Below are 110,826 nucleotides of genomic sequence, written 5' to 3' on the forward strand. Positions count from 1 at the left end.
TTTGTAACCCGCAGTGCCGGAAAGGTACTGCTGGACGATGGCGAGCTTAAATTGCTCACTGTACTTCGACATGAAAAAACCCCAAAAGTTGGTGTCCAACTTTTGGGGTTCAGTTCAATGCGGGAGCTTCTTTATTACTACTGGCGGAGAGGGTGGGATTCGCCCACATGCTGCGGGCCGCCCTCGCGCAAGTATGCGCGAGGCTTCGAATCCCACGCGGGAGCCATGCAGATGGCTCCCTCCTTCCGCGTTACATAATAAAAAAGCTCCCATGCGGGAGCTTCTTTATTACTACTGGCGGAGAGGGTGGGATTCGAACCCACGGTACGATTTAACGTACGCCTGATTTCGAGTCAGGTACATTCGACCACTCTGCCACCTCTCCAAAATCGGTGTTGCGGTCGCTGCAAGAGACCCGCATTATAGCGAGCCTCCTGCAAAAACGGAAGAGCAAATTTTAGACGGCCGCAGGCACCAAGCGCTCCAGCCCACCCATATACGGCCGCAGCACTTCCGGAATCGCCACGCTGCCATCCGCCTGCTGGTAATTCTCCAGCACCGCCACCAGCGTGCGTCCCACTGCCAGGCCTGAACCGTTCAGCGTATGCACCAGTTCCGGCTTGCCGGCCGCGTTGCGGAAGCGCGCCTGCATGCGGCGCGACTGGAAGGCTTCGCAGTTCGACAGGGACGAGATCTCGCGGTAGGTATTCTGGGCCGGCAGCCACACTTCGAGGTCGTAGGTCTTGGCGGCCGAGAAGCCCATGTCGCCGGTGCACAGCAACATCACGCGGTACGGCAGGCCGAGCGAGGTCAGGATGAACTCGGCCTGGCCGACCATCTCTTCCAGCGCCGCATACGACTGTTCCGGATGCACCACCTGCACCAGCTCGACCTTGTCGAACTGGTGCTGGCGGATCATGCCGCGGGTGTCGCGGCCGTAGCTGCCGGCTTCCGAGCGGAAGCACGGGGTGTGCGCCGTCATCTTCAGTGGCAGCTCGTCCAGCGCCACGATCTCGTCGCGCACCACGTTGGTCAGCGAGACTTCCGAAGTCGGGATCAGGTAGAAGGTCTCGCCTTCGCCCTCGACGCCGCCCTTCTTCACCGAGAACAGGTCGGCTTCGAATTTCGGCAGCTGGCCGGTGCCGCGCAGCGAATCGGCATTGACCATATAGGGGGTGTAGCATTCGGTGTAGCCGTGCTGGCCGGTGTGGGTGTCGAGCATGTACTGCGCCAGCGCGCGGTGCAGGCGCGCCATGCCGCCCTTCATCATCGAGAAGCGCGAGCCGGTGAGCTTGGTCGCGGTCTCGAAGTCCAGGCCGAGCTGCTCGCCGATGTCGACGTGGTCTTTCACCTCGAAGTCGAAGCTGCGCGGGGTGCCGATCTTGCGTACTTCGACATTGCCGGTTTCATCAAGGCCCTGCGGGGCGCTCTCGTGCGGCAGGTTGGGCACCGCTTCGATGAAGCGCGCCATCTTGGCCTGCACCTCGGCGAGGGCCGCTTCGTTGGCCTTGAGCTCGTCGCCCAGGCCGGCCACCTCCGCCATCACGGGCGTGGTGTCTTCGCCCTTGCCCTTCATCATGCCGATCTGCTTGGACAGCGAATTGCGCTTGCCCTGCAGTTCTTCGGTGCGCGTCTGGATCGCTTTGCGTTCGGCTTCGAGGGCGTTGAAGGCAGCCACGTCGAGCTGGAACTTGCGGGTCGCCAGGCGCGCGGCGACATTGTCGATGTCTTTGCGGAGAAGTTGGATGTCAATCATGTCGGGTTGGGCTTGCGTATGTCGAAAACACAATTGTACCAAGCCGACAGCCATTGTTTGCGACGAGTTGCCAATATTCGGCCTGGGTGTCGATCACCCTGCTGCCGGGCTGCCCGCCAGCCCTTCCCTGCTTCAGTTCAGGCCGGCTTTTTCGGCCACGGACAGGCGTGGCGCCTTGACCACGACGACGTGCATGGTGGTGTCCACCAGGATCGCTGTCGGCGCTTTCACGACCTCGACCGGACGTGCGGCGGCGGTGGCGTAGCTGGCAGCCAGGCCCAGTGCGGCGGCGGCGAGGAAGATGGCTTCGAAGTTTTTACGGATGTTCATGGTGTGCTCCCTGGGGGTTGATCGATGCGATAAGTGGTTCGGTATGCTTGAACTTTATCGATCGCCCCAGTCAGGCGCCACCGGCTTGCGACGAAGCGCGGAAAACATGGCCCAGGATGCGCAAAGCGCGGACCGGCCGCACGAAGCCGGCAAGTTCGCCGACGTTGTCTCGCATACGGCTCAGGCAGCGGCGACGCGCGGCCCATGCCGGGCGCGCGCAGCCGCTTCATGCCAGGCGCTTAGAAGGCGAGGTCGGCCGCCTTCGAGTCGGCCTCCGGGGTCGGCACGTCGATCTTCGCGCCCTGCGCCAGCTTGATCACGCCTGCCATGAAGCCGCCCGAATCGGTGACGACCTTGCCCAGCGCGCGTCGCGCTCCCTGGTATCGGTGAGCTTTTCAATGGCATCCCGGCGGACGTGCCGGCGTGGCGGGCGGCGAGCATCACGAAGCGGGTGTCGGTGCGCACCGGTCCGGGCGGCTCGGACATCAGGTCCATGCCGGTGACCGTGGCGCCATCGACGGCCAGGCCGGCGTATCGGATGGCGTCGTCGAGCTTGCCGGCTCGGGCGCTGGCCCCCAGTTTATTTCTGGCGCACGGGAAGAAGCAGTTTTGCGGTGTACAGCACGATGATCGTGCCGATCAGATCGCCGCTGGCCATGACGAAGAAGCCGCGCACCAGGCCTTCTTCCTGGCCCTGCAGGGCGAACCAGATGTGGTGCATCAGCGGGCTGGCGATCGAAAACGCCAGCGCGCAGCCGAGCAGGCGCCATGGACCAAGGCCGGCCAGCGAAGGCCCGACCCGCCCGGCCACCAGCAGGCGGTAGGTGAGATACGGCGCCAGCGCGGCCAGGATGCCGCCGGCAAACGAGCGGATCGGATCGTTGGGGAAGAAGTACAGGATGCAGATCAGCCAGGAGGCAATCAGGATGCCGATCGCCCCGGCTTCGGCGAACAAGAGGATGCACAGCAGGCGCACGCCGGCCGGCAAATAGATCCAGCTGATACCATGGGCGAATTCGAATTGCGCGAACAGCAATTCGTTGAGGCCGATCGTGCCAAGGAAGAGGAGCGCCGTGCCGGCGATCATGGCAAGTTTCAAGGGTATGCCGGGCATTTGGCGCAGGGTAAAATAAGCTAAGCTAATATATCAAAGCATTATATCAGTTACTCTTATTAATCGAGCAATAAGTTATTCCTATCAATATAACGCTGTCATGAGCAATTCGCCCCGTCCAGCCGACATCTACCTGCGCTTCCTGAATCTGATGGACGCGCTGCGCGCCCTGCCCGCGCTGCCGCCGCTCGACCCGCTCGAGGAACGCATCCTGGCCGTGGTCGGCCGCGCGCGCCAGCTCGAGGAGCGCCTGAGCGTGCGCGACCTGATGGGCCAGGATGGCTTGGGAGCGCCTGCGACGATCCACGCGCGCATCACCTCGATGCGCAAGAAAGGCTGGCTGGTGCTCGGCGATACCGAAGACAGCCGCCGCAAGCAGGTCGACCTGACTCCGGCGGCGCTGGCCTATTTCGATGAATTATCAAGCCTGATGATCAAGGCCGCCAAGGGCAGTTAGCTGCCGGCCTCGTCGTCGAGGCTGCGCAGGAAGGCCAGCTTCTCCGCGATCTTCGCTTCCACCCCGCGCGGCACCGGCTGGTACCAGCCCGGTTCGCGCATCCCGTCCGGCAAATAGGTCTCCCCCGCCGCATAGGCATGCGGCTCGTCGTGCGCATAGCGGTATTCGTGACCGTAGCCGAGTTCTTTCATCAGCTTGGTCGGCGCATTGCGCAGGTGAACCGGCACCTCGCGCGACTTGTCCTTCTTCACATAAGCCATCGCCGCATTGAAGGCGTTGTAGCCGGCATTGCTCTTGGCCGCGATCGCCAGGTAGACCACCGCCTGCCCCAGCGCCAGCTCGCCTTCGGGGGAGCCCAGGCGCTCGTAGGTGGTGGCCGCGTCGTTCGCCACCTGCAGCGCGCGCGGGTCGGCCAGGCCGATGTCTTCCCAGGCCATGCGCACGATGCGGCGCGACAGGTATTTGGCGTCCGCTCCCCCGTCCAGCATACGGCACAGCCAGTACAGCGCCGCATCCGGATGCGAGCCGCGCACCGACTTGTGCAGGGCCGAGATCTGGTCGTAGAAATTGTCGCCGCCCTTGTCGAAACGGCGCGCGTTGAGCGTCAGCGCGTTCTGGACGAATTCGGCGGTGATCGTGGTAATGCCACTCGTCTCGGCCGAGGTCTTGGTCTGTTCCAGCAAATTCAGGAAGCGGCGCGCATCGCCGTCGGCATAGCCGACCAGCGTGTCGATCGCGACGTCGTCGAAGGTCAGGTGCTGCAGCACGCGCTCCCGGGCGCGCTTGAGCAAGAGGCGCATCTCGTCGTCGGATAGCGCCTTGAGCACGTATACCTGGGAGCGCGACAGCAGTGCCGAATTGACCTCGAACGAAGGATTCTCGGTGGTGGCGCCGATCAGCGTGACCAGGCCAGACTCGACAAAGGGCAGCAAGGCGTCCTGCTGCGACTTGTTGAAGCGGTGGATCTCGTCGATGAACAGGATGGTGTGCTTGCCCTGCTGGAGGTAATGCTCGGCCTGTTCGACCGAGGCGCGGATATCCTTCACGCCCGAGAGCACCGCCGACAGCGCGATGAATTCGCATTCGAAGGCATAGGCGGTCAGGCGCGCCAGCGTTGTCTTGCCCACGCCCGGCGGGCCCCACAGGATCATCGAGTGCGGCTTGCCCGACTTGAACACCAGGTTCAAAGGCTTGCCGGGGCCGAGCAAATGGCTCTGGCCGATGACTTCGTCGATGGTGCGCGGGCGCAGGGCTTCGGCCAGCGGGGGCGAAGGCTCGTTCTTGAACAGGTCATCCATGACGCGCTCCGGAGATGGTCAAGGGGGCAAGGAGGAGCAGATGGGTGTGCATGCGCCTAGTGTAAACGATAGGCGTTTGCAAGGCGGTACGGGGTGCAGGAAGGCGTTCGCGGTTTGCAGCGCAACTTGGATTCCCGCCTTCGCGGGAGTGACGGTTTGATGGCTGACAATCGTTACGACTGCTTCGACTACTTCGACCACCTACTGAAAAACCGTCGTCCCCGCGCAGGGGGGACCCAATTTCGTACCGCAGCCGTCAGCTTTACTGCTTGACGACGTCCGCCCCCTTAGGCGTCTCGAACCTGAACTGCTGCGCCCCCAGCGCCGGATTGCGCTGGAAATTCGAGAACTTCAGCACCGACACCTGCCCGAACTGGTCCTTCAGCTCCATCGCCACCGGCACGCCGCCCTTGAGGCCAATGCCGATCTGTTCGAAGGTAGTGTCCTTCGTTTTCGGCACGGCGTTGAGCCATTCTGCGCCATCGCGCTCACCCGCTTCCGACAGCGTGAAGTTCTTTTCCAGGTCGTTACTGCCGAACAGGATCGCGGCCGGGGACGAGCCCAGCGCGTTGCCCAGTTTGCGCACCGTGACCTGGTTCAGGTCCTTGTCGTAGATGTAGAGCTGGTCGCCGTCGGCCTGCAGCAGCTGGTCGTAGGGCTTCTGGTAGGTCCAGATGAATTTGCCGGGGCGAGCGAAGACGAAGGTGCCGCTGGAGACCGGGGCGGCCTTGCCGGATTTGGATTTGGTGAGTTGCTGCTGGGTGAATTCGCCCTTGGCGGATTTGGTGCTGGAGACGAAGGATTTGAATTGGTCGAGGGCGCTGGCCTGGGCCATGCCGGACAAGGTCAAGGTGGCGATGAGTGCGGCGATGCGATGCGTCGTGAATTTCATGTGAATTCCTCTTGTTGTGGTCCGCCACCGTACGTTGAACGCGCGGGCGGGAGGACCCGCCCACCCTACGAAAGCGGCGAGCGAAATTATTCGGAAGCGGTCGCCGGCACGAGGATGTCGCGGTTGCCGTTGCTCTGCATTGGCGACACCATCCCGGCCTGCTCCATCTGCTCGATGAGGCGGGCGGCGCGGTTGTAGCCGATGCGCAGGTGGCGCTGGACCAGCGAGATCGAGGCCTTGCGGTTCTTGAGCACCACGGCCACGGCCTGGTCGTAAAGCGCGTCGGACTCGCCGCCGCCCTCGCCCGCAGGCACGCCCTCGGCATTGCCCTCTTCCAGCGTACCGCCTTCGAGAATGCCTTCAATATAATTTGGCGCGCCCAGCGACTGAAGATGTTTTACAACTCGATGCACTTCATCGTCCGACACAAAGGCGCCGTGCACGCGGATCGGCAGGCCGGTCCCCGGCGGCATGTAGAGCATGTCGCCCATGCCCAGCAGCGCTTCGGCGCCCATCTGGTCGAGAATGGTGCGCGAGTCGATCTTCGAGGACACCTGGAAGGCGATGCGGGTCGGGATGTTGGCCTTGATCAGGCCAGTGATCACGTCCACCGACGGACGCTGGGTCGCCAGGATCAGGTGGATGCCGGCCGCGCGCGCCTTCTGGGCAATACGGGCGATCAGCTCTTCCACTTTTTTACCGACGACCATCATCAGGTCGGCCAATTCGTCGATGATGATGACGATGGTCGGCAGCTTCTCGAGCGGCTCCGGGTTGTCCGGCATGATCGAGAACGGATTCGGGATGTGCTCTTCGCGCTTGGCCGCGTCCGCAATCTTGGTGTTGTAGCCGGCCAGGTTGCGCACGCCGAGCTTGGACATCAGCTTGTAGCGGCGTTCCATCTCGTTGACCGCCCAGTTCAGCGCATGGCCGGCCTGGCGCATGTCGGTCACCACGGGCGCCAGCAGGTGCGGGATGCCTTCGTAGACCGACATCTCCAGCATCTTCGGGTCGATCAGGATCAGGCGCACGTCGGCCGGATCGGACTTGTACAGCAGCGACAGGATGGTGGCGTTGATACCCACCGATTTACCCGAGCCGGTGGTACCGGCCACCAGGAGGTGCGGCATCTTGGCCAGGTCGGCGCAAACTGGTTTGCCGGCGATGTCCTTGCCCAGGGCGACGGTCAGGCTCGAGGCGCTGTCGCCATAGACCTTGGAGCCGACGATTTCCGACAGGCGCACGATCTGGCGCTTCGGGTTCGGCAACTCGAGGGCCATGTAGTTCTTGCCCGGGATGGTCTCGACCACGCGGATCGAGGTGAGCGACAGCGAACGCGCCAGGTCGCGCGCCAGGTTGACGATCTGGCTGCCCTTCACGCCGGTGGCCGGCTCGATCTCGTAGCGCGTCACGACCGGGCCCGGATAGGCGGCGACCACCTTGGCTTCGACGCCGAAGTCCGACAGCTTCTTCTCGATCAGGCGGCTGGTGAATTCGAGCGTTTCGACCGACACGGTTTCCTGCGCGGGCGGGGCTTCGTCCAGCAGCGCCAGCGGCGGCAGCGCCGAATCCGAGGCCAGTTCGTGGAACAGCGGGGTCTGGCGTTCCTTCTCGGCGCGCTCGGATTTCGGTACGTTCACCATCTGCGGCTCGATCTTGATGGTCGAGGGTCCATGCGCAGGCATGGACGGCGCTCCCAGCGCAGCGGCCGACGGCATCGACGGCGGCAGGATCACCGGCTCGGCGCGCTGCGCGGCATGCGGCGCAATCCGTGGCTCGTCATCGAAGTCGTCGCGCATTTCGAGCTGCGGCTCGGCCTTCACGATCGGGGGCGGAGCCGGATGCTTCTCGGTGTATTTCTGGCGCTCGTGCACCACCACTTCGTCGCGCTTGACGGCGGCGGCTTCGCCCTGCTTGCGGTCTTCGTGGTCTTCGATGCGCAGGCGGAACCAGTCGCCGGTGGACTCGACCCAGGCGCCGATGCGCTCGGCCACGGCCAGCCAGGACACCTGGAAGAACAGCGAGAAGCCCAGGCCGAACAGCAGCAGGAGCAGCAGCGTGGCGCCGGTAAAGCCAAAGGCGACGTGGCTGGCGTGGCCGATCAGCTGGCCCAGCACGCCGCCGGCGGCACGCGGCAGCTCGACGTTCCAGGACCACATGCGCAGGTATTCCAGGCCCAGGCTGCCGGCGAACATGATGGCAAAACCGGTCCAGCGCACGTACATCTCGCCGGCGTGCGGCTCCTCGTCCGGCGGGGCCAGGCGGTCGGTCAGGCGGCGCCAGCCCTGCCAGACGCCGCGCAGGAAGATCACGCACCACCACCAGGCCGAGAAACCGAAGATGAACAGCAGCAGGTCGGACAGCCAGGCGCCAGCGCGGCCGCCCAGGTTGGCGATCTTCGGCACCGCGTTGGCGTGCGACCAGCCCGGGTCGCCCTTGTTATAACTGACCAGGATCAACAGGAAATACAGGAAGGCGACGGCCATGGCGATCCAGCGCGCTTCTGACAGAAGGCGCGAGAGCCGGCCCGGCAGGGGCTGGCGGGCGGTGGCCGGGGTGCGGGTGTATCCTGAAGGGCTGGCTTGGCTATTCTTGCTCATGCGAGGTAGTGCTGAAGTGTTCTGCTGAAGTGTCCGCTATCGGCGATCCGAGCATTCTAAGCCATATACGCCCGGCTCGACCACGATTCATGCTCCGCTGCATCATCGCTTATAATCCCGGGCTGTGCAAAGCCTTGATTCCTGCGGCAGCCGCCCCCAGTTTCCGTCTGTTCATATCTTAAAAAGCCCTCCTCGATGACTACTACCAAACACGCCAAAGTCCTGATTCTCGGTTCCGGTCCTGCCGGCTACAGCGCGGCCGTCTATGCCGCGCGCGCCAACCTGAAGCCAATGCTGGTGACCGGCGTCGAGCAAGGCGGCCAGCTCATGACCACGACCGACGTCGAGAACTGGCCGGGCGACCCGCTGGGCGTGCAGGGTCCGGAGCTGATGCAGCGCCTGCTGCAGCACGCGGAGCGCTTCAACACCGAGATCGTGTTCGACCACATCCACACGACGTACTTGAACGAAAAGCCGATCCGCCTGGTGGGCGATTCGCACGAATTCACCTGCGACGCCCTGATCATCGCCACCGGCGCCTCGGCCCAGTACCTCGGCCTGCCGTCGGAACAGGCCTTCATGGGCAAGGGCGTGTCGGCCTGCGCCACCTGCGACGGCTTCTTCTACCGCAACCAGGAAGTCGCGGTCATCGGCGGCGGCAACACTGCGGTCGAGGAAGCGCTCTACCTGTCGGGCATCGCCAACAAGGTCACCTTGATCCACCGCCGCGACAAGTTCCGCGCCGAGCCGATCCTGGTCGACCGCCTGCTGAACAAGGTCGAAGAAGGCAAGATCGTGTTGGAATATAACCACACGCTCGAGGAAGTTTTGGGCGACCAGAGCGGCGTGACCGGCCTGCGGATCAAATCGACCGAGACCGGCGCTACCCGCGACCTGACCGTGCACGGCCTGTTCGTGGCGATTGGCCACAAGCCGAATACCGGCATCTTCGAAGGCCAGCTCGAGATGCACAACGGCTATATCAAGACCCGTTCGGGTCTGGAAGGCATGGCCACCGCCACCAGCGCGCCGGGCGTCTTCGCCGCCGGCGACGTGCAGGACCACGTCTACCGCCAGGCAATCACCAGCTCGGGCACCGGCTGCATGGCCGCGCTCGACGCCCAGCGCTATCTGGAGGCGCTGGAGGGTTAAGCACTAGGGAAGGAGCACGATGGTGGGCATGAAAGACTTTTCTGAATTGAAAGGCTTGCGCGACAAGCTCAAGGAAGACGAGCGCGTGCGCGCTATCGAGCAGGCCGCGCGCGAGAAACGCGAACGCATCGCGCGCGAACGCGCCGTGGAATTCCGCGGCGCGATGGAAGGCGTGAAGAAAATCCCGGAATCCGACCGCTACGTCTACCGCCCGGTCTACGTGGCCTCGGAGCGCGCCTTCCAGGACCGCAAGCCGCTGACCGAGGACGAAGAAACCGCCGACGTGCTGCGCGCCTCGCTGTCCGACGAATTCGACGTCGACGGCCTGCTCGACGAAGACCCATCGCTGAGCTATGCCCAGGAAGGCGTGGGCCCGGACGTGGTGCGCAAACTGCGCAAGCGCCACTGGCCGGTACAGGATGAGCTCGACCTGCACGGCATGAACCGCGACCAGGCGCGCGACGCCGTCATCGATTTCCTGCACCGTGCCACCCGGCGCGGCGTGCGCTGCGTGCGGATCGTGCACGGCATCGGCTATGGCTCGCCCAAGGGCGAACCGGTGTTGCGCGGGATCGTGCACAGCTGGCTGGTGCAGATGGGCGAGGTCATCGCCTTCTGCGTGGCCGGCAAGCGCGACGGCGGGCATGGCGCCCTGATCGTCCTGCTGCGCCCGGCACTCGACACCTGAGTGCACCCGCCACGCATCGCTTCTTGCGGCCCAAAAAACATAGTCAATGTAGATTTTGCACGTTTGGCGCTCGCTGGGCTGACGTGAAGAGTGCACGTGAAGGGAACTACCGCGATTCCAATGGAGCACGGCCGCCTGCTCGACCTGCTCTCGTGTGCCGACGCGCCAATCCATATGCCCCGGCTCCATCCAGCCCCACGGCGCCCTGCTCTTCTTCACCCCCCGGCGGCACCCTGGACCAGTATCGGCAGATCACCGGCTGCCTACCCCCCGGCTTTCCGCACCGTCGCCACCAGCACCGGCAAATGCCAGGCCCCACCCGGCGCCACCTGCCGGCACTGGCCGCTGGTACTCGACGCCGTGTGCACGAAGCGCTTCCCGTCCCACACCCATTCGTCCGACGAGCGGCAGTCGCCCAGGCCCCGCCCTTTGTGCGAGGCGCTGATCACGCCGTCCAGGTAGCCGGTCCCCTGCGTGGTCACCAGCACCGGCGTATACGGCGGCGCGGCGTTCGCCACCCAGTAACCAGAGCCGACGTTGTACGCGCCCATCCAGCAGCGCGCCGACACCAGCAGCTTGTCGTGTGACAGGCGCACCGCCGTCAGCAGGTTGCCGCCCTTGGCTACATCGGCCAGGTCTTCGCATTCGGCGCCGCCCGGGGCGGACTGCAACTCGCCCAGCAGCAGGCGCACCTGCTCGCGCGGCAGCTTGCGCGGCGTGGCCGGCGGCACCGGGGCCGCGTCGACAATGGGCGCGCCCAAGGGCGGCGGCACCAGCGCTTCCGGCCTGGTCCCCTTGCGCACCAGCGCGCCCGGGGTGCCGAGCCGGCCCTGGAATTCGTCCATCTTCAGCAGCACCGCGGCCGCGCCCTTGCCGGAGACGGTCCAGTGCATGCCCCCGCCCTCCCAGTCGAGCGTGGCCTTGCCCGCCAGCGCCGCCACCAGGGCATCGGTCTGCTTGCGGCTGAAGTCCGCGATCATGGTGTCGCGGTCGACCGCGACCGTGCCGACCACGCGCCCGTTGATGCGCATGGTGAGCAGATTCGATTTCGACAGCCGTGCCGCGGTTTCGTCTTCGCCAAAGGTGCCGACCTGGAAGCGCGCCGTCACCTGCACACCCGGCCCGGCCTTGCGCACCAGCAGCACCGAGGCCGCGGCCGGCTCGCCCTCTTCCACGTGGTAGCCGGCGGCGTAGCAGGTACGGGTGTTGTCGCAGGCCAGTTCCCAGTCGAGGTGCTCGTACCTGGCCTGCAGCGATGCCGCGGCAGACGCCGTCCCGGCAAGGAAGCTGGCAAGGAGCATAGCGGGGGCGGCAGAATGGATGAAGCGGCGAATGATGGCCATGTTTGCTCCAGCGACGACAACGTATAGCAATTAACGCGGACGAATGCCCTTACGTTAATGTAGAGCCGCATGGTAGTCTAATAAAAGTTCCCGCTACCTCTTTGCGCATGACCCTAATCAAGTTTATTGAAATCATGGCGATCCTGGTGGGCGCTTTTTCCGGCTTCATCGAAGCCAGGCGCAAGCGCATGGACCTGGTGGGAGTATTCACAGTGGCCTTCATCACCGCCTTCGGCGGCGGCACCCTGCGCGACATCCTGTTGGATAAGCGCCCGCTGTTCTGGGTCACGCACCAGGAATACGCGATCCTGATCTTCGTGCTGGCGCTGGTGGCCTCGCCCCTGATCCGCACCCTGCGCCAGATGGTGTCCGAACGCCTGATCGTGATCGCCGACGCGGTCGGACTGGGGCTGTTCTCGATTGCCGGGGTGTCGGCGGCGCTGGACGCCAACATGCCGATCTTCATCGCCTCGATGATGGGCGTGATCACCGGGATCTTCGGCGGGGTCTTGCGCGACATCGTCTGCAACGAGGTGCCGATGGTTTTCCGCGACGGCAAACCCTATGCGATCTGCGCTTTTCTGGGCAACTGGCTGTTCCTCCTGATGGGCAAATACGGCGTCGGCCACGATTTTGCGCTGTGGTCGAGCGCCCTGTTCATCAGCGGGCTGCGGCTGATTACCTGGAAATTCGATTTGCGGATGGGGCGCTAGCCAGGACAGGGAGTCCACCCGCAAGCACCCCGATCGTGGTAAGCAGCGCCAGGCACGGCCGGCCTTACACGGCGTCGGGGCCGGTTTCGCCGGTGCGGATACGGATCACCTGCTCGACGTTCTGCACGAAGATCTTGCCGTCGCCGATCTTGCCGGTGCGGGCGGCCTTGATGATGGCATCGACCACGCCTTCGGCCATGGCGTCGTCCACCACCACTTCGATCTTCACCTTCGGCAGGAAGTCGACTACGTATTCGGCGCCGCGGTAGAGCTCGGTATGACCCTTCTGGCGGCCGAAACCCTTTACTTCGGTCACCGTGAGGCCGGTGACGTTGACCTCGGCCAGCGCCTCGCGCACCTCGTCCAGCTTGAACGGCTTGATCACACAGGTAATCTGTTTCATTTTATTGTCCTTATAGTCGACGATTTAATTCGGGATGTTATTCAGGTCATCCATCCAGACAGTGGCTTCCGAATCGGACGGGGCGCGCCAGTCGCCGCGCGGCGACAGCGAGCCGCCATTGCCGACCTTCGGACCGTTCGGCACGCAGGAGCGCTTGAACTGGCTGGTCTTGAAGAAGCGCCACAGGAAGATGCCCAGGTTCTTCTTGATCTCGGCGAGCGCGTACTGGTTGCGCGACGATGCCGCGCTCGGCCACCTGCCCTGCTCCCTGTCATGCCAGGCCGACCAGGAAAGGAAGGCGACCTTGCTCGGCTTGAAGCCGAAGCGCAGGATGTAATACAGGTTGAAGTCCTGCAGCTCGTAGGGGCCGATGACGTCCTGGGTAGACTGCGCCGGCTTGGCATCAACGGCGCCGCCCGGCACCAGCTCCGGGCTGATCTCGGTGTCCAAAATCTTGAGCAGGACCTCGGCGCCGTTCTCCACCACCGCACCGGTCTCGGCCACCCAGCGCACCAGGTAGGAGATCAGGGTCTTGGGCACGCTGGCGTTGACGTTATAGTGCGACATATGGTCGCCCACCCCATAGGTGCACCAGCCCAACGCCAGCTCGGACAAATCGCCGGTGCCGATCACGATCGCATCGTGGAAGTTCGCCAGCCGGAACAAATGGTTGGTGCGCTCGCCCGCCTGCACGTTCTCGAACGTGATGTCGTAGTCCGCCTTGCCCTCGCTATAGGGGTGGCCGAGGTCCTTGAGCATCTGGATGCAGCTCGGGCGGATGTCGATCAGCTGGGCGCTGCAGCCGACGGTCGCCATCAGGTCCTTGGCCTGCTCGAGGGTGCGCTCGCTGGTGGCGAAACCCGGCATGGTATAGGCCAGGATGTTCGTGCGCGGCAGCCCGAGGCGGTCCATGGCGCGGGCGCAGACCAGCAGCGCATGGGTCGAATCCAGGCCGCCCGATACGCCGATGACTACCTTCTTGATGCCGCTACTCGACAGGCGCTGGACCAGGGCCTGGACCTGGATGTTGTACACCTCGGTACAGCGCTCGTCGCGGCGCGCCTGGTCCACGGGCACGTAGGGAAAGCGCTCGACGGTACGCGAGAGCGGCATGTCCTGCTCGAGCGGCAGCTCGAGCGTGAACTGCACGAGCCGGAACTTGGATACCTCTTCGGCGTGGCGGCGTACCGACTGCGCAAAGGTCGTGGCATGCATGCGCTCGTTCGACAGGCGGTCCAGGTCGACGTCGGCGAAGATCACGTGCGAGTCGTCGGAGAAACGCTCGGACTCGGCCAGCAAATCGCCCTTCTCGTAGATGAGCGACTGGCCATCCCAGGCCATGTCGGTGGTCGATTCGCCGCGCCCGGCCGAGGTGTACAAATAAGCCGCCAGGCAGCGCGCCGACTGCTGGCTCACCAGCTGGTGGCGGTAGCCGCTCTTGCCCACGACGACGTTCGATGCCGACAAATTGACCAGCACCGTGGCGCCGGCCATGGCGGCAAACGAGGACGGCGGGATCGGCACCCAGACGTCTTCGCAAATCTCGACATGGAAGCGAAACAGCGGCAGGTTCTCGACCTCGAACAGCAGCGCCGGACCGAAAGGCACGGTCGCGCCGAACAGGTCGATCTGGTCGACGGCGGCGCAATCGGCCGCACTGAACTGCCGGGATTCGTAAAACTCGCCATAATTAGGCAGGAAACTCTTGGGCACCACACCCAGCACGCGGCCGCCGGCCACGACGACGGCGCAATTGAAGAGCTGGTGGTTGATCTTCAAGGGCAGGCCGACGACCAGTGCCAGCGGCAGCGCCTTCGAGGCCTCGATGACCTTCGCCAGGCCGTCGAGGCAGGCATCCAACAACGCGCGCTGGTGGAACAAATCGTCGCAGCTGTAGGCGGACAATCCGAGTTCGGGAAAGGCCACCAGCACGGCGCCCTTGTCGGCAGCCTGCCGAGCCAGCGCGAGGGTCTGCTCGACGTTGAAGGCCGGGTCGGCGATGCGGCAGCGCGGGATGGCCACGGCGACGCGGGCAAAGTGGTGCGTATAGAGGTTGAAGAATCGCTTGGTCATGGTGGGGTCTTTCGCGTGCCGGCCGGCGCTGGACTGCTTGATGCTATCTGCCTGCCGGGTCGCAATGTATCCATTCGTTTTGCTACGGAAGTCATTTTGAATTATCGCACGCATATCGTTTCTTCTCTGCCCGAGCTGGGGCAAGCCCGATGGGATGCGCTGGTGGCCGCACAGGACAATGCCAACCCCTTCCTGTCGTATGCCTTCCTGCATGCGCTGCATGCCTCCGGCAGCGCGGCGCCTGACACCGGCTGGCAGCCGCAGTACATCGCGCTGTTCGATGGCGAGGAACTGGCCGCCGCCCTGCCCCTGTACGTCAAGGACCACTCCTATGGCGAATACGTGTTCGACTGGGCCTGGGCCGATGCCTATCACCGGCACGGGCTGGATTACTACCCGAAGCTGCTCTGTGCGATCCCGTTCACGCCGGTGGCCGGGCCGCGCCTGCTGGCGGTCGACGACGACGCCCGCGCCGCGCTGATCGAGGTGCTGGTGGCGACCCAGCACGCGACGGAAGTATCGTCCACCCACATCCTGTTCCCGCCCGAGGCGCATGCGCGCCAGCTGCAGGATGCCGGCTTCCTGCTGCGCAGCGGCGTGCAGTTCCATTGGCTGAACGCCGGCTACGCCAACTTCGAAGAATTCCTGGCCACGCTGGAGCACAAGAAGCGCAAGAATATCCGCGCCGAACGGCGCAAGGTACGCGAAGCCGGCGTCACGACGCGCCGGGTGCGCGGGCGCGATGCCACGGACGCCGACTGGGTGCTGTTCAACCGCTGCTACCGCCATACCTACCAGGCGCACCATTCGACGCCTTATCTGAACCTGGATTTCTTCCGCCGCATCGGCGCGGCCATGCCGGACAATATTTTGCTCGTCATCGCCACGCGCGATGGACGCGATATCGCGGCTTCACTGGTGATCCACAACGAAACTACCCTGTTCGGGCGCTATTGGGGCGAACTGGAACACGTGCCTTGCCTGCATTTCGAAGCGGCCTATTACCAGCCGCTCGAGTTCTGCATCGAGCAAGGCATCGCGGCGTTCGAAGGGGGCGCCCAGGGCGAGCACAAGATGGCGCGCGGCTTCCTGCCGACCCGCACCTGGTCGGCGCACTGGCTGGCGCATCCTTCGTTCGCGGATGCAATCGAACGCTTCCTGGAGAGGGAAAGCGGAGGGATCGACGATTACATGGATGAACTCAATGAGCGCAATCCGTTCCGGGCCGTGCGGGCAGAGGCGCCATGAGCCGCGCTGGCCAGTTCGGAGTCGTGGTTTTTTTCGAAACGCTCAGGCACGCGTCTGCGCAAGCGCTGCTGGCGCGCTATCCCGGCCAGGCTCCGGTCATGGGTGGAGCCGCTACTCGCGTAATACGGACTTGTTCGGGCGAGTAGAGTCAACCCATGTCGAGCGCGATTACGTGCTGCCGCCCTCCGTGTTCAGCGACCTCAAACTGGTCAGCATCACCAAGGACGTCGATGAATCCGTCAGCGTGGCGGAGTCGCCGCGGGGCGCCATCACCTACCTGGCGTTTGCGGTGCTGGCATTCGCCGGCGCCTGCTGGTTCTGGGTCATCCGGCCTGGCGTCACAGGCGCGCAGCGCGCTGGTGAGGTGAGCGTCAGGCCGCCAGCCGATCGAGCGCTGCCTTCAGCCGGTTGGCCGGCAGCATGTAACGGCTGTAGGGAACGCCGCGTATGGGATCGAGCTCGCGGTCGAGGGTGAATCCGAGCGCGCCGTAGAGGTGGAGGGCCGATGCCATGATGGGACTGGTATGCAGGCCGACGGCGGGCGCCGCGTCACGGATGGCGCAGCGCAGGCAGGCCGCCACCAGGGCGCCGCCGATACCCCGGCCGCGCTGCGCGGGATCGACCACGAGCATGCGGACCAGCGACCAGTCGTCCGGGAAGATCGCACTCCTGGGCCGGCCCGGGCCGACATGCACCACCGCCCCCGCTACCTGTCCATCCAGTTCGGCTACTAGAAGCTCGGCCTGGGCGGCCAGGTCCGCCATCCGGCTGATGCCTTCGCGGAAGGCGGGCCAGTCGTCATAATTGCTCTCGTATTCGGAGAAGGCGGCAAGCGCGACGCGATTCACGCCGGCGCGATCGGACGCTTGGTAGGGGCGAATGACGTGGCTCATCGCTGGAGTATACGGTGTTTTGCCGCGAACGAACGAAGGGCCGGGTTCGCGTGACGCCGACCCGTCCCTCTCTGATCCGACACCGATGCTGCGCCGGCGACATGCCGCGAATGCGGCTTGGTTCCAGCGGCCTGCGTTCAAGCGCAACTCGACGTGGAATGGTGCGACGACTACATGGATGAGCCGGGCGAGCGCAATCCGATTCAAGCGGTTCAAATTGCTGTGAATTCTTGAATCCAAACGGCAGCATTGAGCGTATCACTATGAAGACGCACGCCACCTCATTCGTAGGACCGAGCAATAATTTTTATATGCAATAAACCTAGCGGAAACCAAAAAATATTACAGGATTGTTCAAAAACTTTTTAATTTTATATGTCAGCTAATCGTGCACAAGGTGAACAACCGTAGAATCACTTTACGTTGATTTTGCCAAAACCGGCAATTCCGACAATTCGTATCACTGTTCTCAGTTGCAAGTTGTATCGGCTTAATTGGTTTCTGATTTTAAATATAATTCAGAGGAGAATTAAATGATCACGCACTTGAAACACCGATCGAACGTATGGAATGCCGTCATTGCTGCGAGCTGTCCGTTTCTGGCTGCGCTTGCCGCCTTACCCGCGCAAGCATCCAGCCATCGGGAAGCGCCATTCGTCACTACCCAGCCCAAGATTGACGGAACCGATGTGTATGCTTTTAACAGTTATGAAAACGGACGCTCCGGCTATGTCACGCTGATCGCCAATTACCAGCCGCTGCAGGATCCCTACGGCGCGCCAGAATTTTTCAAAATGGATCCCAACGCGATTTATGAGATTCATGTCGATAACAATGGCGACGCGCGGGAAGACCTGACTTTCCAATTCAAATTCCAGAACGTCCTTCGCTCCATCGCATTGCCGATTGGAAACCAGAATGTGCCGATTGCTTTCCCCGCAGCAGGAGAGGTCACAGGCCCGAATTCGGCATCGCTGAACGTGAATGAGCGCTTTACTCTTGCGCTGATCCGTGGCGACCGCCGCAGCGGCCAGGCCGCGGCCGTCTCGCGCGTCGGCACCGGCGCCACGACCTTCGACAAGCCGGTCGACAATATCGGTACCAAGACGATCCCGAATTACGCGGCCTACGCGGCCCAGCACATCTATCCGGTCACGATACCGGGCTGTTCCACTCCGGGCCGCATGTTCGTCGGGCAACGCAGGGAAGGTTTCGCGGTCAACGTCGGCACGATCTTCGACCTGCTGAACGTGCCATTATCGGTCATCACCGACCCGTCCAAGATCAACGCAGCCCCCAACCCGTTGGCGGACAAGAACATCACGTCACTGGCGCTCGAGATCCATAAGAGTTGCCTGTTGTCGACCCGGACCTCCGATCCGGTCATCGGCGTCTGGACGACGGCAAGCGTCCGCCAGAGCCAGCTCGTCAACGCAAATCCGCCGCCGGGCTACCAGACCACGATCAGCTACGGAGGAGCCTATGTCCAGGTATCCCGCCTTGGCATGCCGCTCGTGAACGAAGTGGTCATCGGCCTGCGCGACAAGGATCGCTTCAACAGTTCGCTGCCGCAGAACGACGCCCAGTTCGCGACCTATGTGACGAATCCGACACTCCCAAGGGTGGTCGAGATCGCATTGGGCCTGGCTCCGGGTAGCGCCGCGCCGACCAACTTGCCGCGACAGGACCTCGTAACGGCCTTTCTGACAGGCATTCCCAACGTCAACCGGCCGATGAGCGTGACGCCGTCGGAAATGATGCGCCTGAACACCTCGATTCCCGCCGTGCCATTCGCGCAACAGAACCGGCTCGGCATCGTTGGCAATGTGCTCGCCAAAGGTTCGGACAACGCCGGCTATCCGAATGGCCGCCGTCCCAAGGACGACGTTGTAGACATCTCGCTGGTCGTCGCGATGGGCGGTTTGTGCATGGCGAATGGGAACAATAATGCCTTTGGCTTCGGGACGGACTGCAACCCTGGCAAGGTCCCGCTCGGCGCCACCGCGTTCAAGCTGCATGATGCCGTCGACCAGGCGGTACAGCCCTTCCTGAGCGGCTTCCCGTACCTGAATACGCCGCTGCCGGGCGCCCAGTAATCCTCGACCGACTGGAGAAAAGAAATGCGCAAACTATTGTGTACGCTGGCCACCGTGCTGGCCGCCGCCATGGCCCCGGCCGCGACGGCTGCCGTCATCGACTTCGATGTACCTGGACTGATCGAGATCGACAACTCCACTAACCTGGCGACCTACAGCGAAGACGGCTTCTCGCTTGTCGGCAACGCGGCCGGCTTCCTTCCAATCGACGGCAGCGGAACCGGCGCGTCGGGCGGCCTGGTGCTCTTCGGCGGGAGTTCAGTCAGTCTTTCCAGCGCGGACGGAAGCCTGTTCAACTTCTTCGGTTTGGATGCCGGCCGGTTTGATCCGGGTACGTCCGCGATGCTCAGTCTCACGGGTATCGTCGGCGGCGACGAACAGTTCAACAGGACGTTTACCCTGGGCGAACTGGCAAGCCTGCCGCTGATGGCGTGGACCGGATTGAGCGAGTTGCGCCTGTCTGCCGGTGCGGACCTGGTAATCGATAACGTACAGGTCTCGCCCGTGCCAGAACCCGACACGGTCGCCATGCTCCTCCTGGGCTTGGGAGCACTGCTCGCTGTGCGGTCCAGGCGGGCGGTGCGGTCTTAGGCAAACGGCAGGATGCGTCGCTGCCGGCCTTTCCGGGAGCGGTGCATTCATGCCCGGGCTTGATCCAAGCCACTGGGATAGGCTCTTCGTGCATAGCCTCCGCAAAACGACAGAAGGGCCGGGTTCGCTTGCCGCGAGCCTGGCCCTTCCTTCAGCCGCTCAATGTCTCGGCAGGTACACTTCTGCAGGAATTCAGTGCAGCTTAGTTCCAGCCGCCTGCGTTCGAGCGGAACTCGACGTGGAATGGCCTTGCCAGTTCAGCCTGCTTGCGCAGGACGTTCAGCGCGCGGCAATTGGCGGCGGCCTGCAGCACGCGGGCCGCGGTGTTCAGGAAATTTTTCATAAGTGACTCCTTTTTTGCATTGCCAAAATCGGCAAGGCCTACGATGAGCATGCGATCGCGATTGCGACGCGATGTCACCGTTATATAGGCGAGTCAGCCTGATTTCCAATTCCCGTTCGCAATACCAGACATCAGCCTCGTGAATGTTATTCGAGTTGCTTCCCCAGCCAGGAAGATACCCCACCCAGCGAGCGGAATTCGGTAACGGAACGGCAAGCCATACCCGGGTGGCGCGCCTGCAACATGCGTGACAGGGCAGCGCCCGGCCCGAGTTCGAGCGCGACCGTCACGCCGGCCTCGACACAGGCGTCCATGCATTCCTTCCAGCGGATCGGTTCCGCAAGCTGGCGCGCGAGGTGATCGATTGCCCGGCCGGCGTCCTGTAGCGGCTCGGCCGAAATGCCGGACAGAATCGGGAAGGCCGGCACGGACCAGCGCTGGGCTTGCAGCAGCGCCGCGAAGGCTGCCACCGCGCCTTGCATCAAGGGCGTGTGGGAAGCGACTTCGACCGGCAGTACGGTTGCCCTGCCCCCTAGCGCGACGGCGGCCTCGAGGAGCGCCTCGCGCGCCCCGGCCGGGCCGCCCGCCACCAGCGTGTCTTCGCCGGTTACGATGGCGGCATGAAATCCGAAGCGCTGCATCAGCGCGTCGACGCTGCCGTCCGGCATGGCCGACAGCGCGACCATGCCCTGGGGCGGTCCGCTGGCCATGCAGGCATCCATCAGCTGCGCGCGCCCGCGCGCCAGCTTGACGGCGTCAACGGGATCGAGCGCGCCGGCCACACCCCAGGCCGCCAGCTCGCCGATGCTGTAGCCGGCAACCAGCGCCGGCTGGGGCAAGTCCTTGCCCAGCGCTGCCCACATGGCGAGGGTGGCGGCCACGATGGATGGCTGGGCGACATTGTTGGCGAAACGTTCCGGGCCGTCGAGGGCGGCGCGTAGCGGCGCCGCCAGCGCCGGATCGTCGAACCATCCGTCGAGCAGGCGGCTTGCCGCCGGATCGGTGCGCGCCATGTCGAACATGGCGGGATGCTGGGCGCCCTGGCCCGGGCACAGGATGGCGAGCCGGCCGCTCATGCGGGAGCAGGCCCTGGGCACACGGCGTGCAGCAGGCAGGCGGCGCCCAGCAGGTCGGCCGCACCGCCCGGCGACAGGCGTGCGGCGACAAAGGCGCGATGGCAGCTCAGGGCGCGCGCTTCCCAGTCCGGCGCGGCGGTGCCGCCGCGCGCAACGAAGGCGCGCGCCCGGCGCCGTACCACCGAGGCGCCTTCAAGCCCGCCGCGGTGGTAGACATTGGTGTCGCTGATGTGGGCCATCAGGGCGAACAGTGCATCGACACGCGCAAAGCGCATGCCGCGCCCGGCACCAAGGGTGCGCCTCAGCGCCGGCATGCCGACCTGGAACACCGATGGGAATCCGCGTGCGCCCTCCTCGCGCGCGCCGCTGGCGGCGTAGCGCTGCAGCGCATCGGCGCCATGCGATGGCGTGCCCAGGCCGGTGCCGGTGTCGCCGCTATGGGCGCCGAGCGCCTGCCCCCAGCTTGCCAGGAGCGTGGACTGAATCGCCGCCGGTTCCAGCGCAATGCCGCTCGCCCGGCAGCGGCCGATGGCTGCGCACAGCATCCCGAGGCAGAAGATCGCACCGCGGTGGGTATTGATGCCCCGGGTTGCGCGCAGCATGCGCTGCTCGGCCTCGATGCCCAGGCGTTTCAGCACGTGGAAAGGCGCGTCCCGCATGCCCGCTTGGGTGATGTACCGGTAGTAGTGGCGCAGGGCGAACATGCTCCACATGAAGGTGGCAGCGGTCATGTCGTCGTGGCTGCCGTTGTCGACCAGCGAGACCAGGCCAGGTTTCGGGTACAGCGCCAGTTCAGCATACAGGCTGCGCACTGCCAGGCGCGCGACCTGCCGGCAGAAGCTTCGTTCATGGACGATGGTGGTTACCGGCGGCAGGCCCGGCGCCGGGATCGACAAGAGCCCGGATACCAAGGGGCCGGGGGTCGGGGTCCCGAACGCGGGCGCGCACATTACCGGGCTCGATGCATTGCTCAATTCAGCCATGCCTGCTCCTCCAGCGTCGCCAGCAGCTCGTCCGGTGACACCAGCGCCACCCGCTCCAGCCCTTTCGCGAGCACCCGCGTGCCCGGTGCACTGGCGAATGCGGCGCGCAGCTCTTTCCAGGCCACGGCGCGCCCGTCGGGAAAGACGATTTCGCCGTCCAGCGGCAAGCTGGCCGCGTAGCGGGCCAGCAGGGTCAGCCCTCGCGCCAGTTGCGCGCGGTTCAGGGGACGCAGCAGCAGGTCGATATCCGATGTGGGCGTGACATAGGGCTGGCCGGTGAGCGCTTCCAGCGCCACCGAACCGTAGACGCCCAGGCCCAGGCTGGAATCGGCCGCCTCGCGCTCGAGCGCGGCCAGGCCTTCGCGCCATGCAGGCGGCACGGCATCGAGGGCGCCGACCAGGGCCAGGGCGCGGGTGCGGCGGCCAACGTCGGCCAGCGCCACCCGGCAGCCGACACGCAGCTTGCCGCCGCCATCAAGACGCGGCGGCATGGCGAAGCCGATCGCGATTTCGCCCGGCGCGAGCTGGTCCTCCGCACGCCGCACTACGGCCGGCCAGCCGGCATCGCGCCAGGCGTCGAGCGCGCCGACCGATGCGGCCGGGGCGCCGGCGAGCGCCTGTTCCCAGCCGCGGCTGGTCAGCCAGACCAGGTCATGCCGGGCGAACATCGCCGCCCGTCCTGACCGCATGGGCGACCGGCTGCGCCAGCATGCGCCCGCCGCGCGCGTGGCCCAGCGCCATGCGTTCGTCCTCGACGCCACACTCGCGCAGCGCGCGCGCCAGTTCAGCGGCGAGGTCCTGCTCCCAGATGCCGTGCAGGCCACCCATGCGCAGGTAGTTCTCGGGGCCGGGCGCGAACACCGGATTGTCTTTCGCAAGTTCGGTCAGGCGTTCTTCCGGCACCTTGGTGATGCGCGCCATCGCCGGCAGGCCCATCACGCGGATGGTCGCCTCCGGCAGCGCGAAGCAGGCGCTGGCGATCAGGCCGCTGGTGATGAAGCCGCCGGACAGGGCCTGGTCGTATACGAGGCCGACGATCGTATGCCCCTTGCGGCGCGCCAGGTCGACGCATTTGCCGAGATGGGCCATGTAGCTGTTGATGCCCAACATTTCGTCGCGGTGGCGCAGGCGCTGGCCCTGGGTGTCGACCAGGATCAGGATCGGGCGTCCCGGACTGGTTTGCACGGTCTCGAGGATGGCCTGGGCCTGGGCCAGGGCGATCTCGATGCCGATGGGGACGTGGCCGGTGGTGCCGATCACGTCGACCGGGTGGCCGTCGACCTGTGCGCTACCAAGCAGGAAGTTGTCGCGCTCATTGATGTCGAACCCGCCCGGGAACAACTGCCTTGCCAAAGTCTGCCAGTCCATCATTGTTCTCCCGTGCGCGCTGCCTGCGGTGGCAGCCGGTATTCGGCCCGGTGCTGGGCCGCCAATGCCAGGAAGGCGTCGGCGTCCAGCATCGGCACGCTGGCCGGATCGGGCACGCCGAGCCGCTTCCACACATCCATCGGCTCGACCAGGCCATCGGTATCGGACAGGCGCCGGGCCAGCATGGCTTGCTCAAGCAGCAGCTCGTCGAGCGTCAGCTGCGCGCCACCGGCGCGCACCTCGGCGATGGCCTGCAGCGCCGCGGCGCGGAAGGCCGCGGTATCGTCAGGCACCAGCACCTGGCAGTCGCCAAGCAGGTAGCGGTGCTTTCCGCCCGTGGTGCGCCAGACCAGCGCGCGGTCGCGGGAGTCGAATTCTTCGACGCCATTGGCCGTTTCGATGACCTCGGGACCGGACATGGCCAGCCGCCCCTCTTCCGACATGATGACGGTGTTGGCGCATCGCGCCGAAATGCCCATGCCGCCGAAGCAGCCGTTCGACCCGCCGATGACGGCAATGACCGGAATGCCGGCTTCGCGCGCATCGAGCATGGCGCGCATCACTTCGGATACCGCAATCAGGCCGGCATTGGCTTCGTGCAAACGCACCCCGCCCGACTCCAGCAGCAGCAGCACCGCATGCGCGTTTTCAGCAACGGCGCGGCGCAGCATGCCGACCAGCTTGGCGCCGTGGACTTCGCCGACCGCGCCGCCCATGAATCCGCCCTCCTGGGCCGCGCCAAACACCACCTGTCCGCCCAATAAACCTCGCCCGACCACCACGCCGTCATCGAACGATACCGGTGCGTCGAGCTGGGCCAGGTGCGGGCTGATCACGCGCGCAGCGGGCGGCAGGAATTCCTCGAAGCTGCCGGCATCAAACATGGCGGGAATGCGCTGGCGCGCCGTCAGTTCCAGGTAGCTGCTCATGGCGTTCCCCCGGTAAGCGATTCCACAGCCTGGTCGAGCCGCAGGCTGACCACGGCCGGCGTCGCGCCCATGTCGTTGATGCAGATACGCGCGTCGGCCAGGCTCCAGCGCTCGTGGAAATCGGCCATGACTGCCTGCCAGGTGGCGCCGAAGCCCACGGCGGCGGTGCGCACTTCGATCTCGCAGGCGCCGCTCAATTGCGCCGGCTCGATCAGCACTTCGAGGTTGCCCGAGCCGACCACGCCGACCAGCTGCGGCATGCCGGCGAGGGAGCGTGCGCCCTGCTCGAATCGGAATTGAAGCGTTTCCATGGTTTGTCCTTGGCTATCAGCCTTACCAGTTCCTGAAGCGCTTGGGCGGCTCGTAGAGGCCGCCCGATGCGCGCACCAGGCCTTTCATGTTCTTGGCCGCCAGCAGGTCGCGGGTTGCCAGGCGCTTGTCAATGCCGAGGTCTTCAGCGCGCTGGATGATGCCACGGTCGCGCAGATTCTCCACCATGCGCTTGTCGCGTCCCATGCCCACCGGGGTATAGCCGGCCACGCCGCGGATGGCCTGCTCGCGTTCCTCATCGCTGCGGCACAGCAGCAGGTTGGCGATGCCCTCTTCGGTGAGGATGTGGGTAACGTCGTCGCCATAGATCATCACCGGCGGGATCGCCATGCCGGTCTGCTCGGCCAGTTGCCAGGCGTCGAGCCGCTCCACAAAAGCCGGGGCCATGTGCTCGCGGAAGGTCTCGACCATCTGCACCACCAGCTTCTGGCCGCGCGGGATCGTGTTGCGCCCGGCGCGCGCCTGCTGGCCCGCCTTGAGCCAGGCCGCGCTCGGGTGCCGCCGGCCGCGCGCATCCGCCCCCATGTTCGGTGCCCCGCCGAATCCCGAGATACGGCCCAGGGTCGCGGTCGAGGAATTGCCCTGCAAGTCGATCTGCAGGGTCGAGCCGATGAACATGTCGCAGGCGTAGTGCCCGGCCGCCTGCGAAAACGCGCGGTTGCTCCGCATCGAGCCGTCCGGGCCGACGAAGAAGACATCGGGGCGGGCGCGGATGTAATTTTCCATGCCCAGCTCGGAGCCGAAGGAATGCACCGATTCGACGAAGCCCGCTTCGATCGCCGGAATCAGGGCCGGGTGCGGGTTCAGGGCCCAGTGGCGGGCGATCTTGCCTTTCAGGCCGAGGTCCATCGCATAGGTGGGCAACAGGAGCTCGATCGCGGCGGTATCGAAGCCGATGCCGTGGTTCAGGCGCTCGACCTGGTATTCGGCATAGATGCCCTTGATCGCCATCATCGCCATCAGTACCTGGATCTCGGAGATCTGGGCCGGGTCGCGCGTGAACAGCGGCTCGATGTAATAGGGCGTGGGCGACCGCACCACGTACTCGACCCAGCCGGACGGGATGTCGACCCGGGGCAGCTTGTCGACGATCTGGTTCACCTGCGCGATCACGATGCCGCTCTTGAAAGCGGTGGCCTCGACGATGGCCGGGGTGTCCTCGGTATTCGGGCCGGTGTAGAGATTGCCCTCGCGGTCGGCCATCTCGGCTGCGACCAGCGCCACGCGCGGGGTCAGGTCGACGAAATAGCGGGCGAACAGTTCCAGGTAGGTGTGGATGGCGCCGATGTTGAGCTTGCCGGAACTGGCCAGCTTGGCCAGCCGCGCGGCCTGCGGCCCGGAGAAGGAGAAGTCCAGGCGCGAGCCGATGCCCTTCTCGAACACGTCGAGGTGCTCGGGCAGCGACAGCACCGACAGCAGCATGTGCAGGTTGTTGATGCGGCCCGGGTCGAGCCGCGTCAGCGCCTTGCCGAGGAAGTCGGCCTGCTTCTGGTTGTTCCCTTCCAGGCAGACGCGGTCGCCCGGCTCGAGCACCTGGTGCAGCAGCTCGACGATGTGCGAGGACGCAACGATCTTGCCGTCCAACGCATCTCCCAGCGCCGCCCGGGCCCTTCCCAGGCGGTCACTGCGGTTGCTTTGCTGGCTGGTCCAGCGGCCTTCAGCATGGTTCATTGGGTTTCCCGAAAAGTGATGGCGCCGGACTGCCGGTCTGCCCAACCGTTAGAACACCACGAACAGCATCCAGACCACGACCGGCGCGACCAGGGTCACGATACCGCCATAAATCATCAGCTGGCGCAGGAATACGTCGCGGTCCACATGCTGGGCACTGGCCAGCACCAGCGCGCCGTTGGTCGAGAACGGGCTGACATCGACGATGGTGGAGGCCACCGCCATGGCGGCGATGAAGCCGATCGGGTCGACCCCGGTGCCCGAAGCCAGGAAAGGCACGGCCAGCGGGATGAGCGACCCGAGCACGGCGGTCGACGAAGCGAAGGCCGACACGACGGCACCCACGAACAGCAGCAGCAGCGCGACGGTCAGCGGCGACGTCAGGCTGGCGACGCTGTCGCCGACCCAGGTGATGGTGCCCATCTTCTGCATCACGCCGACATAGGTGCTGACGCCGACGATCAGCATGATCTCGGGCCAGGAGACCTGGCCGATGGCGCGTTTCTGCACCTGCGGCGACAGGATCGAGATCAACAGGCCGATCGAGATGGCCACAAAACCGATGTCGAGCTTGAACAGGAGAGTGAGGACTGCCAGCGCGACCAGGCCCACCACGGTGACGACCTGGTGCAGGGTCGGACCTTCGGCGCCATCGGCACCTGCCGCCTTGGCGCCGCTGCCGGCAGCACGGCCGGCACCCATGGCGCCCATGGTGGCCGCCGCTGCGCCGCCTGCTGCACTTCCCATGGCGCCGCCTGCCCCGCCCATGGTGCTCCCCATCGCACCGACAGCCTGGCTGGAGCCCTGCTGGGTGAGTTTCTCTTCGCTGCCGGCTTCGGATTCGGCGTCGCCATAGATCTGCGGACCCTGGGCGGCTACCGCGACATTCGTGTTGAAGGGCCCGCCCGGCAAGCCGATGCCGGACTTGGGCACCTGCAGCTTCATCAGCTTCATGCCGCCGAACGCGAAGAACAGCAGCACCGAGACGGCCAGGTTCACGCCCAGGCTGGTAAAGGCCGTGGTCAGCGGGGAAATCGGCAGGCCGGCTTCCAGCACCACCTTGTTGGTGATGCCGCCGTAGATGCTGATCGGCGAGAAGCCGCCGCCCTGGGCGCCGTGGATCACCATCAGGCCCATCATCAAGGGATTGATGTTGTACTTGGCGGCGAAGCCGAGCGCGATCGGGGCGATGATCGCCACCGCCGCCGGGCTGACCGCGCCCACCGACGTAAGCAGCGCGGTGATGGCGAACATCACCCAGGGAATCGCGGCGATGCGCCCGCCTACCCCCCGCACCGCAAGCCGCACGAGCCAGTCGATGGTGCCGTTGTTCTGGGCCTGGGCAAACAGGAAGGTGATGCCGACCAGGGTCAGGAACAGCTCGGCCGGGAAGCCGGCCATGATGGCCTTGGTTTGCATGCCGGCGACCACCGTGCCGACCAGGAAAGCCCCGACAAAGGCGATAACGCCCATATTGATGGGCAGGGCGGTGGCCAGCACGAACATCAGGGCCAGCACGCAGATTGCAATCATGTGAGAGGACACGGCAGTGCTCCTTCAACGCGCGGATCCGGCTCCAACCGTCACCGCTGGTGATACGTCTCCAAATCATCCCCGGTTCCGCCCGCCACCCGAAGAGGCTGGCGAAGGTCGGGCATGCACTTTTGTTATGCTATTTTGTGACGTAAAGGTAGCGCTGAATGCTGCCGGGATCAATTAGGCTTAAGGGCCAACGTTTACTTTCAGCGGAACTATCCGGGCTAAACGTAATACATGTAGGGTGCACTGGCCTGGATCTGCTGGCTTGGTGCCGGCTCGCCTGCGCAGACATTGACCGTTTGCCTCAAGGCCGGTTCGACGGTCTTACGGTTAACGCAACAAACGGATAGCGGATGATGCAGGCTTGAAACACGACGCCCCGCGGTTTTAGTCCGCGTCGTGCTTGAGCATCCGGCACACCGCCGCCAGCGCCAGCAAATTGGGATCGCGCTCGCGCACCCGCAGGAAGCTCAGGCCAATGGTCTGGCGCATGCGGTAGTCGTGTTTTAACGGGATAAGCTGGACCTTGTCGCCGAAGGCATGGCGCACCCGCCCCGGCAGCAGGGTGTAGCCGATGCCCGCCCCGACCAGGTTCATCAGCGAGAAGATGTCGCCCACCCGGGTCACGATGGTGGGCGCGTAGCCGGCGATGCGGAAGGCTTCCTGGAATCCGCTGAAGGTGACGAAGCCGTCGCGCAGGCAGACAAATTTCTCGCCGGCGCAGTCGCGCAGGTCGACTTCATCCAGCCCGGCATAAGGCGAGCCCGCGGGCGCCGCAAAGAATACGTCGTCTTCAAACAGCGCGATCGATTCGACGTCGGGATCGGACTCGGGCAGCGCCATCAGGGCAGCATCGACCGCATTCTGCCTGAGCTTGTGCAGCAGCTCGTCGTTCGACCCGAGCACCAGCTCGGTCTCGAGTTCTGGTTTACGCAGCTTGATGCCGATGAAGACCTTGGGGATGACCCCGGTGGTAAGCGAATACAGCGAGCCGATTCTCAGGTGGTCGGCCGAATAGCCGGCCGCCGAGCGGGTGGCGGCGATCCCGTCCGCCATCAGCCGGATCACGTCTCGGCTGACCTCGGCCAGCACCTGCGCGGCGTCGTTCGGGATCAGGTTGCGGCCCTGCAGGCTGAACAGCTGGCAGCTCATCGCGTCTTCCAGCGAATGCAGGGCCCGGTGCACGCTCACCGCACTGATGTCGAGCAGGCGCGCGGCGGCGTTCAGGTTGCCGCCTTCCATGTAGGCCAGCAGGACCTCCAACTTGCGGAAGGTGATGTCGTCGCTGATCCGGCTGCGCATGAATGCCTCTGTAGTGGATGGGTAAGCAGTAGATGCGCCGGACTAGCCGCGCACGCCCGTGCCCTGCACGAACAGGTCCGGATGGCTCTCCGCGCACTCGCGCAGCAAGTCCCACACTACTTTCACGCGGCGCAGCCGGTACAGGTCGGTCGGCGCCGCCAGCCAGAACGAGCGCTCGGCCTGGAAGCCGGGCAGCACCCGCACCAGACGGCCGTTGTCGGGCACCGCATACGGCGGCGCCATCATCAGGCCCATGCCGAGCGAGGCGGCCTCGAGTTGCGCGGTCATGCCCGAGCAGCACATGCGGCGGCGCGGCGTGAAGCCCAGCTCGTTCAGGTAGGAGAGTTCGCGGCTGGCCAGCCGGTCCTGCACGTAGTCGACGAAGTCGTGGCCGGCGAGGTCAAGCTGGGTGCGGATCGGCGGGTGCTTCGCCAGGTAGATCGGCGAGGCATACAGGTAGAAGTGGAAAGAGGCCAGCCGGGTCACCATATAGCGGCCGGTGGTGGGCGCGTCCATCATGACGCCGAGGTCGGCCTCGCGGTTGGCCAGGTTGGCAAAGCTGGGCAGCGCCAGCAGGTCGATCGACAGGTCGGGATTCTGCTCGAGCAGCCTGGCCAGCAGCGGCGCCACCACCCGCACCCCGAATACTTCCGGCACTCCGAGACGCACCACGCCGTGGGCCGCGACTTCGGCTCCCCCGATCTGCTCGGCCGCGGCCAGGGCGGCGCCTTCCATCGCCTCGGCATGCGGCAGCAGCGCCTGCCCCACCTCGGTCAGCTCATATCCTTCGCGCGAGCGGTCGAACAAGGTCGTCTCGAGCTGGGACTCGAGCCGGTCGATGCGGCGCGCCACCGTGGTGTGCTCCACTTCCAGCCGGCGCGAGGCTCCGGACAAGGTGCCGGCGCGCGCCAGCTCCAGGAAGAAACGCAGGTCGGTCCACTCGGGCAGCGTATTCATTGAGTCACTTGTTCATTATCAAGATCTTATATTGTGCACCAGTGCACATTCCCCCTGCAATCATTTGTCGCATCGATCCTGCCACCGCGCATAAAACGTGCGTGGTCCGCCGCTGCCCCTGCCGCTCGCCCCAAGGATGCCCGGCGCATGCGTGCACAGCGGTGGTGCAGACCCCTGTGCAATTTTGCACACAGGGGTGGGCGATTGGTGACTATCTAACCAAACTCAACCGAGGCACACTGCTCGGCATGCGACAACCTGAACGCATGCCGCTATCAAAAATTAGGAGACATCGATGCGTCTGACCAAGAACAAAATGAAGCTGCTGAACCCTGCCATTCAATCCGCGATCGCGGTACTCGTCCTTTCGGGCGGTGCCAACGTCCACGCCCAGGAAACCGGCGGCGCGGCGCCGGTCGCCAATGCCAACGAAGGCGGCGTGAACCGGGTGGTCGTGACTGCCCGCCGCCGCGAAGAAACCCTGCAGGACGTGCCGGTCTCCGTCACCGCCTTCAGTGCCGACCAGCTCTCGAAAGTGGCGACGCCGGACATCACGGCCCTGGCAACATCCCTGCCGAACACCACCCTGAAGGCCTCGCGCGCGACCAATTCGACCCTGACCGCCTTCATCCGCGGCGTCGGCCAGGCCGACCCGCTGGCCGGCTTCGAAGCCGGCGTCGGCATCTATATCGACGACATCTACCTGGCGCGTCCTCAGGCCGCCGTGGCCGACATCTATGACGTCGAGCGCATCGAAGTGCTGCGCGGCCCGCAAGGCACGCTGTACGGCCGCAACACCATCGGCGGCGCCGTCAAGTACGTGACCCGCAAGCTGGCCCCGCAAACCGACGCCCGCCTGCGCGGCACCATCGGCCAATACGGCCAGAAGGAAATCGTCGCCACCGTCAGCACCCCGGTGTCCGACACCGCCCGCATCGGCGGCACCTTCGCGCGTTTCAAGCGCGACGGCTTCGGCAAGAACCTGACCACCGGCGGCGAGAGCTACGACAAGGACGTGACCGCAGCGCGCCTGTCGGCCGAATTCACCCCGACCCCGGACCTGTTCATCCGCATCGCGGGCGACGCCACCCAGGACGATTCGAGCCCGAAGAACGGCCACCGCCTGATCGTCGGCCGCACCAGCCGCGCGCCGATCCTGGGCAATGTCTTTGACACCCGCGCCAACCTGATGAAGGCGCTCGGCCAGGACCAGGAAGTCAAGGCGCACGGCGTCTCGGCCACCGTCGAATACACCATCAACAACGCGTGGTCGATCAAATCGATCACCGCCTCGCGCAAGGACAAGTCGTACGCCCCGATCGACTTCGATTCGCTGGGCGTGACCGACTTCCACGTGCCGGCCCTGTACACCAACAAGCAGTTCAGCCAGGAATTCAACCTGACCTATACGGGCGACCGGGTGCAGGGCGTGGCCGGCATCTACTACATCGATGCGAATGCCTTCAACAAGTTCGACACCATCCTGGCCGGCGCCGTCCCGACCTCGACCTTCACCAGCGGCGACGTCGACACCAAGGCCTGGGCCATCTATGCCGACGGCAGCTATCAGCTGGCCGACGGCCTGAGCCTGTCGCTGGGCGGACGCTATACTATCGACCAGCGCGACGCCGAAGTGCTGCGCCAGATCTACCTGGGCGCGAACGGCACGCCAGGGCTGGGCAACACCAGCGCGGTCCTGTTCCGCACCGATACCGACCTGCGTGGCGGCGTCCTGAGCCGCAAGGACAAGAAGTTCACCCCGCGCATCGCCCTGAACTACAAGATCAACCCGGACCACAACGTCTACGCCTCGTATTCGGAAGGCTTCAAGGGCGGCGGCTTCGACCCGCGCCTGAACGTGGTCGGCACCCGCATCCCGCTGGCCGTGGCGCGCGCCGGCTATTCGCCGGAAACCATCGAAACCTATGAGCTGGGCCTGAAGTCAGCCTTCAACGGCGGGCGCATCACGACCAACGCCGCGGTGTTCTACAGCGATTACCAGGACGTGCAGATCCCGGGTTCGGTGGCGATCGACACCAACGGCGACGGCCGCGACGACAGCTTCGCCGGCGTGACCACCAATGCCGGCAAGGCCAAGATCAAGGGCCTGGAGCTGGAAGCGGTGGCGAACATCACCTCGAACTTCATGGTCGCCGGCATGTACAGCTACATCGATGCCGAGTACAAGGAATACTTCGCGGCCGGCGTGAACGTGGCCGGCGCGCGCAAGTTCCAGAACACGCCGAAGAACTCGGCCAACCTGCGCGCCAACTACGACATCCCGATGCCGATCATGGGCCGGGACGGCAAGCTCTCGCTGATCGGCAGCGCCTCGCACAAGGGCGCCACCGCCCAGTTCGAGACCGCGTCGCTGATCGACCAGGAATCGTACAAGCTGTATGACGCCTCCATCGTCTGGACCCGCCTGGATGGCAAGGTCCGTGTCGGCCTGCACGGCAAGAACCTGGGCGACAAACACTACAAGACCGGCGGCTACCTGTTCCCGACCCTTGGCAACGAGGGCACCCTGACCGCGTTCTACGGCAACCCGCGCCAGGTATCGGCCACGCTCGACTACCGCTTCTAAGCTTTCCGTTTCATCAGGCAGCACCGCCTGGCTGGCGCCTTTTCCACGGAAAAGCGCGCCGGCCGGGGCGGTTGCGGCCTGTTTTTACCTGAACCACCGCATTCCGACCGACTTACAGGATAAGCCAGCGTGTCCACCTTCACACCAATCAGCTACACCAGCAGCGACGGGCTGGCGCTGTATGCGCGCGATTATCCGGCCACGGGCGGGCCTGCGCGGCTGCCGGCCATCTGCATCCACGGCCTGACCCGCAATTCGGCCGACTTCGACGAGCTGGCCCCCGAGCTGGCCCGCATGGGCCGCCGCACCATCGCGGTCGACGTGCGCGGCCGCGGCAATTCGGCGCGCGACCCCAATCCGGACAACTACAACCCGTTGGTCTATGCCGGCGATATCGTCAAGCTGATGAACGACCTCGGGATCGCCCGCGCCGTCTTCGTCGGCACCTCGATGGGCGGCCTGATCACCATGACCCTGGCGGCGCGCCACCTCGACCTGATCGCGGCCGCCATCATCAACGACATCGGTCCCGTCATGTCGCTGCGCGGCCTGGAGCGCATCGCCGGCTATGCGGGCCGCTGCGGCACGCTCGCTTCGTGGGACGATGCCGCGGCCTACCTGCGCGACATCAATGCCTGCGCCTTCCCCGCCAACAGCGACGAGGAATGGGGCAAATGGGCGCGCCGCGCGTTTGAACAGAAGGATGACGGACAGCTGGCCCTGCGTTACGATCCGAATATCGCCACGGCGATCCAGACGGGCAAGCTGCGCCCGACCTCGCTGGCGGCGCGCATGGCGTTCCGCCGCCTGGCACGGCGCCGCCCTACCCTCCTGGTGCGCGGCGCGCTGTCCGACCTGGTCGAACCCGAACAGGCCAGCTGGATGCGCAAGGCGGCCCCCGAATTGCAGTATGCCGAAGTACCCGACGTCGGCCACGCGCCCATGCTCACCGAGCCTGCAGCGCTGGACGCCATCCGCCAATTCCTGGCCAAGGTACCCTGAGAAACACAGAAGGAGACTCCATGAAACACCTGATCAAACCCCTTTCCGCCGCCATGCTGGCTGCCTTCGCGGCCACCGCCGCCCCCGGCGCGCTCGCCCAGGGCAAGGACTTGAAGATCGCCCTCATCGCCGGAAAGACCGGCCCCCTCGAAGCCTATGCCAAGGAAACCGAGACGGGTTTCATGATGGGCCTGGAATACCTCACGGGTGGCACCATGACCATCAATGGGCGCAAGATCAAGGTCCTCGTCAAGGACGACCAGAGCAAACCTGACCTCGGCCGCACTTTGCTGGCCGAAGCCTATGGCGACGACAAGGTCGACATCGCGGTCGGAACCTCCTCGTCCGGCTCGGCGATCGCCATGCTGCCGGTGGCAAAGGAATACAAGAAGGTACTGATCGTGGAGCCGGCCGTGGCCGACGCGATCACCGGCGACAAATGGAACAAATACGTCTTCCGCACCGCGCGCAGCTCGATGCAGGATGCGCTGGCCGCGGCCAGCACCCTGAAAAGTGGCAGCGTGGGCTTCCTGGCGCAAGACTATGCGTTCGGGCGCGATGCCATCAAGGCCGGCAAGGAGGCCCTGGCCACCACCGGCAGCAAGGCCAGGGTGATCCACGAGGAATACGCGCCGGCCACCACCACCGATTTCACCGCCTCGGCGCAGCGCCTGTTCGACGCCCTGAAAGACAAGCCGCAGCCGCGCATCCTGCAAATCGTCTGGGCCGGTCCGAATCCGCTGAACAAGATCGCCGACATGAAGCCGGAACGCTACGGCATCACGCTCGCCCCCGGCGGCAACATCCTGCCGGTGATGAAGACCTGGAAGCAGTATGCGGGCACCCAGGGCACCATCTATTACTACTACGCCTTCCCGAAGAACAAGATGAACGACTGGCTGGTGGCCGAACATACCAAGCGCTACAAAATGCCGCCCGATATGTTCACGGCGGGCGGCATGGCGGCGGCCGGCGCCGTCCACGCCGCCCTGCTCAAGGCCCCGAACGCGAAGAACGGCGACGACATGGTCGCGGCGATGGAAGGCTTGAGCTTCGACACCCCGAAGGGCAAGATGAGCTTCCGCAAGGAAGACCACCAGGCGATCCAGCCGATGTACCACTTCCGCATCAAGAAGGACCAGAAGAACGAGTGGGACCTGCTGGAACTGGTGCGCGAGATCCCGGCCTCCGAATTGCCGCTGCCGGTACGGAACAAGCGCTGACATGACTGGTACCAGCACGCAGCAGGCCTCCTTGTCGACCCGCGACCTGACCATCCGTTTCGGCGGCCACGTCGCGGTAAACGCGGTCACGGCCGACTTCTATCCCGGCACGCTCACGGTCATCGTCGGCCCGAACGGCGCCGGCAAGACCACCTATTTCAACCTGGTGTCGGGCCAGCTGCCCGCCACCTCCGGCCAGGTACTGGTGAATGGCCAGGACATCACGCGCGCGGGCGCGGCCAGGCGCACCCGGCTGGGCGTGGGCCGCGCCTTCCAGCTCACCAACCTGTTCCCGAACCTGACGGTGATCGAGAACGTGCGCCTGGCGGTGCAAAGCCGCGCCGGCATGGGCCTGAACTTCTTTTCGATCTGGTCCAGCCATAAGGAGCTGATCGCGCGCGCCGAGCATTACCTCGAGCGCGTGGCCTTGATCGGCCGCCGCGATGCCTTCGTCGGCACGCTCTCGCACGGCGACCAGCGCAAGCTGGAAGTGGCGATCCTGCTGGCGCTCGAACCCTCCATCATGATGTTCGACGAGCCGACCGCCGGCATGAGCGTGGACGAGGTGCCGGTGGTGCTCGACCTGATCCAGTCGGTCAAGGCGGAGCGCAACAAGACCGTGCTGCTGGTCGAGCACAAGATGGACGTGGTGCGCGCGCTCGCCGACCGCATCATCGTGCTGCACAACGGCAGCCTTGTCGCGGACGGCAATCCGCTTGAGGTCATGCAATCGAAGATCGTACAGGAAGCCTATCTTGGAACACCCGAAACCGAACATGCTTGAACCTGACAGCGCAGCGAACCCGCTGCTGACGATGGCGGGCGTGCACACCCACATCGGCCAATACCACATCCTGCAGGGCGTGGACCTCGCGGTCCCGCGCGGCGGCCTGTCGGTCCTGCTGGGCCGTAACGGCGCCGGCAAGACCACCACCCTGCGCACCATCATGGGCCTGTGGAAGGCCAGCGCCGGCTCGATCATCTTCGATGGCCGCGACATCACCAAGATGGCCACGCCCGACATCGCCCGCCTGGGTATCGCCTATGTCCCGGAAAGCATGGCGGTATTCTCCGACCTGACGGTGCGCGAAAATCTATACCTCGCCGCGCGCAGCGGGCCGCTGGACCAGGCCCGTGTCGACTGGATCTGCGGCTTCTTCCCGGCCCTCAAGAAATTCTGGAACTACCCGGCGGGTAACCTCTCTGGCGGCCAGAAGCAGATGGTGGCGATCGCCCGCGCGATCGTCGAGCCGAGAAAGCTCCTGCTGGTGGACGAGCCGACCAAGGGCCTGGCACCAAGCATCATCCAGAGCCTGATCGCCGCCTTCCGCGAGCTCAGGGAAACCGACACCACCATCCTTCTGGTCGAGCAGAATTTCAATTTCGTCCGCTCGCTGGGCGACACCGTCAGCGTGATGGACGACGGCCGCGTCGTGCATGCCGGTTCGATGGATGAACTGGCGAACAACGATGAGCTGCAACAGCGCCTGCTCGGCCTGTCGCTCGACTCCCACCAATAGGAACAAACCAATGAGCGCCACCTTACCCCTTGCCGTCAAGGACACGCCGCTGCCCAGCGCGCCGCGCGACCTCGCGCCGCTGCTGCTGGTGCCGGCCTTGATGCTCTTGACCCTGCCGCTGGTGGGCAGCGTCCCCACCTGGATCACCCTCACCGTCGCCGGCCTGGCGATGGGCATGATGATCTTCATCATGGCCAGCGGCCTGACCCTCGTCTTCGGCCTGATGAGCGTGCTGAACTTCGGCCACGGCGCCTTCGTGTCGGTCGGCGCCTTTGCCGCGACCATGGTCCTGATCCCGATGCGCGGCTGGCTCGAGATGGATTCGCTAATGATCAACCTGGGCGTGCTGGCGCTGGCGGTCACGCTGGCGATGGTGGTCACCGGCCTGATGGGCTGGGCCTTCGAGCGCATCATCATCAAGCCTGTCTACGGCCAGCACCTCAAGCAGATCCTGATCACCATGGGCGGCATGATCGTGGCCGAACAGCTGATCCACGTGATCTGGGGCGCGGAAACCATCGCCCTGCCGCTGCCGGCCGCACTGCGCGGCGCCATCTTCCTGGGCGACGCCGCTATCGAGAAGTATCGTCTGGTCGCGGTCCTGGTCGGTCTGGTGGTGTTCGTGGGGATGTTCCTGACCCTGAACCGCACCAAGATCGGCCTGTTGATCCGCGCGGGCGTGGAGAACGGCGAAATGGTGGAAAGCCTCGGCTACCGCATCCGCCGCCTGTTCGTGGCCGTGTTCGCGGCGGGTTCGGCGCTGGCCGGGCTGGGCGGCGTGCTCTGGGGCCTGTACAAGGAAACCCTGAATGCGGCGATGGGCGGCGAGATCATGGTGATGATCTTCATCGTCATCATCATCGGCGGCCTGGGTTCGGTGGGCGGCTGCTTCATCGGCGCCCTGCTCATGGCGCTCGTTGCCAACTATGCCGGTTTCCTGGCCCCGAAGGTCGCCCTGGTCTCGAACATCATCCTGATGATCGCGATCCTGCTGTGGCGACCTAGCGGCCTGTACTCGAAAATGCGGAGCTGACTCCATGCTGCATCGACTTCTTTCCGGCGACCTGCCGCGCAGCCGCGTCCTCACCGGCGTCCTGCTGCTTATCTTGCTGGGACTGGCCTTCGCGCCCTTCCTGACCTCGGGCGCACGTCCGCTCAACACCGCCGCCACGATCTGCGTCTACATCGTGCTGGTGGCCTCCTACGACCTGCTGCTCGGCTATACCGGCATCGTCTCGTTCGCCCACACGATGTTCTACGGGATCGGCGCCTACGGCATCGGCCTCGGACTGGCGCGCGTCGATGACGCGACCTGGGGCGCGGCCCTCGGCGGGCTGGCGATCGCGCTGGTGGTGGCGCTGGCCCTCGCCCTGGTGGTCGGCCTGTTCGCGCTGCGCGTGCGCGCCATCTTCTACGCCATGATCACGCTGGCTGTTGCTTCCTCGTTTGCCGTGCTGGCCTCGCAACTGTCGGACTTCACCGGCGGCGAAGACGGCGTCACCTTCAGCGTGCCGGAGGTGCTCACGCCGGGCTTCACGCTCATGGAAAACGAGGTGTTCGGGCGCTCGATCGACGGCAAGCTGCTCAGCTACTACCTGGTGTTCTTCGGCTGCCTGCTGCTCTTCCTTTTCCTGCTGCGCCTGGTGAATTCGCCATTCGGGCGGGTGCTGCAGGCAATTCGCGAGAACGAGTTCCGCGCCGAGGCGCTGGGCTACCGCACAATGGTCTACCGCATCTGGGCCAACTGCCTGGCCGCGCTGGTGGCGGCGCTGGCCGGCGCGCTGATGGCGCTGTGGCTGCGCTACGTGGGTCCCAAGACGTCGCTCGGCTTCGAGGTGATGACCGACATTCTGCTGATCGTCGTCATCGGCGGCATGGGGACCATGTACGGCGCGGTGGTCGGCGCGGCGCTGTTCATCATTGCGCAGAATTACCTGAAGGAGCTGATGGGCGCGGGTTCAAGCGCGCTCGAAGGCGTGCCCTTCCTCGCGGCCGCGTTGCACCCGGACCGCTGGATGCTGTGGCTGGGCGTGCTGTTCATCCTTTCGATCTACTTCTTCCCGATCGGGATCGTGGGGAAGATGCGCTTGCGCGGTCATCTGGCGCGGCAAAAGAAATAACTTGGTGGCTGCTCGTTGAACTTGGGAGGAATAATGCCAGTGGCATTGTTCCCGCGGGAACGACGGTTTTTCCGTTAGCGACTATGAAACCTGTTTTTGGCCCGCACCGTCCGTACGTCGTTCCCGCGAAGGCGGGAACCTGATTTTTTCCGCAGCACCCCACGGCCTCCCCTCGCGGAGGCCGTTTTATTTCCCCCGAGATTTCCTACCTTCCCCTCCCTTGAGCCGCACTCAGCGCTCACCCCGGAATATTGAATATGCGTCAATATTTCTTATCTTCTTGCCCATACCATAAAGGCAACTATGGCCTCGTCGTCAGCCAGCGCGAGCGGACCGCCATCCTTCTGGCTTGCTTGAAAGGGGAATCATGAAACGACTTACTTCGCTCTCGGGTGCGGCGCTGCTTGCCGCGGCTGCCACGGCGCCGCTGCCCGGTCACGCTGCCGACCTGGTCGTGCTCAACGAAGGCTTCCGCAATGTCGCGAACCTGTCGGACTGGGCGCAGATCAATCGCAGCGTCCCGCCGGGGACCGGCTGGTTCCAGGGCAATCCCGACGTATTCACCTCGTATAACGGACCGGACAACGCCTATATCGCCGCCAACTACCTGAACGCCCAGAACGGCATGGGCGTGGTCGACAACTGGCTGATCACCCCGACCCTCACGCTGAACGGCCTGACCACGCTGTCCTTCTATACCAACCACAGCGGCGAGCCGGGCTTCTTCGACCAGCTCGAGGTGCGCTTCAGCCTGGGCAGCAATACCAGCGCCGACGGCTTCGACACGCTGCTGCTCACCATCGGCGGCAACCTGACGTTTCCCAGCGATTGGGCGCGATGGACCACGAACCTGGATGTCCAGGGTGAAGGACGCTTTGCGTTCCGCTACCTCGGCGACGCCGCCACGCTCGACTATGTCGGCATCGATGCCGTCCGGGTCGTCACCGCGGTGCCGGAGCCTTCGTCCTGGCTGATGCTGCTCGCCGGTCTCGGCGCCGTCGGGGTAACTGCCCGCCGGCTGCGCAAACAATCGTTTCCAGGAGAACGCCATGTCCCGCTGTAAACTGATGCTCCTCCTGCCGCTGGCCGCGCTGGCGCTGCCGGCTTGCGCCTTCCAGCAGGCCGCCCCGGCCCCTTCCGCCGAGCAAGGGATGGTGGTCGTGCGCGACGCCGCCACCGGCCAGTTGCGCGCCCCCACCCCTGCCGAAGCCCGCGCCCTGCAGCCGCGCCCCAGCCCGGCCGCCGCAGCCGCCGCCGCAACCCCGCCCAAGATGGTCGTCGGCCCCGGCGGGCGGCGTTCGGTGCGCCTCGGCGAGCGCCACATGGTGTACTCGGTCGTGACCCGCGACGGCAACGGGAAGCTGTCTCAAGACTGCGTGCACGGCCAGCATGCTGCCGAGAAGTCGCTCGCCAAGCCGGCCCCCGCCACCAAGCCAGAGGAGCAGCGCCATGAAAGCCGTTAAGTCCCTGCGCCGCATGGCGGCAGTATTGGCATCCACCCTGGCCATGACGCTGGCAGGCAGCAGCGCCGTCCAGGCCGCTGCCGACATCGTCATCGTCAACCTGAACGCGCCGGGCGTGGGCTTCAACGACCCGACCCCGGCCGCGCCGGTCGGCGGCAATACCGGCACCACGCTGGGCGAGCAGCGCTTGACCGCCTTCCGCCATGCCGCCGGCGTCTGGGGCGCGACGCTCGACAGCAGCGTGACGATCCGGGTCGGCGCGGCCTTTGTGCCGCTGGCCTGCAATGCCGGCGGCGCGGTGCTGGGCTCGGCCGGTCCGACCGAAGTCTGGTCCGACTTCCCCAACGCGCCGCGCGCCGGCACCTGGTATGTGAACGCGCTCGCCTCCAAGCTGGCCGGCGAAGACCTGACCGCGCCGACCGACCCGCACATCGTCGCCCGCTTCAACTCGCGGCTCGGCCTGTTCCCCGACTGCCTGCCGGGCTCCCCGTTCTACCTGGGGCTGGACAACAGGGCCGGCGACCAGATCGACCTCGTGACGGTGCTGCTGCACGAAATCGCCCACGGGCTCGGCTTCCTGTCGCTCACCGACGACGAGACCGGCGAGCTCTTCCTCGGAATCCCCTCGGTCTGGGACTACCACCTGGTGGACAACCGCCGCAACATGCCCTGGGTTACGTTGACCAATGCCCAGCGCGCGGCATCGGCCATCACCTGGCGTGGCGTGTCGTGGGACGGCCCGAACGTGAACGTCAACGTGCCCCAGGTGCTGGCGCCCCGCTCGAACCTGGATATCGGCGGGGCGAATGCCGGCTCCGCGCGTGGCGACTATTACGTGGGCGATGCGTCCTTCGGCCCCCCGCTGGGAAGCACGCCCGTGAGCGGCCAGCTGATGCCGGTGGTCGACCAGCCCGGCGGCGCCGGCCTGGCCTGCACGCCGCTGAACGCCACCAATGCGCTGGCGGTGCGCAACAACGTCGCCCTGGTCGATCGCGGCGCCTGCGACTTCGTGACCAAGGCGCGCAATGTGCAGGATGCCGGCGCCATTGCCATGGTGGTGGTGGACAACGTGGCGGGCGACGTCATCGGCCTGAGCGGCGACGATCCTGCGATCACGATTCCGTCGGTGCGCATCACCCTGTCCGATGGCGTCGCGATCAAGGCCGCGCTGCAGCAGCGTTCGCGCAGCAAGTCCGGCGTGATCGCTACCCTGGGCCTGGACCCGACCCGGCTGGCCGGCACCGACGCGAAGCAGAGGATCCTGATGTACACGCCCAGCATCTATTCGCCCGGCTCCTCGGTGTCGCACTACAGCACCGAAGCCAAGCCGAACCAGCTGATGGAGCCGTCCCTCAACTCCGACCTGGAGCACGCGGTGACGCCGCCGCGCGACCTGACCTTCCCGCTGCTGGAAGACATCGGCTGGTAGCCCTGCTTGAGCGCAGGCGAAAAAAAGCCGGCGTCCCCACGAGGGGCGCCGGCTTTTCCACGACCCGGTTAGCTTACGCCTGGGCCTTGTTCTTGAACGCTGCAACGCCGGCGACGATCTCGGCCTGTGCGGCTTCCTTGTCGGCCCAGCCTTCGATCTTGACCCACTTGCCCGGCTCCAGGTCTTTATAGTGCTCGAAGAAGTGCTGGATCTGCTGCAGGCGCAGCTCTTCCACGTCGTCCAGCGACTGGATCTTCTTGTACATCGGCAGCACCTTCTCGAGCGGCACCGCGATCACCTTGGCGTCGCCGCCGCCGTCATCGGTCATCTTCAGCACGCCCAGCGCGCGGCAACGCACCACCACGCCCGGCGGCAGCGGGAACGGGGTGATGACCAGCACGTCGCACGGGTCGCCGTCGTCGGCGATGGTCTGCGGCACATAGCCGTAGTTGCACGGGTAATGCATGGCGGTACCCATGAAGCGGTCGACGAAGATCGCGCCGCTGTCCTTGTCGACCTCGTACTTGACCGGGTCGGCGTTCATCGGGATTTCGATGATGACGTTGAAGTCGTTCGGCACGTCTTTGCCGGCAGGGACGTTATTCAGGCTCATGGATATTCCTTGGTTGCTGGGATTCGGTGAAAGTTTGACATTATAGCGAAACAGACATGCCGGTGTCGCGTCGGGAGGGCGGGCAGCGATACCGGATCAGAGAATACTGGCCAGCGCGCACTGCCGATAATGATTCGCCGCTTCGGCTTCCTGCCCCAGCGCCTCATGCATCTGCGCCAGCTTCAGGTGTGCCTCGCGCACCATCGGCGCCTCGGTGGCGTCGGACAGCGCGCCTTCCAGGTGGCGCTGGGCCTTGCCCCACAGCTTCTGCTTGAGGCAGAGCGAGCCCAGGGTCAGGGCCAGCTCGGCGTCGCGCGGGCGTTCCTTGAGCCAGGTTTCGCAATGCTCGATCTGGGTCAGGAGGGTCGGGGAGCCGGCCGGGCCAGCCGCTTCGCGGTAGGCGCGCACCACGCGGTCGTCCCAGTTGGCGCGCAGCGCATCTTCGGCGATGGCGCGCGCCTCGTCGTGCAGGCCGCGCGCATTGAAGGCGCCGGCCGCGCGCGCCGCGATATACGGCACGGTGCGGTCCAGCGCGGGCACGCCGGCCCAGACGCGGCGGATCGATTCGGCGTCATGGCCCCCGGCGCCCAGCAGGGCCTCGTAGGCCATCTCGCGCAAGCGCGTGGACAGCGCCGGGTGCAGGGCCTTGCGCTTGTCCAGGATGCGCACCAGGCGCAGCACTTCCGGCCAGTTGCGGGCCTGCTGGTTGGCTTTCATCGACCATTGCAGCGCGTGGATGTGGCGCTGGCCGCTGGCAGTGAGTTCGGCCACCGCTTCCAGCGCGGCTTCCGGCTGGTGGTCGTCGACCAGCAGTTCGGTGACCGTCATCAGGCGCGCAACCTTCAGGCCGTTGTCGTGGGCGACGCCGGCCAGCCAGGCGTCGCGCCGGGCAGGCTCGCGCATGCGATGCGCGGCCCGGGCGCCGATCAGGGCGGCCAGGCCGGTGTTTTCCGGCAGCTCGGCGGCGCGCATGGCGGCTTTTTCGGCATGGCCGAAGCGGCCCTCGAACAGGGCCTTGAGCGCGTCGCGCAAGCCCTTGTTGCCTTCGCGCTCGCGCTTGCGCTGGCGGTAGGCGGCCACCCGCTGCGGCATCTTGCGGGTGGCGTTGAGCGCGCGCACCAAGCCGTACATGACCAGGAACAGCAGGGCCAGCAGTACCACGAACAGATTCAGCGACATGTCGAGCCGGTGCGGCGGGTAGAACAGCACCACGTTGCCCGGATTGAAGCGCGCCGTCACGGCGATGCCGATGGCGGTGGCCATCAGGGCGACTAACCAGAGAAGAAGCCGCATCTCAGCCCTTCGCCTTGTAATTGCGCACCGCGTTCAGGCTGTCGGACAGGGTCGGCATCTCGATGGTCAGGTTGTTGGCCTGCACCTGGCGCAGCGCGCTTTGCGCCGACTGGGTGACCCGCGCGCGGGTGTCGAAATACTTGAGCATGATGTCCTGCGCGCTGTTGAGGTCATCGCGGAAGGCCGCCTCGTTACGCGACAGCAGGGCCAGGCGCGCGTTGAGCAGGCGCAGCTTGAGGTTCTCGCGCACGAAGAAGGCTTCGCTCGGCGAGAGCATCAGCGCTTCCGGCGTGTCGACGCTGCGCACGCGCACCAGCTGGCGCACGTCGTCCCACATCTCCTGGCTCCAGTTGCGCCAGGTCTGGGTCACGCGCTGGACCAGGGTCAGCGACTCGGGCGGGGCCTCCTTGCTGCGGGTGCTGCGCACCGGGGCAGCCGGCAGCAGCGGCTTTTCGTCCGACAGCATCGGCAGCGTGTCGACGTGGGCGATCACGCTGTCCAGGCGCAGGGCCACGCCGGCCAGGTCGACCGCCGGCATCGCCTTCAGACGCTCGATGTCGGCGCCGATGGCACGGCGGATGTTAAGGAATTGCGGCTTGTCCGAGCGCGACAGCGAGCGGTCGGCATTCTGCAGCGCGATCAGCGCGCCCTGCACGTTCCCGGCCAGCTGCAGCTGCTGGCTGGCGGTGGTGAGCACCTGTTCGATCTCGGCCAGCGCCCATTCGTCGCGGTTCTTCGACAGGTCCTGGTAGAGCTGCTCGAGCGCCAGGGTCTGGGTCTGGGCTTCGGACTGGCGGCTTTCCAGCACGCCAACCTTGACCTGCAGTTCTTTCGCGGTGTCGGACACGTCGCGCGCCAGCGCCGCGGTTTCCGCATTCATGGCATTGCCCTTCTGCAGGCTCAGCGCCATGTCCTTGCGCAATGAATTGATGCGGCTGTGCGAGCTCCAGGTCTGCAGGGCCAGCAGCACGGCGAGGATGGCGACCGCCGCCGGCAGCGGACGCTGCAGGGTGTGCAGCAGGCCCTGGGCCTGCGACGGGCGCATTGGCGCCTTCTGGACCACGTTGCCGGCCGGCGGGAGGATTTCTGGATTGTCAGGTAAGTCGTTCATTCTTGTGATTGTATCGCGGCAAGTAAGCGTGCGTCGCCAGATCCGGTGAGCGTGATGCGGCTGCACCCCAGGGCACGCGCCGTTTCGGCGATGCGGGCATGGGGCACGACCAGGTGCTGCGCGTGCAGGCGCGCCATCCCGGCCGGGGGATCGAGTTCCTCCACCAGCGCGGCCAGTCCGCGCAAGGCTTCCGAACTCGTGATTATCCAGTCGTTTGGCCCGGCCAGCAAGGCGGACAACTGCCGGGCCAGTGCATCGTCAAGGGCCGGCACCGTACGGCGGTAGGCGGCGACCGTCTCGACCCGGGCCCCGGCGGCGCGCAGGGTATCGGCCATCAGCTCGCGCCCGCTCTCCCCGCGCACGATCAGCACGCGCCGGCCTGCCAGTTGGGCCAGGTCGAGGCTGGCCAGCAGGCGCTCGGAATCGCTGTTGGCGGGGTCCGGCGGGCAATGGATGACGGCGTTCTCCAGCGTGACGCCATGGCGCGCGAGCGCCGCGCGGCTGCCTTCGCCGACCACGCCGATCGCGACCCCGGCGGGCCAGGCCTCCAGGTGGGCGAACGCGGCATCGACCGCGTTCGGCGACACGAAGGCCACCAGGTCGTAGTCGCTCAGTCCCGCCAGCGCGGCGCGCAGCGTCGATTGGTCGGCCAAAGGCGCGATCTCGAGCAGCGGCAGCACGACCGGCTTGCGGCCCGTGCTTGCCACGGCCTGCGCCAGCGCATCGGCCTGGGCGCGCGGCCGGGTGATGACGACCAGCCGCTCAGGCATCCTGGCCGGCGGTGGACGCCGCGTCAAGCGCAGCGGCGTCGGCCGCGTCGGCCGACTGCTTGCAGGCTTCCAGGATCGCATGCGCGTCCTGGTCTTCGAGCAGGATCGAGACCTGCTCGCCGAGGAATTCAGGATGCTCCCACGAGCCGGCGACTTCGGCGCGGGCGGTGCGCAGGCCGTCGGGCGTGGCGACCATGGCGCGCAGGCGCATGGTGCTGCCTTCGACGGTGGCGAAGGCGGCCAGCGGGATCTGGCAGCTGCCGCCGAAAATCTTCGACACCTTGCGCTCGGCCGCGACCGCCCGCGCGGTGGCGTCATGGTTCAGCGGGGCAAGGACCGCGCGCAAGTCAACGCCGTCGCTGCGCGCAGCGCCGAGGATTTCGATCGCCATCGCGCCCTGCCCGGCCGCCGGCAGGCTGTCTTCCGGTTCGAGCACGGCGCGGATGCGCTCGGGCAGGCCGAGGCGCTTGAGGCCGGCCGCCGCCAGGATGATCGCGGCATACTCGCCGCGATCGAGCTTGCCCAGGCGGGTGTCGAGGTTGCCGCGCAGCGGCTTGATGACGAGCTGCGGGTAGCGCGCCGCGATCAGGGCCTGGCGGCGCAGGCTGCTGGTGCCGACAATGCTGCCTGCCGGCAGCTCGGCCAGGCTGGCGTAGTCGTTCGACACAAACGCGTCGCGCGGGTCTTCACGCTCGAGCACGGCGGCCAGCTCGAAGCCTTCCGGCAGGTCCATCGGCACGTCCTTGAGCGAATGCACGGCCAGGTCGGCGCGGCCTTCGGCCATCGCCACTTCGAGTTCCTTGACGAACAGGCCCTTGCCGCCGACCTTGGACAGCGCGCGGTCCAGGATCTGGTCGCCCCGTGTTGTCATTCCGAGAATTTCGACACTACACTGCGGATATAATTCGGCGAGACGGGCACGCACGTATTCGGCCTGCCACATGGCCAGGCGGCTCTCGCGGGATGCGATAATCAGCTTCGCGGGCGCTCCCTGCGCCGTTTGGGTTGCATTCAACACGGATTCTTTCACTGTCATCTGGCCTACCAGGACGATGCCGGTACCTGGCCCTTGCATAAGATCATAAATTTTAGCATGGGCCCTCTTGCAGACGATGGCCAACCGCCATGGCACAATCAATTTACATGTGGTCGATATGGATAATCCTGCTGAATCAGTTCCCCCTGGCGCGCCTTCCCCTGACAAGGACGCGCCGCTGAAAGAAGACATCCGCCTCCTTGGCCGCCTGCTCGGCGACGTGCTGCGCGACCAGGAAGGCATTGAGGTGTTCGAGGTGGTCGAGACCATCCGCCAGACCGCCGTGCGCTTCCGCCGCGAAGACGACGCCGAGGCCGGCCGGGAACTCACTACCCTGCTCTCCAGGCTCACGCGCGACCAGACCATCTCGGTGGTGCGCGCCTTCTCGTACTTTTCTCACCTGGCCAACATCGCCGAAGACCAGCACCACATCCGCCGCCGCCGCGCCCACATGCTCAAGGGGTCCAGCGCCCAGCAGGGCAGCGTCGGCTTTGCCCTGGGCAAGCTGGTTGAGGCCGGCGTGCCGCAAGACCTGGTCGAGGGCTTTTTCAAGGATGCCCTGATCTCGCCGGTGCTCACCGCCCACCCGACCGAAGTGCAGCGCAAGAGCATCCTCGATGCAGAGCACGACATCGCCCGCCTGCTGGCCGAACGCGACCGCGGCCTGACGCCCAAGGAACTGCAGCGCAACGGCCAGCTGCTGCATGCGCGCATCGCCACGCTGTGGCAGACCCGCATGCTGCGCTATTCCAAGCTGACCGTGGCCGACGAGATCGACAACGCCCTGTCCTATTACCGCATCACCTTCCTGCGCGAAGTGCCGGCGCTGTACGACGACATCGAAGCCGAGATCGCCGCCAAGTACGAGGGCGAGGAGCGCAGCGGCAAGTCCGGGCTGGGCGACGCCCTCTACCTGCAGATGGGCAGCTGGATCGGCGGCGACCGCGACGGCAACCCGAACGTCAATGCCGACACCATGCGCCACGCGCTGGTGCGCCAGTCCACCACCATCCTCGACTTCTACCTGGAAGAAGTGCACGCGCTCGGCGCGGAGCTGTCGATCTCGACCCTGATGGTCGAGGTCACCCGAAGCATGCAGGCCCTGGCCGATTCCTCGACCGACGCCTCGCCCCACCGCAGCGACGAGCCTTACCGCCGCGCCCTGATCGGCATCTATGCCCGCCTGGCCGCCACCGCGCGCGAGCTCGGCGTCGACCACATCCTGCGCAAGGAAGTCGGCCACGCCCCGCCCTACCTCGACGCCGGCTTGTTCGCGGCCGACCTCGAGGTGCTGGCCGATTCGCTGCGCGGCAACCACGGCGCCGTGCTGATCCAGCCACGCCTGGCCGGATTGATGCGCGCCGCGCGCATCTTCGGCTTCCACCTGGCTTCGCTCGACATGCGCCAGAGCTCGGACGTGCACGAACGCGTGCTGGCCGAGCTGTTCGCGCGGGCCGGCGCCGAAAGCGACTACGCGGCCCTGCCGGAAGAGCGCAAGATCGCCCTGCTGTTGGCCGAACTGACCCAGCCGCGCCCCCTGTACTCGGCCTTCGAGGACTATTCGGAAGAGACCAATTCCGAGCTGGCGATCCTGCGCACCGCGCGCGAGATCCGCCTGCGCTACGGCAGCCGCGCGATCCGCAACTACATCATCTCGCACACCGAGACCGTGTCGGACTTGCTGGAAGTGCTGCTGCTGCAAAAGGAAACCGGCCTGCTGCGCCCCGCCACTGGCGGCTGCGACGTGATGGTGATCCCGCTGTTCGAGACCATCCCCGACCTGCAGCGCGCTAGCGGCATCATGGACGAATGGATGTCGCTGCCGCTGGTGGACAGCGTGATCGAGAAGCAGGGCCGCCTGCAGGAAGTCATGCTGGGCTATTCGGACTCGAACAAGGATGGCGGCTTCCTGACCTCGAACTGGGAGCTGTACCAGGCCGAGCTGAAACTGGTCGACGTGTTCGCCGCCAAGAACGTGAAGCTGCGCCTGTTCCACGGCCGCGGCGGCACCGTCGGACGCGGCGGCGGCCCGAGCTACGACGCGATCCGCGCCCAGCCGCCCGGCACCGTGAATGGCCAGATCCGCCTGACCGAACAGGGCGAGATCATCGCCTCGAAATTCTCGAACGCCGAGATCGGCCGGCGCAACCTGGAGCTCCTGGTGGCGGCCACCCTGGAGGCGAGCCTGAGCCCGCGCGCCGCGGACGACGCGACCAACGCGCGCCTGTCACAGTTCGAAGCCGTGATGGCCGAGCTGTCCGAGCGCGCCTACCGCGCCTACCGCAACCTGGTCTACGAGACCCCGGGCTTCACCGACTACTTCTTTGCCGCTACCCCGATCGCCGAGATCGCGGAACTGAACCTGGGCTCGCGCCCGGCCTCGCGCAAGTCGACCCGCCGCATCGAGGACCTGCGCGCGATTCCCTGGGGCTTCTCCTGGGGCCAGTGCCGCCTGCTGCTGCCGGGCTGGTTCGGCTTCGGCGCGGCCGTCAGCGGCTGGCTGGCGGACGGCGACCCGGCTGTTCGCGCGGGACGCCTCGATCAGCTGCGCGCGATGTACCAGGAGTGGCCCTTCTTCGCGACCCTGCTGTCGAACATGGACATGGTGCTGGCCAAGACCGACCTGGCGATCGCCTCGCGCTATGCCGAACTGGTGGCGGACGTGGGACTGCGCGAGCGGATCTTCCGCCGCATCACGGCCGAGCATGGCGAGACCCTGCGCTGCCTGGAGTCGATCACCGGCTCCAGCGAACGGCTGGCCGGCAACCCGCTGCTGGCGCGCTCGATCCAGAACCGGTTTGCCTACCTCGATCCGCTGAACCACCTGCAGGTGGAACTGATCCACCGCCGCCGCTCGCTTGGGGACAACGAGGACCCGCGGGTGCACCGGGGGATACATTTGTCGATCAACGGGGTGGCGGCGGGGTTGCGCAATACCGGCTGATCGTTACCGCCCTTTCATCCACTGCACTTGAAACCGTCATTGCCGCCACTGGCGGCAATGACTCCGGCCTTCGCCGGGGCGACGGTCTTCAAGTTAGCGGCATGAACGACGCACGTAGCTCGCCACGTGCGTGGCTCTCCGCGAACTCCTATCACCCCGCGCACGCCCCCAGCACACTCCCCTTCTTCAGGTGCGCCTTCACCGCATTCGACGACACGCACACGGCGTTCGACGGATTGCTGCCGCTGCCGGTCTTGTGGCACACCAGCACCTTGTCCTCGCCGCAGCGCGCGTCGATCACCGGGACCGTCACGGTGGCGGCGGCGAAGCAGCCTTCTGGGCTGGCTGCCTGCGCGGTGAAGCTGAAGACGCCGGCGCCAGTCGGCGCGAAGGTCGTCACCGCGCCGGTCGTCGACGACAGGCCGCCCGCCGGGCTCCAGGTAAAGCTGGACGACCCGCCCGCATCGCTCGCCGTGAGCTGCACGCTCTGCGGCCCATACCCCAGCGTGATCGTATTCGGCGGCAGGCCGGCCGCCTCCCCTTCTGCCGGCAGCACGCTGATCGACGGCTGCGGCACGTGGCCCTGCACCGTGACCATCGCCTCGTCGCTGGCGCTGTTGCCGCCCTTGTCGATGGCAGTGAGTGTCACCTTCTGCGCGCCGATGTCAAGGCAGGAGAAACTGGTGCGCGATGCGCTGAGCGACTCCACGCCCCAGTTGTCGCTCGTGCCGCCGTCGAGTTGCGCCGGCGTGACCGAGGCCGTGCCGCCAGCCAGCGTCACGCTGACATCGCGGGTACGAACGACGGGCGCCTCGAAGTCGTTGCTGACCGTGTTGGCGCGCGGGCTCTCCACGCTCAGGCGGTTCAGGGCCGTCACCGTGTAGTAGTAATACTGGCCATTCGCCGTGGCATCAAGGAAGGTCGTGGTGGCGGTATCGGTCACGCCCAGCAGGTTGGCCGGGGATTCCAGGTCCATCTCGCGCTGCTGCGAGCGGTAGATGGCGTATTTGCGGGTCTTTTCGAATTCGTCCGCGCTGCCGGGGGCCGGCGCCCAGGCAAGCTGCAGCGCGCCATTGCTGCTGCTCGCGCCAAGGCTTGATGGGGCGCCGGGCGCCTGCAAGCCCTTCCAGCCCATCACCGGCGGCAGCGCCGGGCGCGCATAGGTGCTGTTTTTGAGCGAGCTGCGGTAGCCCAGCAGGTCGCCCTGCAGGAAGGCGTGGCGGAAGTGGACCTGGCCCGAGACATTCGCCTGTGCTCGGTTCAGCGCGATCTGGTTGTTGATCTGGTTGGGGTCAAGCCAGCCGGCGGTGTTCATCTTGTAGTCGGCCAGGCCGATGTACATGTGGCGCTCGTAGGCATTGTCGTTCCACCACGGCACCAGGAGCTTGTAGTCCGAACCCGTCTGGCCGATATACCAGTAGACCTGCGGCACCAGGTAGTCGACCCAGCCCTGCTGGATCCACTTGCGGCTGTCGGCGAACATGCTGGTGTAGTGCTGCGAGGCGCCGCTCGAAGTCGGCGAGCCGATCGCGGGATCAAGGCTGCTGCGGTAGATGCCCGAAGGCGAGACGCCGAACTTCACCCACGGCTTCACGGCGCGGATGCTGTCGTTCACGCGCGCGATCAAGAGGTTGATGTTGTCGCGGCGCCAGTCGGCGCGGCCCGCCGTCGTATTCGGGAAGCCGCGCGGATCAAGGTTGTAGGCCTCGTCGTCGCCCGTGGTGCCGGCCGGGTAGAAATAGTCGTCGAAGTGGATGCCGTCGACGTCGTAGCGGTTGACGATCTCCATGATGACGTTCACCACGTGGTCGCGCACTGCCGGCAGGCCCGGGTTCAGGATCTTCACGGTGCCGACCGTCAGCATCCATTCCGGATGCGTGCGCGAGACGTGGCTGGCCGCATACTGCGCCGTATTGCCCTGGTTGGCGACGGTGGCCACAGCGCGGTAGGGGTTGATCCAGGCGTGGAATTCCATGCCGCGCTTGCGCGTCTCTTGAATCGCGAAGTCCAGCGGATCCCAGCTTGGCGACGGCGCGCTGCCCTGGTTATTGGTCAGGTAGTAGGACCACGGTTCGTAGCTGCTCGGGTACATGGCGTCGGCCTGGCTGCGCACCTGCAGGAAGGCGGCGTTCATGCCGGTGGCCTTGTTGTGGTCGAGGATCGCCTTCAGGGCCGCCTGCTGCTGCGCCGGGGTCTGGGTGCGGTTCGGCCAGTCCAGGCTCAGGTGGGTACTGATCCACACGCCGCGCATCTCGCGCTTGGGACTGATCGACTGGGCGTCGGCGTGGGAAACGGAAGCGACGAGCATCGCGGCTGCCGCTGCAAGCAAAAGTTTTTTCATGTTGTGAATTTTTTGCGGGTTGAGTGAACGCCCAGGCAGCCGATAACGCTGGCGGCGCGCTAGTGGCAATGCACGGCGCCTCTCCAAGCACCGACGTATTGCCATCCGCAAAAAAGAGTACGCCCGAGCAATTTTGACAACCAATGAATTTCAGGTTGTGCGGCATAACCCGGATGCATGGCGGCATCCGGTTACCCCTTGCCGGGCGAAAGACTGGAGAAAGCTGGTGTCGCTGGAAAATCTCAGCGCAGTGCGAGCGCCGGCGCCCTTGATGCCACCGGACGGCGCGCGGCCGAAGTCTTCGCAGCGCCCAGGTTGAACACGCCCACCAGCTCGGCCAGCTTCTCGGCCTGTACCTGGAGCGACTCCGCCGCGGCGGCGGCTTGCTCCACCAGCGCGGCATTTTGCTGCGTGGCGGCGTCAATCTCGCCGATGGCCTGGTTGACCTGCCCGATGCCCGCCTCCTGCTCGCGGCTGGCGGCGCTGATCTCGGACATGATGTCGCTCACGCGCTGCACGCCTGCGACGACCTCGCTCATCGTGCCGCCAGCCTGGCCGACCAGGCGGTTGCCCTCGCCCACCGTACTGCTCGTGGAGTCGATCAGGACCTTGATTTCCCTGGCGGCGGAATTGGAGCGCTGCGCCAATGCGCGCACCTCGCTGGCGACCACCGCGAAGCCCCTGCCCTGCTCGCCCGCGCGCGCCGCTTCCACCGCAGCGTTCAGCGCCAGGATATTGGTCTGGAAGGCGATGCCTTCGATGACGCCGATGATGTCGCCGATCTTGCGCGACGCCTGGTCGATGGCGCCCATGGTCTGCACCACCTGGTTCACCACGGCGCCGCCGCGGGTCGCAACCTCGGTGGCCGACGCAGCCAGCTGGCTGGCCTGGCGCGCGTTGTCGGCATTCTGGCGCACGGTGGCGGTCAGTTCTTCCATCGAGGACGCGGTTTCTTCCAGCGAGCCGGCCTGGGTTTCGGTGCGGCGCGACAGGTCGAGGTTGCCGGCGGCGATTTCCTGCGAGGCGGTGCCGATGGAATCGGTGCCGTCGCGCACGGCGCTGACGATCCCGTGCAGGCTGGCGCGCATCGCGTCGAGCGCGCGGCGCAGGCGTGCCGTTTCGGTACGGTCGCTTTCCGCCACCGTGCCTTCGTCACCTCCGAGGTCGCCGCGGGCGATACGGTCGGCAAACACCACGGCCTGCTCGAGCGGGCGCACAATGCCGCGGATCAGGAAGTAGCCCATCGCAATGGTGGCGACCATGGACGCCAGCGCGGTGAGCTGGATGCGCAGCGAGGCCGAGGTGACCACGGCATCGCCTTCGGCGCGCACGGCGTCCGAATCCTTCTCGATCAATTCGCTCAGGGCGCCCATGGTGCCTTCGAGCTTGCGGAAGCCATCCATGAAGCCGCCGAAGGCCTGGCGCGCGGCGGCCTGGTCGGCGCCGGCCTGGGCCACGATGGCGGCGGCGCTTTTCAGGTAGGCGGCGACGTCCGGACGCACCTTGTCGACAGCCGCCTTGACGGCGGCATTGGTGGCATGGGCGTCGAGCGCGGCGAGCGTCCTGCCGAAAGTGGCGGCATGCTCGTCGGCGTCGCGCCTGGCGGCCGCCTGTTCTTCCAGGGTGGCGGCCATCAAAGCCGCGAGCACGTCGGCGCGCAGCGCGTCGTGCATCATGTCGGCCTGCATCTGGTCGCGCAGGGCTGCGCCGTTGACGCTGACGGCATCCATCGAGCGGTCGAGCGACTGCACGGACAGGTAGCCGATCAGGCCGACCACGCTGCAAAAGACCAGCGTGACGAGGTAGGACAGGCGCAGCTGGTGCTTGATGCTCAGTTTCATCACGTGCTCTTAAAGTTTGAAGGACAGGCCCACGGTGAAGGCCAGGTCGGGGGTACGGCTGTTCAGGCCGCGCGAGACCATCGCGTCGAGCTGGACGGTATCGGACAGGAGGTAAGCGCCGCCGGCATCGAAGCTGGCCTGGATGCCGCCATCCATGCTGCGGGCGATCTGCGGCATCGCCACTTCGACGAAGCCACGCAGGCGCTCGTTGATCGATTTGCCGAGCACCACGCCGAGGATGCCATAGCGGTAGCGGCCGGTGTCGCCGCGCTCGATGCCAATGCCGGGCATGACGCCCAGCGACAAGTCGTTCGGCAGTTCCCACTCGCCCACCACGCGCAGCGACGGGCGCAGGCCCTGGCCGCGGAAGGCGCGCGAGCCGCTGTCGAGGTCGGCGTGCAGCAGCACCCCGACCGACGGCAGGCTGCCGGCCGCATCCATGGCATGCCATTTCACGCCGAGCGAGGTGTCGGCATAACCGGCCTCGGTGCTGCGCTGGCCGCCTTCGGTATGGTGGTTGACAATGCGGCCATCGGTTTCGGCGCGCAGCTCAAACGTCTAGCCGATGCCATAGCGCAGCAGGGTCGGCGTCGACACAATGCGATCGCGCGCAGCGCCGCTGCGGTCGCGCTCGAGCAGCAGGCTGGTTTCCACCTGCAGCCGGCTGTTGCCGACGACATTGCTGGATTCAACGAAATCGGGACGGTCGGTGGCGATCCGGTCCTGGGCGTGGATGGCGGGAGTGGCGCACAGGCCGAGCGCGGTGAGGATGGCGAAATGCTTCATGGGATTCCAAAGAGACGGGGATGGCACTGGATGCCGCGGATCGATTAAAGTTGCTTTGAAGAATAATCGTTTGTTTAATCCGCCGGCGTCAACATATGCTTGTCGCATCGTTTGCAAGAAACAAACGAAGCGTTGTTGATGGACTGCATCAGGCGAAAAAAAACCGCCCGGTCATTGACGGGGCGGTTTTTTTTACCAACTGGCAAAACTCTTAGTGGTTGTGCAGGAAGGTCTTGAGCTTGTCCGAACGCGACGGCTGGCGCAGCTTGCTCATGGCCTTGGCTTCGATCTGGCGAATCCGCTCGCGGGTGACGTCGAACTGCTTGCCGACTTCTTCCAGCGTGTGGTCGTTCGACATCTCGACGCCGTAGCGCATGCGCAGCACCTTGGCTTCGCGCGGGGTCAGCGAGTCCAGCACTTCCTTGATCACGTTGCGCATCGACGCGTGCAGCGCGGCGTCCAGCGGAGCCAGCGTGGTGTTGTCTTCGATGAAGTCGCCCAGTTGCGAATCGCCGTCCTCGCCCATCGGGGTTTCCATCGAAATTGGCTCTTTCGCGATCTTCATGATCTCGCGAACTTTGTTCTCTGGCATTTCCATCTTCAGGGCCAGGGTCGGCAGGTCCGGCTCGCTGCCGGTTTCCTGCATGATCTGGCGCGAAATGCGGTTCATCTTGTTGATCGTCTCGATCATGTGCACCGGCACGCGGATGGTGCGGGCCATGTCGGCGATCGAACGCGTGATCGCCTGGCGGATCCACCAGGTCGCATAGGTCGAGAACTTGTAGCCGCGGCGGTATTCGAACTTGTCCACGGCCTTCAGCAGGCCGATATTGCCTTCCTGGATCAGGTCGAGGAATTGCAGACCGCGGTTGATGTATTTCTTCGCGATCGAGATCACCAGGCGCAAATTGGCCACGGTCATTTCGCGCTTGGCCTGGCGTGCGCGCTTCTCGCCCGCCGCCATCTGCTTGTTGATCTTGCGCAGGTCGGCCAGCGGCAGCGCCACGCGCGCCTGCAGGTCGATCATGCGCTGCTGCAGTTCCTTGATGGCCGGCAGATTACGGCTGAGCACGGCGCTGTACGGGTAGGCGCAATCGACTTCGCGGTCGCCCCATTGCAGATCGGTTTCGTTGCCCGGGAAAACCTTGATGAAGTGGGCGCGCGGCATGCCGCAGCGGTTCACGCAGATGTCCAGCACGGCGCGCTCGATAGCACGCACTTCGTCCATCTGGTGGCGCAGCGTGTCGCACAGCTTTTCCACGATCTTGGCGGTGAAGCGGATGCCCAGCAGCTCGGTCGAGATGATGGCCTGCGCCTCTTCGTATTCATCCGAGCCGTAGCCGACGGTCTTGAAGGCATGGCCCATGCGGTCGAACTGCTTTTCGATCAGTGCGAACTTTTCCAGCGCGCTCTTGCGCAGTTGGACAAGCTGCTCGGTCGAGTAGCCGGCCGCGCCGCCGCCGACGGCGCCGTCTTCTTCCTCTTCCTCGACTTCTTCCTCTTCTTCTTCCTCGTCGTCACCGGCACGCGAAGCGCCGCTGGCCGGCGCCGGCGCAGGGGCAGGCGCCGAGGCGTTGTGGTCGACGAAGCCGTCCACCACGTCGTCGATCTTCATGTCGTCGGCGGCGATCTTGTGCGACAGCGCGATGATTTCCGAGATCGTGGTCGGGCAGGCGGAAATTGCCTGGACCATGTCCTTGAGGCCATCTTCGATGCGCTTGGCGATCTCGATCTCGCCTTCGCGCGTCAGCAGCGACACGGCGCCCATTTCACGCATGTACATGCGGACCGGGTCGGTGGTGCGGCCGAAGTCCGAGTCGACGGTCGACAGCGCCGTGGCGGCGGCCGCTTCGACTTCGTCTTCGCTGGTCGCGGTCGGCACGTTGTCCGACAGCAGCATCATTTCCGCTTCCGGGGCGCGCTCGTAGATCGCGATGCCCATGTCGTTGAAGGTGGCGATGATGCCTTCGATCGCTTCCGGGTCGACGATGTTTTCCGGCAGCTGGTCGTTGATCTGGGCGTGGGTCAGGTAGCCGCGCTCCTTGCCCATGTTGATCAGGTTCTTCAGCTGGGTGCGGCGCTTTTCCAGTTCCGCTTCCGAGAAGCCGGCCACGACCGCGCCCGGCAGGCCCTTGGCACGGCGCTCGCGCAGCTTCGATGCGGCCTTCAGTTCCGAGCGCTCGATGGTGTTGAGTGCGGCGACTTCGTCGTTTTCCGGCACGAACTCGCTCGGCTTGCGGCCGCGACGGCCCGGCACCTTGACCTGCGGCAGCAGGTAGCCGGTGGTGTCGATCGCCGCCAGCTTGGCGGCGTCGGTAGTCGAGCTGACCGTGCCCACTGCCGTGGCCGGGGCCGCAACCACGGGCGCGTCGGTGCGGCGGCGGGTGCGCACGGCCTTCGGCGCCTCGTCGACAACTTCGGCAGCCGCCACCGGAGTTGCCACGGCGTCGACAGCCGGCGCCGCTTCGGTCTGGGCCAAGTCCGAGGCGGGCTCGGAAGCGGCTTTCAGAACGGCCAGTTTCGATGTACGCTTGCGCACGATCACGGGCGCCGCCGCCGGGGTTGCCGCCGCGGCCGGCACGTAGTCATCGGCCGAGTCGGCCGTTGCCTCGACGGCCGGGGCCACCTCAGCCACGGCTTCCATCGGCACGTCGACTGCTTCCACCTGTGCTGCGACTTCGTCGACTGGTGCGTCCTGCGCGGCCTTGACCGACGTCAGGCGCGAGCGGGTTTTCACCACCGTGACCTTGGCCGCCGCTTCCGTTTCGAGGAAGTAGGAGGTCGCGGTTTTCGGCACTGCCAGCTGTGCCGTTGCCTTGGCGGGCGCTTTTTTGGCGGTCAGTGTCAGTGTCTTGGCGGTGTTTTTCATAGTAAAACTCTCTCCAGTCGAGGCCGGTGGAAGGCCTGCGAAGTAATAATCCAGCGGGACCCGCGTGCGGGTCGGATACGGGGAACGGAAGTGGCCCTAGCTGAGGGAAGGCAGGCCGACTTCAAGCACGCATCCCCCTCGGCCGCCAACATTCGATGGGAGGTGGCAGCAAGTGGGCAAGGAAAAAATGGTGTCTGAAATCACGGCATGCATGTCGAAACGAAAAAAAGCCCGTCGGATCTAACGGGCTTGCTTCTATAGTTCAGGGAACATAGAGGGAAGCGAGATTATGCCGTATTGCAAGAATTGGTGATAATTGATATATCCCATAATGGATATCACCGCGTTGAATATGACACCGCCTGTCGACTTCCCGGCAGGCCTGCGACGGCGCAAGCCGTGCGCAAGGCAAGAGGCGGATCATACACGTTTTTCCGCCTGCACGCCGCCCGGCCGTGGCTGAGTCCGCAAGTTTAATAGAAGAAGTACAATACGGCCGCGCTGGCGCACGGGCGCCGTGCTATCCTTCGCATTCCCGTTCTTACCATGAAGTCAATGAATACCATTACCGCTGCAGAGTCCGTCGATACCACCGCTCCCGCCACCCCTGACCTGCCTGCCGAGGCCAGTTCGCCATCCGCCGCTCCGGCAGCGGATGCTGCGGACCAAGCTGGTTCGGCCGACGCAGGGGCCGGCGCCGCACCGGTGGCCGAGGCCGTTTCCACCGACGCCGCAGCCGCAGCCGCTGCCGCTGCTCCCGCCACCGGCCAGCCGGGCTCGGCCCGCGCCCTGCTCAAGCAGCTCCAGCAAGCGTTCCCGGCCTTCCGCGACTGCCTGCCGCTGGCGATCGGCATCGACAAGCAACTGCTGACGCGCATGCCCGGCCTGGACCGCAAGATCATGCGTGCCGCGCTCGGCATCCATACCGGCTCGATGCGCTACCTGCGCGCGATGGAAAAAGCCAAGGTGCGCTTCGACCTCGACGGCGCCGCCGGCGCCGAAGTGACCGACACCCACCGCCTGCACGCGAAAGAGCTGCTGCAGCAGCGCTTCAAGAAGGAAGCCGACCGCAAGAAGGCCGAACGCGAAGCGGCTGCCGAAGAAGAAGCGAACCGCCAACGCCAGGAAAAGCTCAAAGCCCTTGCTTCCAAGTTTTCCAAGAACTGAGCCGGCGTCGATGAACGTCGACCCGGAGCTGCTGCCGCCCTATGACGGCATCCGGCTGGCGGACGTGCGCCTGGTGCGCACGCCGCTGGACGCCGCCGCCGCACTGGCGGCGCTGTCACAGGCCGACGCGATCGGCTTCGACACCGAATCCAAGCCCACCTTCGCCAAGGGCGAAGTCTCGACCGGACCGCACCTGGTGCAGCTCGCGACCGGCGAACTGGCCTACTTGTTCCAGATCGGCAGCGCGGCCAGCGCGCAGACCGCACTGACGGTGCTGAAACCGGTGCTGGAATCGGAGACCATCCTGAAAGTGGGTTTCGGCCTGGGCGACGACCTCAAGCGCCTGCGCGCCAAGCTCGGCGTCGAGACGCACAACGTGCTCGACCTGTCGACCGCCCTGCGCCGCCGCGGCGAACGCAATACCCTGGGCGCCAAGACCGCCGTGGCGCGCTTCTTCGGCCAGAAGCTGCAAAAATCGCGCCGCATCACCACCACCAACTGGGCCCTGCCCCAGCTGAGCGACAAGCAGGTGCTGTACGCGGCCGACGATGCGCACGTGGCGCTGCGGGTATACCGCTTGTGGAAGGCGGGGCCGGTGGAGTAAGGCAGTGCTGTTGATCGGAGGGCGCTGCGTTCTCCGCACCTGTATTTCCTGCCACTAGCTTCAAGACCGTCGCCCCGGCGAAAGCCGGGCCCCATTTCGTCGAACACCCACTATCTCATGCTTGCGCGCGCTGACAGCTGCGCGCAAGAATCAGGCACCGGCCTGCGGCGGTCTTCAGGTTAACGGTTACGAAACCGCCCGTTTTCTCACCACGAAATACGCCTCCGGATTCACCGCCGTCCCCAGCAGCGGGAACGGGCTGGCGCTCGCCTTTACCAGCGAAAACGTCTCCGCGATCGCCTTGCGAAACACCCGGTGATCGAACCCCATGTGCTCGTTGTGCACCTCGACGTCGGGCGGCAGGATCCCGACCGGGCGCTCTTTCGGCGGCATGCCGAGCGCCGCCAGCAAGACGTTTTTTGGACGCGCGTCGAAGGCGCCATAGCGCCGGCTCATGCGGAACATGCCCTTGTACAGGGCCGGCAGACCCACTTCGACCGGCACCCCGAACACCACTTCCGCATCCTGCGTCAGGAGCGAGTCGACCTCGCCCAGCGATCTGGCGCGCATCGACAGCGGGATGTGTTCGAAGACCTCGAGGCAGAACAGCACATCGGCCTGCCCTTTCGGCAGCGCGTCGAAAGAGGCGAAAAACTCGATCCGCGGCAGGCCCGCCAGTTCGCGCCTGGCCTCTTCCAGCAGGTCCGAGCAGGGCTCGTAGCAGATGATCGTGGCGTTCGGGTAGGCGTGGACCAGGTGCTTGCACAGCTCCCCGCTGCCGGCGCCGAAATCGAGCACGCAGCTGACGGCTTCGCGCGCCTTCTGCGTGAAGCCCAGGGCGCTGACCAGCCGCTGGCGCTGGAGCCAGCGCTTGATGGGATTCTTGTCCCTGAATACGCCTTCCGTATAGCTCACACCCATGCTGCACCCCATTGGCCAAAGGGCTGCGATTATAGCAAGGGCGGGCCCCTGGGCCTTGATCCGCGTTATCATCCCGGCATCTCCACAATCGGTGAACCCATGAGTGCTTCCCGCATGTTCGCAGCACTGTCGCTGGTCGCCTGCGCCGCCCAGGCCGCGCCCCAGGCAGTGCCCGACACCCTGGCCCAGCGCCTGGTCGCCTGCACCGCTTGCCATGCGCGCCTCGACGCCAGAGGCAATCCGGTCAATGACATGTATTTCCCGCGCATAGGCGGCAAGCCGGCCGGCTACCTGTACAACCAGCTGCTGAACTTCCGCGAAGGCCGGCGCCAGTACCCGCTCATGACCTACCTGGTCGACCACCTGCCCGACGCCTACCTGCGCGAGATCGCCGGCTTCTACGCGGCCCAGCCCCCGAGCGCGCACGCCGCGGCGGCATCAAGCGCGACGCCGCAAGCGCTCGAACGCGGCCGCCAGCTTGTCTTCGACGGCGACGCGGCGCGCAAGCTGCCGGCCTGCGTGGCCTGCCACGGCCAGCGCCTGACCGGCGTCGAACCGGCCATCCCCGGCCTGCTTGGCCTGCCGCGCGACTACGTCAACGCGCAGTTCGGCGCCTGGCGCAACAAGGCGCGCCGCGCTCATACGCCCGACTGCATGGCGACCATCACTGCCCGCCTCTCGTTCGAGGACGTCGCCGCGGTATCCAGCTGGCTCGCCGCCCAGCCGGTGCCGAGCGACCCGCGCCCGGTCGCCTCGGTCGCGCGCCCCTTGCCGATTGCCTGCGGCAGCGCCCCGGAGGCGCCATGAAGAAGCGCATCGCCTTTTTCGTGCTTGCCGCCGCTGCCGCGGTGGCGGTCGCCATCGCCTGGCCGCGCGACGAATTCATTGCCTCCACCTCGCCCGCCGCATGGGCCGCGACGCCCGGCAACATCGCCAGGGGCGCCTACCTTGCGCGGGCCGGCGACTGCGTGGCCTGCCACACCGTGCGCGGCGGCGTGGAATACGCGGGTGGCCGCGCACTGGACACGCCTTTTGGACGCCTGTACGGACCCAACCTGACACCGGACCGCGAGACCGGCATCGGCAACTGGAGCGCCGACGAGTTCTGGAGCGCCCTGCACAATGGCAGGGCGCGCGACGGCCGCCTGCTCTATCCGGCCTTCCCCTACACGAACTACACCAAGGTGTCGCGTCCCGATTCCGATGCGCTGTTTGCCTACCTGCGCAGCCTGCCGCCCACGCGCCGGCCGAACACGCCGCACGAACTCGGGTTCCCCTACAACCAGCAAGCCATGCTCGCCGGCTGGCGCCTGCTTTACTTCAAGCCGGCGGCCTTCACGCCTGCGCCTGCGCGCAGCGCCGAATGGAACCGCGGCGCCTATCTGGTCGAGGGCCTCGGCCATTGCAGCGCATGCCACAGCACCCGCAACCGCCTGGGCGCGGCCGGCGACACGCTGTCGGGCGGCTTGATCCCGACCATCGGCTGGTATGCGCCTTCCCTCACCTCGGGCGCGGAAGCGGGACTGGGAGACTGGGACCGGGAGCACATCGTCGCGCTGCTGCAGACCGGTGTCTCGCCGCGCGGCACGGCCACCGGCCCGATGGCCGAAGTGGTGGCGCGCAGCCTGCAGCACCTGTCGGCGCAGGACGTGGGCGCGATGGCCACCTACCTGAAATCGCTGCCCTCGAAGGACGTGCCCGCACAGCTCGAGGTGGAGCGGCCGAATGAGCCGCTGCTGGCTGAAGGCAAGCGACTGTACGGCAGCTATTGCGTGGACTGCCACGGCGCGGACGGCAAGGGCAAGGCGCCGGGCTACCCGCCGCTGGCCGGCAACCGCGCGGTGACGCTGACGCCGGCCGTGAACGCGATCCGGATCGTGCTCAATGGGGGCTTCCCGCCGGGGACCAAGGGCAATCCGCGGCCGTACGGGATGCCGCCCTACAGCCACGAGTTGAACGATGCGCAGGTGGCGGCCGTCTTGAGCTATGTGCGCGCCAGCTGGGGCAACGCCGCTCCGCCGGTGGCCACCCCCGACGTGAATCGTTACCGCAGCGTGCCGCTGGACTGAGATCATGGTCGCTGGCGTGGAGTGAATTGCGCAACGATAGCCTATTCTCCCTTCGTTCACTACGGGTCTTGCCGGCGTGTGACACTTGTCGTATGATTGCGTCACCAGTCACAAAGGAGGCCATCGTGTCCATTCCTTCCGTTACCGAACTGACGCTGCTGAAATGCCTCTGGCGGCAACAGCCCCTGTCCGCCCGCGAACTCCACGACCAGGCCGCGCCCGAGCTGCAGTGGTCGTACTCATCCACCCGCAAGACGCTCGAGCGGATGGTGGAAAAACAGATGGTCACCCTGGCGCCGGTCCACGGGGTGAATGTCTACACCGCGGCGCTGGACAAGATCGAGACCCTGGCCGCCTTCACCCGCGATTTCGGGCGCCGCGTCATGGAGATGGACGCGCCGCTGCCGGTCAATATGTTCACCGGCTCGAAGCTGGTCAATCACGCCGAGCTGGCCGAGCTGGAACAGCTGCTGCATGACTGGCCCGACGCCAAGGAGCGAGCATGACCCTCTCGCATTTTCCCTTGCTCTTCCTGCAGGCAAGCATCACCACCCTGGCCGCGTCCAGCCTGGCCTGGGCGCTGCTGCACCTGGCGCGCCGGCGCTGGCCGGGCCTCGAATCACGGCGCAGCCCCTGGCTGATCGCACTGCTGGCCGGCGCCGTCACGCTGGTGCTGGTACTGCTTCCCGGCGCCTCGCAACTGAGCCTGTTCGCGGCCGCGCCGCAGCCTGCCGGCGCGGGCCTCGCGTCTTACATGCCCGTATCCGCGGTCATGGATCTGCTGCCGGGCGGCGTCGACGATCTGTCTGCAGACGAGACGCTGCCGACACTCGCCTGGCTCTGGCTGGCCACCTATCTCGCCGGCGGCGCCTGGCATGCATGGCGCTGGCAGCGCATCCGGCGCGAACTACGTGCGCTGGCAGGCCTCGCCGACCGCCTGGACGGCCCTGCCCTGCGCTCCCATCCCGCTTTCGCACGGCATCAAGGCCCCGTGCCGGCGGTGCTGGAAATCGATGCGCCGGTGTCGCCGATGCTGGCGGGCCTGTTCGACCCCGTCCTGCTGCTGCCGCGCCACATGCGCGCCTTGCCGCCGGCGCAGCAGGAACTGATCGTCGCGCATGAACTGGCGCACCTGCGCCGCCTTGACCATCTTTGGCAGCACGCAGCTAGCGGGCTGCAAGCGATCCTGTGGTTCGTTCCTGCCGCGCACGGCTTCCGGCAGCGCCTGCAGTGGGCGCTGGAACTCGGCTGCGACCGCGCCGTGCTGGCAGGCCGCCCGAGCAGCGAGCGCCGCAGCTATGCCGCCGCCCTGCTGGCGCAGCTGGCGGTCCAGCTGCGCTCCAGCACTGGGCTGCCGCAGGCATTGGGGCCGGCCTCGCTGGCCTTCGGCCTCCACGGTGGCCAGGCCGTGGCCCAGCGAATCCGCCTGATCCGCGATGCCCACCCGGCAGCGCAGGCGCCGTGGGCCGGCATGGCCGCCTTGCTGCTGTTACCGGGCCTGTGCGGCGCCAGCGTGCTGCTGCAGCCCCGGTTCGCGTGGAACCAGGCCGCGCCAGCCACGCTGCCGGTTCCGCCTCTCGGTGCGCAAGCCGCAGGAGCCGCAACGACATGGCGGGCGCCCCTGGCAAACCTGCGCGTGACCAGCGCCTTCGGTTCCGTCAACCGTCCGGGCGGCAAACCGCATGGCGGCATCGACCTGGGCGCTGCCCGCGGCACGGCCGTGATGGCGCCGGCCGGCGGCAGGGTCGCCGTCTCGACCGACCGCTACGAGGGTGGCGCGCGCTACGGCAAGGTCGTCGTCATCGACCACGCGGACGGCACCCGCAGCCTGTATGCCCACCTGGATGGGCGGCTCGTGCGCACCGGCGACGTGGTGCATGCCGGCCAGCCGATCGCGCTGACAGGTGCGACCGGCAAGGTGACCGGGCCCCATCTCCATTTCGAGGTCTCGCGCCACGGCGCCAGCATCGATCCGCAAGCCCTGCTTGGAAGCGCCGCCGACGGATCCCAAAAGAGATAACGATGCCTGCCCTGACAAAGAAAAAACTGCTGCTGGCGCTACCGGCCTTCATGCTGGCCTACCTCGCCATCGCCGCCGGCTGGGCCTGGGCGAGCTTCGACGAAGCCATGGCAGGCGCGGGGGCCCCTCCTGTTGCGCAGCTCTCGCCAAGGCAAACAGCGATCCTGACGCAGGTGGAAGACCCCAGCTTCCTCACCCATCGCGGCGTCAGCCTGGCGCCGGGCCAGGGCCTGGCGACCATCTCCTCGGCCGTCGCACGCGACGTCTACCTGGTTGGCGCGCAGTTCACCGGAATCGCCGGCGCACTGCAAACGCTCTACCGCAACGTGTTCGATTGCTGCAAGAAGATCGATTTCGGGCGCGACGTGATGGCCGTGGTGCTCAATGCCCGGCTGCCGAAGGAGCAGCAACTGGCGCTCTACGTGTCCCAGGTCTACATGGGCACCCACGAAGGCCGGCAGATCAGGGGCCTGCCCCAGGCCGCCGAAAGCTACCTGGGCAAGCCGCTGGACGCCACGACGCTAGACGAATTCATCGGCCTGGTCGCCATGATCAAGGCGCCCAACGGCTTCCATCCGCTCAAGCAGCGCGCGGCCTACGACACCCGCGTGGCACGCGTGCGCGCCCTGGTTTCCGGCGCCTGCCGGCCTGGCGGATGGTTCGACACGAAGCTCGAGCACTGCAGCCCAGGTGCGCCAAGTCCCGCCTCACCCACTCCTTAAATCACCATGCGAACCTTCCGAACCGGCAGCGCCTGCGCGCTGCTGCTGGCGGCGCACGCCAGTGCGTCCGCCCAATCCACTCCCATGCAGCAGGTCGTTGTCACGGCCGACGCCGGCAACCAGCGCGCACTGTCGACCACCACCAGCATCGTGGTGGGCCGCGACGAGCTGCTGCGCCAGGGCGACGCCAGCCTGGCCGAGGTCCTGAAGCGCCAGCCCGGCATTACCGTCGACGCCACCGCCGGCAAGGCGCCTGAGGTGCGCATGCGCGGCATGGGCGCAGGCTATGTGGCCATCCTGCTCAACGGCCTGCCCGCGCCCGGCGGCTTTTCACTCGAGTCGATCAGCCCCGACCTGGTCGACCGCATCGAGATCAAGCGCGCCGCCACCGCCGAGACCAGCGGCCAGGCGATGGCTGGCACCATCAACGTGATCCTGCGGCGCGCCGGCACGCCCACGGGCGGCAGTGGCAACGAGATCAAGGCAGGCAGCGCCATCACCGCAGGTCATGCGGCGCCCCAGCTGGTGGCCCAGCACAGCGGCCGCACCAAGACCCTCGCGTATTCGGTCAGCGCCACCTTCAAGCGCCAGGTGAACCCGATCGCCGCCCTCACCCTGGAGGAAGGCGCCAATCCCGCGCTGCTGCGCCGCACGGCATGGACCGACCACCAGGTGGAAGACCTGCTGGAACTGGCGCCGCGCCTCTCCTGGCAGCCAACGGCGGCGGACACCCTCACCTCGCACGGCTACCTGCGCACACGCCATATCGACAATGCCAAGCGCGAGGATGAAACCACCGAAACCGGCACTCCGACCGCGTTTCCGCACGCCGACCAGCGCTACGAAACCCGTCCGCTGAACGCGTATGCCGACCTGGCCTGGACGCGCAAGTTTGAAACCGGCGCCCGGCTGGCGATGAAACTGTCGGGCTTCTACACAAAGCGCGACGCAGCGTTCGAATACCGCGGCCTGGACCTGCAGGACCGCCTGCTCGAGATTCATGAAGTCGCCTCCGGCCCGATCGAGCGCGAATCGACCTTCAGCGGCAGCTGGCGCCGCCCTCTGTGGGGCAGCCACGCGCTGGCCGCCGGCTGGGAATTCGGCCGCAAGGGGCGCAGCGAATACCGCCGCGAGCGCCATCTCGACGCCCGGGGCGCCGTGCTGCTGCTCAGCGACGAGGCCTATCGCGCCACGGTGGCGCGCAGCGCCTTCTTCATCCAGGACGAATGGGATATCGCCGAGGGCTGGTCCGCCTATGCAGGCCTGCGTCGCGAAGACCTGACTACCCGTGGCGAAGGCAATGCCGATGCACCGGTCGACGTCGATGCCGGCGCCTGGAGCCCGGTGTTCCAGGCGCTGTTCAAGCCCCAGCGGGCAGACAATGATGCCGGGCCGCACGACCAGTTCCGTTTCGCCGTGAGCCGTACCTACAAGGCGCCGAACATCATCCAGCTGATGCCGCGCCGCTATACGGTCGACAACAACAACAGCGCCACCAACCCCGACCAGCAAGGCAATCCGGGCTTGCGCCCCGAACTCGCGCTGGGGATCGACCTGGCCTGGGAGCGTTATCTGGGGAAAAGCGACATGGTCGGCATCAGCGCCTTCCACAAGCGCATCCGCGACACCACGCTCACGCGGGTCGAGCAGCGGGATGGCGTCTGGACCGCCATGCCGGTCAACGCGGGCGACGCGACCGTGAGCGGTATCGAGTTCGAAGGACGCGCCACGCGCGGAGCACTGACGGCCCGCGTCAACCTGGCGCGCAACTGGTCGCGTGTCGACAGCGTGCCGGCCCCTGGCAACCGCATCGAAGGCCAGGCCGCGCATAGCGGCAATCTCGGGATGGACTACGCCGCGACAACCAGCGGCGTCGATCTCGGCGGCAGTTATTCGTACCGCGGCCGGGTTGCCTACCGCTCGAGCGCCCTGCTCTTCAGTGACAATGGCGTCCGGCGCCAGCTCGACCTGTACGGATTATGGAAGCGCGGCAGCGGCTCGCGGCTGCGGCTGTCGGTGTCTGGCCTGCTGCAGCGGAACTACAGCGAACGGCTGGTGTACGAAGGCGAGCGCGCGCTGACGCGCACGACGCTCTACCGCGTGCGCCCGGTATGGCGCCTGGTGTGGGAACAGGCCTTGTGATCCTGCCGGTTTAGCTAGACCATGTCCGCGAACGACACCCGGTCGGTCGTGGCATTGCGCGCATCCTCGACCCGCACCTTGTGCGAAGCCAGCAGCTGCTCGAGCGAGGCATTCATCGTGTGGCAGCCGGCATCGCGCCCCGCATTCATGTGGGCGCGAATCCCGCCCACGTCGCCCGATTCCAGCATGCGCATGATCGCCGGGCTTGGCGTCAGGCATTCGGTGGCGAGGTGGTAGCGGTTGCCTTCGACCGATGGCAGCAGCGCCTGGCACAGCACGCCGCGCAGCGCGTGCGCCAGTGCCTGGGCCTGGGCTTCGGAGTTGCCGAGCAGGCGCAGCATCTTCTGCAGGCCCAGTTCCGTGGAACGCGCGTGCAGCGTGGCCAGCACCAGCGGGCCGGATTCGGCCAGCGCCAGCGCTTCCTGGGCGGTTTCGGCATCGCGGATCTCGCCGATCACGATCACGTCCGGACGCTCGCGCAGCGCGTCGAGCGCGCCGAGGTAATAGCTTTCGACGTCGCCGTCCACGCCCACTTCGCGCTGGGTGATGATGCATTTGCGCTGGGGGATCAGGGTCTCGACCGGGTCTTCGATGGTGATGATGTGGCCCGAGCGGTGCTTGTTGATCTCGTCGATCATCGAAGCGATGGTGGTCGACTTGCCCTGGCAGGTGTCGCCGATGATGAGCACCAGGCCGCTGTTCAGGCGCGCGAATTCCTGCTCGTCCTTCCACAGGCCCAGCTCGGACAGCGCCACCGGCTCCTTCGGGAAGCGGCGGATCACGCAGCCCAGGCGCTTCTTGCCCTGGAAGGAGAAGCAGTTGGCGCGGATGCGCGCGGTGTGCAGGTCGATCGAGCGGTCGAAGGCCCGCACCTGGATGCGCTCGTTCCAGTTCGGCTCGATTACGTCGAAGAACTCTTCCAGCTCTTCCTTCGTGATCGGCGAATCCGTCACCGCCACCAGCCCCTTGGGCTGGCGCAGCATCAGCGGGCTGTTCTGGTGAATGATGATGTCCGAGAACACCAGGCGCGAATTGAGCAGGTGGAGGATCTGCTCGACCAGGGTGCCGAATACCGGATGGTCTTCGTTCTCGATATACGAGAGGGTGGGGATCTGCGAGGACTGGTGATGTTCCATCTGGCCGGCACTTAGGAAAAGGTTAACTAGTGTCGGATATTATAGAACCATGCCTCGTCGAAAGATTGCAAAAGTGAAAGAATAATTTCAGCGAGGGGCTTAGCGTCCAAAACTCGCAACGATGCGCTCGCCGAACAGGGTCACCGCCACGCCCAGCGCCACTATACCGGCGCCCAGCATCTTGACGCTCGATACTTTCCTCGCCGCCATCTGGATCAGCCCGAAATGGTCGATCGCCATCGAGGTGATCAGCTGGCCGGCGATCACCAGCACGATCAGGCTGAGCAGGCCGATGCGCGGCGCCAAAAACACCGTCCCGAAGACGAAGGCGGCGCCCAGGAAGCCGCCTGCGAACTTCCATGGCGGCTGGACGGCCAGGGCAGCAAAAGTGGTGCCGAGGCCGCCGCGCGACAGCGCCATGCCGCCCAGCACGATGGTGCCGCAGGCAAAGGATACGAAGGCGGCGACCACGGAATTGGCGCCGATCGACGAGGCCAACTGGGTATTGACGGCAGCCTGGATCGACATCGCGACGCCGACGCAGAAGGCCATTACCAGGAGAATCAGGTTCATGCTTGCTTCCTCCGGCACGGAACCGGGGCAAAAAGCGCACGATTCTAGTGCAAACCGGCCGTTCAGGATAGGCATGCAGTGCGCGTGACCGGTCAGCAGCCTGTCCCGCCACCTTGCATTCTGGGCCGTAAGCTGTGCAATTCGTCGCATGGGGCATGCGCCAGGCCCGGCGTTTGCCTAGGATGGCCACATCGACAAACGCTTCCCGAGGAGACTACCATGAACAAGACCACCCTTTCCGCGACCGGCCTGCGCGCCGTCGCCCTGGCCAGCGCCCTCGTGGCCTTTCTAGCCTGCGCCACCGCCCCTGCTTATGCCGCCGAATGGCCCTGGAGCGGCGAGCAAGTGCAAGGCAGCGGCAGCATCAAGCGCCAGCAGCGCCAGGTCTCGCATTTCACCGGCCTGGCCTTCGAAGTGCCGGGCAAGCTGGAACTTCGCCTGGGCGACACGGAGTCGGTCACCATCGAAACCGACGACAACCTGCTGCCGCTGGTGGAAACCGTGGTCGAGAACGGCACCCTGAAGATCCGCCCGTCCAAGCGCAACCTGAACCTGAAGACCCGCAACCTCAAGATCGTGGTGCATGCGCGCCAGATCGAGCGCCTTGCGCTGGGCGGCTCCGGTTCGGTGGATGCCGACGTGCTGCGCGCGCCGCGCCTGGACATCGACCTGGGCGGCTCGGGCGAGATCAACGTGCGCAGCCTGGAGAGCGAATCGGTAGCGGTGAGCCTGGGCGGCAGCGGCGACTTCAAGGCGGCGGGCGGCAATGCGCGCAAGCTGTCGGTTTCGATCGGCGGCTCGGGCACGGTGGACATGGGGCGGGTGCAGTCGGACAGCGCCAGCATCAGCGTGGCCGGTTCGGGTGAAGCGACCGTGTGGGTACGGCATGAACTGAGCATGACCATCGCCGGCTCGGGCGACGTCAATTATTACGGCGATCCGCGCATCAGCAAGTCGGTGGTGGGGTCGGGCGATGCGCGCCGGATCGCGGCGGCGCCGCGGTAAGCGGGCGCGAAAACAACATGGCCGGCATATGCCGGCCATGTTGTCTGGATTAATGCCCCGCGTGCGCGCTATGCGTCAGCGGCTTCACCGGCACGTTCACCTTCACGTCCTGGCGCTTGCCCGCCGCATCCTGCACTGTCAAGGTGACGGCGATGGTCTCGCCCTCTTTCACCTGGCGCTTCAGGTCCATCAGCATGACGTGGTAGCCGCCGCTGGCAAGGTTCACCTGCTTGCCGGCCGGCAGCTCGATCGACTCCACGCGGCGCATGCGCATGGTCTGGCCGTCCATCGCCATCTCGTGCAGCTCGGCGCGGCCGGCCACCTCGGTCTGGACGCCGACCAGGCGCGACGGCGCGGCCGACTGTACCCGCATGAAGGCGCCGGTGACCTTCTGCTGCGGCACGGTAGCGCGGATCCAGGGGTCGAGCACGCTCACCTGGGCAAAGGCGGAAGCGGAAATCAGGCTGCTCGCAAGCAGGGCAAGAAGCTGTCGGGTCATATGCGGCACCGATGAGTAAATGGAAGAGGAAATGATAGCAGTACTGCGATCGCCTACAACGAGCCGCGCAGGTATTCGCGCTCGACCAGCACCGTGTCGACGCCGTCGGTCAGCCAGATCTGGCTGTCCTGGATCGTGCACTGCAGCTGCATGTTGCGCTTCGCCATTTTTTCGAGCTGGCTGCTGGTCTCGCTCGGGATGTTGATCACCGAGACGTTGCGGGCACGGTCGATCTTGTTGGCGATGCCCTTGAACCAGATGTCGCTGGTGGCGCTGTAGCTGTACACCACGACCTTGCTTGATCGTCCTGCCGCCTTCAGGATGCGCTTCTCGTCCGGCTGGCCGACTTCGATCCACAGGTCGATGGCGCCGGTCAGGTCCTTCAGCCACAGGGCCGGTTCCTCGACGTCGAACAGGTCCTTGGTAAAGGCCAGGGCCGGGTCGGCATGCAGCGCAAACGCCAGCACGCGGATCATCACGCGTTCGTCGGTCTCGGACGGGTGGCGCGCGATGGTCAGGGTGTGGTCGCCGTAGTAGTTGCGGTCCATGTCGGCAATCGACAGGTCGGCCTTGTAGATGGTTGCTTTGATAGCCATGGTGCGTGGATGCGGGTTGGGGTAAGCCTGCTATTGTCGCACGCGCCGCACGCGGGCGCGATCTTGAAGGTATAGTCACGTTGCCAACACCATCAGGAGACCAGCATGACCAACGCATTCCCGCCGAACCAGCAGTTTCGCCTGGCCGCCCGCCCGCTCGGCATGCCGCGTAACGAAGACTGGCTGTTCCACGAAGAAGCGGTGGCCGAGCCGCTCGATGGCGGGATCGTCGTCAAGGTGCTGTACCTGTCCCTCGACCCGGCCATGCGCGGCTGGATGAACGAAGGTAAATCGTATATCCGGCCGGTGGCGATCGGCGAAGTCATGCGCGCCGGCGGCCTCGGGATCGTGGTCGCCTCGAAGTCGCCGCGCTTTGCCGTGGGCGACTACGTGGTCGGCGGCACCGGCGTGCAGCGCTACTGGTCCGGCGCGGCCGACGACAAGACCGCCGCGTTCACGAAAATCGATCCAGGCCTGGCCCCACTCACGGCCTGGCTCAACACGCTGGGCATGCCGGGCATGACGGCCTTCTTCGGTTTGCGCGAAGTCGGCCAGCCGAAAGCCGGCGACACCGTCGTGGTCTCGGGCGCGGCCGGCGCGGTCGGCATGACGGTCGGCCAGGTGGCGAAGAAGATGGGCTGCCGCGTGGTCGGCATCGCCGGCGGCGAAGACAAATGCCGCTACGTGGTCGAGCAGCTGGGCTTCGATGCCTGCATCGACTACAAGGCCGGCCCGGTCCACGCCGGGCTGAAGGAACACTGCCCGCAGGGCGTGGACGTCTATTTCGACAACGTCGGCGGCGACATCCTGGACGCGGTGCTCACCCGGATCAACATGAAGGCGCGCATCGTCATCTGCGGCGCGATCTCGCAGTACAACGCCACCGGGCAGGTGAAGGGGCCGGCCAACTACCTGTCGCTGCTGGTGAACCGGGCGCGCATGGAAGGCATGGTGGTGTTCGACTACGCGCCGCGCTATGCCGAAGGCGTGGCTCTGCTTTCCGGCTGGATGCGGGAAGGCAGCGTCAAGAGCCATGAACATGTCACGGAAGGCTTCGAGCGCTTCCCGGAAGCGCTCTTGATGCTCTTCGAAGGCAAGAACCTGGGCAAGCTGGTGCTGAAGGTCGCCGACGCCTGAGCAGGCCGAGGCCGGGCCGGGATGGCAAGTCCACCTGGCCTTCCTTTGATCTATCGCATATTCAGGGTTGATGGTCTAAACTTGTTCTCGTGGGGCGCGTCTATATCGCTTTCGCGCGGCGCGTCAAATTCCTTATGCGAGGAGACCATGATTCCATTCCCCGAACCCGTCCGCGGGCCAGGCGCCGGCCGGGAGGCGCCATGCATCCGCTAGGCGCGCCCGAGCCGCCCGACGGCATCCTGGCCCAGCTGCGCGCCGACCATGCGCGCGTGCGCGCCATGTTCCACGCATTCGCCATGCTCGATGGCGAGGAAGAAGAGCGGCGCGAGCGCCTGGTCGACGACCTGTGCGACGAACTCTCGCTGCATGCCACGCTCGAGGAAGAACTGTTCTACCCGGCGCTGCGCGGGATCGTCGACGACAACCTGCTCGACAACGCGGAGCTCGAGCACGACAGCGCGCGCGAACTCATCCTCCAGTTGGAGACCCTGTTCCCCGAAGACGATTTTTTCGATGCCACCGTCGCCGTTCTGGCCGAAGAAGTGGCGCACCACGTCGCGCAGGAGGAAACCCTGTTGTTCCCTGCCCTGGCGCGCGCCGGCGTCGACCAGGTCACGCTCGGCCAGCGCCTGCGCGCGCGCCGCCTCCAGCTGCAGATGAACATGGCCTCGCCCCCGCCCGCCATCGACGGCACCGAACCGCGCGGGCTGCTGCGCGGCGCCCTCGGCGAGCTGCGCGAACGGCGCGCACGGCCGCGCTAGCAGGACGGTCGCGGGTCGAGGCCGACGGAACTAAGGCGTCACCCGTGCCTCTAAACGGCACGAGCGCATCCATACACGCGCTCGCGGGTTCCCACTTCGACAGCACACAGGCAGACAAGGAGAGCGACATGGCGACGAGTAAAGAGAACGCAAAGGGCGCGGGCAATCAGTCCGGCAGCGTCCAGAAGGCCGGTGCCGGCAGCGGCACGCCGGCCAAGCGCGGTTTCGCGGCGATGGACCAGAACCAGCAGCGTGAAATCGCCAGCAAGGGCGGCCAGGCAGCGCACCAGAAAGGCACCGCCCACGAGTTCGATTCCGAAGAAGCGCGCCGCGCCGGCCAGAAAGGCGGCGAGGCCGTGAGCCGCAACCGCGCCCACATGGCCGACATCGGCCGCAAGGGCGGCGAAAGCCGGCAGTCGGCCCAGCGCGCGGCGGCCGCGGCGAAAAATGCCGGCAACCGCCAGGGTGGCAAGGACGGCTAGGCTGCCCGCTCCATCCCTCCTCCAGCGGTCATTCCACCTGACCGATGTTTCCATACCACGGCGCGCAGCCCGGCGCCGTGGCTCCGGACCGCAGCGGCACACGCCGTGTTACATTGCGGCCCCTATGCACAAGCTTCCCTATCTCACGGCCTATCCCGACACGCTGCGCACCCAGGTCGCGGCGCTGGTCGACGCCGGGCAGCTCGGCGAGACCCTCCTGCAGCGCTATCCGGACGCCCACGGCATCCGTACCGACAAGGCGCTCTATGCCTACGTGCAAGAGCTGAAGGACGACTACCTGCGCCAGGCCGACCCGGTCGCCAAGGTCGCCTACGACAGCAAGATCCACGTGGTGCAGCATGCGCTCGGGCTGCACACGGCCATCTCGCGGGTCCAGGGCAGCCGGCTCAAGGCCAAGCACGAGATCCGGGTGGCCAGCGTGTTCCGCGATGCCCCGCTGCCCTTCCTGCGCATGATCGCGGTACACGAACTGGCGCACCTGAAGGAAAAAGACCACGACAAGGCCTTCTATAAACTGTGCTGCTGGATGGAGCCGGCATACCATCAGCTCGAATTCGACTTGCGGCTCTACCTCACCTGGCTCGACCTGGGGGGAAACCGCCTGTGGATGGCGGGCGAAGACCGCGTTGCCATCTCACAACAAACCTTGTCAGTTTGATTTATTGCAGTATGTAAAGATCTCGACTTTACCCAGTCCCTTGGGTAAAGTCGGATGCGTCGCGTTCTTCCGCTCGCGCATTTTCACAGCTCTCTGCGTCGCCCGGCCGCTATTTGAACACGATGACGAACCAGATCCTCCATGACGGCACCTTCCTGCCGGCCGTGCTACGCGGCGGCATTCTCGCCTGCAGCCTGCTCGGCGCCGGCGCCCATGCGGCCGACGGCCCGGGCTGGAAGTTTTCCGGCTTCGGCACCTTGGGCGCGGTGCACGCCAGCACCCGCACCGCCGACTACACCTCGACCATTCTGCGCGCGACCGGCGCCGGCGCCAGCGAGCGCTGGAGCCCGGACGTGGACAGCCGCCTCGGCGCCCAGCTCGACGTCTCCCAGGGCAGCTGGTCGGGCGTGGTGCAGCTCGTGAGCGAGCAAAGCATGACCGGCAGCTACCGTCCGCGCGTCGAATGGGCCAACGTGAAATACCAGCTGACCCCGGACCTCGCCGTGCGCGTGGGCCGCATTGCGCTGCCGGTATTCCTGGCCGCCGACTACCGCAAGGTCGGCTACACCCTGCCCTGGGTCCGCACCCCGGTCGAGGTCTATGGCGCCCTGCCGCTGTCGAGCAGCGACGGCGTCGACGCCACCTGGCGCTGGAGCGCAGGCGAGATGCGCCATGCCACCCAGGTGTTCTACGGCCGCACCGACACCGAATTGTCCGATAATAAGCGCCTGCGCGCGCGCGGCGTCGCCGGGCTCTCGCACAGCATCGAACGCGGGGCCCTGAGCGGGCGCGCCTCGATCCTGAGCGGCAAGCTGAGCACCGGCGTCGGCACCGAAGTGTTCACGGCGCTGCGCGCTTTCGGCCCGCAGGGCGCGGCCATCGCCGAGCGCTATGCGATCGAGGACAAGCGCGTGGCCGTGGTCAGCGCCGGCCTGAATTACGACCCGGGCCAGTGGTTCATCAGCGCAGAGATCGGCCGCACCCATACCCACACCCTGCTGGGCCAGACCACCTCGCTCTACCTGGGAGGCGGCGTGCGCCTGAAGGACCTGACCCCTTACCTCGGGTTTGCCAGGGTGCGCGCCAACAGCGCCATCAGCGATCCGGGCCTGCCGCTGGGCAGCCTGCCGCCGCGGCTGCAGCCAACCGCGGCCCTGGTCAATGCCGGCCTGAATTCCTACCTGGCCACCATCCCGGTGCAGAACACCGCCAGCGCCGGGCTGCGCTGGGACGCGATGGACAATGTCGCGCTCAAGGCCCAGTACGACCGGGTACGGCCCACTGGCGGCTCGCGCGGCACCCTGATCAACCGGCAGGCCGATTTCCGCTCGGACCAGACGGTCCATGTGGCCAGCGTCGCGCTGGACTTCGTGTTCTGAGGCCGCGCATGGGCATTCGCATCCACTTCCTGGCCGCCACAGTCGCGCTGCTGCTGGCAGTCTCCGGCAACGCCGCGGCCGAACTGGTGGTCATCGTGTCGGCGCGCAGCCCGGCCCCGGCGCTGTCGGGCGACCAGGTGGCCGCCATCTTCCTCGGCCAGGCCGGACGCTTTCCCGACGGCGCCGAAGTGATGGCGCTCGACCAGCGCATCGGCTCGAACGAACGCAACCAGTTCTACCAGCAGGTTGCCGGCAAGACCCCCGCCCTGCTCAAGGCGCACTGGTCGAAGATGGTCTTCACCGGCCGCGGCCAACCGCCGCGCGAAGCCGCCGACAGCAGCGCGGTGCGGCGCATGGTGGCCGACAACCCGTCCTTGATCGGCTATATCGACCGCTCCGCCCTGGACGCCAGCGTGCGTCCGGTCCTGGTGCTGCGCTGAGGCGATGAAAGCCGCCCTGGCCGAGCACCCGCATCCGCGCCCGGCGCCGCCCGCCGCGCGCCGCACGGCCTTCGTGCGCCTGCTCGGGCGCGGGCTGGAAACCCATATCGCGCTGCCGCTGTTCGCGCTGGTGCTCATCGCGGCCTTGTGGATCGCCACCTTCCACGTGATCCGCGCCGAAGAAGCCGCGGCGCGCGAGGCCGCCCGCAACGCCACCCGCGAGCTGGTCGACACCTATGAGGCGCAGATGGCGCGCAGCCTGAGCAGCATCGACCAGACCCTGCGCGTGATGCAGTACGCCGTCGCCATGAACGGCCCGAACCAGGCCCTGGGCGCGATGAGCGCCAAGGGCCTGCTGCCGCCGGGACTGGTGTTCCATGTGGCGATCACCAACGACGCCGGTCGCGTCCTGGCCAGCAATCCGGGCGCCAGCAGCGGCGGCGACGTCTCGCGTGCCGCCTGGTTCAGCTTCCATCGCGACCGCGACGGCGATACCCCTTTCGTCAGCGAGACCATCGGGCGGGACGAGCCGCATGTGGTCTTCTCGCGCCGCATCGACGACGCCGACGGCCGTTTCGCCGGCGTCGCCACCGTGGCGGTCGACCCGGCTTACTTCACCAGCTCGTACGAGCATTCGCGCCAGGGCCAGCGCGGCCTCCTCGGCGTGGCCGGCCGCGACGGCGTAGTGCGCGCAGTGCGCACCGGCGAGCAGGTCGCCTGGGGGCAGCGCATCGCCATGGGCAAGGCGGACGAAGTGCTGCTCGGCCGGAGCCCGCTCGACGGCGAGTCGCGCTACCGCGGCGTGCGCCCCTTGAATGGCTTCCCGCTGGTGGCCATGGTCGGCCTGTCCGAATCCGAACAAATGGCCGAATTCCACCAGCAGCGCCGCGCCTGGCTGCTGGCCGCCAGCGCCGGCAGCGCCCTGCTGGCGGCGGTGGTCCTGCTGGTCAGCGCCTGGTCGTGGCAGCTGGCCAAGGCGCGCCGGCGCGAGCGGCTGGCGCAGGAAACCTATGCCGCCGCCTCCGAGGCCAGCCTGGATGCCTTCTTCGTGTTGCGCACGCTGCCCGGCGCCGGCGGCGAGGTGGCCGATTTCATCATCGAGACCACCAATACCCGCGCCGAGCAGCTCACCGCCCTGGCCAAGGCGCGGATGGAAGGCCGGCCGATGTCGGTGATGCTGCCGACCCACATCGGCAGCGGCATCTTCGGCGACCTGGCGGCGGTGGCCACCGACGGCGTGGCGCGCGAAGCCGAATGGCTCGCCGACATGCCGCACAAACCGGACTGCTGGCTGCACCGCCAGGTGGTGCCGGTCGAAGGCGGCGTGGTCGTCATCGTGCGCGACATCACCGAGCGCAAGCTCACCGAGCAGCGTATCCGCCACCTGGCCCACCACGACGAGCTCACCGGACTGCCCAACCGCAGCCTGCTGCGCGACCGCATCGGCCAGGCCATCCGCGACGCCGAGCGCAAGGGCGGCAGCGTGGGCCTGGCCTTCATCGACCTGGACGGCTTCAAGCTGGTCAACGATGGCCTCGGCCACAATGCCGGCGACGAGCTGCTGAAGGTGGTGGGCGAGCGCATGGGGCGCTGCCTGCGCCGCAACGACACGCTGGCGCGCTTCGGCGGCGACGAATTCGTGATCCTGCTGCCCAACCTGTCGGGCGACCCGCTGGCCATCACGCCGCTGCTCGAAAAGGTGCGCCAGGCCGTCACCGAGCCGGTCGAGGTGGAAGGCCAGGAAGTGCAGGTCAGCTGCAGCATGGGCGTGGTGCTCTACCCGCGCGACGGACTCGATGCCAATACCCTGATGATGAATGCTGACGCGGCCATGTACCGCGCCAAGGAAAACAAGAACAGCTTCCAGTTCTATGCCAGCGAAATGAATGCCAGCGTCGAGGAAAAGCTGGTGCTGCTCGAAGGGATGCGCACTGCGCTGGACACCTGCGCGGGCGCGGCTTGCCAGTTCCAGCTGCTGTACCAGCCGAAGGTCGACCTGCGCACCGGACAGGTGTTCGGCGTCGAGGCGCTGATCCGCTGGAACCACCCGGAACACGGCCTGATCTCGCCGCTGCGCTTCATCGGCCTGGCCGAGGAAAGCGGCATGATCGTGGCGCTCGGCGAATGGGTGGTGCGCACCGCCTGCGCCCAGGCCCAGGCCTGGCGCGCCGCCGGCCTGCAGCCGCTCGCGGTCTCGGTCAACGTCTCGGCCCGCCAGTTCGAGGAAAAGCGCCTGGTCGAGCGCATCGCGGGCGCCCTGCGCGACAGCGGCCTGCCGCCGGAGGCGCTCGAAGTCGAAGTCACCGAAAGCTCGATCATGCGCGACCTGGCCCGCTCGGTGGACAAGATGCGCGAGCTCGAGGCGATGGGCGTGTCGCTGTCGATCGACGATTTCGGCACCGGCTATTCAAGCCTGTCGGCGCTGAAATCCTTCCCGATCAGCCGCCTGAAGATCGACAAGAGCTTTGTCAGCGACCTGGCCGACAGCCTGGACGACCAGGCCATCGCGATGGCCGTGATCTCGCTCGGCCACAAACTGAACCTGCGCGTGATCGCCGAAGGCGTCGAAACCGAGCAGCAGCGCGACTTCCTGCGCGCCAACGACTGCGACGAGATGCAAGGCTATCTGTTCAGCCGCCCGGTGCCGGCCGAGCGCATCGCGGAGATGCTGGCCGCCTCGTCAAGCGCCCCGACGAGCTGCGAGGCATTGCCGTGACCCTGATGCGCCGCCTCACCCTCCTGCTGTGCGGTAGCGATCCGGCCCTGCAACGGATGCTCAAGTACTGGGCCGCCACCTGCGTGCTCTACGTCGCCTGCATCGGCATGCTGCTGGTGCAGGTCGAGCTGGGCCTGAGCCACCCGGCCGCCGCCAACAGCCTGATCGCCTTCGGCGGCTGCGGCGCCTTCGGCTTCTACCTCCTGATCCGCGCCAACGCCCGGCTCCAGCTGGCGCCCGACCAGCTGGCCGTCGCCCAGGCCGTGTTCTCGCTGGTGTGCGGCTGCTGGGCCTATGCCATTTCCGGGTCGCTGCGTGCGGCCATGCTGATCATGACCGTGGTCATCATCGTGTTCTGCATGTTCGCCCTGCGCCCGCGCCAGACCCTGATGCTTACCGGCGCCGCCATAGCCGGCATGGGCGCGACCATGTGGTGGCTGCAGGCGCACGACCCGGTGCGCTTCCCGCCGGCCAATGAAGCACTGACTTTCGGCTACCTGGCCGGGGCGCTGCTCTCGACCGCGCTCCTGAGCGGTGAAATGAGCAAGCTGCGCTCGCGCCTGAAGCGCCAGAAGCGCGAGCTGACCGAAGCGCTCGAGACCATCCGCGTGCTGGCCACCGTCGACGAACTGACTTCGCTGGTGAACCGCCGCCACATGAACGAAGTGCTCGATGCCGAGGAACGGCGCCAGGTAGGCGCCGCCGCGGCGGACACCTGCATCGCCCTGCTCGACATCGATTTCTTCAAGCAGGTCAACGACCTGCACGGCCACGCAGTCGGCGACACGGTGCTGCGCTGCTTTTCAAGCGCCGCGCGCGCCTCGCTGCGCGAGGGCGACGTGCTGGCGCGCTGGGGCGGCGAGGAATTCCTGCTGCTGCTGCCGGACGCTGTACCCGGCGACGCGCGCGCCGTGCTGGAACGCATGGCCGAGCGCGTGCACACGATGCTGGTGCCGGGCCTGGACGGGCGCCGCATCAGCTTCTCGGCCGGCCTGGCCACGCGCCGCGCCGGCGAACCCTTCGCCGACGCGATCAGCCGCGCCGACAAGGCGCTCTACCGGGCCAAGGAGGCCGGACGCGACCAGATCGTGCTGGCGTGAAGTGAGCTTTAGTGGGCCTGAATCGGCACTACCGTAGCCCGCAGCCGCCGGATCAAGGCATCCGGATTCGCATCGACCTGCATCAGCGCCAGGTGCTCCGGCCGGACGAAGCCCTCCTCGCACTGGTGGCGCACGAAGCTCACCAGGCCATCCCAGAAGCCGTTAGGGTTGAACAGCCCGATCGGCTTGGCGTGGATGCCGAGCTGGGCCCAGGTCAGCATCTCGAACAATTCTTCCAGCGTGCCCATCCCGCCCGGCATGGCGATGAAGCCTTCCGACAGGTCGGCCATCATGGCTTTGCGCTCGTGCATGTCCTTGACCACGAACAGGCGGGTCAGGCCGGCGTGGCCGACCTCGCGCTCGACCAGCGCCTTGGGGATCACGCCGGTGGCTTCGCCGCCCAGGCGCAGCACTTCGTCGGCGATGGTGCCCATCAGGCCGACCTTGCCGCCGCCGTAGACCAGGCCGATGTTGTGCTCGACCAGCGATGCCGCGAGCAGGCGGGCCGCGTCGGCGTAGAAGGGATTGGCGCCGTGCGCGGCGCCGCAATAGACGGCCAGGGTTTTCATCGTGAGCGAATGAGCGTTACAGGAAATCGGCGCCGGGGCGGGCCTCGGCGGAGAGCTTCTTGAGGTATTCCTCGGACAGCTTCTCGAACAGCAGGCGGGTATCGCCGCGCAGGTAGGGGCCGAGCATCGACAGCACCTGGTAGCAGCCGCGCGCGAGTGCATCGGCGATCGCCTGCTGCTCGCTGTACTTGCGCGGGTTGCGCACGTATTCATAAGACAGCCAATACGTCGCCACCACCACCATGTTGGTGGCCATGGCGCCGATCTGCTGGTCGGATGCGTCGAGCGAGCCTTCGCTGCGCAGGTCTTCGCACAGCTGGCGGGCGACCTTGATCTTGTGGGCGAGGATGGCCTTGAAATGCAGTTCGAGCTTGCGGTTGCGCGACAGCAGGTCGTTCAGGTCGCGATAAAAGAAGCGGTAGCGCCAGATCAGCTCGAACATCAGGTGCAGGTAGAGCCAGACGTCTTCCATGTTCGAGCGGCGCCCCGCCGGCACGGTGAGGATGCGCTCGATCTCCGCCTCGAACTGATTGAAGATCGAGTTGACGATGTCGTCCTTGTTACGGAAGTGATAGTAGAGGTTGCCGGGCGAGATATTCATCTCCTCGGCAATGACCGTCGTCGTGATGTTCGGCTCGCCGAATTCGTTGAACAGCCTGAGCGAGAGCTCGAGGATGCGTTCACGGGTCCGGCGCGGAGCTTTTTGTTGCATGAAGGGCGAAGTTTATGGTGCCAGCCCGGAGAATAACACCAAATGATGCCATTGCGACAGCGCGGCAGGCCCCGTTTCAGGTGCCTTCGCCATCTTCCTGCACGATCGTGCCTTTTTGGGCGCGGCGGGTGCGCGGTTTGGGCGGGGGCAGAGGCAGGCGCGTGGCGAAGTCGGCCAGCATTTTCTCGAGATCGTCGACGCGCCGGCGCAGTGCCTCGACCTCGCCGGCGGCCGGCACGCCGATGGTGGCCAGGGCCCGCGCCACGCGTTCTTCGAACACCTGTTCCAGCTTGCCCCAGGAGCCGCCGCTGCGGCGGCTGGCGCGTTCGGCGGCGCGCGCCACGGTGCCGGTAGCTTCCTCGACTTCGCGCGCGCGCTTTTGCAGGGCGCTGCCGTCGCGCACCAGGCGGGTGAAGGAGCTGCCGCCCTCTTCCTGGGCCTTGGCAAAGGCGCCCAGGCCGGCCTGCCAGATCTGCTGGGCGGAGTCGCGCACGGCGCGCGCGAGCGCCTCGTCGTCGTCGGGTGCGGGAAGTTTCTTGGTCATGGCGGAGGCCTCCTGGAACTGGTGCGGCCATTGTAGGCACGCACAGTAGAAACCGGCTTCTAAACGGGCTTGCGAACGACCTTCAGGTGGAAGCGCGGCGGCGCTGCAGCGCGACGGCGTCGCGGATGCTCAGGCGCAGGCCTGGTGCGGACACCGGCTTGGCGTAGTGTGCATCGGCGATGCCGGCGCGCAGGGCGGCATCGATCTCGGCCAGGTCTTGCTGGCCAGTGAGCATCAGGCGCACCGTGCGCGGATAGCGTTCAGCCACCTGGGCCAGCACTTCGGTGCCGCTCATGGCGGGCATCGACTGGTCGCACAGGATCACCTCGACCGGTTCGCGCGCGAGCAAGGCCAGCGCCTCGGCGCCGGAAGCGGCACTGAGCACGCGCCAGGGTTCGGACTCGAGCATCTCGGCCAGCACGGCCAGCATGAAGGGATCGTCGTCCACCAGCAGGACGGTGGGCCGCCCTGCGGGCGAAGGCGCGGCCGCCACGGGTTGTGCCTGTGGCGCGGGCGCGGGCGCGGGGGCGCTTGCGGGCAGCAGGAAGGCTTCGAGCTCGGCGACGAAGCTTTCGGGTTCGATCGGCTTGCTGATATAGCCGTCGAAGCCGGCCGCCAGCACTTTTTCGCGGTCGCCCGCCATTGCCAGCGCGGTCACGGCCAGCACCGGCACGCCAGCCAGTGCCGGCTCGGCCTTGAGCGCGCCCAGCACCGCGAAGCCGTTCATGCCGGGCAGGTTGACGTCGCAGGCGACCAGGTCTGGCGGCTCGGCGCGCGCCATGGCAATGCCGCGCGCGCCATCGGGTGCGGAGAGCGCGACGTGGCCATAGGCCGTCAGCAGGAACGTCATCAGCTCGACGTTGGCTGGATTGTCTTCAATGATCAGGATGCGGGCCAAGACGGCGCTCCAGGTAGGCGTTGTGGTTAATGTAGCACGGGCCTCGTAAATACAGCTACCCCTACCCTTGCGGCATGGGGGAAAGCTCGCGCATGAGGGCGTCCAGCACGCGCCGGTTACGGCCGAGCGCCACGTGGCCGACGCCTCCGAACGCGATGTTGCGCGCACCCGGCAGTTCGCTCGAGGTCTGCGGCGAAACGATGTTGTCGTGGTGGGTGTAGATCGAGGTGACCAGGGCCCGCGTAGCCGGGGTTTCGCTGGCCGCCAGGGCGCGCAGCCAGTCGCACTCGGGCAGCCCGGCGGGGTCGTCGGGGTAGGTACGGCGCATCTGCGCGGCGTTCAGGCCGATGCCGAAAGCGGCCAGGCAGGTGCCGTGGTGCGGCGTGCCGAGCGTGATCACGCGTGCTACCCTGGCGGTGCCGAAGGCGCGCATCCAGGCGCGCGCCACCAGCCCGCCCATGCTGTGGGCAACGACCACGATCTTGCCGGCGCCGGTGGCGGCGCACAACGCGTCCACAGCCTGCTCGACCAGGGGCGCATAGGCGCCGATGTCGCCGGTCAGCGGCTCGAGGTCGACCGCCGCGTGGCTGATGCGGGCGGCGTCGAGCAGCGGCATCAGGCGCGACCAGTAGCCGCTGTTGCAGCCGTAGCCGTGCAGCAGCAGCACGGGCGGCGCGGTCGACCCCGGATAGATGCGCGTGCAGGGCCGGGCGCGCGGCATGGTCCACGAGGACTGCAGCATGCTGGCTGAAAACTCCTCGCCGAACATGCGCAGGCGCCCAGCCATGCCGAGCCGGTGTTCGCTTGGCGTCGGGCTGGCGTAGCGCGCGCTCATGACAAAGTTGTTGGCGTTGATGAGCAGGCGCACCAGCAGCACGCTGCCCAGTCCCGCGGCCAAGGCCTGCCAGCGCGTGGCGCCGAATGCTTCGACGGCGGCGACGCCGATGCCAAGGCCGGCCAGGGCCTGCAGCACCAGGATCAGCCGCAGCAGGGCGCGCGCGCTCAAGGCCTTCATGCGAGCGGCGCGGTCGGGCGCCCGGTGAGCGCCGTCGCCAGGCTGCTCGCGAGCTTGGCCGTCAGCGCATAGATCGACAGCTGCGGATTGGCGCCGAGCGAGGTCGGGAACAGCGAGCCGTCGTGCACCGAGACGTTCGACAGCCCGCGGTAGCGGCCATCGGGCGTGGTCACGCCGCGCTGCTCGTCGCCGGACATCGCGCAGCCGCCCATGACGTGGGCCGAGGCCACGCGCGTCAGGTGCACCTGCTGCGGCAGCGCGGCGATAGCAAGCTTCGCTTCGCTCCAGGAGCGGTAGCGGCGCGACAGCTCATGCGCCGGCAGCACCTCGCGCGCGCCGGCCGCGAACTGGATCTCGGCCATCGTGAGGAGCGCGCGGCGCGCGCCATCCCACAGGTAGTCGGTCAGGGGATAGTCGAGCTCAGGGCTGCCGTCGCCGCGCAGGCGCACCGTGCCGCCGATCGCATCGTCGTGGAAGCCGTCGCGCAGCAGCGCCAGCATCCCCTGCAAATGCGGGAACTCGCGCATCATCTGCGCATGCTGCTCGCCGAAGCCGTTCATGGTGGTGGCCAGCAGCAGCGGGTGCAGGGGCGGAGCCTCCAGCTTGTAGCCGATTGGGCCGTCCGGACTGCCCTTCAGGAAGTGATCGGAATAGACGGTCTGCGGCGCGCCGGCCCAGGCTTCGACCCGCTGCGGAAAAAAAGCAGAGGAGATCAGGGTCGGGTGCAGGAAGGTGCGCTTGCCGAGCATGCCGCTGGGGTCGGGGGCCTTGGAGCGCAGCAGCAGCGCCGGCGAGTTGATGGCGCCGCCCGCGACCACGTAGTGGCGCGCGCGCAGTCTCAAGCTGCGTCCGTTCGCGGCGATGCCTGCCGAATCGAGCGCCTGGCAGAGCAGCGTGTCGGCACGCTCGCCCTCGAACACCAGCTGCTGGGCCCTTGCGCGCGTGACAAGCGTTGCGCCCTGCTCCAGCGCGGCCGGAATGGTCGTGACCAGCATCGACTGCTTGGCATTGGTCGGGCAGCCCATGCCGCAATAGCCGAGGTTCCAGCAGCCGTTGACGTTGCGGCGGATGAGGCCAGTGTCGATGCCGAGCTTGTGCGCGCCGCGCCGCAGCACGTCGTTGTTCTCGTTGGGCGCGCCGGCCCAGTCGCCAATGTGCAGGCGCGCTTCCATCATGGCGAACCACGGGGCCAGCGCTTCCGGCGTGGCATCGGGCAGCGCATGGTGCCGGCGCCACCATTCCAGGGTGGCGGGCGGGGTGCGGAAGCTCGAGGTCCAGTTGACGGTCGTGGAGCCGCCCACGGTGCGGCCTTGCAGGATGTTGATGGCCTTGTCAGCGGTCTTGCGCGCGGCCGATTCCTGGTAGAGCGACGGGTAGGCCTCGGCTTCCCGCATCCTGAAGTCGCTCGAGGACTTCAGCGCGCCCTCTTCCACCACGATGACCGACAAGCCCGAGCACGCCAGGATCTCCGCGGTGACGCCGCCGCCGGCGCCGCTGCCGACGATGACGACGTCTGCTTCCAAAGTACGGTCATTGGTGATGGTGGAGCCATCGATGATCTTCCAGCCGCGGGCGACGCCTTCCCGGACTGGATCAGCAATGATGGGCGCGCTCATGCGAACTCCTTCATCGGCCCCGGATAGCCGGTCGCGGCCCAGCTGGACGGCTGCGCATACCAGGCGCCCAGCACCAGGTCGTGCAGCGCGTGGTAGGCGGTGCGCAGCAGCCCAAGCCGATGCAGGCGCCAGTCCTGCAGGAAGGCGCTGACCTCCTCGATGCGGGCCCCTTCCCATCCGCCGGCAATCCCGGTCAGCAGGTGGCGCGCAGGCGCCAGAGCGAGCAGGCCGAAGAGGTCCTGGATTTCCGCCTGGGTAGCGGGCGGCAGGCCGAGGATGGCGGCATGCACGCCGTCGATAGCGTCCGACAAGGCGGCCGCGCGGCCTGCATCCTGGGGCAAGGCGCCGGCCAGGATCGCGGGGGCGATCGCATGCAACGCGGCGCGTGCTTCGCCATCGAGCGCGAAGCGTTGTGGCGTGTTGGTATGCGTGGCCCGGTACAGCGCGCCGCCGGCGGCAAGCGCCAGCGCGGCCACGCCGCCAGCTTTCAGGAAGCTTCTTCTGGATGTCCCCATGTTCTGTCTCTTGTGTTTTTCCTAGTGTACGACAAAGGGAAACACCCTCAGGAGGCCAGGACTAGAGGGCTGCGTCTAAGAAAACGTCATTCATTTGCCATGGCGACGCGGGATGCAAAGGATATTTGCATCCAGTGCTTACGCGGCAAATATCCTGTGCGGGCTTATTTCGGCGGGACGCGCTTGAGGATTTCGCTGGCGATGCCGCGCAGGATGTTGACTTCTTCGGTTTCCAAGCCCGTGCGCGCGAACAGGCGCTTCAGGCGCGGCATCAGCTTCTTCGGATTGTCGGCGTTGAGGAAACCAATCGCCACCAGCGCCTGTTCGAGGTGCGCATACATCCCGTCGACCTGGGTCACGCTGGCGGCGTCGCCATGAAAGCCCACGCCGCGCCCGTCGACCGTGCCGCCTGCGTCCTCCATGGTCGCCATCCGGCATTCGTAGGCCAGCACCTGGGCCGCCTGCGACAAATTCAGCGAGGAGTAGTCTGGATTGGCCGGGATGTTGATCAGGACATTGCAGCCCTCGACGATCGCGTTGGGCAGGCCGACCCGTTCGTTGCCGAGGATGAGGGCGGGCCTCACGTCTTCCTGGGCGGCTGCGTGGGTGGCAAAGGCACGCGGGGTCCAGACTGGCGGCGAGAACTCGCGCAGGCGGGCCGACACGGCCGCCGCGAAATTGCAGCCGTCCAGGGCTTCCTGCATGCTGCCGACGATACGCGCGCCCTGCAGCACGTCGATCGCGCCGCTGGCAAAGGCCACCGCTTCCGGGTCATTCAGGGGGTCCGTACAGCGCGGCGTGACCAGCACCAGTTCGGTGAAACCCATTGTCTTCATGGCCCGCGCAACCGACCCGACATTGCCCGCGCGGCTGGTTTCGACCAGCACAAAACGCAGGCGTTTAAAAAGAGACGTGTTGATTTCGGTCGGGTTCATTTAAAATAGCGCTATCGCGCGGTGCAGACAGGTGGATTCATGGACGACAAGTCCGGGAATTCTAACGGTTTCGGCACCGCTTTGCTCTTTGTCATTCTCTAATAGCTGACCGTTCACGGCGCATCCTTGCGTGGTGGGCGTTCGCGTTTTTTCACGGAAAGCCTCCATGCACCCAATGCTCAACACGGCCATCAAGGCCGCACGCCGCGCCGCCACCGTCATCAACCGGGCGTCCTTCGACATCGACCGTATCACCGTTTCTGAAAAACAACACAACGATTTCGTCACCGATATCGACCAGGCGGCCGAGCAGGCCATCGTGGAAACGCTGCTGAAGGCCTATCCGGGCCACGCCATCCTGGCGGAAGAAAGCGGTGCGTCGGCCAATCTGAATGACGAGAGCGAGTTCGTGTGGATCATCGACCCGATCGACGGCACCACGAACTTCCTGCACGGCTATCCCAACTACTGCATCTCGATCGCCCTGCAACAGCGCGGCATCACCACCAATGCCCTGGTCTACGACCCGGTGCGCAACGACCTGTTCACCGCCACCAAGGGCGCCGGCGCCTACCTGAACGACAAGCGCATCCGAGTGCGCAACCACGACCGCCTGGGCAAGGCCCTGCTGTCCTCGGGCCACGGCCCCGATCCGCGCGCCCTGGCCGAATACCTGCGCATGTACGAAGTCGTCGCCTCGCGCTGCCACGGCGTGCGCAGCAGCGGTTCGGCCGCGCTGGAACTGGCCAACGTGGCCGCCGGCCGCATCGACGGTTTCTATGAAAAGGGCCTGAAAGTCTGGGACATCGCCGCGGGCGCCCTGCTCGTGACCGAAGCCGGCGGCATCGTCGGCGAGTTCTCCGGCGAGTCGGATTACCTGCATAAAGGCGATGTGATCGCCGCCGGCCCGAAGGTTTTTGGCGCCATGATCCCGCTCCTCTCGCCTTTCGCGTAAAATACCCGCTGTGCTTCCGGGGCGACATCAACTCACCCCGCTTCACCGGACGGAAAGTCCCGGTCAGAAACTTTCCATTGAGAAACAACTTCTCTATAATCCCGGCTGTACACGCCTGAATCTTCAGGCGTGGCAGCGTCCGGCGTTCCCGCGGTGTCCACTGCGTCCCGCCTGCAATGACTAATCCGATTTTCACGGACTGGCGCTGTTCTTGGCGGCGGACCATTTTTTATATAAAGAATTCATGTCATTTTCTACTCTCGGTTTGTCCGACGCGATTGTTCGCGCCGTTACTGAACAAGGCTATACCACGCCGACCCCGATCCAGGCACAGGCGATCCCCGCAGTGCTGAACGGCGGCGACCTGCTGGCCGGCGCACAGACCGGCACCGGCAAGACCGCCGGCTTCACCCTGCCGATCCTGCAGCGCCTGTCGACCGATGCCATCGGCGCCGCGCTCAAAAGCAAGACCGCACCGCGCGCCATCCGCGCCCTGGTGCTGACCCCGACCCGCGAACTCGCGGCCCAGGTCGAGGAAAGCGTGCGCCTGTACGGCAAGTACACCAACCTGAACTCGGCCGTGATCTTCGGCGGCGTCGGCATCAACCCGCAGATCAAACTGCTCAAGCATGGCGTCGACGTACTCGTTGCCACGCCGGGCCGCCTGCTGGACCACGCCGGCCAGCGCACCGTCGACCTGTCGAAAGTGGAAATCCTGATCCTGGACGAAGCCGACCGCATGCTGGACATGGGCTTCATCCACGACATCAAGAAAGTGCTGGCCCTGTTGCCGCCGAAGCGCCAGAATCTGCTGTTCTCGGCCACTTTCTCGGACGACATCAAGGCCCTGGCGGACAAGCTGCTGGACAACCCGGCATCGATCGAAGTGGCACGCCGCAACTCGACCGTCGAAGTCATCTCGCAGAAGATCCACCCGGTCGACCGCGACAAGAAGCACCCGATGCTGTCGCACCTGATCAAGGAGAACGACTGGGAACAGGTGCTGGTCTTCACCCGCACCAAGCATGGCGCCAACAAGCTGGTCGAGCAGCTCGGCAAGGACGGCATCGGCGCGATGGCGATCCACGGCAACAAGAGCCAGACCGCCCGCACCAAGGCCCTGGCGGAGTTCAAGGATGGCAGCCTGCAAGTGCTGGTTGCCACCGACATCGCGGCGCGCGGCATCGACATTGACCAGCTGCCGCACGTGGTGAACTACGACCTGCCGAACATCCCGGAAGACTACGTGCACCGCATCGGCCGTACCGGCCGTGCCGGCGCGACCGGTGAAGCCGTGTCGCTGGTCTGCGTGGACGAGCACCAGATGTTGAAAGACATTGAAAAGCTGATCAAGCAAACCCTTCCGCGCCAGGTCATCCCGGGCTTCGAGCCTGACCTGAACGCCAAGGCCCAGCCGATCCAGCTGCGCAGCGGCGCGCCCGGCCATGGCGGCCGTGGCGGTGGTGGCGGCGGCCGTCCTGCGGGCAACCGCGGCGCCGGTGGTGGTGGCGGTGCAGGCGGCAACCGTGGCGGCAACGGCGGCGGTGGCGGCAAGCCCCGCAGCCCGGGCGGCGCCCCCGCCGCGGCCGGCGCCAAGCGCCCGAGCGGCCCCCGTCCAGCCAGCGCTTCGCGCCCAGGCCGCGACCGCTAAGCAAGCACCGAGTTTGCTCCGTGGCTCTGCTAGAGCCACGTAATTAGGGTCAGAGTCGAATTATTCGGAAACTATCAAAAGTTTCCTGTAATTCGACTCTGACCCTAATTGTTTTGCAACAGCCTCTGCAGCCAGCTAATTAGGGTCAGAGTGCAATTAATGGGAAAGATTGTTAAATTTCCCGATAATTGCACTCTGACCCTCATTGGTTTATGAGAGCCGCGTGGTTTTCGCTTGCACGTGAGCATAAGCAGGCATATAGTTGTATGTTCAATGATCTATAAAGTACATCGAAAGGATAATGATGAGTTCCGCCCCCTTGCCTCCGGAGACCGAGTTCTGCCTGCGCATGGCGCGCGTGACGACGGCGCTGGTGCGCCGCTTCGATTCGGCGCTCGGCAGCCATCACGGCATCAGCTTTTCGGATTACCAGATCCTGCGCCACCTGAACCTGGCACCTGGCGGACGCTTGCGCCGGGTCGACCTGGCGGAATGCGTGGGTTTGACGGCCTCGGCCGTGACACGGGCGCTGCTACCGCTCGAGAAGATTGGCCTGGTCGGCCGCGAGAGCGATCCGCGCGATGCACGGGTCGGCTTTGCGATCATCACCCCAACCGGCAGCGAACTGGTCGGCAACGCGGAGTCGGTCGTGAATATCGTCAGCAACAACCTGGTGGGCAGCGTGCGCGCGGAGCTGCTTGGGCTCAATGCCGCGCTGGCACAGATGTCGGGCAATCCGAACGCGAGCATCTGAATGCGGCATGCCGCGGCGGTTCCTGCTCTCGACGGCGGTTTGGTTTAGCATAGGGCTCCATTTCCTCACCAGAGCACGATGCCCACATTCGCCTCCAACCTGAGTACGCTATTTACCGAAGTCGCCTTCCTCGAGCGCTTCGGCATGGCCCGCGCGGCCGGTTTCGACGCGGTCGAATTCCAGTTCCCGTATGCCTTCGAGCCGCGCCAGATCACCCAGCGCCTGCAGCGCTACGACCTGGCACTCGTCCTGCACAACCTGCCGGGCGGCGACTGGGCCGGTGGCGAGCGCGGCATTGCCTGCGATCCGCGCCGTGCGCGCGAGTTCGAGGAGAGCGTGGCCCTGGGCCTCGAATACGCGACCGAGCTGGGCGTGCGCCGCCTGCACTGCCCCGCCGGCAAGCTGCCGCCGAACGTCCCGCAGGAACGCGCCCACGCCGCCTATGTCGACAACCTGCGCTACGCCGCGGCGCAGTGCGCGGCGCATGGCATCGAGCTGCTGATCGAGCCAATCAACACCCGCGACATCCCTGGTTATTTCCTGACCGGCACGCGCCAGGCCGCAGCCATCATTGCCGAATGCGATGCTCCTAATTTGTTCCTGCAGTACGACATCTATCACGCCCAGCGCATGGAAGGCGAGCTCGCCGGCACCATCCGCGAATTCCTGCCTCTGATCCGTCACATCCAGCTGGCCGACGTCCCGGGCCGCCACCAGCCCGGCACGGGCGAGATCAATTTCCCCTACCTGTTCCGCCTGCTGGACGAGCTGGGCTACGAGGGCTGGATCGGCTGCGAGTACAGCCCGCAGGGCGACACCCAGGCGTCGCTGGACTGGTTCAAGGAAGTACGCGCGGCCTCCCGCTGAGCTCGCTGGACAGGAAGTGAGCAATCGGGCAACATCGATGCTTTACTCGGCAGAGGAGCCAGCATGATCCAGGGATTGCGCACCGTCATTTACCCCGTTACGAATTTGCCCGATTCCACCGCCTGGTACGAGCAGGTCGTCGGATATGCGCCCTATTTCAATGAAGTCTTCTACGTGGGCTTCGAGGTCGGCGGTTTCGAGCTGGGCCTGATCCCGGACGGCGAACCCGGCGTCACGGGCGGCACTGCCTACTGGGGCACCGAGGACGCCGACGCCGAAGTCGCGCGCCTGGTCAAGCTGGGCGCCGAAATCGAGTCGCCCGTGGCCGACGTCGGCGGCGGCATCCGCGTCGCCACCGTGCGTGACCCCGACGGCAACCTGTTCGGCGTGATCCAGAATCCACACTTCGACCTCGCCAAGGCCAGGTAATTGACCATAAGCAAGACCGTGCCGGACGGAGTTTGAAACAATGGACCTTTCGGGCCGTCTCATGCGGCCAGGAAGGGGCCCATGCTGCGATATATATTTACCCGTCTGCTCCTGCTGTGCCTGCTATGGCTGGGCGGCTGCGCCTCCACCGGCGGTCCGGTCAGCCTGCAGGAAGTACGCGAATTCGCCGACGCTTCGGCCAAGCTGGGCGGCTATGCCGAACTGGCGCGCCGCTACCGCGACACCTACGGGCGCGAACAGCCCTACCTCTCCCCTGCCACCGACAAGATGGGACGGGAGAACGACGCCAAGCGCAAGGCCGTGTACGAGGACTTCATCGCCATCCAGAAGACCCTCGTGCTCTACATGCAGACCCTGAGCCTGCTGGCCGGCGATACCCGCTACGACCTGTCCGCCCGCATCGATGACCTCGGCAATGGCCTGAAGGCGAATAGCGAGTCTGGCCTGCAGCAGCGCCACATCACCGCCTATACCGGCATGACCCGGCTGCTCACGCGCGTGATCGCATCAAGCTACCAGAACCGCAGCGTGGAAACCATGGTGCGCGATGGGGACGCCGACGTGCAGGTGCTGCTGGACGCCATGATCCAGCTCACCCGGCTCTACTACAAGACCAATGAAAATGAAAAGAAGACCATCCTGGGCATCTTCGATGTCGAGATCCCGTTTTCGACGCGCAACGCCGACCGCATGCTGGTGACGCTGGCCAAGGTGCATTACCTGAACAAGGCCACCGAGTACAAGCTGGTCGACCGCCGCTACGAGCTGGCGTTGCAGGGCCTGACCAAGGTCGCGCTGGGGCACCAGAAGATGCGCGAGAACCTCGGCAAGCTGTCCACGGATGAATTCCGGCGCCTGCTGGAAAACTACGGCCGCGACCTGCGCCTGATTCGCGATGGGCTGTCGGGCGAATGACAGGAGAGCACATGGCACCGACCCTACCTCGTACCAAAGGCGACGCAGCCGCCGCCCCTTCCGCTACCGTGCCGGGCGACGCCGAAGCCGCCCTGGCCCAGGACCACGCCCCCGCAGTCACCGTGCCCTCGATGGAGGCTGCGGCCACCGAAGCCACAGCGGAACCGGCAGCAGTGCCGGGTACCGGCAGCGGCCTGGCCACGCCCGACCAGATCGTCGAGCTGGCCGACCAGCTCTCGGCCTGCGCCGACCAGATCCACGAGCGCGTCATGCGCGAAATCCGCGCCTATGCCGGCGGACCGGTGCCCGACAAGGTGCAGGCCACGGCGCGCGCCCTGCTCGAGGACGAAGTGCTGCTGCGCCAGCGCGCCAACGGCCTGTATGCGGATGCCGCCACCTTCATCGTCCGCGCCCTCGGCAAGCCCCAGGCCCAGCTAGTCAAGCTCACCGCAGACGCGGCCGAGAAGATCCGCCGCATTGGCGTCATCGGCGAAGTCACCAGCCTGGTTGGGGGATTGCTGGCCCTGGCCGCCGCCGCCGCAACGGGCCAGGCCGTGCCGGTGTTGGTGGCGCTCGAGAAAATCCACAAGCAGGTCAAGGCGATCGAAGCCCTGGCGCCGAAGCCGCCGGCCAAGGCAAGCTGAACAAGCCCTGCCGCGGCCTGGCGAGCGATTTCCCCGCAGCACAGGCGCCCGGTCCAGTCCCGAGACTGACCGGGCGCCGCCGCTTCAGCACATGTGCTGCCCGCCATTATCGCCAGGTTGGCGCCAGTGACGAAACCGGCCTCTTCCGACACCAGCCAGGCCACCATGCCCGCCACCGCGTTCATCGGGAACAGCCAGTCCGCCGAGCGCGAGCTACCGAGTGCAGGGAAGCGTCCGGCCTGACTTATTGATCGAAATCAAGCCCGCCGGCGGGTCCGACAGCGGCTTCAGGCGATCAGCTGGGGCCGGCTGCTCGGATCGAAATCGGCCCAGTCGCCATCGGCGATATTGCCGTCGGCCCGCTCGAGGTGGTGAGCACCCAGGCGGCGCAGCACGTCGATCGCGCTGTCGGCCATGCCGGCATCATCAAAAGCCACGGCCACCAGCATGCCGGCCTCGCGCGGCGGAATGCGGTTCTCGCCGCCCTCTTCCGACTCGCCGCGCTCCTTCATCTTGGAAAAGCTGAACAGCGAGCCGACGTGGCCGCCGACCAGGCCGCCGACGATCGGGCCCAGCGGTCCGGTGAGCGGCGAGGTGGCCGCGCCAATGGCCATGCCGACTGCGCCGCCGGTAGCGACCCCCTTGACCACGCCTTCCGGGGTTTCCTTGGCGCCCGGAGACTGGATGTTGTCGCCGCCGATCGGGGTCTGGTCGTGCTGGCCTGGCTGGCTCAGGTAAAAGCCGCTGATACGGTTGGCGTCGAAGCCGGCCTCGGCCAGGGCCTGGCGGGCGCGGTCGACGTCTTCCTGAAGCTGGAAACGCCCTGCGATAATTGTGGACATATCGATTTCTCCTTGATCGTTGTAGCTCGACTATGCGCCCTGCGTCGCGCTCCCTCTGTACGCAGACGCACGCAGCTTACCTCCACTGCCCGTAGACCACGTGCTCGCCGAAGCCCTCGTCGATGAACACGGGTTCCGGCATCCAGGCGCGCGGATCGAGCCGGTAGTATTTCAGGAATTCCCCGTACAGTTCGGGATGGCGCACGGCCAGTGCGTGCGGCTGCTCGAAGAAGCTCTCGGTGGCCACCGCGAAGAACTCGGCCGGGCTGCTGGCCCCGTAATGGTCGAGCACGCTCTGCTGGCCCCACATCGCGTCGCGCCGCAAGTTGGCATAGTCGCGCGACAATACTTCGGACCAGCTGCGATAGCGCTCAGTGCTGCCGAGATAAGGCGCGCCATTGGTGCTGCCCGCTTCGCTGTCGAGCTGGTGGGCGAACTCGTGCAGTACCACGTTGTGGGAGGGAGCATCAATCATGCCGGCGCGACGCACGTGGTCCCAGGACAGGATCACGCGGCCATCGCCCCAGGATTCGCCCAGCAGGTCCTGGCGCTGCTCGGAGACGACACCGGCGGCATCGACCTCGCGCCGCGGCACCAGGAAGGCGCCCGGATACACCAGCACCGCATGCAGCGATGGATAGACCTTGGCCGGGACCGCCTCGCCTGCCCGGCCGAGCACCAGGAGGCAGGCCTGGGCCGCAATGGTCAGGCGCATCTCGTCGGTGACCTCCAGGCCGGCGCAGCCGACGAAAGTCTTCTCGTGCAGGAATTGCTGGACCAAGCGCTGCAAGCGGGCACGCTGGGCGCCGTCCATGCCGGCGTACTGGGCGACGTTGCGCTCGAGGACGGCGATATGCGCGGGTGCGAGCGGACGCCCGAGCGCCCGGCGCAGCCGCCACCGGGGCAGCTGCCAGACCGCCAGCAGGCCGGCCGCAAGGATGCCGGCAATGATGCCTTCCATTCAGCGTCCTTTGGTGGCGAGGTAATCGTGCACGTCGTCGGCGCCGCCGATCAATCGGCCGCCGACGAAGACCTGCGGCCAGGTGAGGCTGCCGGTGACGGCGCGCAGCACATTGGTGGTGATCTTCTGGTCTTCCGAAATATCGGTGAACACGATGCCATTCTCGCTCAGCGCCGATTTGGCGCGCGCACAATGCGGGCAGCCGGGGCGCGAGAACATCACCACCGCTTCGGGAATCTTCGCCTCGGGATTGATATAGCGGAGCATGGTGTCGGCGTCGGACACCTCGAACGGGTCGCCTTCGCGGTCGGGCTCGATGAAAATCCTGTCGATGATGCCGTCCTTGACCAGCATCGCATAGCGCCAGGAACGCTTGCCAAAGCCGAGGTCGCGCTTGTCGACCAGCATGCCCATGCCTTCGGTGAAGTCGCCGTTGCCGTCCGGTATCACGGTGATGTTGGTGGCGTCCTGGCCCGCTTTCCACTGGTTCATGACGAAGGCGTCGTTGACCGAAATGCACAGGATGTCGTCGACTCCGTTCTCGCGCAGCACCGGGGCCAGTTCGTTATAGCGCGGCAAGTGGGTCGAGGAACAGGTAGGGGTGAAGGCCCCGGGCAGCGAGAACACGACCACCGTCTTTCCCTTGAACAGCTCGTCGGTGCTCAGGTCCTGCCATTGGTCGTCGGGGCGCGCCTTGAAGGTCACGCACGGGACCGGTTTGCCCTGGAGCGCCTCCGGGCTTGGCAGTGTCGAAGATGCGGTCGGTAACATTGGGGCTTCCTTTCCTGTGAGCGGCAAGCTGGCGCCGCGGTGAAAGGGAGGTAAGGCTCATTAAGGGGATTTCAACGCGCCCATCGCAAATAATTGTTCAACCGAAAAAACAAAGCCGCGCACAAGGCGCGGCATGAAGGACGACAGCGATCGTCGGACCGGCAGCTGCCGCGTGTCTCGTCCGCGGCGCACCGGGTCGCGCACTGGGGCGCGTCGGTCTGGCGATTACTTGGCGGTCTGGCCTGGCGGTGGGCCGAACAGCGCTGCGACCAGCGGATCGCGGGTGACCGGGCTGCGGTTCACGCGGATGGCGTAATGGGTGTCGTCCGCCAGGATGTGGAAGTGGCGGCCGCTGCCGGCCATGTTCTGCTCGCGCAGGCCCGGACGCTCCTTGCGTGGGGCGGCGCCTTCGCGCTTTGGCTGGCAGATCGCTGCCAGGAAGGCCTTCACGCGGTCTTGATCCGGGCAGATCTGGTAGACGGCCTTGCCCAGGTAGGTGGCGGTACCTTCGATATAGCGTGCCAGTTCGATGACGCCGGCTTCGCGCAGGTCGCGGATGTACTTGCGGGCGCCCGATGGCGAGAACTTCAGGAACCAGGCGATTTCGTCGGCCAGCATTTCGTGGGTCGAGAGCTCGTTGATCAGCTTCTGCATGTTCTCGATCCGACGCTGCGTGGCCGAGGTGGAGCGGACACGTTCGATCGGCGCCAGGGAGATGGGCGCGCGCTCGGTAGGCTGCGGCGGGACGCGTTCGATCAGCGCGGAGTTGCTGGAAGTGTGCACTGCGCCGATGTCGCCTTGCATCGCGTTGTGATGAGTCGTTGCATGCATATTGGTGAGCTCCAATGAAAGAGAGAGACTGTGTGGTCCGGGTCGCTGTGTGTCGTTTGACACCCTGACAACACCTCGGTTCCGCTTAACTGGGCTCAAGATTGCCTGCGTCACCCCCTCTTGGTCTGTGCGCCATCCCACATTTGAGGTCATTCCCGCAAGCACTCCAGACAAGCAGGCTAGCCAAGATAGTTTTCATTGGAGAACTTGAACTTACCCGTTTGCGCCGATCCGGCGCGCACGGCAGGGATTTTCGTTGTTTTTTATCACTGTTGTAAATTCGCACAGCGCACGCCAGATAGGTGCGGTACCGCACGAAGGGTGCGGAACTTGCACTGTTATTCTTTATCCAACACCTGCTTTAAAGCTTGCGATGTCAACAACCTTCACCTTATGGGAGTTACCTGTGAATAATTCGAAGAAGATCGCCCTGGCCGTGGCCATCCTGTGCTCGGCTGGCACCACCATGGCGCAAGAAATCAACCCATCGTGGTACATCCAGCCGAATGTCATCCACGCCAAGCCAGACAGCGACTTTGGCGTGCGCGATCGCGATTGGGGCGCGGGCCTGAAGTTCGGCAAGGCCGTCTCGCCAATGTGGGACATCCAGTTTGGCGCCAGCCAGGTGCGCTTCGAAGACGGTGCCGCCAACTACCGCCAGACCCTGCTGGGCGCCGACGCCCTGCTGATGTTCTCGCGTGACCGCTTCCGCCCATTCGTGCTGGTCGGCCTGGGCCTCGAGCGTGACAAGGTAGAAAATCCGCTGCGCCGCGTCGGCAAGAATTCGCCTTACCTTACCGCCGGTATCGGCTTCCAGGCGTCCCTGACCCCGCAATGGTCGCTCCAGGCCGACCTGCGCAGCGTGCGCGGCCACCTGCGCGACAACGAGCAGTTCGGCTTTCATCGCAGCAACAACAAATACTTTACCCTGGGCCTGAACTACGCGTTCAACCCGCCGCCGGCAGCCGCCATCGTCACCCCGGCAGCGGCACCGGCCCCGATGGCCGAAGCCCCGGCGCCAGCGCCACAGGCCAGGTTCGAGAAAGTGACCCTGGAAGCGACCAAGCTGTTCGAGTTCGACAAGGCCGACATCATCATGCCGTCGCCGAAGCTCGACGAGATCGCTGCCGCCCTGCAGGCCGATACCAGCATCACCGACGTCGACATCACCGGCCACACTGACCGCCTGGGTTCGGAAAAGTACAACCTGAAGCTGTCGGAGCGCCGCGCCAACGCCGTGCGTGACTACCTGGTCAGCAAGGGCGTCGACGGTAACCGCCTGAAGGCCTACGGCAAGGGCGAAGCCAACCCGTTGGTCCAGTGCACCGAGAAGAACCGCAAGGCGCTGATCGACTGCCTGGAACCTAACCGCCGCGTCGAAGTCGAGCAGATCACCGTCGAGAAACGCGTGCAGTAACAACCGGCCGGCCCTGCCCGGCTAGTCTGGCCGCCTGCGGCGCTACTAGCCGGCTCGGGGCGTGCTGATACAGGGGGCTTCGGCCCCTTTTTTACTTGGAGAATGAAACATGGATGTCAAAAAGTGGCGACCGTATTCGCGTCAGCTGGTGGGCGTCCTGCGCTGCGCTGCCACCGAATGGCTGGCCCACCGCGCTGCCAGCAAGGGGGCCGCACTGGCCTTCTATACCCTGTTCTCGCTGGCGCCGATCCTGGTGCTGGTGATTGCCGTGGCCGGCCTGTTCTACGGGCATGAAGCCGCGCAGGGCCAGTTGCTCGACGAACTGCGCGGCCTGGTCGGCACCCAGGGCGCCGAGACCATCCAGGCCATCCTGGCCGGTGCGCGCAACAAGGAAGACGGCCTGTGGGCCACCATCGTGGCCGGCGCGCTGCTGCTGGTCGGCGCCACCAGTGTGTTTGCCGAACTCAAGGACAGCCTGGACGAAATCTGGGGCGTGCCGCCGCCGAAGGACGCCGGCTTCTGGGACCTGGTGCGCACCCGCCTGCTCTCCTTCGGGCTGATCCTGGTGCTGGGTTTCCTGCTGATGGTCTCGCTCGTGGTGAGCGCCGCACTGGCTGTGGTCGAGAACTATATCGGCGGCATGTGGAAGGAAGCCGCATTCATCATGGGCTGGGTTGCCCGGGCCATCAGCTTCCTGGTGATCGCCACCCTGTTCGGTGTGATCTACAAGCTGCTGCCGCGCATCAAGCTGTCCTGGCATGACGTGATCATCGGCGCGATCGGCACCGCGGCCATGTTCTCGCTGGGGAAATTCCTGATCGGGCTCTACATCGGTAACAGCGGCGCGGCGGACAGCTTCGGCGCGGCCGGGTCCTTGATTGCCCTACTGCTGTGGGTGTATTACTCGGCGCAAATCTTCTTCCTGGGCGCCGAGTTTGCGCGGCAGTATGCGCTCAAGCTGGGGAGCCTGAAGCACAAGCCGAAAGAAGAGACCGGGGATGTGCCCCGGGATGAACCGGGGAAGAAAGCGCCGGCGCGAACGGGAACGTGGAAGGACGGCCGCGCCGTGTAATGTGGGAATCGTGGCCGGGCTGACCGCACGGCCACGAAATCGTAGGGTGCGCGGAAGATCTTACTCCCCCAGCAACTCCGCCACCACTTCCATCCCTTCCACGCGCTCGGCAATCACCTTCAGCACCACCACCACGGGAATGCCCAGGAGCAGGCCCCACATCCCCCACAGCCAGCCCCAGAACAGCAGGCTGACGAACACGGCGGCCGGGTTCATCTTGGCGATCTTGCCTGTCATCCAGGTAGTGACGACCATGCCGACGAGGGTCGCGATGCCCAGCGACGAGCCGGCCACCAGGATCACCATGCGTAGCGACTCGAACTGGAAGAAGGCGACGGCGCCGGTGGCCATGGTGATCAGGAGCGGCCCGAAATACGGGATGACATGGGCCACGCCGGCAAAGGCGGCCCAGGCGCCGGCGTTTTCCAGGCCGATGGCGCGCAGCGCCGCCCAGGTCAGCAGCGCCAGCAGGATATTCGTCACCAGCAGCATGAACATGTAGTTCTGGATCGAGGTATTGATGTCGTCCAGGATGTGGACCGTGACTTTCTTGCGGGTGAGCGAGGGGCCGGTCAGCTTGACCAGCTTGCGCTTGAAGGTGTCGCCTGCCAGCAGCAGGAAGAACACCAGGAAGATCACCATGGTGGCCTGCGACAGGAAGGTCGCCAGGCTGACCGAACCGGCCAGCACCCAGTCCATGACGCGGATGCCCGGTGCGCCGGCGCCCGGTACCGCAGGCACGGCCTGGGTACGCTTCTGAATCGCGCGGCGCGGCTCGCCGCCGCCGGCATTCGAGGCGGCGCGTTCGATCTCGGCGGCGGCGGCCTGCACCTGCTGGATGGTCGAGCGCTCTCCGGGGGTGCTGCTGCTGGTCAGGATGCGCGTGACCTTGTGCGTGAGCGTCGGCAGCTCGTCAATGATGTTGAAGAACTCGTCCTGCAAACGGTATAGGGTGCCGCCCATGGCGCCGAGGATGAGCACGGTCACGAGGGTCGCGCCGATGGCGCGCTTGATATGCCAGCGCTCGAGCCAGCGTACGACCGGATTGAGGGTGTAGGCGATGAAGATGCCAAGCAGGAGCGGCACGAAGAATTTCTGTGCCCACTGCAGTGCAAAGATGGAAGCAATGGTGGCGAGGATGCCGAGCGAGAGTCCGCGTGCATTGACGTGGATCGGCAGCCGCAGGCCGCCCACGTGCATGGTGAGCTCGTCGCCTGCAGGGCCGGGTTCGGCGCCGGGCCCGTTGGGGGCCGGCGCCACCGGGGCGGTATTGTCAGGCGCTATCGAGGCAGGTTGTGCCGGTTCGGTTGGTGCAAGCTGCATGGATGGTGCCTTGACAATGGAGCCGGGCCGCCCCGGCTCAGTACATTACTTGACGCGGATGTCGTTCTTCACCGAGGTTACACCTTTCACGCCGCGTGCGATTTCCACCGCGCGCTGGGCATCGCCTGGCTGGGCAACGAAGCCCGACAGCTGGACGTCGCCTTTGAAGGTCTCGACGTTGATTTCGGTGGCCTTGACGGTTGGGTCTGCAGCGAAGGCAGCCTTCACCTTGGTGGTGATGACTGCATCATCGACATACTCGCCGGCGCTGGTGCTGGTCGGGGTCGAAGCGCAGCCAACCGAGGTGATGGCGATGACGGCAGCGAAGGAAGCGGTGACGAGGCGTTGTGCAATTTTCATGATAGCTCCTGGATAAAAGTGGTCAAACTACGGGTAAAACTACTAAAACGAGCCCAAACGGGCAGTGTGGGCGGTGCCGGCACGCCGGCCCGCTGATTATTTCCGGAACGCGGTCTTGGCAGCGCTGACGCACTGGTCCTTGACTGCTCCGGCATAGGCGTCGCATTTTTCAATCGCGACGCGGTACTCGGCGGCGAGCTTGTCTTCGCGTGCATCGAGGCGCGCTTCGATGCTCTTGCGGTCGGCCTTGGCGTCGGCCTGCGCAGCGACCAGGGTGGCCTTGGCCTGCTCCATGCAGACGTCGCGGTCGTTGCCGGTCACGGCAGCACAGCGCACCTTGTCGCGGTCGAAGTTGGCCGACGCAATCTTCATGCGGGCCTGGGTATAAGCCGACAGGGTGTTCTTGTAGGCGGCCTCGGCTTCTTCATCGATGCGCACCCGGGCAGCCTTGGCTTCGGCCATGCACAGGTCGTGCGGGTTGCCGGCGATCAGGTCGCAGCGGGCGCGGGCGCCCTTGTAATTGGCTTCTGCCGTTGCGCGCGCTTGTTCGTAGGTGGCCTTCGGATCCGGCACAGCCTGGGCCAGCGCCGTGTTCGCCCAGGCAAGCGCTGTACCGACCAGCAGGAAAGCATGGGTTGTTTTCATTTTTTATTCTCCATTTGTCAACACGCTAAGGACGTTTTACACGCGCTGCGGCAGGTCTTCTGTTCGCTGCCGAACACATGAGCATTTACACAACAATTGCTTGATTAAAGTCGATTTGTTCAACTAACAAAACGTAGAGTAAGGACGGTTAGGCAACGCACAGACCCCGGCTGTAGCAATCATTATTCTGAACTCACACTTTTGTCAGGAGAACAACATGAAAGCGACCCGTACCTTTGCTGTTGCCGTACTTGCGACCTCGGCACTGCTCACCGGCTGTGCCAGCACCTCGTCGCAGCCTTACAACGACGGCTACAACTCCGGCTACAACAACAATGTGTCGATGGGCTATGGCACGATCGAATCGATCCAGGTAACCCAAGGCGCCAACCGCACCAGCGGCGCCGGCGCAATCCTGGGCGGCGTGGTCGGCGCACTGGCCGGCAACCAGGTCGGTAGCGGTAGCGGCCGTACGGCTGCCACCGTCGCAGGCGGCGTGGCCGGCGCGGCGATCGGCAACAACGTCGAGCGCAACCGCAGTGCCAACGGCGGCCAGGAGAACTACCAGATCAACGTACGCATGGATAACGGCGAATACCGCGCCGTCACCCAGGACAGCGTGTACGACCTGCGCGTCGGCAACCGCGTGCGCATCGTCGACGGCCGCGTCTACCGCTATTGATCAGTTAGTTCGGGTACGGGGGAGCGGCGCGAGCATGCGCCCTTCCCGCTAACCCTGCTGCTGGCCCCGCCGGTTTGATGCCGCGCGGGCGCCACAGCCTTCCTCAGGCATCAGCCCGGCAGGAAGTCCCGTTGTCGCCGTGCCGGTCCTGGACTCGCTGCCGGCAAGCCACTGGCCGCGCTACCCTGGCCACCCCGGTGCCAGATCATCCTCCCTGGAGGCAAGCATGCGATATCTCACTCCCCTATTCCGTGGCGCCTGCGCCTGCCTGCTCGGCACGGCCCTGTTCGCCCACGCGCAGACGCAAACCCCGACGCAACCACAGATGCAGACGCAGGGCGACACTCTGGTCGAACCCGTTGCAGCCAGCCAGCAGGCGCGTGAAATCGCGCAAGGCGACCCGGCCCGCTGGTACCGCGAAGACGCGACCAGCCAAGCCAGGTTGCGCACCCTGCAGAAAGAAATAGGCGCAGCGCTGCAGGAGGCGAAGAATGCCTGCAAGCGGGTGCCGGCTGCCGAGCGCAGTGCCTGTTTGCGGCAAGCGCGTGCGATGTATCAGCGCGATATGGTGCAGGCCAAGGAGCGTGTGGGTGGCCAGGAGCAGACGCCTTAAAGCGTCCGCAGCACTAGCTGACGCCTGAATTGCCGCACACTGCAGGGCGGGCGCCATTCCGGGCATTGGCCGAAATTACCTGCCCACGCGGTCAACAATGCGTAGACCGTGCAAACCGGTTGCGCGGTTGATCGCAAGCCGGTTGGACGCGTGGACAGGATCTGCCCACGCTACGGGTCGGCGGCACAGCACGGCTCCCGAAGACGCAAAAAAACGGCGCCCATTACATGCGACGCCGCTCAAGCCCCACCATATCGATATCAAGGCGATGTCGTCTCGCCCTTCGGTATCGGTTAACCCGCGCGCTGCTGGCGGCGCTTGTTCAGGTAATACCCGATCGCGCCCAGCACCAGGGCGGCGCCGGCGGCTTGCTTGCCCATGCGGCGCTGGCGGATGAAATTGAACGCTGCCATACCGTAAGGCATCAGTGCCGACACGCTGGTGCCGGTCGGCCGCAGCAAGGCGTCGGCACGTACCCGAAGCGCCGAGGTGGCGTGGTCGAGCACGCCGTGCAGCATGACCTCGGGATGCGCCGCGTGGCGGATCTGCGCCTTGGCGTAGGCGACGTTGCTGCGGAAGTACTCGCCCTCGCGCAACAGTTCCTGCTTGCGGATCGCCGGATCAGTGCTGTGCTTGTGACCGGCCAGTCCGGTTTTTTCGTCATGATTGTGCATGGGTTCCCCTCCTTCGTGGCGCCGCTTAACGCAGCATATCGCGGTCGTTCTTGAGTTCTTTCATTGTGGCCGGCAAAGCAAGCTTGCCCTGCTTGATCAGCGCCAGGCCCTTGGCCACCAGCACGCCGGTAATGACGAGGAACACAAGGAACATGATCAGGAGGATCTTCCAGCCCATTTCGTCCCAGGCCAGCGCGACGATGGTCGCGGTGCCGTAGGCGATGGCGAACCAGATGGCGAGCAATGCCGCCCCGAAGATGGCAATCAGTTCGATGACGTGGTTGCGCACATCGGCCAACTCGAGCGATGCCAGTTCGACCCGCGACACGACCAGGCCGAACAAGCTCTTCATCAGGCTGGAGATCCCGCCCATGAGGCCGGGGTTATGCAGGACGGTATCGTCATTTTGCATGGCGGTCCCCGGCGGCGCTTATTGCTTACGGCTCAGCAGGACGCCGAGCAGCACGCCCACGCCGGCTGCGACCGCCATGGTGCGCCATGGGTTGTCCTTGACGTAGACATCGGCTTCGTGGGCCAGCTCGCGGCCCTTTTCCATCGCCTGGCCCTGGTAGTGGCCGGCACGGCCAAGTGCGCGGTCGAGCATTTCCATGCCGCGCTCGCGCAGCTCGTCTGCCTTCACCCCCGTCAGCGAGGCGGCGGCGGTCAGCATCGACTGGGCGTCGCGAACCAGCGCCTTGACGTCCGACTGGGCGTCCCCCAGGTTGCTGTCGAAGGATTGGGCGTGGGCTTGGGATTTGATGGTGCGGGTGGTGTCGTACATGGTTAACTCCGTTGTTATTGATTGATGAGTGAAATAGGTCCCCCGGCCCAGGGCCGGGGTGTCGCAGCGTCAGGCCAGCAGGTCGGACATATCGTCGGCATGTTCTTCTTCAACGGCCATGATGTCGACCAGCATGGCGCGGGTGGTCGGATCCTTGTCGCCGATCGCGAGGATCATCTGGCGGTAGGATTCGATCGCCACGCGCTCGGCGATCAGGTCGGCGCGGATCATGGCCTGCACGTCTTCCGAATCGTCGTACTCCGCGTGGCTGCGCGCGGTGAGCGTGGCCGGGTTGAAATTCGGCGAGCCGTTGAGCTGCACGATGCGTTCGGCGATACGGTCGGCATGGTCCTGCTCCTGCTGTGCGTGCTCGAGGAATTCGGCCTTGATGTGGCCGGTGTTCGGGCCGCTGACCGTGTAGTAGTGGCGCTTGTAGCGCAGCACGCACAGCAGTTCGGTCGCGAGCGCGTCGTTGAGCATGGCGATGACGGCTTCGCGGTCGGCCTGGTAACCCTCGGTGACGGCGCCGTCATCGAGGTTGGCCGCCGCGCGGCGGATCGCCGCGATGTCGAAGCCATGCGCCAGGTGTTTCGTGTCTTCCATGATATTTCCTTATCTCTTCAATGTGCCGGCTTCAGCGTGCGCCCGCGCGTGGCGGAATCTGCGCGCCTTCGTTCGACAGCACGATCTCGACACGGCGGTTGCGCTGGCGGTTGCTGGCCGTATCGTTGGCGGCGACCGGGAACGCTTCGCCATAGGCCTTCATGGCGATGCGGTCACGTGGCACGCCCATTCCGCCCAGGGCAGAGGCCACGGCCTCGGCACGGCGCTGCGACAGCTCCTGGTTGTACGAGGAGCTGCCGACGCTGTCCGTAAACCCTTCGACCAGCACGGTGCGATTCGGGTTCTGTGCCATGACGTCGGCGAGCTTGCGCAGGGTCGACATTCCGTTCGGGGTCAGGCTGGCCTGGTTGGTGGCGAACAGCACGTCGCCGATGGTCACGACATAGCCGCGCTCGGTCTTGACGGCCTGCAGCTCGACCAGGATGGCCTCTAACATGGCGGCGCGCTGCTGCAGTGCGGCGTTCTGCTCTTGCGTCGCGGCGGCCTGCTGCTGAGCGGCCTGGGCCTGTTGCTGGGCCGACTGGGCCTGCATCTGTGCCTGGGCGGCCTGCGCCTGGGCGGCTTCGGCTTCGCGCTTGGCGCGGTCGGCTTCGAGAGTGCGCGCTTCCAGGCGCATTTCGGTGCGCTGGCGCGAGGCGTCCGCGATGTTCGCTTCCGCCGACTTGCCCTTGGCCACTTCCATGGCAGTGGCGATGCGCTGCTTGGCCACATAGGCCAGGCGGTCGACATCGCTCAGGCTTTCGCGGCGGGCGGCCGCGGCATTGGCCTGGTCGAGCGCGTCGGTGGCCTGCTTGAACTCGAGCGGCGCATATTGCGACACATATGGGTTGTTATTGGCGGCAACGAAATCAGCGCGCGCCTGGTCCAGGGTTGGCGTGCTCATCGGGGCGGTAGCGCAGGCTGCGGCGAGCACGGCGGCGGCCAGCAGCGACATCGTGGAACGGGTTTTCATGTGCTTGTCCTTTTTTCCTGGGCGCCGCGGGTTGCGGCGATCGGTGGATGGAACTTCTTCTTCTTACGCGCCGCCGCGAGCTCGCCGCGGCAACTTCCTTGAGGCTTATTTCTGCGACGAATTGGCGCGGTCGACTTCCTGCTGCAGCACGCGCAGGTCTTCGTTCAGCGCATTGGCCGCGGCGTTGGACTTGGCCGAATTGGCCTTGCTCTGCGCCAGCTTGGCGTCGGCCTGGGCCTGGATCGCCAGTTCGCGCGCCAGCTTGTAGTCCTTGGCGGCGAGCGCCTGGTTGGCGCGCATCATCTTGTCGCGGGCCAGGTTGATCTCTTCCGGCGCCAGCTCGGCAGCGCCCGCCGATACGGCGTTCTCGACTGCATTGCGCGATACGGCCACGTCGGCGGTGGCCGGGGCCTTCTGCGGGCTGGCGCAGCCGGCCAGGACCAGCAGGGCAAGGGTGGCGGCTGCCAGTGGGGTCATCGGGTGTTGCTGTTTCATCGCGTTCCTCCTGTGATGAGTCGGGTACTGCATGCGGATTGAAGTTCTATGGTTGAGACAATGTCCTTGATAACGTTATAAACCTGTTATCGTCGGCCTTCGGTTCGCTGCCGCACATTGTCCATGCCATGCGTGCCTGCTCAATGGTAGAGCGTTAGGCAGCGCACATTGCCCGCGAGGGGCTTTGCGCTAAGCTGGATTGAACCACTACGACATAATGGAAGGACCGCCATGGCCGAGACCCACACGCCGGCGGCGCAGGGCCGGCCTCCGGCGCGCCGCAAGTCGAACAAGAAACTCCTGCTGAGCATCCTCGGCATCCTGGTGGCGCTCCCCATCATCGCCATCGTCATCATCCTGACCTTCGACTGGAACCGCGCGCGCCCATGGATCAACGCCAAGGTGAGCGACGCCATCGACCGCCCCTTCGCCATCCGCGGCAACCTGAACGTGGAATGGGAGCGGCCCGCCAAGACCATGCTGCCCGAAGAGCGCACCTGGCGCGACCACATCCCCTGGCCACATTTGATCGCCAACGATGTCCACGTCGGCAATCCGGCCGGCCTGCCGACGCAGGACATGGCCAGCGTGCGCCAGTTCTCGTTCTCGCTCAATCCCTTCGGCCTGCTCCACCGCACCATCGGCATCCCGCTGCTGCGCTTCGACGGCCCGCGCGTGGACCTGCTGCGCACCGATCGCGAGCGCAATAACTGGACCTTCAAGCGCAACGAGGAGAAATCGCGCTGGAACCTCGACCTCGAGCGCGTGGTGCTGACCGAGGGTGTGGTGCACATCAAGGATGCGGTGACGAAGTCGGACGTCACGGCGCTGGTGCGCACGCTCGACAAGGACAAGCGCTACGGGGTCGGCTGGACGCTCGACGGCACCTATAACGGCGCCAAGGTGGTGGGCGGCGGCAAGGCCGGGGCGGTGCTCTCGCTCAAGCAGCAGAGCACGCCTTTTCCGGTGCAGGCCGAGATGCGCTCCGGCCGCACCCGCATCGCACTCGAAGGCACGGTCACGCGCCCGTCGAAGCTGGCGGCGATCGACCTGAAACTGGAACTGGCCGGCGCGAGCATGGACCAGCTCTACAACTTCACCGGCGTCGTGCTCCCGACCACCGGGCCGTTTTCGACCTCGGGCCGGCTGACCGGTACGCTCGGCGAGGACCGCAGCCGCTGGGTCTACGATGGTTTCAAGGGCAAGGTCGGCTCGAGCGACATCGGCGGGCGCCTCGAATACGCCACCGGGTCACCGCGGCCCAAGCTCTCGGGCAACGTGCGCTCGAAGCAACTGGTGTTCACCGACCTGGCGCCGCTGATCGGCGCCGATTCCAACGCCGCCAAGAAAGAGCGCAATGCCAACGTGGTGCAGCCCAGCGGCAAGGTGCTGCCGGTCGAGGAATTCAAGACCGAGCGCTGGAACAAGCTCGATGCCGACGTGCGCTATGCGGCCGAGCGCATCATCCGCGATACCGCCTTCCCGATCAGCAAGCTGTCGACCCACCTGAAAATGGAGAACGCGGTGCTGACCCTTGCGCCGCTGGAATTCGCCATGGCCGGCGGCACGGTGCGCTCGAACATCCGGCTCGACGGCCGCGGGCGCGAAGGTCCGAAGGCAATCAAGGCCCAGGCCAAGGTGGCGGCGCGCAACATCGAGATCGCCAAGCTGTTCCCCAAGATCGAGCAGATGAAGGCCACAGTCGGCAATATCGACGGCGAAGCCAACCTGACGGCGCAGGGCAATTCGGTGGCGAGCCTGCTGGCCGGCTCCAACGGTGAACTCAAGACCCTGATCAGCAAGGGGCAAGTGAGCAAGATGCTGCTCGAGATGATGGGCCTGAACGTGGCCAACATCGTGATCACCAAGCTGTTCGGCGACAAGCAGGTACAGCTCAACTGCATGGCCACCGATTTCGCGGTAGTCAACGGCATTGCGCGCACCCGCACCTTCGTCGTCGATACCCAGGAAGCCCTGATCACGGTGACCGGCGCGATCAACCTGGCCGACGAGCAGATGGACCTGCGCATCGACCCGAAGACCAAGGCCGTACGCATATTCTCGCTGCGCTCGCCGTTGTATGTGCGCGGCCCCTTCAGCAACCCCGACGTGTCGATCGACAAGGGCGTGCTGGCCATGAAGGCCGGCGGCGCCGCCCTGCTGGCCGCGGTGGCCGCGCCGATCGCCGCAATCATCCCCCTCATCAATACGGGTCCGGGCGAGAGCACCGACTGCGCCCGCCTGCTGGCCGTGGCCCGCGAAAAGCCACAGGCCCCGCCACCGGGCAAGGTGCAGCGCCGCTGACGCGCTTCTCGCCCTCGATGGATGGTTTTATTGAGGGCGAGAAAAGTTTGCTGGACTGTTACTTGTCGAACAGACCAGCTCGACTGAAAACAATATCCTGCATACATGGACTCGACAAACACCCTGGCAGCATGAAGCGACTTGGAAGCATCACCGCCCTGCTGGCCATGCTGGCCCTGGGCCAGGTCGCAGGGTGTGCGATGTCAGGCAGCGTTGGACCGGCGGCACAAACCGTCGACGACGCCACCATCACCGCAGGTGTCAAGGCCGCCATCGTGCGCGATCCGGCACTGACGGTGACCGAGATCGGTGTCGAGACCGAGCAGGGCGTAGTACAGCTGAGTGGCTTCGTAAGCTCGGCGGATAGCGTGGCGGCCGCGGCATCGGTTGCCCGGACCGTTAAAGGCGTGAAATCGGTCAGGAATGACCTGCGCTTGAAATAACCCACCATTTAGGAGATTACTATGAAAACCATCAAACAACTGATCGTTACCGCATCGCTGGCGACCGTGGCCCTGGGCCTGACCGGCTGCGCCGGCATGTCGCAGCAGGACAAGAACACCGCCATCGGCGCCGGCGCCGGCGCGGTGGTCGGCGGCGTGCTGACCGGTGGCAGCCCAGTGGGCACCGTTGGCGGCGCAGCTGTCGGCGGCGTGATCGGCAACCAGGTCAACAAGACCAACTAAGCAGTACCCAAGAGCGACACGAGAAAGCCCGGCTAGCCGGGCTTTCTTGTTTTCGCAGATTCGCATTGTTGTCTGGAGAACTGCCGCAATCCGTAGGGTAGGCAAGCGTCCAAATCACGCATGCGTCCCGGTGGGCTTGCGTGATAAAAACGCATGCGCTTTTTCAAACGCATGCGTCGCGATACCTCATCCGGCTGACCGCATAGGCAAGGAACTTGCCCACCCTACATGAAACTCAACGCAGGCTGCGCGCCCGCCTCCTTCACGATCGCGTAGCAGGTACACGAGGCCGCTGCCAGCCCCTCCGGATCGAGGATCTCGATATTCCCCCGGCTATAGATGATCAACCCCTGCTGCTGCAAGGCGCTGGCCGCCTTGGTCACGCCAACCCGCCGCACTCCCAGCGCGTGCGCCAGGAATTCATGCGTGAGGTGGAACTTGTCCGACTGCAGCCGGTCGCGCGTGATGAGCAAGGAGCGCGCCAGCCGCGCTTCCAGCACGTGGAAGCGGCTGCACACGGCGATCTGGATCGCCTGCGCCAGCTGGGTGTCGGTATAGCGGTACAGCACCCGCTGCAGCGCAGCGTTGCGCGCGACTTCGGTGCGAAATCGCACGCTGTCCATGCGGCTGGCACTGCCGGCACGCTGCACGACGGCGCGTACCTGCGTGGTGTCGTGCCCCAGCGCGACGGTGGCGCCGACCATGCCTTCGCGTCCGACCAGGCCGACTTCGAGCGTCATGCGGCCCTCGGCCACGCCCATCAGGGAAATCAGGCAGTCGTGGGGAAAATAGATATAGTGCAGCGGGTCACCCGCTTCGCACAGCACTTCGCCGACTTCAACCTTCACGGGGTCGAGCAGCGGCAGTACTTGCGCCAGTTCCTGCGGCGGCAGCGCAGCCAGCAGCAGGTTGCTGTTGTGCTCGACGATCTGCGGCGGTACGGCAAAATTCATTGGATCCTCGGAGTGGGACTGCATGTGCAAACCGTTGATCGGTGTGTTGGATACATTTGCAAACAATTTTAGTCAGCGTAACCGTGCCCCTGCGCGCGAGTATGTACGGTGACGCACGGAACCCCCTGTTGTTCCTGAGGACAATCGAGCAATGAACAGGCCGCCCGGCGCTTGCACTCCGGGCCCACACAAGATGAACCCGAAAGGACGCACATGAACACCTCCCCCAACCCTCACGCACGGGGCCGCCTCCACCCCATGATGATCCTGGCCGCGCTTGCGGTGCTGCTGTTCTGTCTGGTCGGCACGGCGGCGATCCTTGGCTGGATCCCGTCCTCGATCGGCGGCACCTCCGAGCGCCAGCTGAGCGACGCCGACCGCCTGGCCCTGGCCTCGACCCTGCCGCAGGGCGCCCAGCCGGCGCCTGGCCTGGTCGTGGCCGCGCCAAGCCAGCAGCTGGCACAGGGCTATGTGCAGGCCCAGCCTGCCCCATCGAACTACCAGCCGCAGGCCTATGCGCCGGCGCCGGCCTACCCTGCAGCCCAGGCACTGGCAGCTGCGCCCGCCCCGGCCCCGGTGCGCGTGTATGACGAGCCGGCCAGCAGGCCGGCGAAGCAAGCCGTCCAGGTGGCAGCCGCCGACAACGGCCGCAACTGGTGCTCGAACTGCGGCAACGTGGAATCGGTCCGCGCCATCAAGCACCGCGCACAAGGCAGCGGCTTGGGCGCGGCGGGCGGCGCCGTGCTGGGCGGCCTGCTGGGCAACCAGGTCGGCAGCGGTTCGGGCCGCACCATTGCCACCGCGGCCGGCGCCATCGGCGGCGCTGTCGTCGGCAACCAGGTCGAAGGCAACATGAAGGCCACCACCAGCTACGAGATCCGGGTGCGCCTGGATGACGGCAAGGTGCGCACCTTCAACCAGAGCAACCCGCCGGCATGGCGCAGCGGCGACCGCGTCAAGATCGTCAAGGGCCGCCTGCGCTCGGTTGCCTGATCCAGGTCGCGTCAGAGAAATAAGGCCGGGTTTCCGCAAGGAGCCCGGCCTTTATTACTTTTGAATAATTTTCTGAAATGCAATGTGCGCCATCGCACGGAACTATTGCTGAGCTAACCCGACAATGGAAACACGCGAACAATGCGTACGGTGCAGACAATAACCATTCAAAGGGGAACGCATCATGAACAGCATGGCGTGGATCGGCATCATTATCTGGGGCATGGTCGTGGCAGGTTTCGGGCTGCTGTCGGCACCCCCTCCAAGTGACATACCGTCGGGCTCGCTGCAGCCGCACGATGTCGTTTTCCTGGTAGCGGGAGGATGCGTCACCTGCCTGATCGGCTTCACCGGCCTGCTCGGCTTCATGGGCTGGATTCCGGGCTTGAACAAGGACAAGCGCTGCGCCTAGAGCCCCTGATCAAACCCCGGGGGCAAGGCAGCGTCGAGACAGTACGCCAGTACGGCGAGACGATGCAACGCGGTCATCGGGGAACTATTAGTTTCTCCTAAATTTGTAGTGCGTTCGCCATCGAACAGAGGCCATCAGTAAGCCTCGCCATACT

General features: G+C 65.8%; 109 protein-coding genes and 1 tRNA gene. 51 read left to right on the forward strand and 59 right to left on the reverse strand.

Going from position 1 to position 110,826, the window contains the following annotated elements; translation table 11 throughout:
• Positions 1–295: 295 nt before the first annotated feature.
• The 4 genes from AC56K1_RS12940 to AC56K1_RS12955 all read right to left on the reverse strand — a co-directional run bounded on the left by AC56K1_RS12940 (position 296) and on the right by AC56K1_RS12955 (position 3,185).
• Positions 296–385, reverse strand: a tRNA-Ser gene (locus AC56K1_RS12940).
• Positions 386–457: 72 nt separating this feature from the next.
• Positions 458–1,756 (reverse strand): serine--tRNA ligase, encoded by a 1,299-nt coding sequence (serS, locus tag AC56K1_RS12945; protein ID WP_497158249.1) that lies wholly within the window; start codon positions 1,754–1,756, stop codon positions 458–460.
• 132 nt (positions 1,757–1,888) lie between these two features.
• A complete protein-coding gene (locus tag AC56K1_RS12950; protein WP_497158250.1) occupies positions 1,889–2,086 on the reverse strand; it encodes a hypothetical protein in 198 nt (65 codons plus the stop codon).
• 580 nt (positions 2,087–2,666) lie between these two features.
• Positions 2,667–3,185 (reverse strand): hypothetical protein, encoded by a 519-nt coding sequence (locus AC56K1_RS12955; protein WP_497158251.1) that lies wholly within the window; start codon positions 3,183–3,185, stop codon positions 2,667–2,669.
• Positions 3,186–3,300: 115 nt separating this feature from the next.
• Here AC56K1_RS12955 and AC56K1_RS12960 point away from each other — a divergent pair, with 115 nt between their 5' ends.
• The gene (locus AC56K1_RS12960; protein WP_497158252.1) at positions 3,301–3,657 is read left to right on the forward strand and encodes a winged helix-turn-helix domain-containing protein; all 357 of its coding nucleotides are present in this window, start codon (positions 3,301–3,303) and stop codon (positions 3,655–3,657) included.
• Here the strand turns inward: AC56K1_RS12960 and AC56K1_RS12965 are convergent.
• From AC56K1_RS12965 to AC56K1_RS12975, 3 genes are all read right to left on the reverse strand, one after another.
• Positions 3,654–4,955 carry a replication-associated recombination protein A gene (locus AC56K1_RS12965; RefSeq protein ID WP_497158253.1) on the reverse strand — a complete coding sequence of 434 codons (1,302 nt, stop codon included), beginning with the start codon at positions 4,953–4,955 and terminating at the stop codon, positions 3,654–3,656. The two genes, AC56K1_RS12960 and AC56K1_RS12965, sit on opposite strands and share 4 nt — an antisense overlap.
• A gap of 262 nt (positions 4,956–5,217) precedes the next feature.
• Positions 5,218–5,847 carry an outer membrane lipoprotein chaperone LolA gene (gene lolA / locus AC56K1_RS12970; RefSeq protein ID WP_497158254.1) on the reverse strand — a complete coding sequence of 210 codons (630 nt, stop codon included), beginning with the start codon at positions 5,845–5,847 and terminating at the stop codon, positions 5,218–5,220.
• An 86-nt stretch (positions 5,848–5,933) separates the two neighbouring features.
• The gene (locus AC56K1_RS12975) at positions 5,934–8,447 is read right to left on the reverse strand and encodes a DNA translocase FtsK (RefSeq protein WP_497158255.1); all 2,514 of its coding nucleotides are present in this window, start codon (positions 8,445–8,447) and stop codon (positions 5,934–5,936) included.
• A gap of 195 nt (positions 8,448–8,642) precedes the next feature.
• Here AC56K1_RS12975 and trxB point away from each other — a divergent pair, with 195 nt between their 5' ends.
• Both trxB and AC56K1_RS12985 read left to right on the forward strand, forming a co-directional pair.
• Positions 8,643–9,599, forward strand: coding sequence for a thioredoxin-disulfide reductase (trxB, locus tag AC56K1_RS12980; RefSeq protein WP_497158256.1), 957 nt, complete (start codon positions 8,643–8,645; stop codon positions 9,597–9,599).
• Between the two features lie 19 nt (positions 9,600–9,618).
• Positions 9,619–10,287 (forward strand): Smr/MutS family protein, encoded by a 669-nt coding sequence (locus AC56K1_RS12985; RefSeq protein ID WP_497158257.1) that lies wholly within the window; start codon positions 9,619–9,621, stop codon positions 10,285–10,287.
• A gap of 263 nt (positions 10,288–10,550) precedes the next feature.
• Here the strand turns inward: AC56K1_RS12985 and AC56K1_RS12990 are convergent, their stop codons facing one another.
• On the reverse strand, positions 10,551–11,630 hold the full coding sequence (locus AC56K1_RS12990; protein WP_497158258.1) for a DUF1176 domain-containing protein: 1,080 nt from the start codon (positions 11,628–11,630) through the stop codon (positions 10,551–10,553).
• 107 nt (positions 11,631–11,737) lie between these two features.
• On the opposite strand from AC56K1_RS12990, the gene AC56K1_RS12995 reads away from it, so the two are divergent.
• Complete coding sequence (locus AC56K1_RS12995; protein WP_171084133.1) at positions 11,738–12,343, forward strand: trimeric intracellular cation channel family protein; 606 nt, start codon at positions 11,738–11,740, stop codon at positions 12,341–12,343.
• 64 nt (positions 12,344–12,407) lie between these two features.
• Here AC56K1_RS12995 and AC56K1_RS13000 read toward each other — a convergent pair whose 3' ends face one another.
• Together AC56K1_RS13000 and AC56K1_RS13005 are read right to left on the reverse strand one after the other, a co-directional pair.
• Positions 12,408–12,746 carry a P-II family nitrogen regulator gene (locus tag AC56K1_RS13000; RefSeq protein ID WP_277488497.1) on the reverse strand — a complete coding sequence of 113 codons (339 nt, stop codon included), beginning with the start codon at positions 12,744–12,746 and terminating at the stop codon, positions 12,408–12,410.
• Between the two features lie 24 nt (positions 12,747–12,770).
• Positions 12,771–14,819, reverse strand: coding sequence for an NAD(+) synthase (locus AC56K1_RS13005; protein WP_497158259.1), 2,049 nt, complete (start codon positions 14,817–14,819; stop codon positions 12,771–12,773).
• 96 nt (positions 14,820–14,915) lie between these two features.
• Between AC56K1_RS13005 and AC56K1_RS13010 the strand changes: the two genes are divergently transcribed.
• A complete protein-coding gene (locus AC56K1_RS13010) occupies positions 14,916–16,067 on the forward strand; it encodes a GNAT family N-acetyltransferase (protein WP_497158260.1) in 1,152 nt (383 codons plus the stop codon).
• Between the two features lie 371 nt (positions 16,068–16,438).
• Here AC56K1_RS13010 and AC56K1_RS13015 read toward each other — a convergent pair whose 3' ends face one another.
• Complete coding sequence (locus AC56K1_RS13015; protein WP_497158261.1) at positions 16,439–16,960, reverse strand: GNAT family N-acetyltransferase; 522 nt, start codon at positions 16,958–16,960, stop codon at positions 16,439–16,441.
• A 533-nt stretch (positions 16,961–17,493) separates the two neighbouring features.
• Here AC56K1_RS13015 and AC56K1_RS13020 point away from each other — a divergent pair.
• Positions 17,494–19,056 (forward strand): DUF4331 domain-containing protein, encoded by a 1,563-nt coding sequence (locus AC56K1_RS13020; RefSeq protein WP_497158262.1) that lies wholly within the window; start codon positions 17,494–17,496, stop codon positions 19,054–19,056.
• Between the two features lie 24 nt (positions 19,057–19,080).
• Positions 19,081–19,647 (forward strand): PEP-CTERM sorting domain-containing protein, encoded by a 567-nt coding sequence (locus AC56K1_RS13025; RefSeq protein ID WP_497158263.1) that lies wholly within the window; start codon positions 19,081–19,083, stop codon positions 19,645–19,647.
• A 202-nt stretch (positions 19,648–19,849) separates the two neighbouring features.
• On the opposite strand, the gene AC56K1_RS13030 is transcribed toward AC56K1_RS13025, so the two are convergent.
• From AC56K1_RS13030 to AC56K1_RS13080, 11 genes are all read right to left on the reverse strand, one after another.
• Positions 19,850–19,990, reverse strand: coding sequence for a hypothetical protein (locus AC56K1_RS13030; protein WP_497158264.1), 141 nt, complete (start codon positions 19,988–19,990; stop codon positions 19,850–19,852).
• Positions 19,991–20,136: 146 nt separating this feature from the next.
• Positions 20,137–21,066 (reverse strand): ACP S-malonyltransferase, encoded by a 930-nt coding sequence (locus tag AC56K1_RS13035; protein WP_497158265.1) that lies wholly within the window; start codon positions 21,064–21,066, stop codon positions 20,137–20,139.
• The gene (gene mdcB, locus AC56K1_RS13040; protein WP_497158266.1) at positions 21,063–22,049 is read right to left on the reverse strand and encodes a triphosphoribosyl-dephospho-CoA synthase MdcB; all 987 of its coding nucleotides are present in this window, start codon (positions 22,047–22,049) and stop codon (positions 21,063–21,065) included. Before mdcB ends, AC56K1_RS13035 begins: the two co-directional genes overlap by 4 nt.
• On the reverse strand, positions 22,037–22,717 hold the full coding sequence (gene mdcG / locus AC56K1_RS13045; RefSeq protein WP_497158267.1) for a malonate decarboxylase holo-[acyl-carrier-protein] synthase: 681 nt from the start codon (positions 22,715–22,717) through the stop codon (positions 22,037–22,039). Before mdcG ends, mdcB begins: the two co-directional genes overlap by 13 nt.
• Positions 22,701–23,417, reverse strand: coding sequence for a biotin-independent malonate decarboxylase subunit gamma (locus tag AC56K1_RS13050; protein ID WP_497158426.1), 717 nt, complete (start codon positions 23,415–23,417; stop codon positions 22,701–22,703). Before AC56K1_RS13050 ends, mdcG begins: the two co-directional genes overlap by 17 nt.
• Positions 23,417–24,346, reverse strand: coding sequence for a biotin-independent malonate decarboxylase subunit beta (locus tag AC56K1_RS13055; protein ID WP_497158268.1), 930 nt, complete (start codon positions 24,344–24,346; stop codon positions 23,417–23,419). Before AC56K1_RS13055 ends, AC56K1_RS13050 begins: the two co-directional genes overlap by 1 nt.
• Positions 24,343–24,657 carry a malonate decarboxylase acyl carrier protein gene (mdcC, locus tag AC56K1_RS13060; RefSeq protein ID WP_497158269.1) on the reverse strand — a complete coding sequence of 105 codons (315 nt, stop codon included), beginning with the start codon at positions 24,655–24,657 and terminating at the stop codon, positions 24,343–24,345. The genes AC56K1_RS13055 and mdcC overlap by 4 nt, the downstream gene beginning before the upstream one ends.
• Before the next feature lie 22 nt (positions 24,658–24,679).
• Positions 24,680–26,347, reverse strand: coding sequence for a malonate decarboxylase subunit alpha (mdcA, locus tag AC56K1_RS13065; RefSeq protein WP_497158270.1), 1,668 nt, complete (start codon positions 26,345–26,347; stop codon positions 24,680–24,682).
• A 48-nt stretch (positions 26,348–26,395) separates the two neighbouring features.
• Positions 26,396–27,892: an SLC13 family permease gene (locus AC56K1_RS13070; protein ID WP_497158271.1), complete on the reverse strand. Its 1,497-nt coding sequence runs from the start codon at positions 27,890–27,892 to the stop codon at positions 26,396–26,398.
• 381 nt (positions 27,893–28,273) lie between these two features.
• Positions 28,274–29,188 carry a LysR family transcriptional regulator gene (locus AC56K1_RS13075; RefSeq protein WP_497158272.1) on the reverse strand — a complete coding sequence of 305 codons (915 nt, stop codon included), beginning with the start codon at positions 29,186–29,188 and terminating at the stop codon, positions 28,274–28,276.
• Between the two features lie 42 nt (positions 29,189–29,230).
• On the reverse strand, positions 29,231–30,145 hold the full coding sequence (locus AC56K1_RS13080) for a LysR family transcriptional regulator (RefSeq protein WP_497158273.1): 915 nt from the start codon (positions 30,143–30,145) through the stop codon (positions 29,231–29,233).
• A 295-nt stretch (positions 30,146–30,440) separates the two neighbouring features.
• Between AC56K1_RS13080 and AC56K1_RS13085 the strand changes: the two genes are divergently transcribed.
• The 10 genes from AC56K1_RS13085 (at position 30,441) to AC56K1_RS13130 (ending at position 41,489) form a co-directional block, all read left to right on the forward strand.
• Positions 30,441–32,732 carry a TonB-dependent receptor gene (locus AC56K1_RS13085; RefSeq protein ID WP_497158274.1) on the forward strand — a complete coding sequence of 764 codons (2,292 nt, stop codon included), beginning with the start codon at positions 30,441–30,443 and terminating at the stop codon, positions 32,730–32,732.
• Positions 32,733–32,861: 129 nt separating this feature from the next.
• Positions 32,862–33,734, forward strand: a complete 873-nt coding sequence (locus AC56K1_RS13090; RefSeq protein ID WP_497158275.1) for an alpha/beta fold hydrolase — start codon at positions 32,862–32,864, stop codon at positions 33,732–33,734.
• A 20-nt stretch (positions 33,735–33,754) separates the two neighbouring features.
• Positions 33,755–34,957 carry a substrate-binding domain-containing protein gene (locus tag AC56K1_RS13095; protein WP_497158276.1) on the forward strand — a complete coding sequence of 401 codons (1,203 nt, stop codon included), beginning with the start codon at positions 33,755–33,757 and terminating at the stop codon, positions 34,955–34,957.
• Position 34,958: 1 nt separating this feature from the next.
• Positions 34,959–35,741 (forward strand): ABC transporter ATP-binding protein, encoded by a 783-nt coding sequence (locus AC56K1_RS13100; protein WP_497158277.1) that lies wholly within the window; start codon positions 34,959–34,961, stop codon positions 35,739–35,741.
• Positions 35,734–36,477, forward strand: coding sequence for an ABC transporter ATP-binding protein (locus tag AC56K1_RS13105; protein ID WP_497158278.1), 744 nt, complete (start codon positions 35,734–35,736; stop codon positions 36,475–36,477). The genes AC56K1_RS13100 and AC56K1_RS13105 overlap by 8 nt, the downstream gene beginning before the upstream one ends.
• Positions 36,478–36,487: 10 nt before the next feature.
• A complete protein-coding gene (locus AC56K1_RS13110; protein WP_497158279.1) occupies positions 36,488–37,510 on the forward strand; it encodes a branched-chain amino acid ABC transporter permease in 1,023 nt (340 codons plus the stop codon).
• 4 nt (positions 37,511–37,514) lie between these two features.
• On the forward strand, positions 37,515–38,597 hold the full coding sequence (locus tag AC56K1_RS13115; protein ID WP_497158280.1) for a branched-chain amino acid ABC transporter permease: 1,083 nt from the start codon (positions 37,515–37,517) through the stop codon (positions 38,595–38,597).
• Positions 38,598–38,964: 367 nt separating this feature from the next.
• Positions 38,965–39,660, forward strand: coding sequence for a choice-of-anchor J domain-containing protein (locus AC56K1_RS13120; protein ID WP_497158281.1), 696 nt, complete (start codon positions 38,965–38,967; stop codon positions 39,658–39,660).
• Positions 39,647–40,060: a post-PEP-CTERM-1 domain-containing protein gene (locus AC56K1_RS13125; RefSeq protein ID WP_497158282.1), complete on the forward strand. Its 414-nt coding sequence runs from the start codon at positions 39,647–39,649 to the stop codon at positions 40,058–40,060. The genes AC56K1_RS13120 and AC56K1_RS13125 overlap by 14 nt, the downstream gene beginning before the upstream one ends.
• On the forward strand, positions 40,047–41,489 hold the full coding sequence (locus AC56K1_RS13130) for a PA domain-containing protein (protein WP_497158283.1): 1,443 nt from the start codon (positions 40,047–40,049) through the stop codon (positions 41,487–41,489). Before AC56K1_RS13125 ends, AC56K1_RS13130 begins: the two co-directional genes overlap by 14 nt.
• Before the next feature lie 73 nt (positions 41,490–41,562).
• Here AC56K1_RS13130 and ppa read toward each other — a convergent pair whose 3' ends face one another.
• The 5 genes from ppa to hemC all read right to left on the reverse strand — a co-directional run bounded on the left by ppa (position 41,563) and on the right by hemC (position 46,312).
• Positions 41,563–42,102: an inorganic diphosphatase gene (gene ppa, locus AC56K1_RS13135; RefSeq protein ID WP_497158284.1), complete on the reverse strand. Its 540-nt coding sequence runs from the start codon at positions 42,100–42,102 to the stop codon at positions 41,563–41,565.
• 96 nt (positions 42,103–42,198) lie between these two features.
• On the reverse strand, positions 42,199–43,395 hold the full coding sequence (locus tag AC56K1_RS13140) for a heme biosynthesis protein HemY (RefSeq protein ID WP_497158285.1): 1,197 nt from the start codon (positions 43,393–43,395) through the stop codon (positions 42,199–42,201).
• Position 43,396: 1 nt separating this feature from the next.
• Positions 43,397–44,506: a uroporphyrinogen-III C-methyltransferase gene (locus AC56K1_RS13145; protein ID WP_497158286.1), complete on the reverse strand. Its 1,110-nt coding sequence runs from the start codon at positions 44,504–44,506 to the stop codon at positions 43,397–43,399.
• Positions 44,503–45,276, reverse strand: a complete 774-nt coding sequence (locus AC56K1_RS13150; protein WP_497158287.1) for a uroporphyrinogen-III synthase — start codon at positions 45,274–45,276, stop codon at positions 44,503–44,505. The genes AC56K1_RS13145 and AC56K1_RS13150 overlap by 4 nt, the downstream gene beginning before the upstream one ends.
• Positions 45,269–46,312: a hydroxymethylbilane synthase gene (gene hemC / locus AC56K1_RS13155; RefSeq protein WP_497158427.1), complete on the reverse strand. Its 1,044-nt coding sequence runs from the start codon at positions 46,310–46,312 to the stop codon at positions 45,269–45,271. Before hemC ends, AC56K1_RS13150 begins: the two co-directional genes overlap by 8 nt.
• 118 nt (positions 46,313–46,430) lie before the next feature.
• On the opposite strand from hemC, the gene ppc reads away from it, so the two are divergent.
• Positions 46,431–49,256, forward strand: coding sequence for a phosphoenolpyruvate carboxylase (gene ppc / locus AC56K1_RS13160; RefSeq protein ID WP_497158288.1), 2,826 nt, complete (start codon positions 46,431–46,433; stop codon positions 49,254–49,256).
• 151 nt (positions 49,257–49,407) lie between these two features.
• On the opposite strand, the gene AC56K1_RS13165 is transcribed toward ppc, so the two are convergent.
• From AC56K1_RS13165 to rpoD, 5 genes are all read right to left on the reverse strand, one after another.
• Positions 49,408–51,597, reverse strand: coding sequence for a glycoside hydrolase family 10-like protein (locus AC56K1_RS13165; protein WP_497158289.1), 2,190 nt, complete (start codon positions 51,595–51,597; stop codon positions 49,408–49,410).
• Between the two features lie 242 nt (positions 51,598–51,839).
• Entirely contained in the window at positions 51,840–53,438 is a 1,599-nt protein-coding gene (locus AC56K1_RS13170; RefSeq protein WP_497158290.1) for a methyl-accepting chemotaxis protein, read from the reverse strand.
• 9 nt (positions 53,439–53,447) lie between these two features.
• Complete coding sequence (locus AC56K1_RS13175; RefSeq protein ID WP_497158428.1) at positions 53,448–53,987, reverse strand: transporter; 540 nt, start codon at positions 53,985–53,987, stop codon at positions 53,448–53,450.
• Positions 53,988–53,996: 9 nt separating this feature from the next.
• Positions 53,997–54,224, reverse strand: a complete 228-nt coding sequence (locus AC56K1_RS13180; RefSeq protein WP_497158291.1) for a hypothetical protein — start codon at positions 54,222–54,224, stop codon at positions 53,997–53,999.
• Between the two features lie 211 nt (positions 54,225–54,435).
• Complete coding sequence (gene rpoD / locus AC56K1_RS13185; RefSeq protein ID WP_497158292.1) at positions 54,436–57,093, reverse strand: RNA polymerase sigma factor RpoD; 2,658 nt, start codon at positions 57,091–57,093, stop codon at positions 54,436–54,438.
• A 555-nt stretch (positions 57,094–57,648) separates the two neighbouring features.
• Here rpoD and AC56K1_RS13190 point away from each other — a divergent pair.
• Together AC56K1_RS13190 and AC56K1_RS13195 are read left to right on the forward strand one after the other, a co-directional pair.
• Complete coding sequence (locus tag AC56K1_RS13190; RefSeq protein ID WP_497158293.1) at positions 57,649–58,260, forward strand: ProQ/FINO family protein; 612 nt, start codon at positions 57,649–57,651, stop codon at positions 58,258–58,260.
• A 10-nt stretch (positions 58,261–58,270) separates the two neighbouring features.
• Complete coding sequence (locus tag AC56K1_RS13195) at positions 58,271–58,864, forward strand: 3'-5' exonuclease (RefSeq protein ID WP_497158294.1); 594 nt, start codon at positions 58,271–58,273, stop codon at positions 58,862–58,864.
• Positions 58,865–59,050: 186 nt separating this feature from the next.
• Here the strand turns inward: AC56K1_RS13195 and AC56K1_RS13200 are convergent, their stop codons facing one another.
• Complete coding sequence (locus AC56K1_RS13200; RefSeq protein ID WP_497158295.1) at positions 59,051–59,785, reverse strand: class I SAM-dependent methyltransferase; 735 nt, start codon at positions 59,783–59,785, stop codon at positions 59,051–59,053.
• 99 nt (positions 59,786–59,884) lie between these two features.
• On the opposite strand from AC56K1_RS13200, the gene AC56K1_RS13205 reads away from it, so the two are divergent.
• The 6 genes from AC56K1_RS13205 (at position 59,885) to AC56K1_RS13230 (ending at position 66,738) form a co-directional block, all read left to right on the forward strand.
• On the forward strand, positions 59,885–60,592 hold the full coding sequence (locus tag AC56K1_RS13205) for a c-type cytochrome (RefSeq protein WP_497158296.1): 708 nt from the start codon (positions 59,885–59,887) through the stop codon (positions 60,590–60,592).
• A complete protein-coding gene (locus AC56K1_RS13210) occupies positions 60,589–61,854 on the forward strand; it encodes a c-type cytochrome (RefSeq protein ID WP_497158297.1) in 1,266 nt (421 codons plus the stop codon). The genes AC56K1_RS13205 and AC56K1_RS13210 overlap by 4 nt, the downstream gene beginning before the upstream one ends.
• Before the next feature lie 125 nt (positions 61,855–61,979).
• Positions 61,980–62,360: a BlaI/MecI/CopY family transcriptional regulator gene (locus AC56K1_RS13215; protein WP_497158298.1), complete on the forward strand. Its 381-nt coding sequence runs from the start codon at positions 61,980–61,982 to the stop codon at positions 62,358–62,360.
• A complete protein-coding gene (locus AC56K1_RS13220) occupies positions 62,357–63,874 on the forward strand; it encodes a peptidoglycan DD-metalloendopeptidase family protein (protein ID WP_497158299.1) in 1,518 nt (505 codons plus the stop codon). The genes AC56K1_RS13215 and AC56K1_RS13220 overlap by 4 nt, the downstream gene beginning before the upstream one ends.
• 2 nt (positions 63,875–63,876) lie before the next feature.
• On the forward strand, positions 63,877–64,596 hold the full coding sequence (locus AC56K1_RS13225) for a transglycosylase domain-containing protein (RefSeq protein ID WP_497158300.1): 720 nt from the start codon (positions 63,877–63,879) through the stop codon (positions 64,594–64,596).
• 6 nt (positions 64,597–64,602) lie between these two features.
• Positions 64,603–66,738, forward strand: coding sequence for a TonB-dependent receptor plug domain-containing protein (locus tag AC56K1_RS13230; RefSeq protein ID WP_497158301.1), 2,136 nt, complete (start codon positions 64,603–64,605; stop codon positions 66,736–66,738).
• 14 nt (positions 66,739–66,752) lie between these two features.
• Here the strand turns inward: AC56K1_RS13230 and AC56K1_RS13235 are convergent, their stop codons facing one another.
• Both AC56K1_RS13235 and AC56K1_RS13240 read right to left on the reverse strand, forming a co-directional pair.
• The gene (locus AC56K1_RS13235; RefSeq protein ID WP_489875073.1) at positions 66,753–67,874 is read right to left on the reverse strand and encodes a type IV pilus twitching motility protein PilT; all 1,122 of its coding nucleotides are present in this window, start codon (positions 67,872–67,874) and stop codon (positions 66,753–66,755) included.
• A gap of 99 nt (positions 67,875–67,973) precedes the next feature.
• Positions 67,974–68,447 carry a DMT family transporter gene (locus tag AC56K1_RS13240; RefSeq protein ID WP_497158302.1) on the reverse strand — a complete coding sequence of 158 codons (474 nt, stop codon included), beginning with the start codon at positions 68,445–68,447 and terminating at the stop codon, positions 67,974–67,976.
• Between the two features lie 219 nt (positions 68,448–68,666).
• On the opposite strand from AC56K1_RS13240, the gene AC56K1_RS13245 reads away from it, so the two are divergent.
• Complete coding sequence (locus AC56K1_RS13245; RefSeq protein ID WP_497158303.1) at positions 68,667–69,452, forward strand: head GIN domain-containing protein; 786 nt, start codon at positions 68,667–68,669, stop codon at positions 69,450–69,452.
• Between the two features lie 49 nt (positions 69,453–69,501).
• On the opposite strand, the gene AC56K1_RS13250 is transcribed toward AC56K1_RS13245, so the two are convergent.
• Both AC56K1_RS13250 and AC56K1_RS13255 read right to left on the reverse strand, forming a co-directional pair.
• Entirely contained in the window at positions 69,502–69,951 is a 450-nt protein-coding gene (locus AC56K1_RS13250; protein ID WP_497158304.1) for a copper chaperone PCu(A)C, read from the reverse strand.
• Between the two features lie 53 nt (positions 69,952–70,004).
• Positions 70,005–70,547: a YaeQ family protein gene (locus tag AC56K1_RS13255; protein ID WP_497158305.1), complete on the reverse strand. Its 543-nt coding sequence runs from the start codon at positions 70,545–70,547 to the stop codon at positions 70,005–70,007.
• A 105-nt stretch (positions 70,548–70,652) separates the two neighbouring features.
• Between AC56K1_RS13255 and AC56K1_RS13260 the strand changes: the two genes are divergently transcribed.
• The 8 genes from AC56K1_RS13260 to AC56K1_RS13295 all read left to right on the forward strand — a co-directional run bounded on the left by AC56K1_RS13260 (position 70,653) and on the right by AC56K1_RS13295 (position 79,241).
• On the forward strand, positions 70,653–71,684 hold the full coding sequence (locus AC56K1_RS13260) for an NADP-dependent oxidoreductase (RefSeq protein WP_497158306.1): 1,032 nt from the start codon (positions 70,653–70,655) through the stop codon (positions 71,682–71,684).
• Between the two features lie 200 nt (positions 71,685–71,884).
• Entirely contained in the window at positions 71,885–72,445 is a 561-nt protein-coding gene (locus tag AC56K1_RS13265) for a hemerythrin domain-containing protein (protein ID WP_497158307.1), read from the forward strand.
• Positions 72,446–72,573: 128 nt separating this feature from the next.
• The gene (locus AC56K1_RS13270) at positions 72,574–72,927 is read left to right on the forward strand and encodes a KGG domain-containing protein (protein WP_497158308.1); all 354 of its coding nucleotides are present in this window, start codon (positions 72,574–72,576) and stop codon (positions 72,925–72,927) included.
• A gap of 124 nt (positions 72,928–73,051) precedes the next feature.
• A complete protein-coding gene (locus AC56K1_RS13275) occupies positions 73,052–73,606 on the forward strand; it encodes a YgjP-like metallopeptidase domain-containing protein (protein WP_497158309.1) in 555 nt (184 codons plus the stop codon).
• Positions 73,607–73,728: 122 nt separating this feature from the next.
• Complete coding sequence (locus tag AC56K1_RS13280; RefSeq protein ID WP_497158310.1) at positions 73,729–74,985, forward strand: hypothetical protein; 1,257 nt, start codon at positions 73,729–73,731, stop codon at positions 74,983–74,985.
• An 8-nt stretch (positions 74,986–74,993) separates the two neighbouring features.
• The gene (locus tag AC56K1_RS13285) at positions 74,994–75,425 is read left to right on the forward strand and encodes a phosphate ABC transporter substrate-binding protein (RefSeq protein WP_497158311.1); all 432 of its coding nucleotides are present in this window, start codon (positions 74,994–74,996) and stop codon (positions 75,423–75,425) included.
• Positions 75,426–75,429: 4 nt separating this feature from the next.
• Positions 75,430–78,141 carry a bifunctional diguanylate cyclase/phosphodiesterase gene (locus tag AC56K1_RS13290; RefSeq protein ID WP_497158312.1) on the forward strand — a complete coding sequence of 904 codons (2,712 nt, stop codon included), beginning with the start codon at positions 75,430–75,432 and terminating at the stop codon, positions 78,139–78,141.
• 5 nt (positions 78,142–78,146) lie between these two features.
• On the forward strand, positions 78,147–79,241 hold the full coding sequence (locus AC56K1_RS13295) for a GGDEF domain-containing protein (protein WP_497158429.1): 1,095 nt from the start codon (positions 78,147–78,149) through the stop codon (positions 79,239–79,241).
• An 8-nt stretch (positions 79,242–79,249) separates the two neighbouring features.
• On the opposite strand, the gene AC56K1_RS13300 is transcribed toward AC56K1_RS13295, so the two are convergent.
• The 8 genes from AC56K1_RS13300 to AC56K1_RS13335 form a co-directional block, all read right to left on the reverse strand.
• On the reverse strand, positions 79,250–79,810 hold the full coding sequence (locus AC56K1_RS13300) for an LOG family protein (protein ID WP_497158313.1): 561 nt from the start codon (positions 79,808–79,810) through the stop codon (positions 79,250–79,252).
• Positions 79,811–79,826: 16 nt separating this feature from the next.
• A complete protein-coding gene (locus AC56K1_RS13305; RefSeq protein WP_497158314.1) occupies positions 79,827–80,522 on the reverse strand; it encodes a TetR/AcrR family transcriptional regulator in 696 nt (231 codons plus the stop codon).
• A 76-nt stretch (positions 80,523–80,598) separates the two neighbouring features.
• The gene (locus tag AC56K1_RS13310) at positions 80,599–81,066 is read right to left on the reverse strand and encodes a phasin family protein (protein ID WP_497158315.1); all 468 of its coding nucleotides are present in this window, start codon (positions 81,064–81,066) and stop codon (positions 80,599–80,601) included.
• An 82-nt stretch (positions 81,067–81,148) separates the two neighbouring features.
• A complete protein-coding gene (locus AC56K1_RS13315) occupies positions 81,149–81,964 on the reverse strand; it encodes a response regulator (RefSeq protein ID WP_497158316.1) in 816 nt (271 codons plus the stop codon).
• Between the two features lie 61 nt (positions 81,965–82,025).
• Positions 82,026–82,979 carry an esterase/lipase family protein gene (locus AC56K1_RS13320; protein WP_497158317.1) on the reverse strand — a complete coding sequence of 318 codons (954 nt, stop codon included), beginning with the start codon at positions 82,977–82,979 and terminating at the stop codon, positions 82,026–82,028.
• Entirely contained in the window at positions 82,976–84,595 is a 1,620-nt protein-coding gene (locus AC56K1_RS13325) for a GMC family oxidoreductase N-terminal domain-containing protein (protein ID WP_497158318.1), read from the reverse strand. Before AC56K1_RS13325 ends, AC56K1_RS13320 begins: the two co-directional genes overlap by 4 nt.
• Positions 84,592–85,110, reverse strand: a complete 519-nt coding sequence (locus AC56K1_RS13330; RefSeq protein ID WP_497158319.1) for a twin-arginine translocation signal domain-containing protein — start codon at positions 85,108–85,110, stop codon at positions 84,592–84,594. The genes AC56K1_RS13325 and AC56K1_RS13330 overlap by 4 nt, the downstream gene beginning before the upstream one ends.
• Before the next feature lie 164 nt (positions 85,111–85,274).
• The gene (locus AC56K1_RS13335; protein ID WP_497158320.1) at positions 85,275–86,045 is read right to left on the reverse strand and encodes an RNA methyltransferase; all 771 of its coding nucleotides are present in this window, start codon (positions 86,043–86,045) and stop codon (positions 85,275–85,277) included.
• A 175-nt stretch (positions 86,046–86,220) separates the two neighbouring features.
• Between AC56K1_RS13335 and AC56K1_RS13340 the strand changes: the two genes are divergently transcribed.
• The 7 genes from AC56K1_RS13340 (at position 86,221) to AC56K1_RS13370 (ending at position 92,281) form a co-directional block, all read left to right on the forward strand.
• Positions 86,221–87,000, forward strand: coding sequence for an inositol monophosphatase family protein (locus AC56K1_RS13340; RefSeq protein WP_497158430.1), 780 nt, complete (start codon positions 86,221–86,223; stop codon positions 86,998–87,000).
• A gap of 244 nt (positions 87,001–87,244) precedes the next feature.
• Entirely contained in the window at positions 87,245–88,651 is a 1,407-nt protein-coding gene (locus AC56K1_RS13345; RefSeq protein ID WP_497158321.1) for a DEAD/DEAH box helicase, read from the forward strand.
• Positions 88,652–88,952: 301 nt separating this feature from the next.
• Complete coding sequence (locus tag AC56K1_RS13350) at positions 88,953–89,405, forward strand: MarR family winged helix-turn-helix transcriptional regulator (protein WP_497158322.1); 453 nt, start codon at positions 88,953–88,955, stop codon at positions 89,403–89,405.
• 78 nt (positions 89,406–89,483) lie between these two features.
• The gene (gene otnI, locus AC56K1_RS13355; RefSeq protein ID WP_497158323.1) at positions 89,484–90,272 is read left to right on the forward strand and encodes a 2-oxo-tetronate isomerase; all 789 of its coding nucleotides are present in this window, start codon (positions 89,484–89,486) and stop codon (positions 90,270–90,272) included.
• A 63-nt stretch (positions 90,273–90,335) separates the two neighbouring features.
• On the forward strand, positions 90,336–90,701 hold the full coding sequence (locus AC56K1_RS13360) for a VOC family protein (protein WP_497158324.1): 366 nt from the start codon (positions 90,336–90,338) through the stop codon (positions 90,699–90,701).
• Positions 90,702–90,782: 81 nt separating this feature from the next.
• A complete protein-coding gene (locus AC56K1_RS13365) occupies positions 90,783–91,637 on the forward strand; it encodes a hypothetical protein (protein WP_497158325.1) in 855 nt (284 codons plus the stop codon).
• A gap of 11 nt (positions 91,638–91,648) precedes the next feature.
• The gene (locus AC56K1_RS13370) at positions 91,649–92,281 is read left to right on the forward strand and encodes a hypothetical protein (protein WP_497158326.1); all 633 of its coding nucleotides are present in this window, start codon (positions 91,649–91,651) and stop codon (positions 92,279–92,281) included.
• 287 nt (positions 92,282–92,568) lie between these two features.
• Here AC56K1_RS13370 and AC56K1_RS13375 read toward each other — a convergent pair whose 3' ends face one another.
• The 4 genes from AC56K1_RS13375 to AC56K1_RS13390 all read right to left on the reverse strand — a co-directional run bounded on the left by AC56K1_RS13375 (position 92,569) and on the right by AC56K1_RS13390 (position 95,686).
• Positions 92,569–93,123: a hypothetical protein gene (locus AC56K1_RS13375; RefSeq protein ID WP_497158327.1), complete on the reverse strand. Its 555-nt coding sequence runs from the start codon at positions 93,121–93,123 to the stop codon at positions 92,569–92,571.
• 76 nt (positions 93,124–93,199) lie between these two features.
• Positions 93,200–94,084, reverse strand: a complete 885-nt coding sequence (locus AC56K1_RS13380) for a M90 family metallopeptidase (RefSeq protein WP_497158328.1) — start codon at positions 94,082–94,084, stop codon at positions 93,200–93,202.
• Complete coding sequence (locus tag AC56K1_RS13385) at positions 94,085–94,855, reverse strand: glutathione peroxidase (protein WP_497158329.1); 771 nt, start codon at positions 94,853–94,855, stop codon at positions 94,085–94,087. It abuts the gene before it with no gap.
• 225 nt (positions 94,856–95,080) lie between these two features.
• Positions 95,081–95,686, reverse strand: a complete 606-nt coding sequence (locus tag AC56K1_RS13390; RefSeq protein ID WP_497158330.1) for a winged helix-turn-helix domain-containing protein — start codon at positions 95,684–95,686, stop codon at positions 95,081–95,083.
• A 406-nt stretch (positions 95,687–96,092) separates the two neighbouring features.
• Between AC56K1_RS13390 and AC56K1_RS13395 the strand changes: the two genes are divergently transcribed.
• Both AC56K1_RS13395 and AC56K1_RS13400 read left to right on the forward strand, forming a co-directional pair.
• Positions 96,093–97,103 carry an OmpA family protein gene (locus AC56K1_RS13395; protein WP_497158331.1) on the forward strand — a complete coding sequence of 337 codons (1,011 nt, stop codon included), beginning with the start codon at positions 96,093–96,095 and terminating at the stop codon, positions 97,101–97,103.
• Positions 97,104–97,212: 109 nt separating this feature from the next.
• Positions 97,213–98,175, forward strand: coding sequence for a YihY/virulence factor BrkB family protein (locus AC56K1_RS13400; protein ID WP_497158332.1), 963 nt, complete (start codon positions 97,213–97,215; stop codon positions 98,173–98,175).
• 60 nt (positions 98,176–98,235) lie between these two features.
• Here AC56K1_RS13400 and AC56K1_RS13405 read toward each other — a convergent pair whose 3' ends face one another.
• From AC56K1_RS13405 to AC56K1_RS13415, 3 genes are all read right to left on the reverse strand, one after another.
• Positions 98,236–99,498 (reverse strand): AI-2E family transporter, encoded by a 1,263-nt coding sequence (locus AC56K1_RS13405; RefSeq protein ID WP_497158333.1) that lies wholly within the window; start codon positions 99,496–99,498, stop codon positions 98,236–98,238.
• Between the two features lie 45 nt (positions 99,499–99,543).
• Positions 99,544–99,858, reverse strand: coding sequence for a BON domain-containing protein (locus AC56K1_RS13410; RefSeq protein ID WP_497127631.1), 315 nt, complete (start codon positions 99,856–99,858; stop codon positions 99,544–99,546).
• A gap of 96 nt (positions 99,859–99,954) precedes the next feature.
• A complete protein-coding gene (locus AC56K1_RS13415) occupies positions 99,955–100,503 on the reverse strand; it encodes a hypothetical protein (RefSeq protein WP_497158334.1) in 549 nt (182 codons plus the stop codon).
• A gap of 217 nt (positions 100,504–100,720) precedes the next feature.
• Between AC56K1_RS13415 and AC56K1_RS13420 the strand changes: the two genes are divergently transcribed.
• Positions 100,721–101,185, forward strand: a complete 465-nt coding sequence (locus tag AC56K1_RS13420) for an outer membrane lipoprotein (RefSeq protein WP_497158335.1) — start codon at positions 100,721–100,723, stop codon at positions 101,183–101,185.
• Between the two features lie 226 nt (positions 101,186–101,411).
• Positions 101,412–101,798 (forward strand): hypothetical protein, encoded by a 387-nt coding sequence (locus tag AC56K1_RS13425; RefSeq protein ID WP_497158336.1) that lies wholly within the window; start codon positions 101,412–101,414, stop codon positions 101,796–101,798.
• Positions 101,799–102,091: 293 nt separating this feature from the next.
• Here AC56K1_RS13425 and AC56K1_RS13430 read toward each other — a convergent pair whose 3' ends face one another.
• The 6 genes from AC56K1_RS13430 to AC56K1_RS13455 form a co-directional block, all read right to left on the reverse strand.
• On the reverse strand, positions 102,092–102,472 hold the full coding sequence (locus AC56K1_RS13430; protein ID WP_497158337.1) for a hypothetical protein: 381 nt from the start codon (positions 102,470–102,472) through the stop codon (positions 102,092–102,094).
• Between the two features lie 25 nt (positions 102,473–102,497).
• Complete coding sequence (locus tag AC56K1_RS13435) at positions 102,498–102,884, reverse strand: phage holin family protein (RefSeq protein WP_497158338.1); 387 nt, start codon at positions 102,882–102,884, stop codon at positions 102,498–102,500.
• An 18-nt stretch (positions 102,885–102,902) separates the two neighbouring features.
• Positions 102,903–103,253 (reverse strand): ElaB/YgaM/YqjD family protein, encoded by a 351-nt coding sequence (locus AC56K1_RS13440; protein ID WP_497158339.1) that lies wholly within the window; start codon positions 103,251–103,253, stop codon positions 102,903–102,905.
• Positions 103,254–103,322: 69 nt separating this feature from the next.
• Positions 103,323–103,856: a ferritin-like domain-containing protein gene (locus AC56K1_RS13445; RefSeq protein WP_171084320.1), complete on the reverse strand. Its 534-nt coding sequence runs from the start codon at positions 103,854–103,856 to the stop codon at positions 103,323–103,325.
• A 31-nt stretch (positions 103,857–103,887) separates the two neighbouring features.
• On the reverse strand, positions 103,888–104,829 hold the full coding sequence (locus AC56K1_RS13450) for an OmpA family protein (protein WP_497158340.1): 942 nt from the start codon (positions 104,827–104,829) through the stop codon (positions 103,888–103,890).
• A 105-nt stretch (positions 104,830–104,934) separates the two neighbouring features.
• Positions 104,935–105,324 (reverse strand): DUF4398 domain-containing protein, encoded by a 390-nt coding sequence (locus tag AC56K1_RS13455; protein ID WP_497158341.1) that lies wholly within the window; start codon positions 105,322–105,324, stop codon positions 104,935–104,937.
• Between the two features lie 231 nt (positions 105,325–105,555).
• Here AC56K1_RS13455 and AC56K1_RS13460 point away from each other — a divergent pair, with 231 nt between their 5' ends.
• The 3 genes from AC56K1_RS13460 (at position 105,556) to AC56K1_RS13470 (ending at position 108,314) form a co-directional block, all read left to right on the forward strand.
• Positions 105,556–107,628: an AsmA family protein gene (locus tag AC56K1_RS13460; RefSeq protein ID WP_497158342.1), complete on the forward strand. Its 2,073-nt coding sequence runs from the start codon at positions 105,556–105,558 to the stop codon at positions 107,626–107,628.
• 131 nt (positions 107,629–107,759) lie between these two features.
• Positions 107,760–108,071, forward strand: a complete 312-nt coding sequence (locus AC56K1_RS13465; RefSeq protein WP_497158343.1) for a BON domain-containing protein — start codon at positions 107,760–107,762, stop codon at positions 108,069–108,071.
• Between the two features lie 21 nt (positions 108,072–108,092).
• Positions 108,093–108,314 carry a YMGG-like glycine zipper-containing protein gene (locus AC56K1_RS13470; protein WP_171084329.1) on the forward strand — a complete coding sequence of 74 codons (222 nt, stop codon included), beginning with the start codon at positions 108,093–108,095 and terminating at the stop codon, positions 108,312–108,314.
• A gap of 224 nt (positions 108,315–108,538) precedes the next feature.
• On the opposite strand, the gene AC56K1_RS13475 is transcribed toward AC56K1_RS13470, so the two are convergent.
• Positions 108,539–109,267: a Crp/Fnr family transcriptional regulator gene (locus AC56K1_RS13475; protein ID WP_497158344.1), complete on the reverse strand. Its 729-nt coding sequence runs from the start codon at positions 109,265–109,267 to the stop codon at positions 108,539–108,541.
• Between the two features lie 213 nt (positions 109,268–109,480).
• Here AC56K1_RS13475 and AC56K1_RS13480 point away from each other — a divergent pair, with 213 nt between their 5' ends.
• Positions 109,481–110,260, forward strand: a complete 780-nt coding sequence (locus AC56K1_RS13480; protein WP_497158345.1) for a glycine zipper 2TM domain-containing protein — start codon at positions 109,481–109,483, stop codon at positions 110,258–110,260.
• A 184-nt stretch (positions 110,261–110,444) separates the two neighbouring features.
• A complete protein-coding gene (locus tag AC56K1_RS13485; protein ID WP_497158346.1) occupies positions 110,445–110,672 on the forward strand; it encodes a hypothetical protein in 228 nt (75 codons plus the stop codon).
• Positions 110,673–110,826 lie beyond the last annotated feature (154 nt).

The organism is Telluria sp. ZB4P37 (genome assembly GCF_059685855.1).

What these genes read in the sequence shown, in the direction of transcription:
- AC56K1_RS13380 (WP_497158328.1), bottom strand. Translation starts at nt 94,084, where the DNA reads ATGGAAGGCATCATTGCCGGCATCCTTGCGGCCGGCCTGCTGGCGGTC.
- AC56K1_RS13105 (WP_497158278.1), top strand. Translation starts at nt 35,734, where the DNA reads ATGCTTGAACCTGACAGCGCAGCGAACCCGCTGCTGACGATGGCGGGC.
- AC56K1_RS13245 (WP_497158303.1), top strand. Translation starts at nt 68,667, where the DNA reads ATGAACAAGACCACCCTTTCCGCGACCGGCCTGCGCGCCGTCGCCCTG.
- AC56K1_RS13450 (WP_497158340.1), bottom strand. Translation starts at nt 104,829, where the DNA reads ATGAAAACCCGTTCCACGATGTCGCTGCTGGCCGCCGCCGTGCTCGCC.
- AC56K1_RS12960 (WP_497158252.1), top strand. Translation starts at nt 3,301, where the DNA reads ATGAGCAATTCGCCCCGTCCAGCCGACATCTACCTGCGCTTCCTGAAT.
- AC56K1_RS13140 (WP_497158285.1), bottom strand. Translation starts at nt 43,395, where the DNA reads ATGCGGCTTCTTCTCTGGTTAGTCGCCCTGATGGCCACCGCCATCGGC.
- AC56K1_RS13400 (WP_497158332.1), top strand. Translation starts at nt 97,213, where the DNA reads ATGGATGTCAAAAAGTGGCGACCGTATTCGCGTCAGCTGGTGGGCGTC.
- AC56K1_RS13465 (WP_497158343.1), top strand. Translation starts at nt 107,760, where the DNA reads ATGAAGCGACTTGGAAGCATCACCGCCCTGCTGGCCATGCTGGCCCTG.
- AC56K1_RS13025 (WP_497158263.1), top strand. Translation starts at nt 19,081, where the DNA reads ATGCGCAAACTATTGTGTACGCTGGCCACCGTGCTGGCCGCCGCCATG.
- otnI (WP_497158323.1), top strand. Translation starts at nt 89,484, where the DNA reads ATGCCCACATTCGCCTCCAACCTGAGTACGCTATTTACCGAAGTCGCC.
- AC56K1_RS13325 (WP_497158318.1), bottom strand. Translation starts at nt 84,595, where the DNA reads ATGAGCGCGCCCATCATTGCTGATCCAGTCCGGGAAGGCGTCGCCCGC.
- AC56K1_RS13200 (WP_497158295.1), bottom strand. Translation starts at nt 59,785, where the DNA reads ATGGGTGTGAGCTATACGGAAGGCGTATTCAGGGACAAGAATCCCATC.
- AC56K1_RS12965 (WP_497158253.1), bottom strand. Translation starts at nt 4,955, where the DNA reads ATGGATGACCTGTTCAAGAACGAGCCTTCGCCCCCGCTGGCCGAAGCC.
- AC56K1_RS13330 (WP_497158319.1), bottom strand. Translation starts at nt 85,110, where the DNA reads ATGGGGACATCCAGAAGAAGCTTCCTGAAAGCTGGCGGCGTGGCCGCG.
- AC56K1_RS13255 (WP_497158305.1), bottom strand. Translation starts at nt 70,547, where the DNA reads ATGGCTATCAAAGCAACCATCTACAAGGCCGACCTGTCGATTGCCGAC.
- AC56K1_RS13350 (WP_497158322.1), top strand. Translation starts at nt 88,953, where the DNA reads ATGATGAGTTCCGCCCCCTTGCCTCCGGAGACCGAGTTCTGCCTGCGC.
- AC56K1_RS13390 (WP_497158330.1), bottom strand. Translation starts at nt 95,686, where the DNA reads ATGCATGCAACGACTCATCACAACGCGATGCAAGGCGACATCGGCGCA.
- AC56K1_RS13000 (WP_277488497.1), bottom strand. Translation starts at nt 12,746, where the DNA reads ATGAAACAGATTACCTGTGTGATCAAGCCGTTCAAGCTGGACGAGGTG.
- AC56K1_RS13195 (WP_497158294.1), top strand. Translation starts at nt 58,271, where the DNA reads ATGAACGTCGACCCGGAGCTGCTGCCGCCCTATGACGGCATCCGGCTG.
- AC56K1_RS13435 (WP_497158338.1), bottom strand. Translation starts at nt 102,884, where the DNA reads ATGCAAAATGACGATACCGTCCTGCATAACCCCGGCCTCATGGGCGGG.
- AC56K1_RS13345 (WP_497158321.1), top strand. Translation starts at nt 87,245, where the DNA reads ATGTCATTTTCTACTCTCGGTTTGTCCGACGCGATTGTTCGCGCCGTT.
- AC56K1_RS13225 (WP_497158300.1), top strand. Translation starts at nt 63,877, where the DNA reads ATGCCTGCCCTGACAAAGAAAAAACTGCTGCTGGCGCTACCGGCCTTC.
- AC56K1_RS13360 (WP_497158324.1), top strand. Translation starts at nt 90,336, where the DNA reads ATGATCCAGGGATTGCGCACCGTCATTTACCCCGTTACGAATTTGCCC.
- AC56K1_RS13300 (WP_497158313.1), bottom strand. Translation starts at nt 79,810, where the DNA reads ATGAAAACCCTGGCCGTCTATTGCGGCGCCGCGCACGGCGCCAATCCC.
- AC56K1_RS13085 (WP_497158274.1), top strand. Translation starts at nt 30,441, where the DNA reads ATGCGTCTGACCAAGAACAAAATGAAGCTGCTGAACCCTGCCATTCAA.
- AC56K1_RS13055 (WP_497158268.1), bottom strand. Translation starts at nt 24,346, where the DNA reads ATGAGCAGCTACCTGGAACTGACGGCGCGCCAGCGCATTCCCGCCATG.
- AC56K1_RS13385 (WP_497158329.1), bottom strand. Translation starts at nt 94,855, where the DNA reads ATGTTACCGACCGCATCTTCGACACTGCCAAGCCCGGAGGCGCTCCAG.
- AC56K1_RS13115 (WP_497158280.1), top strand. Translation starts at nt 37,515, where the DNA reads ATGCTGCATCGACTTCTTTCCGGCGACCTGCCGCGCAGCCGCGTCCTC.
- AC56K1_RS12985 (WP_497158257.1), top strand. Translation starts at nt 9,619, where the DNA reads ATGGTGGGCATGAAAGACTTTTCTGAATTGAAAGGCTTGCGCGACAAG.
- AC56K1_RS13340 (WP_497158430.1), top strand. Translation starts at nt 86,221, where the DNA reads ATGCTCAACACGGCCATCAAGGCCGCACGCCGCGCCGCCACCGTCATC.
- AC56K1_RS13030 (WP_497158264.1), bottom strand. Translation starts at nt 19,990, where the DNA reads ATGAAAAATTTCCTGAACACCGCGGCCCGCGTGCTGCAGGCCGCCGCC.
- AC56K1_RS13305 (WP_497158314.1), bottom strand. Translation starts at nt 80,522, where the DNA reads ATGCAACAAAAAGCTCCGCGCCGGACCCGTGAACGCATCCTCGAGCTC.
- AC56K1_RS13250 (WP_497158304.1), bottom strand. Translation starts at nt 69,951, where the DNA reads ATGACCCGACAGCTTCTTGCCCTGCTTGCGAGCAGCCTGATTTCCGCT.
- mdcC (WP_497158269.1), bottom strand. Translation starts at nt 24,657, where the DNA reads ATGGAAACGCTTCAATTCCGATTCGAGCAGGGCGCACGCTCCCTCGCC.
- AC56K1_RS13130 (WP_497158283.1), top strand. Translation starts at nt 40,047, where the DNA reads ATGAAAGCCGTTAAGTCCCTGCGCCGCATGGCGGCAGTATTGGCATCC.
- mdcG (WP_497158267.1), bottom strand. Translation starts at nt 22,717, where the DNA reads ATGTTCGCCCGGCATGACCTGGTCTGGCTGACCAGCCGCGGCTGGGAA.
- AC56K1_RS13145 (WP_497158286.1), bottom strand. Translation starts at nt 44,506, where the DNA reads ATGAACGACTTACCTGACAATCCAGAAATCCTCCCGCCGGCCGGCAAC.
- AC56K1_RS13375 (WP_497158327.1), bottom strand. Translation starts at nt 93,123, where the DNA reads ATGTCCACAATTATCGCAGGGCGTTTCCAGCTTCAGGAAGACGTCGAC.
- AC56K1_RS13370 (WP_497158326.1), top strand. Translation starts at nt 91,649, where the DNA reads ATGGCACCGACCCTACCTCGTACCAAAGGCGACGCAGCCGCCGCCCCT.
- AC56K1_RS13210 (WP_497158297.1), top strand. Translation starts at nt 60,589, where the DNA reads ATGAAGAAGCGCATCGCCTTTTTCGTGCTTGCCGCCGCTGCCGCGGTG.
- lolA (WP_497158254.1), bottom strand. Translation starts at nt 5,847, where the DNA reads ATGAAATTCACGACGCATCGCATCGCCGCACTCATCGCCACCTTGACC.
- AC56K1_RS13405 (WP_497158333.1), bottom strand. Translation starts at nt 99,498, where the DNA reads ATGCAGCTTGCACCAACCGAACCGGCACAACCTGCCTCGATAGCGCCT.
- AC56K1_RS12975 (WP_497158255.1), bottom strand. Translation starts at nt 8,447, where the DNA reads ATGAGCAAGAATAGCCAAGCCAGCCCTTCAGGATACACCCGCACCCCG.
- mdcB (WP_497158266.1), bottom strand. Translation starts at nt 22,049, where the DNA reads ATGGCTGAATTGAGCAATGCATCGAGCCCGGTAATGTGCGCGCCCGCG.
- AC56K1_RS13415 (WP_497158334.1), bottom strand. Translation starts at nt 100,503, where the DNA reads ATGAAAACAACCCATGCTTTCCTGCTGGTCGGTACAGCGCTTGCCTGG.
- AC56K1_RS12990 (WP_497158258.1), bottom strand. Translation starts at nt 11,630, where the DNA reads ATGGCCATCATTCGCCGCTTCATCCATTCTGCCGCCCCCGCTATGCTC.
- ppc (WP_497158288.1), top strand. Translation starts at nt 46,431, where the DNA reads ATGGATAATCCTGCTGAATCAGTTCCCCCTGGCGCGCCTTCCCCTGAC.
- AC56K1_RS13470 (WP_171084329.1), top strand. Translation starts at nt 108,093, where the DNA reads ATGAAAACCATCAAACAACTGATCGTTACCGCATCGCTGGCGACCGTG.
- AC56K1_RS13440 (WP_497158339.1), bottom strand. Translation starts at nt 103,253, where the DNA reads ATGTACGACACCACCCGCACCATCAAATCCCAAGCCCACGCCCAATCC.
- AC56K1_RS13285 (WP_497158311.1), top strand. Translation starts at nt 74,994, where the DNA reads ATGGGCATTCGCATCCACTTCCTGGCCGCCACAGTCGCGCTGCTGCTG.
- AC56K1_RS13180 (WP_497158291.1), bottom strand. Translation starts at nt 54,224, where the DNA reads ATGAAGCATTTCGCCATCCTCACCGCGCTCGGCCTGTGCGCCACTCCC.
- AC56K1_RS13110 (WP_497158279.1), top strand. Translation starts at nt 36,488, where the DNA reads ATGAGCGCCACCTTACCCCTTGCCGTCAAGGACACGCCGCTGCCCAGC.
- AC56K1_RS13020 (WP_497158262.1), top strand. Translation starts at nt 17,494, where the DNA reads ATGATCACGCACTTGAAACACCGATCGAACGTATGGAATGCCGTCATT.
- AC56K1_RS13485 (WP_497158346.1), top strand. Translation starts at nt 110,445, where the DNA reads ATGAACAGCATGGCGTGGATCGGCATCATTATCTGGGGCATGGTCGTG.
- AC56K1_RS13480 (WP_497158345.1), top strand. Translation starts at nt 109,481, where the DNA reads ATGAACACCTCCCCCAACCCTCACGCACGGGGCCGCCTCCACCCCATG.
- AC56K1_RS13410 (WP_497127631.1), bottom strand. Translation starts at nt 99,858, where the DNA reads ATGAAAATTGCACAACGCCTCGTCACCGCTTCCTTCGCTGCCGTCATC.
- AC56K1_RS12995 (WP_171084133.1), top strand. Translation starts at nt 11,738, where the DNA reads ATGACCCTAATCAAGTTTATTGAAATCATGGCGATCCTGGTGGGCGCT.
- AC56K1_RS13095 (WP_497158276.1), top strand. Translation starts at nt 33,755, where the DNA reads ATGAAACACCTGATCAAACCCCTTTCCGCCGCCATGCTGGCTGCCTTC.
- mdcA (WP_497158270.1), bottom strand. Translation starts at nt 26,347, where the DNA reads ATGAACCATGCTGAAGGCCGCTGGACCAGCCAGCAAAGCAACCGCAGT.
- AC56K1_RS13460 (WP_497158342.1), top strand. Translation starts at nt 105,556, where the DNA reads ATGGCCGAGACCCACACGCCGGCGGCGCAGGGCCGGCCTCCGGCGCGC.
- AC56K1_RS13190 (WP_497158293.1), top strand. Translation starts at nt 57,649, where the DNA reads ATGAATACCATTACCGCTGCAGAGTCCGTCGATACCACCGCTCCCGCC.
- AC56K1_RS13430 (WP_497158337.1), bottom strand. Translation starts at nt 102,472, where the DNA reads ATGCACAATCATGACGAAAAAACCGGACTGGCCGGTCACAAGCACAGC.
- AC56K1_RS12950 (WP_497158250.1), bottom strand. Translation starts at nt 2,086, where the DNA reads ATGAACATCCGTAAAAACTTCGAAGCCATCTTCCTCGCCGCCGCCGCA.
- AC56K1_RS13230 (WP_497158301.1), top strand. Translation starts at nt 64,603, where the DNA reads ATGCGAACCTTCCGAACCGGCAGCGCCTGCGCGCTGCTGCTGGCGGCG.
- AC56K1_RS13120 (WP_497158281.1), top strand. Translation starts at nt 38,965, where the DNA reads ATGAAACGACTTACTTCGCTCTCGGGTGCGGCGCTGCTTGCCGCGGCT.
- AC56K1_RS13270 (WP_497158308.1), top strand. Translation starts at nt 72,574, where the DNA reads ATGGCGACGAGTAAAGAGAACGCAAAGGGCGCGGGCAATCAGTCCGGC.
- AC56K1_RS13260 (WP_497158306.1), top strand. Translation starts at nt 70,653, where the DNA reads ATGACCAACGCATTCCCGCCGAACCAGCAGTTTCGCCTGGCCGCCCGC.
- AC56K1_RS13445 (WP_171084320.1), bottom strand. Translation starts at nt 103,856, where the DNA reads ATGGAAGACACGAAACACCTGGCGCATGGCTTCGACATCGCGGCGATC.
- AC56K1_RS13275 (WP_497158309.1), top strand. Translation starts at nt 73,052, where the DNA reads ATGCACAAGCTTCCCTATCTCACGGCCTATCCCGACACGCTGCGCACC.
- AC56K1_RS13015 (WP_497158261.1), bottom strand. Translation starts at nt 16,960, where the DNA reads ATGAGCCACGTCATTCGCCCCTACCAAGCGTCCGATCGCGCCGGCGTG.
- AC56K1_RS13455 (WP_497158341.1), bottom strand. Translation starts at nt 105,324, where the DNA reads ATGAAACAGCAACACCCGATGACCCCACTGGCAGCCGCCACCCTTGCC.
- trxB (WP_497158256.1), top strand. Translation starts at nt 8,643, where the DNA reads ATGACTACTACCAAACACGCCAAAGTCCTGATTCTCGGTTCCGGTCCT.
- AC56K1_RS13320 (WP_497158317.1), bottom strand. Translation starts at nt 82,979, where the DNA reads ATGAAGGCCTTGAGCGCGCGCGCCCTGCTGCGGCTGATCCTGGTGCTG.
- AC56K1_RS13310 (WP_497158315.1), bottom strand. Translation starts at nt 81,066, where the DNA reads ATGACCAAGAAACTTCCCGCACCCGACGACGACGAGGCGCTCGCGCGC.
- AC56K1_RS13035 (WP_497158265.1), bottom strand. Translation starts at nt 21,066, where the DNA reads ATGAGCGGCCGGCTCGCCATCCTGTGCCCGGGCCAGGGCGCCCAGCAT.
- ppa (WP_497158284.1), bottom strand. Translation starts at nt 42,102, where the DNA reads ATGAGCCTGAATAACGTCCCTGCCGGCAAAGACGTGCCGAACGACTTC.
- AC56K1_RS13280 (WP_497158310.1), top strand. Translation starts at nt 73,729, where the DNA reads ATGACGAACCAGATCCTCCATGACGGCACCTTCCTGCCGGCCGTGCTA.
- AC56K1_RS13420 (WP_497158335.1), top strand. Translation starts at nt 100,721, where the DNA reads ATGAAAGCGACCCGTACCTTTGCTGTTGCCGTACTTGCGACCTCGGCA.
- AC56K1_RS13075 (WP_497158272.1), bottom strand. Translation starts at nt 29,188, where the DNA reads ATGCGCAGCCGGATCAGCGACGACATCACCTTCCGCAAGTTGGAGGTC.
- AC56K1_RS13080 (WP_497158273.1), bottom strand. Translation starts at nt 30,145, where the DNA reads ATGAATACGCTGCCCGAGTGGACCGACCTGCGTTTCTTCCTGGAGCTG.
- AC56K1_RS13475 (WP_497158344.1), bottom strand. Translation starts at nt 109,267, where the DNA reads ATGAATTTTGCCGTACCGCCGCAGATCGTCGAGCACAACAGCAACCTG.
- AC56K1_RS13240 (WP_497158302.1), bottom strand. Translation starts at nt 68,447, where the DNA reads ATGAACCTGATTCTCCTGGTAATGGCCTTCTGCGTCGGCGTCGCGATG.
- AC56K1_RS13425 (WP_497158336.1), top strand. Translation starts at nt 101,412, where the DNA reads ATGCGATATCTCACTCCCCTATTCCGTGGCGCCTGCGCCTGCCTGCTC.
- AC56K1_RS13265 (WP_497158307.1), top strand. Translation starts at nt 71,885, where the DNA reads ATGCATCCGCTAGGCGCGCCCGAGCCGCCCGACGGCATCCTGGCCCAG.
- AC56K1_RS13295 (WP_497158429.1), top strand. Translation starts at nt 78,147, where the DNA reads ATGCGCCGCCTCACCCTCCTGCTGTGCGGTAGCGATCCGGCCCTGCAA.
- AC56K1_RS13125 (WP_497158282.1), top strand. Translation starts at nt 39,647, where the DNA reads ATGTCCCGCTGTAAACTGATGCTCCTCCTGCCGCTGGCCGCGCTGGCG.
- AC56K1_RS13100 (WP_497158277.1), top strand. Translation starts at nt 34,959, where the DNA reads ATGACTGGTACCAGCACGCAGCAGGCCTCCTTGTCGACCCGCGACCTG.
- AC56K1_RS13050 (WP_497158426.1), bottom strand. Translation starts at nt 23,417, where the DNA reads ATGGACTGGCAGACTTTGGCAAGGCAGTTGTTCCCGGGCGGGTTCGAC.
- AC56K1_RS13235 (WP_489875073.1), bottom strand. Translation starts at nt 67,874, where the DNA reads ATGGAACATCACCAGTCCTCGCAGATCCCCACCCTCTCGTATATCGAG.
- AC56K1_RS13005 (WP_497158259.1), bottom strand. Translation starts at nt 14,819, where the DNA reads ATGACCAAGCGATTCTTCAACCTCTATACGCACCACTTTGCCCGCGTC.
- AC56K1_RS13165 (WP_497158289.1), bottom strand. Translation starts at nt 51,597, where the DNA reads ATGAAAAAACTTTTGCTTGCAGCGGCAGCCGCGATGCTCGTCGCTTCC.
- AC56K1_RS13335 (WP_497158320.1), bottom strand. Translation starts at nt 86,045, where the DNA reads ATGAACCCGACCGAAATCAACACGTCTCTTTTTAAACGCCTGCGTTTT.
- AC56K1_RS13170 (WP_497158290.1), bottom strand. Translation starts at nt 53,438, where the DNA reads ATGAAACTGAGCATCAAGCACCAGCTGCGCCTGTCCTACCTCGTCACG.
- AC56K1_RS13290 (WP_497158312.1), top strand. Translation starts at nt 75,430, where the DNA reads ATGAAAGCCGCCCTGGCCGAGCACCCGCATCCGCGCCCGGCGCCGCCC.
- AC56K1_RS13205 (WP_497158296.1), top strand. Translation starts at nt 59,885, where the DNA reads ATGAGTGCTTCCCGCATGTTCGCAGCACTGTCGCTGGTCGCCTGCGCC.
- rpoD (WP_497158292.1), bottom strand. Translation starts at nt 57,093, where the DNA reads ATGAAAAACACCGCCAAGACACTGACACTGACCGCCAAAAAAGCGCCC.
- serS (WP_497158249.1), bottom strand. Translation starts at nt 1,756, where the DNA reads ATGATTGACATCCAACTTCTCCGCAAAGACATCGACAATGTCGCCGCG.
- AC56K1_RS13150 (WP_497158287.1), bottom strand. Translation starts at nt 45,276, where the DNA reads ATGCCTGAGCGGCTGGTCGTCATCACCCGGCCGCGCGCCCAGGCCGAT.
- hemC (WP_497158427.1), bottom strand. Translation starts at nt 46,312, where the DNA reads ATGACAGTGAAAGAATCCGTGTTGAATGCAACCCAAACGGCGCAGGGA.
- AC56K1_RS13220 (WP_497158299.1), top strand. Translation starts at nt 62,357, where the DNA reads ATGACCCTCTCGCATTTTCCCTTGCTCTTCCTGCAGGCAAGCATCACC.
- AC56K1_RS13365 (WP_497158325.1), top strand. Translation starts at nt 90,783, where the DNA reads ATGCTGCGATATATATTTACCCGTCTGCTCCTGCTGTGCCTGCTATGG.